The sequence below is a fragment of the Amycolatopsis sp. NBC_00438 genome (genome assembly GCF_036026695.1).
GTDB lineage: Bacteria > Actinomycetota > Actinomycetes > Mycobacteriales > Pseudonocardiaceae > Amycolatopsis.
Window position 1 is genome coordinate 5,466,585 of the sequence record NZ_CP107923.1, and the last position, 115,343, is coordinate 5,581,927.

The 115,343-nt window shown below is 67.7% G+C and carries 99 protein-coding genes and 3 pseudogenes (1 of these 102 only partly in view); 67 read left to right on the forward strand and 35 right to left on the reverse strand.

The features are described from left to right. The first annotated feature begins 124 nt into the window (after window positions 1-124). Window positions 125-739, forward strand: coding sequence for a hypothetical protein (locus OG494_RS24065; RefSeq protein WP_328442772.1), 615 nt, complete (start codon window positions 125-127; stop codon window positions 737-739). A 357-nt stretch (window positions 740-1,096) separates the two neighbouring features. Here OG494_RS24065 and ligD read toward each other — a convergent pair. The 3 genes and pseudogenes from ligD to OG494_RS24085 all read right to left on the reverse strand — a co-directional run. Next, window positions 1,097-1,984: pseudogene (gene ligD, locus OG494_RS48440) on the reverse strand (non-homologous end-joining DNA ligase LigD); the annotation flags it as partial. Window positions 1,985-2,251: 267 nt separating this feature from the next. Continuing rightward, window positions 2,252-3,448, reverse strand: a complete 1,197-nt coding sequence (locus OG494_RS24080) for a hypothetical protein (protein WP_328442773.1) — start codon at window positions 3,446-3,448, stop codon at window positions 2,252-2,254. 500 nt (window positions 3,449-3,948) lie between these two features. Then, a complete protein-coding gene (locus OG494_RS24085; protein WP_328442774.1) occupies window positions 3,949-4,443 on the reverse strand; it encodes a hypothetical protein in 495 nt (164 codons plus the stop codon). 807 nt (window positions 4,444-5,250) lie between these two features. Here OG494_RS24085 and OG494_RS24090 point away from each other — a divergent pair. Both OG494_RS24090 and OG494_RS24095 read left to right on the forward strand, forming a co-directional pair. Beyond that, window positions 5,251-5,457, forward strand: a complete 207-nt coding sequence (locus OG494_RS24090) for a hypothetical protein (protein WP_328442775.1) — start codon at window positions 5,251-5,253, stop codon at window positions 5,455-5,457. 352 nt (window positions 5,458-5,809) lie between these two features. Next, window positions 5,810-6,331, forward strand: coding sequence for an AAA family ATPase (locus tag OG494_RS24095; protein WP_328442776.1), 522 nt, complete (start codon window positions 5,810-5,812; stop codon window positions 6,329-6,331). A gap of 383 nt (window positions 6,332-6,714) precedes the next feature. Here OG494_RS24095 and OG494_RS24100 read toward each other — a convergent pair whose 3' ends face one another. Then, window positions 6,715-7,764 (reverse strand): hypothetical protein, encoded by a 1,050-nt coding sequence (locus OG494_RS24100; RefSeq protein WP_328442777.1) that lies wholly within the window; start codon window positions 7,762-7,764, stop codon window positions 6,715-6,717. Window positions 7,765-8,283: 519 nt separating this feature from the next. Here OG494_RS24100 and OG494_RS24105 point away from each other — a divergent pair. The 6 genes from OG494_RS24105 to OG494_RS24125 all read left to right on the forward strand — a co-directional run bounded on the left by OG494_RS24105 (window position 8,284) and on the right by OG494_RS24125 (window position 13,540). Then, entirely contained in the window at window positions 8,284-9,234 is a 951-nt protein-coding gene (locus OG494_RS24105) for a hypothetical protein (RefSeq protein WP_328442778.1), read from the forward strand. Window positions 9,235-9,651: 417 nt separating this feature from the next. Continuing rightward, window positions 9,652-10,818 (forward strand): hypothetical protein, encoded by a 1,167-nt coding sequence (locus OG494_RS24110; protein WP_328442779.1) that lies wholly within the window; start codon window positions 9,652-9,654, stop codon window positions 10,816-10,818. Between the two features lie 220 nt (window positions 10,819-11,038). Further along, a complete protein-coding gene (locus tag OG494_RS24115; RefSeq protein WP_328442780.1) occupies window positions 11,039-11,815 on the forward strand; it encodes a hypothetical protein in 777 nt (258 codons plus the stop codon). Between the two features lie 105 nt (window positions 11,816-11,920). Beyond that, window positions 11,921-12,106 (forward strand): MerR family DNA-binding transcriptional regulator, encoded by a 186-nt coding sequence (locus OG494_RS48445; protein ID WP_442874267.1) that lies wholly within the window; start codon window positions 11,921-11,923, stop codon window positions 12,104-12,106. A gap of 405 nt (window positions 12,107-12,511) precedes the next feature. Then, window positions 12,512-12,967, forward strand: coding sequence for a hypothetical protein (locus OG494_RS24120; protein ID WP_328442781.1), 456 nt, complete (start codon window positions 12,512-12,514; stop codon window positions 12,965-12,967). A gap of 69 nt (window positions 12,968-13,036) precedes the next feature. Further along, window positions 13,037-13,540 carry a pyridoxamine 5'-phosphate oxidase family protein gene (locus OG494_RS24125; RefSeq protein WP_328442782.1) on the forward strand — a complete coding sequence of 168 codons (504 nt, stop codon included), beginning with the start codon at window positions 13,037-13,039 and terminating at the stop codon, window positions 13,538-13,540. 322 nt (window positions 13,541-13,862) lie between these two features. Here OG494_RS24125 and OG494_RS24130 read toward each other — a convergent pair whose 3' ends face one another. After that, a complete protein-coding gene (locus tag OG494_RS24130) occupies window positions 13,863-16,181 on the reverse strand; it encodes a hypothetical protein (protein WP_328442783.1) in 2,319 nt (772 codons plus the stop codon). 503 nt (window positions 16,182-16,684) lie between these two features. Continuing rightward, complete coding sequence (locus tag OG494_RS24135; protein ID WP_328442784.1) at window positions 16,685-18,091, reverse strand: pentapeptide repeat-containing protein; 1,407 nt, start codon at window positions 18,089-18,091, stop codon at window positions 16,685-16,687. Window positions 18,092-18,416: 325 nt separating this feature from the next. On the opposite strand from OG494_RS24135, the gene OG494_RS48450 reads away from it, so the two are divergent. From OG494_RS48450 to OG494_RS24150, 4 genes are all read left to right on the forward strand, one after another. Beyond that, window positions 18,417-18,719 (forward strand): hypothetical protein, encoded by a 303-nt coding sequence (locus OG494_RS48450; RefSeq protein ID WP_442874498.1) that lies wholly within the window; start codon window positions 18,417-18,419, stop codon window positions 18,717-18,719. 182 nt (window positions 18,720-18,901) lie between these two features. Next, on the forward strand, window positions 18,902-19,147 hold the full coding sequence (locus OG494_RS24140) for a hypothetical protein (RefSeq protein WP_328442785.1): 246 nt from the start codon (window positions 18,902-18,904) through the stop codon (window positions 19,145-19,147). Beyond that, window positions 19,144-19,722, forward strand: a complete 579-nt coding sequence (locus OG494_RS24145; protein WP_328442786.1) for an RNA polymerase sigma factor — start codon at window positions 19,144-19,146, stop codon at window positions 19,720-19,722. The genes OG494_RS24140 and OG494_RS24145 overlap by 4 nt, the downstream gene beginning before the upstream one ends. Next, window positions 19,722-21,326 (forward strand): EAL domain-containing protein, encoded by a 1,605-nt coding sequence (locus OG494_RS24150; RefSeq protein ID WP_328442787.1) that lies wholly within the window; start codon window positions 19,722-19,724, stop codon window positions 21,324-21,326. The genes OG494_RS24145 and OG494_RS24150 overlap by 1 nt, the downstream gene beginning before the upstream one ends. A 900-nt stretch (window positions 21,327-22,226) precedes the next feature. On the opposite strand, the gene OG494_RS24155 is transcribed toward OG494_RS24150, so the two are convergent. From OG494_RS24155 to fxlM, 5 genes are all read right to left on the reverse strand, one after another. Further along, window positions 22,227-23,213 carry a thiopeptide-type bacteriocin biosynthesis protein gene (locus OG494_RS24155; protein ID WP_328442788.1) on the reverse strand — a complete coding sequence of 329 codons (987 nt, stop codon included), beginning with the start codon at window positions 23,211-23,213 and terminating at the stop codon, window positions 22,227-22,229. After that, window positions 23,195-24,397 (reverse strand): lanthionine synthetase C family protein, encoded by a 1,203-nt coding sequence (locus OG494_RS24160; RefSeq protein ID WP_328442789.1) that lies wholly within the window; start codon window positions 24,395-24,397, stop codon window positions 23,195-23,197. Before OG494_RS24160 ends, OG494_RS24155 begins: the two co-directional genes overlap by 19 nt. Then, window positions 24,394-27,543: a lantibiotic dehydratase gene (locus tag OG494_RS24165; protein WP_328442790.1), complete on the reverse strand. Its 3,150-nt coding sequence runs from the start codon at window positions 27,541-27,543 to the stop codon at window positions 24,394-24,396. The genes OG494_RS24160 and OG494_RS24165 overlap by 4 nt, the downstream gene beginning before the upstream one ends. Window positions 27,544-27,634: 91 nt before the next feature. Then, a complete protein-coding gene (locus OG494_RS24170) occupies window positions 27,635-27,814 on the reverse strand; it encodes an FxLD family lanthipeptide (RefSeq protein WP_328442791.1) in 180 nt (59 codons plus the stop codon). A gap of 43 nt (window positions 27,815-27,857) precedes the next feature. After that, complete coding sequence (fxlM, locus tag OG494_RS24175) at window positions 27,858-29,105, reverse strand: methyltransferase, FxLD system (RefSeq protein ID WP_328442792.1); 1,248 nt, start codon at window positions 29,103-29,105, stop codon at window positions 27,858-27,860. Between the two features lie 742 nt (window positions 29,106-29,847). Between fxlM and OG494_RS24180 the strand changes: the two genes are divergently transcribed. Then, entirely contained in the window at window positions 29,848-31,152 is a 1,305-nt protein-coding gene (locus tag OG494_RS24180; RefSeq protein ID WP_328442793.1) for a hypothetical protein, read from the forward strand. 7 nt (window positions 31,153-31,159) lie between these two features. Here the strand turns inward: OG494_RS24180 and OG494_RS24185 are convergent, their stop codons facing one another. Then, window positions 31,160-32,191 (reverse strand): NAD-dependent epimerase/dehydratase family protein, encoded by a 1,032-nt coding sequence (locus tag OG494_RS24185; RefSeq protein WP_328442794.1) that lies wholly within the window; start codon window positions 32,189-32,191, stop codon window positions 31,160-31,162. A 256-nt stretch (window positions 32,192-32,447) separates the two neighbouring features. Between OG494_RS24185 and OG494_RS24190 the strand changes: the two genes are divergently transcribed. The 14 genes from OG494_RS24190 to OG494_RS24255 all read left to right on the forward strand — a co-directional run bounded on the left by OG494_RS24190 (window position 32,448) and on the right by OG494_RS24255 (window position 43,709). Then, complete coding sequence (locus OG494_RS24190) at window positions 32,448-32,672, forward strand: hypothetical protein (RefSeq protein ID WP_328442795.1); 225 nt, start codon at window positions 32,448-32,450, stop codon at window positions 32,670-32,672. After that, window positions 32,669-33,025, forward strand: coding sequence for a hypothetical protein (locus OG494_RS24195; RefSeq protein WP_328442796.1), 357 nt, complete (start codon window positions 32,669-32,671; stop codon window positions 33,023-33,025). Before OG494_RS24190 ends, OG494_RS24195 begins: the two co-directional genes overlap by 4 nt. 1,071 nt (window positions 33,026-34,096) lie before the next feature. Continuing rightward, complete coding sequence (locus tag OG494_RS24200) at window positions 34,097-34,570, forward strand: hypothetical protein (RefSeq protein ID WP_328442797.1); 474 nt, start codon at window positions 34,097-34,099, stop codon at window positions 34,568-34,570. After that, window positions 34,567-35,637: an SAM-dependent methyltransferase gene (locus OG494_RS24205; protein ID WP_328442798.1), complete on the forward strand. Its 1,071-nt coding sequence runs from the start codon at window positions 34,567-34,569 to the stop codon at window positions 35,635-35,637. The genes OG494_RS24200 and OG494_RS24205 overlap by 4 nt, the downstream gene beginning before the upstream one ends. Window positions 35,638-35,977: 340 nt before the next feature. Then, a complete protein-coding gene (locus OG494_RS24210) occupies window positions 35,978-36,187 on the forward strand; it encodes a hypothetical protein (RefSeq protein WP_328442799.1) in 210 nt (69 codons plus the stop codon). 7 nt (window positions 36,188-36,194) lie between these two features. Beyond that, the gene (locus OG494_RS24215; RefSeq protein ID WP_328442800.1) at window positions 36,195-36,761 is read left to right on the forward strand and encodes a hypothetical protein; all 567 of its coding nucleotides are present in this window, start codon (window positions 36,195-36,197) and stop codon (window positions 36,759-36,761) included. A gap of 320 nt (window positions 36,762-37,081) precedes the next feature. Continuing rightward, complete coding sequence (locus OG494_RS24220) at window positions 37,082-37,525, forward strand: hypothetical protein (protein ID WP_328442801.1); 444 nt, start codon at window positions 37,082-37,084, stop codon at window positions 37,523-37,525. 183 nt (window positions 37,526-37,708) lie between these two features. Next, window positions 37,709-37,975, forward strand: coding sequence for a hypothetical protein (locus tag OG494_RS24225; RefSeq protein WP_328442802.1), 267 nt, complete (start codon window positions 37,709-37,711; stop codon window positions 37,973-37,975). 106 nt (window positions 37,976-38,081) lie between these two features. Then, window positions 38,082-39,323 carry a hypothetical protein gene (locus OG494_RS24230; RefSeq protein ID WP_328442803.1) on the forward strand — a complete coding sequence of 414 codons (1,242 nt, stop codon included), beginning with the start codon at window positions 38,082-38,084 and terminating at the stop codon, window positions 39,321-39,323. 94 nt (window positions 39,324-39,417) lie between these two features. Beyond that, window positions 39,418-40,035 carry a 2'-5' RNA ligase family protein gene (locus OG494_RS24235; RefSeq protein WP_328442804.1) on the forward strand — a complete coding sequence of 206 codons (618 nt, stop codon included), beginning with the start codon at window positions 39,418-39,420 and terminating at the stop codon, window positions 40,033-40,035. Next, window positions 40,032-40,514, forward strand: a complete 483-nt coding sequence (locus OG494_RS24240) for a hypothetical protein (protein WP_328442805.1) — start codon at window positions 40,032-40,034, stop codon at window positions 40,512-40,514. Before OG494_RS24235 ends, OG494_RS24240 begins: the two co-directional genes overlap by 4 nt. A gap of 370 nt (window positions 40,515-40,884) precedes the next feature. Continuing rightward, the gene (locus OG494_RS24245) at window positions 40,885-41,682 is read left to right on the forward strand and encodes a Scr1 family TA system antitoxin-like transcriptional regulator (RefSeq protein ID WP_328442806.1); all 798 of its coding nucleotides are present in this window, start codon (window positions 40,885-40,887) and stop codon (window positions 41,680-41,682) included. Window positions 41,683-41,954: 272 nt separating this feature from the next. Then, window positions 41,955-42,875, forward strand: coding sequence for a Scr1 family TA system antitoxin-like transcriptional regulator (locus tag OG494_RS24250; RefSeq protein WP_328442807.1), 921 nt, complete (start codon window positions 41,955-41,957; stop codon window positions 42,873-42,875). Between the two features lie 111 nt (window positions 42,876-42,986). After that, entirely contained in the window at window positions 42,987-43,709 is a 723-nt protein-coding gene (locus OG494_RS24255) for a hypothetical protein (RefSeq protein WP_328442808.1), read from the forward strand. Window positions 43,710-43,919: 210 nt separating this feature from the next. Here the strand turns inward: OG494_RS24255 and OG494_RS24260 are convergent, their stop codons facing one another. Then, window positions 43,920-44,444: a hypothetical protein gene (locus tag OG494_RS24260; protein ID WP_328442809.1), complete on the reverse strand. Its 525-nt coding sequence runs from the start codon at window positions 44,442-44,444 to the stop codon at window positions 43,920-43,922. Between the two features lie 713 nt (window positions 44,445-45,157). Here OG494_RS24260 and OG494_RS24265 point away from each other — a divergent pair. The 3 genes from OG494_RS24265 (at window position 45,158) to OG494_RS24275 (ending at window position 47,116) form a co-directional block, all read left to right on the forward strand. Continuing rightward, window positions 45,158-45,298 carry a hypothetical protein gene (locus OG494_RS24265; protein WP_328442810.1) on the forward strand — a complete coding sequence of 47 codons (141 nt, stop codon included), beginning with the start codon at window positions 45,158-45,160 and terminating at the stop codon, window positions 45,296-45,298. A 168-nt stretch (window positions 45,299-45,466) separates the two neighbouring features. Beyond that, complete coding sequence (locus OG494_RS24270; protein ID WP_328442811.1) at window positions 45,467-46,429, forward strand: hypothetical protein; 963 nt, start codon at window positions 45,467-45,469, stop codon at window positions 46,427-46,429. A gap of 90 nt (window positions 46,430-46,519) precedes the next feature. Further along, the gene (locus OG494_RS24275; RefSeq protein WP_328442812.1) at window positions 46,520-47,116 is read left to right on the forward strand and encodes a hypothetical protein; all 597 of its coding nucleotides are present in this window, start codon (window positions 46,520-46,522) and stop codon (window positions 47,114-47,116) included. A gap of 82 nt (window positions 47,117-47,198) precedes the next feature. On the opposite strand, the gene OG494_RS24280 is transcribed toward OG494_RS24275, so the two are convergent. The 3 genes and pseudogenes from OG494_RS24280 to OG494_RS24290 all read right to left on the reverse strand — a co-directional run. Next, complete coding sequence (locus OG494_RS24280; RefSeq protein WP_328442813.1) at window positions 47,199-50,105, reverse strand: hypothetical protein; 2,907 nt, start codon at window positions 50,103-50,105, stop codon at window positions 47,199-47,201. Beyond that, complete coding sequence (locus tag OG494_RS24285) at window positions 50,102-50,503, reverse strand: hypothetical protein (protein ID WP_328459238.1); 402 nt, start codon at window positions 50,501-50,503, stop codon at window positions 50,102-50,104. Before OG494_RS24285 ends, OG494_RS24280 begins: the two co-directional genes overlap by 4 nt. A gap of 183 nt (window positions 50,504-50,686) precedes the next feature. Further along, window positions 50,687-50,893: pseudogene (locus OG494_RS24290) on the reverse strand (hypothetical protein); the annotation flags it as partial. 20 nt (window positions 50,894-50,913) lie between these two features. Here OG494_RS24290 and OG494_RS24295 point away from each other — a divergent pair. Both OG494_RS24295 and OG494_RS24300 read left to right on the forward strand, forming a co-directional pair. Further along, entirely contained in the window at window positions 50,914-51,219 is a 306-nt protein-coding gene (locus tag OG494_RS24295) for a hypothetical protein (RefSeq protein WP_328442814.1), read from the forward strand. 258 nt (window positions 51,220-51,477) lie between these two features. Continuing rightward, window positions 51,478-52,482, forward strand: coding sequence for a DUF932 domain-containing protein (locus OG494_RS24300; protein ID WP_328442815.1), 1,005 nt, complete (start codon window positions 51,478-51,480; stop codon window positions 52,480-52,482). A gap of 4 nt (window positions 52,483-52,486) precedes the next feature. Here the strand turns inward: OG494_RS24300 and OG494_RS24305 are convergent, their stop codons facing one another. Further along, window positions 52,487-52,633 carry a hypothetical protein gene (locus tag OG494_RS24305; protein WP_328442816.1) on the reverse strand — a complete coding sequence of 49 codons (147 nt, stop codon included), beginning with the start codon at window positions 52,631-52,633 and terminating at the stop codon, window positions 52,487-52,489. 404 nt (window positions 52,634-53,037) lie between these two features. Between OG494_RS24305 and OG494_RS24310 the strand changes: the two genes are divergently transcribed. From OG494_RS24310 to OG494_RS24325, 4 genes are all read left to right on the forward strand, one after another. Next, complete coding sequence (locus OG494_RS24310) at window positions 53,038-53,208, forward strand: hypothetical protein (protein WP_328442817.1); 171 nt, start codon at window positions 53,038-53,040, stop codon at window positions 53,206-53,208. A 306-nt stretch (window positions 53,209-53,514) separates the two neighbouring features. Next, entirely contained in the window at window positions 53,515-53,853 is a 339-nt protein-coding gene (locus OG494_RS24315; protein WP_328442818.1) for a response regulator transcription factor, read from the forward strand. Window positions 53,854-53,928: 75 nt separating this feature from the next. Continuing rightward, window positions 53,929-54,144, forward strand: coding sequence for a hypothetical protein (locus OG494_RS24320; RefSeq protein WP_328442819.1), 216 nt, complete (start codon window positions 53,929-53,931; stop codon window positions 54,142-54,144). Between the two features lie 144 nt (window positions 54,145-54,288). Then, window positions 54,289-55,044, forward strand: coding sequence for a GP88 family protein (locus tag OG494_RS24325; RefSeq protein ID WP_328442820.1), 756 nt, complete (start codon window positions 54,289-54,291; stop codon window positions 55,042-55,044). An 847-nt stretch (window positions 55,045-55,891) separates the two neighbouring features. On the opposite strand, the gene OG494_RS24330 is transcribed toward OG494_RS24325, so the two are convergent. Then, window positions 55,892-57,679, reverse strand: a complete 1,788-nt coding sequence (locus OG494_RS24330) for a hypothetical protein (RefSeq protein WP_328442821.1) — start codon at window positions 57,677-57,679, stop codon at window positions 55,892-55,894. A gap of 1,276 nt (window positions 57,680-58,955) precedes the next feature. Further along, window positions 58,956-59,433 (reverse strand): annotated as a pseudogene (locus OG494_RS24335) (transposase); the annotation flags it as partial. Between the two features lie 376 nt (window positions 59,434-59,809). On the opposite strand from OG494_RS24335, the gene OG494_RS24340 reads away from it, so the two are divergent. The 15 genes from OG494_RS24340 to OG494_RS24410 all read left to right on the forward strand — a co-directional run bounded on the left by OG494_RS24340 (window position 59,810) and on the right by OG494_RS24410 (window position 72,303). Then, window positions 59,810-61,867, forward strand: a complete 2,058-nt coding sequence (locus OG494_RS24340) for a ParB/RepB/Spo0J family partition protein (protein ID WP_328442822.1) — start codon at window positions 59,810-59,812, stop codon at window positions 61,865-61,867. Window positions 61,868-61,997: 130 nt separating this feature from the next. After that, the gene (locus OG494_RS24345; RefSeq protein WP_328442823.1) at window positions 61,998-62,954 is read left to right on the forward strand and encodes a PP2C family protein-serine/threonine phosphatase; all 957 of its coding nucleotides are present in this window, start codon (window positions 61,998-62,000) and stop codon (window positions 62,952-62,954) included. Then, window positions 62,951-63,940, forward strand: a complete 990-nt coding sequence (locus tag OG494_RS24350; protein WP_328442824.1) for a bifunctional DNA primase/polymerase — start codon at window positions 62,951-62,953, stop codon at window positions 63,938-63,940. Before OG494_RS24345 ends, OG494_RS24350 begins: the two co-directional genes overlap by 4 nt. A gap of 15 nt (window positions 63,941-63,955) precedes the next feature. Further along, on the forward strand, window positions 63,956-64,675 hold the full coding sequence (locus OG494_RS24355; protein WP_328442825.1) for a hypothetical protein: 720 nt from the start codon (window positions 63,956-63,958) through the stop codon (window positions 64,673-64,675). 190 nt (window positions 64,676-64,865) lie between these two features. Then, on the forward strand, window positions 64,866-65,174 hold the full coding sequence (locus OG494_RS24360) for a hypothetical protein (RefSeq protein ID WP_328442826.1): 309 nt from the start codon (window positions 64,866-64,868) through the stop codon (window positions 65,172-65,174). A gap of 302 nt (window positions 65,175-65,476) precedes the next feature. Next, a complete protein-coding gene (locus OG494_RS24365) occupies window positions 65,477-65,830 on the forward strand; it encodes a hypothetical protein (RefSeq protein ID WP_328442827.1) in 354 nt (117 codons plus the stop codon). A 52-nt stretch (window positions 65,831-65,882) separates the two neighbouring features. Beyond that, complete coding sequence (locus OG494_RS24370; protein WP_328442828.1) at window positions 65,883-66,482, forward strand: hypothetical protein; 600 nt, start codon at window positions 65,883-65,885, stop codon at window positions 66,480-66,482. Continuing rightward, a complete protein-coding gene (locus tag OG494_RS24375; protein ID WP_328442829.1) occupies window positions 66,475-66,732 on the forward strand; it encodes a hypothetical protein in 258 nt (85 codons plus the stop codon). Before OG494_RS24370 ends, OG494_RS24375 begins: the two co-directional genes overlap by 8 nt. Window positions 66,733-66,887: 155 nt before the next feature. After that, complete coding sequence (locus OG494_RS24380) at window positions 66,888-67,304, forward strand: hypothetical protein (RefSeq protein WP_328442830.1); 417 nt, start codon at window positions 66,888-66,890, stop codon at window positions 67,302-67,304. Further along, window positions 67,297-67,734 carry a hypothetical protein gene (locus OG494_RS24385; RefSeq protein ID WP_328442831.1) on the forward strand — a complete coding sequence of 146 codons (438 nt, stop codon included), beginning with the start codon at window positions 67,297-67,299 and terminating at the stop codon, window positions 67,732-67,734. The genes OG494_RS24380 and OG494_RS24385 overlap by 8 nt, the downstream gene beginning before the upstream one ends. A gap of 177 nt (window positions 67,735-67,911) precedes the next feature. After that, window positions 67,912-68,946 carry a DUF4192 domain-containing protein gene (locus tag OG494_RS24390; RefSeq protein ID WP_328442832.1) on the forward strand — a complete coding sequence of 345 codons (1,035 nt, stop codon included), beginning with the start codon at window positions 67,912-67,914 and terminating at the stop codon, window positions 68,944-68,946. 347 nt (window positions 68,947-69,293) lie between these two features. Beyond that, window positions 69,294-69,584: a hypothetical protein gene (locus OG494_RS24395; RefSeq protein WP_328442833.1), complete on the forward strand. Its 291-nt coding sequence runs from the start codon at window positions 69,294-69,296 to the stop codon at window positions 69,582-69,584. A gap of 55 nt (window positions 69,585-69,639) precedes the next feature. Further along, window positions 69,640-70,683, forward strand: a complete 1,044-nt coding sequence (locus OG494_RS24400) for a DUF4192 domain-containing protein (RefSeq protein ID WP_328442834.1) — start codon at window positions 69,640-69,642, stop codon at window positions 70,681-70,683. A 402-nt stretch (window positions 70,684-71,085) separates the two neighbouring features. Then, window positions 71,086-71,589 (forward strand): single-stranded DNA-binding protein, encoded by a 504-nt coding sequence (locus tag OG494_RS24405; RefSeq protein ID WP_328442835.1) that lies wholly within the window; start codon window positions 71,086-71,088, stop codon window positions 71,587-71,589. A 117-nt stretch (window positions 71,590-71,706) separates the two neighbouring features. Then, window positions 71,707-72,303: a hypothetical protein gene (locus tag OG494_RS24410; protein WP_328442836.1), complete on the forward strand. Its 597-nt coding sequence runs from the start codon at window positions 71,707-71,709 to the stop codon at window positions 72,301-72,303. Window positions 72,304-72,382: 79 nt separating this feature from the next. Here OG494_RS24410 and OG494_RS24415 read toward each other — a convergent pair whose 3' ends face one another. After that, window positions 72,383-72,994, reverse strand: coding sequence for a hypothetical protein (locus tag OG494_RS24415; protein WP_328442837.1), 612 nt, complete (start codon window positions 72,992-72,994; stop codon window positions 72,383-72,385). Window positions 72,995-73,800: 806 nt separating this feature from the next. Between OG494_RS24415 and OG494_RS24420 the strand changes: the two genes are divergently transcribed. The 5 genes from OG494_RS24420 to OG494_RS24440 all read left to right on the forward strand — a co-directional run bounded on the left by OG494_RS24420 (window position 73,801) and on the right by OG494_RS24440 (window position 78,866). Continuing rightward, window positions 73,801-75,069 carry a hypothetical protein gene (locus OG494_RS24420; protein ID WP_328442838.1) on the forward strand — a complete coding sequence of 423 codons (1,269 nt, stop codon included), beginning with the start codon at window positions 73,801-73,803 and terminating at the stop codon, window positions 75,067-75,069. Window positions 75,070-75,133: 64 nt separating this feature from the next. After that, window positions 75,134-75,355, forward strand: a complete 222-nt coding sequence (locus tag OG494_RS24425; RefSeq protein ID WP_328442839.1) for a hypothetical protein — start codon at window positions 75,134-75,136, stop codon at window positions 75,353-75,355. 504 nt (window positions 75,356-75,859) lie between these two features. After that, window positions 75,860-77,029, forward strand: coding sequence for a tyrosine-type recombinase/integrase (locus OG494_RS24430; RefSeq protein ID WP_328442840.1), 1,170 nt, complete (start codon window positions 75,860-75,862; stop codon window positions 77,027-77,029). After that, window positions 77,026-77,367, forward strand: coding sequence for a helix-turn-helix domain-containing protein (locus OG494_RS24435; RefSeq protein ID WP_328442841.1), 342 nt, complete (start codon window positions 77,026-77,028; stop codon window positions 77,365-77,367). The genes OG494_RS24430 and OG494_RS24435 overlap by 4 nt, the downstream gene beginning before the upstream one ends. Then, window positions 77,364-78,866: a hypothetical protein gene (locus OG494_RS24440; RefSeq protein WP_328442842.1), complete on the forward strand. Its 1,503-nt coding sequence runs from the start codon at window positions 77,364-77,366 to the stop codon at window positions 78,864-78,866. The genes OG494_RS24435 and OG494_RS24440 overlap by 4 nt, the downstream gene beginning before the upstream one ends. Window positions 78,867-79,235: 369 nt before the next feature. Here OG494_RS24440 and OG494_RS24445 read toward each other — a convergent pair whose 3' ends face one another. Beyond that, a complete protein-coding gene (locus tag OG494_RS24445; RefSeq protein WP_328442843.1) occupies window positions 79,236-81,044 on the reverse strand; it encodes a vWA domain-containing protein in 1,809 nt (602 codons plus the stop codon). 82 nt (window positions 81,045-81,126) lie between these two features. On the opposite strand from OG494_RS24445, the gene OG494_RS24450 reads away from it, so the two are divergent. From OG494_RS24450 to mobF, 3 genes are all read left to right on the forward strand, one after another. Next, on the forward strand, window positions 81,127-81,309 hold the full coding sequence (locus OG494_RS24450) for a hypothetical protein (RefSeq protein WP_328442844.1): 183 nt from the start codon (window positions 81,127-81,129) through the stop codon (window positions 81,307-81,309). A gap of 203 nt (window positions 81,310-81,512) precedes the next feature. Continuing rightward, window positions 81,513-84,299, forward strand: a complete 2,787-nt coding sequence (locus tag OG494_RS24455) for an LGFP repeat-containing protein (RefSeq protein ID WP_328442845.1) — start codon at window positions 81,513-81,515, stop codon at window positions 84,297-84,299. Window positions 84,300-84,599: 300 nt separating this feature from the next. Further along, window positions 84,600-89,702: a MobF family relaxase gene (gene mobF, locus OG494_RS24460; RefSeq protein ID WP_328442846.1), complete on the forward strand. Its 5,103-nt coding sequence runs from the start codon at window positions 84,600-84,602 to the stop codon at window positions 89,700-89,702. Here the strand turns inward: mobF and OG494_RS24465 are convergent. Continuing rightward, window positions 89,696-90,475 carry an NYN domain-containing protein gene (locus OG494_RS24465; protein ID WP_328442847.1) on the reverse strand — a complete coding sequence of 260 codons (780 nt, stop codon included), beginning with the start codon at window positions 90,473-90,475 and terminating at the stop codon, window positions 89,696-89,698. The two genes, mobF and OG494_RS24465, sit on opposite strands and share 7 nt — an antisense overlap. A 261-nt stretch (window positions 90,476-90,736) precedes the next feature. On the opposite strand from OG494_RS24465, the gene OG494_RS24470 reads away from it, so the two are divergent. Continuing rightward, complete coding sequence (locus tag OG494_RS24470) at window positions 90,737-91,930, forward strand: hypothetical protein (RefSeq protein ID WP_328442848.1); 1,194 nt, start codon at window positions 90,737-90,739, stop codon at window positions 91,928-91,930. Window positions 91,931-92,184: 254 nt separating this feature from the next. On the opposite strand, the gene OG494_RS24475 is transcribed toward OG494_RS24470, so the two are convergent. The 10 genes from OG494_RS24475 to OG494_RS24520 form a co-directional block, all read right to left on the reverse strand. Continuing rightward, window positions 92,185-93,204, reverse strand: a complete 1,020-nt coding sequence (locus OG494_RS24475) for a YaaC family protein (protein ID WP_328442849.1) — start codon at window positions 93,202-93,204, stop codon at window positions 92,185-92,187. 10 nt (window positions 93,205-93,214) lie between these two features. Beyond that, window positions 93,215-93,823: a hypothetical protein gene (locus tag OG494_RS24480; RefSeq protein WP_328442850.1), complete on the reverse strand. Its 609-nt coding sequence runs from the start codon at window positions 93,821-93,823 to the stop codon at window positions 93,215-93,217. Beyond that, window positions 93,820-95,700: a type IV secretory system conjugative DNA transfer family protein gene (locus tag OG494_RS24485; RefSeq protein ID WP_328442851.1), complete on the reverse strand. Its 1,881-nt coding sequence runs from the start codon at window positions 95,698-95,700 to the stop codon at window positions 93,820-93,822. Before OG494_RS24485 ends, OG494_RS24480 begins: the two co-directional genes overlap by 4 nt. A 45-nt stretch (window positions 95,701-95,745) precedes the next feature. Beyond that, entirely contained in the window at window positions 95,746-96,843 is a 1,098-nt protein-coding gene (locus OG494_RS24490) for a C40 family peptidase (RefSeq protein WP_328442852.1), read from the reverse strand. A 23-nt stretch (window positions 96,844-96,866) separates the two neighbouring features. Next, a complete protein-coding gene (locus OG494_RS24495; RefSeq protein WP_328442853.1) occupies window positions 96,867-98,402 on the reverse strand; it encodes an ATP-binding protein in 1,536 nt (511 codons plus the stop codon). Continuing rightward, window positions 98,399-99,907 (reverse strand): SCO6880 family protein, encoded by a 1,509-nt coding sequence (locus OG494_RS24500; RefSeq protein ID WP_328442854.1) that lies wholly within the window; start codon window positions 99,905-99,907, stop codon window positions 98,399-98,401. The genes OG494_RS24495 and OG494_RS24500 overlap by 4 nt, the downstream gene beginning before the upstream one ends. Next, window positions 99,904-101,331 carry a hypothetical protein gene (locus OG494_RS24505; RefSeq protein ID WP_328442855.1) on the reverse strand — a complete coding sequence of 476 codons (1,428 nt, stop codon included), beginning with the start codon at window positions 101,329-101,331 and terminating at the stop codon, window positions 99,904-99,906. Before OG494_RS24505 ends, OG494_RS24500 begins: the two co-directional genes overlap by 4 nt. Next, entirely contained in the window at window positions 101,328-101,927 is a 600-nt protein-coding gene (locus tag OG494_RS24510; protein ID WP_328442856.1) for a hypothetical protein, read from the reverse strand. Before OG494_RS24510 ends, OG494_RS24505 begins: the two co-directional genes overlap by 4 nt. 219 nt (window positions 101,928-102,146) lie before the next feature. After that, complete coding sequence (locus OG494_RS24515) at window positions 102,147-102,437, reverse strand: hypothetical protein (protein WP_328442857.1); 291 nt, start codon at window positions 102,435-102,437, stop codon at window positions 102,147-102,149. Window positions 102,438-102,527: 90 nt separating this feature from the next. Then, complete coding sequence (locus OG494_RS24520) at window positions 102,528-103,451, reverse strand: hypothetical protein (protein WP_328442858.1); 924 nt, start codon at window positions 103,449-103,451, stop codon at window positions 102,528-102,530. 236 nt (window positions 103,452-103,687) lie between these two features. Between OG494_RS24520 and OG494_RS24525 the strand changes: the two genes are divergently transcribed. Then, window positions 103,688-104,341, forward strand: a complete 654-nt coding sequence (locus tag OG494_RS24525) for a hypothetical protein (RefSeq protein WP_328442859.1) — start codon at window positions 103,688-103,690, stop codon at window positions 104,339-104,341. Window positions 104,342-104,351: 10 nt separating this feature from the next. On the opposite strand, the gene OG494_RS24530 is transcribed toward OG494_RS24525, so the two are convergent. Then, the gene (locus tag OG494_RS24530) at window positions 104,352-105,584 is read right to left on the reverse strand and encodes a hypothetical protein (protein WP_328442860.1); all 1,233 of its coding nucleotides are present in this window, start codon (window positions 105,582-105,584) and stop codon (window positions 104,352-104,354) included. Beyond that, window positions 105,577-106,056 carry a hypothetical protein gene (locus OG494_RS24535; protein ID WP_328442861.1) on the reverse strand — a complete coding sequence of 160 codons (480 nt, stop codon included), beginning with the start codon at window positions 106,054-106,056 and terminating at the stop codon, window positions 105,577-105,579. Before OG494_RS24535 ends, OG494_RS24530 begins: the two co-directional genes overlap by 8 nt. A 246-nt stretch (window positions 106,057-106,302) precedes the next feature. On the opposite strand from OG494_RS24535, the gene OG494_RS24540 reads away from it, so the two are divergent. After that, window positions 106,303-107,535, forward strand: coding sequence for a cytochrome P450 (locus OG494_RS24540; RefSeq protein ID WP_328442862.1), 1,233 nt, complete (start codon window positions 106,303-106,305; stop codon window positions 107,533-107,535). Here OG494_RS24540 and OG494_RS24545 read toward each other — a convergent pair. After that, the gene (locus OG494_RS24545; protein WP_328442863.1) at window positions 107,489-109,747 is read right to left on the reverse strand and encodes an ATP-binding protein; all 2,259 of its coding nucleotides are present in this window, start codon (window positions 109,745-109,747) and stop codon (window positions 107,489-107,491) included. The two genes, OG494_RS24540 and OG494_RS24545, sit on opposite strands and share 47 nt — an antisense overlap. A gap of 875 nt (window positions 109,748-110,622) precedes the next feature. On the opposite strand from OG494_RS24545, the gene OG494_RS24550 reads away from it, so the two are divergent. The 4 genes from OG494_RS24550 to OG494_RS24565 form a co-directional block, all read left to right on the forward strand. After that, window positions 110,623-112,542, forward strand: coding sequence for a S53 family peptidase (locus tag OG494_RS24550; RefSeq protein WP_328442864.1), 1,920 nt, complete (start codon window positions 110,623-110,625; stop codon window positions 112,540-112,542). Between the two features lie 82 nt (window positions 112,543-112,624). Beyond that, window positions 112,625-113,494 (forward strand): L,D-transpeptidase, encoded by an 870-nt coding sequence (locus OG494_RS24555; RefSeq protein ID WP_328442865.1) that lies wholly within the window; start codon window positions 112,625-112,627, stop codon window positions 113,492-113,494. A gap of 34 nt (window positions 113,495-113,528) precedes the next feature. Then, entirely contained in the window at window positions 113,529-114,281 is a 753-nt protein-coding gene (locus OG494_RS24560) for a hypothetical protein (protein ID WP_328442866.1), read from the forward strand. 149 nt (window positions 114,282-114,430) lie between these two features. After that, window positions 114,431-115,343, forward strand: the 5' portion of a protein-coding gene (locus tag OG494_RS24565) for a hypothetical protein (protein ID WP_328442867.1). The gene runs 194 nt beyond the window's last position; only the first 913 of its 1,107 coding nucleotides appear in the window; its start codon is at window positions 114,431-114,433; its stop codon lies beyond the right edge, outside the window.

Sequence of the window (115,343 nt, forward strand, 5' to 3'; positions counted from 1 at the left end):
AACAATGCGCCGACCGCGAAACTGCAACCGGAAAGATCAACCGCCTTGCTATTGAATGCCTATCGCTGATGCGACTATGCTGGATAAGACCTGCCCAACAAGATCATTGAGCCGAGGAGCTGGGATGAAAATAACCGTCTTCAGAACGGCGACATTTCGGCCAAAACTGCTAGGTCACCAACTGGAGCTCCTTGTGTTGCCTTTGCACGGCTTCGTGGGAAACGTCGAGAGTCCCGGCGATCTCCAGACGAAATACGTCGCTTTTGACCAGGTGGCGGCCCGCACGTTGTACATGGCCCGCAGATCTGAAGCTTGCCCATATACCGGCATGGTTACGGACGACGGCACACCTTGGCGCTACGTCGGTGAAGAGTTTCGCCAGAGCAGTGACTCTGATGGTTGGCCGTCTGACCCGGACTACCACGCCTCTGTATATGTGTGTGCGTTGTGCGGCGCGAAGGCGGAGTCGATCCTGCGGAGCACGGCTTTCCATCCCACTCCCCGAGTATTCCAGAACGATATCGTGACGGTGTCGAGTGGACTCGGGTTTGACGTAAACCGTGGAGTCCTTACGTCGTCGGACGATCCCGGGATGCTGACGCTGACAGTTGGCGGCACCCGATTAGGCGCAAGCTATGCGCAGAAGTACTTTGCTGGCTTGCGCCTGATATATAGCGGTACTGGCGATTTTGCCAGTGAAGGTGCTTGTCCGCCGGTCCCATTGATGGTGCTGGTGTGAGCACCCAGTTCTTTCGTTCTGCCCGGCGCCTCCTGACCTGGTCGGCGAAGCTTGTTCGCGCACGAGTCGATGAGGCCGACCGCTCTACATTATCTCGAAGTCGGTCATCGCCAGGTGAATAGCACCGGTTATGACTCGACTTCACCACGAGGCGGATGGTGTAAACCCGTGCCCGGATGTGCTTTAGGCAAGTATCGGTCGATGCACTCTGATGCCGCTGGTAGTGCGTGCGCACCCGATCAGACCGCCGAGCCGGCTGAGGATGCGACTCGGGGGAGCAGGCTGACCGCCGGGCAGAGCCATGAGGCTGCCCAAGCTGTGCTGCGATCTGTCGCATCGAGGGCTAGTCCGGTGAAGCATTCCCTTCGACCCGGAGGTTTTCGCGAAGGCGGTGAGCCCGTCGGTCTCCAGGAGAGCGCGAAGCCGCTCGGCAACCCGGCAACACTCCACAATCGACGTCCCGGGACCCGGATCGAGATCGAACACCAGGCGATCCGGCGGACGGCGCCCACCGCCGGGATCGATCTGCCACTGCGGGACGTGCAGCTCAAGCGCGGCCATGTTCGCCGCCCACACCAGCGCCGCCAGCTCATCCAGCAACACGTACTCGATGACGCCCTCCCCGCGCCCTGAACGCGCGCCGGAGGTGGGCAGCCGGACGGTGCGCAGCCAGTCAGGCGCGCCCCTCGCGACGTTCTTCTCGAAGAACTGCTGGCCGGCAACCCCGTGGGGAAAGCGGATGAACGTGACGGGACGGCCGGCCAGATGCGGCAGCAGGACCGGGGCGATCCGTGAGTAGTAGTTGATCACCTCGCCCTTGGTGAACCCCGCCTTCGGGTAGAGGACCTTGCCGAGGTTCGAGATGGTCAGCCGCCGGTTCTCGACCTGGACCGTCACCTTCTCGCCCAGCGGCGTCGGCTGTGGGCCTGCCGCTTCCGGGCGCTCGGCAGCGGACGTTGCTGTCGGCGTCGGCTTTGTCGCCGTGGTGGGTGCCGGCAGTGCACCCGGGGCGATGACCTCGTCGGGTTTGCGGTCCTCGCGCAGCCCGCGCCAGGCGGTGTGGCGGACGCGGCCAGCGCTGGTGAACGTGCGGAACACGACCTCGCCGACGAGCTCGGGTTCGACCCAGCGGACCCGAGCCACGTCCGCGCGGGGCGGTGCGACCGCGAACGGATGGGTGCGTCGTTCCAGCGGTTCGAGGCGGGCTTGCAGGCGAGCGCGGTCCGCTTCGCTGAACCCGGTGCCTTCACCGGACTACGGGACCGCATTGCCGAGGTCGTCGTTCGCTCCGCCTAGGAGGGGAAGTCGAGCCCACTCGCTTTGGTTCGGAACGCGACTGTGGGGTACGACGAAGTTCAGAATGGCTTTGAATCACATTAAAATCTAGGACTGTGAAATTTCGAGCAAGCACAGTTCTAAGACGATAAGCGACGTCGCAACCATCGTCCCACGCGCCAACGCGGCACGCAAGCAAACAACGGGCTCACTTTTGGCAATTACCCTACGATTAGGTCAAGATTTGCCGAAGAGGTCGAACCCTTTCGAGACTGCCTCCATAATCGACGGTCCGCGCTGCACTGCTAGATTAAGTCCTGATCGAGTAATTCGCGTCACAGAATGTCGCTTTCGCTTCCCAGTAATTCTTTCAATGTACTGGCCTATCGACGGAGGCGACATTGACTTTAGGTTTTCAAGTCGACTAGCCTGTAGTGCCTCCAGTCCTGCGCGCGCAAGCTCAACTCGACCTAATTCGAGACTGTTGGCTTGAGGGCCAAGCTTCAACAGCAGTTGATCGGTGCGATTATTAGCCGCCGCCTCGATAGCCTCGTTGAGATCCGCCGCTTTCGATCCGGTGCATCTGACACCCAACATCGAAGCTTTGTCGACCACTTCTTGACTTCGGCCATGCTCCAGCCTTTTGGCGAGTTTTCTTAGTTTGGCGATGTAATTGGATTCTTCTCGTATCTCCTGCCATGTGACACCTGGGGGATTACACGGCCAAACCAGGTTGACATACTCCCGGAATCGCCTGTCTCGACCTGCATACAACTCGACTTTCGCTCGCTCCAACTGCGCCCGCGCCCGCGCGCGCGGAAGACAGCCGATTCGGCCATTCTCAACTTTCAGTCGTTCCTCAGAAGTTTTGAGCTTGCGCAAGTCTTGATCACTCGCATGCCACTGCAGCAATGCAGTGAAGTACGGAGTTCCTTTCTCGCCTTCATAATACAAAGAAAGAAGAGTACGCAAATCGTCGAGCGTGTCGTCAAGGTCTCCATCGAGTGGCAAAACAAAGCATTCACGGCCAGCAGGGTCATCAAATATCACAATGCACGGCAATCGGTCAATTATTCCCAGCTTGCGAGCTACTGCATCTGATGCATAGGTCATCGATTGCGTCAGGTCCACAATTGAATTTGAAGCTCCAGCGACATAAGGCCTAGCCGCAGGTTCAGGCGGAGCGGTGTCGACGTACCAAGTGCGCCCTCGTCGCAAATGCTTTTCGTTGTAAAAAATTAGAAATGAGGCGATTGGTCCCGTCAGCGAGTCGAGGGCCATCTCGTAGCGCAATAACCACTCCAACGCCTTTTCATCCACCACCGTGCACAGGGCGACCATGTGCACGGCGTGTGGAGCACCGAGCATCTTCTCTGGTTCAGCACGCAAAAAATTAACGAGGTCGTCGCCCGAACACATCATCCGATAACCCATGCAGGCAGTATCCTCGATCGTTGAGCCCATCGGTAGCGCGGGTCCGCCATCGTGGTGCCCTAGGTAAGTACGCTGATCAGCGTGAGAGGATGCTTAACACGTTCTGCTACGGCACTGCTTGCATGCTCGAGTCTACTGTCACCTGGCGTCGGACACTGACATGTCGTTGCTTGCTAGATCAATCGGAGACATAGGCGTACTGACCAGCTGGTTGAACGGCTGGCTCTCCGAGCCGGATCTTCAGCTAGATTACCGACCTGGTCAGAAGCGAATAAACAATCAGTGGGCATTGACAGTGCTTCACAAACAATGAACGAATGCGCAACGATCTGGGCTCTGAGCGGCTCAAACACCACGTTGGTGCCGAGGCGAACGAGTCTGCGGTCGGGTATGCAGAGATAAGTAGAGACCGAGCTCGTCGAGTTGTGCGCCGACGAAGTCGATGTTGGAGCAGTCGGTGTCCGGTGTGCGCTGGATAGGCCTGTCCCCTCTTAGTCCGGTCAACAGGCCGACGTCGCCGATGTAAACCAGGTCGCCGGTGTCCGGGTCGTGGGCGCCGAGGGCGAGCCCGCCCATCCGGCCGGCGATGCGGCTCTGGCCGGGGCCGGTAGCCGCAGATGATGACTTCGGTGGTGCGGATCAGCGGGTGCTTGCGCCACCCGTCGCTGCGCCGGCCCGGGCTGGTAGGTGCCGGTGCGGAGTTTCGCGACCAGGCCCTCGTAACCAGAGGCGGCGGCGTGGTCGAGCAGATCCGCGGGCGTGCGGCGGTCGGCGTCCAGCTCGGTGAAGGTGAACGCCCGCACCACCGACACCCGGTACGGATCAGGCATCGGTGTGGTGCCGTCGGAAGCGATGCGCAGGCAGGCGCGGTAGCCGTCCAGCTTGTACTCATACGCCCACGCCGGGTCGGCGACCAGACGACCGCCGTCCGGGGTCGCGAGCATCGGCTCGATCCAGGCCGGCACCCGTCCCGCAGCGCTGCCTCGTGCTGCCATGACCGCCTCCGTTCCGGCCGTCCGGCTCCCGCAGATCGACAAGCCGCAGGTCTCCGCAGGTAGCCACGGTAACCCGAACAGCCCAACATCCACTCGGCTGCCGCAGCCGGCCGCCGGAATCCGTCATCGGGGCGCTGCCTCGTCCACCTGCAGAAAGTCCGCGGAGAGTGACGTCAGCCCGGCGTCTCGTGACGTTGCTGAACATCCCCCGGTCGGGTGTTCATGATCCGCAACCTCGTCACGGACTGCGGGGGTGCGGGTTTCACCGGTGTGTGCGGTTGTCGGGACGGCGCGCGGACCGGTGTCCTCATCGACGGCTGGGGAGCCGGAAGGTGCGACCAGGGGATACGGCGTGCCGGGCTCGCGTAGGGGGCGAGCCCGGCGCACCGCCCGCGTCGCCGTCGACGACGAACTCACCGGCGAGAACCTCGAAGCTAAGCACGTGCGCGGACGCCCACGGCGGGACTTCGACGCCGTAACAGCTGTACGCGCCGGGTCGACATCGGCACTGCGGCACCCCGCCGCGGGCCTGGGGCGGCGACAGCTTTCCTCCCGCGAGACTGCCTCCGCCCCAGACCTTTCCGCCATCTCGCCGGCAACGACCGCGGCGAACGATGCGACCGCGGCTTCGCCTGGGGAGACAGACGTTGAGCCAGTGGACACCGGCCCTATCCGAGCGCGGCCGCCGCACGCTCTCGTGCCACATCTGAAGGAGAACCTGTTACGCATGATGATCGATACACGATGATTCCGTCGACAATGAACCGGGGAGTGGGGCGTATGACAGGCGAGCGGCAAGTAGGGCTGGTGGTCGCCAACCGCGAAGTCAGTATCTCCGCCGAGCCGGACAGCGAGGTGCTGCGCTACCCGGGGATCTGCGTCGTGCGAAAGCAGGGCGGGGAGCCGGTGGAGCAGACGTGGGTGCCGCTCGGCGTCTCACCCAGCTTCGCCGACGACGAGGTCTTGATCGCCACCTGGCATGCAGCCTTGCAGTGGCGCCAAGCCTGTGTATGAGTACCCCGCAGCGCCCGGAAGTCGACGTCACCCCGCGCCGCTCGCCCGACCGCAGCTATCCCCTCCCGCTCGAGCCGAGGTGTTCTGGCACCGCCGAGGAATCTGAATTGCTGACGCCCACGCACATCTTCCGCCAGCACAGAAAACGCAGACCCCGATCCAGCCCTCGACGACTATTCGGGTACTAGTTGTCGTCGTGGCCACTGGCAGCGACAAACCCCACGCCGAGACCGCCGATACCGGGTCAACCAGGCACCACACTGCCGCCTCCGACGGCACCGCGAGACCGGCCGCAATGACACCGCAGGAACCGCCGAGCGGACCGACCGGGTCACCCCGCACCCACCTGGTTGTGCTCCGAGGCCCCTCCGGCGCCGGCAAGACCACAGTCGCCACCGCCGCGCGCGCCCGGCTCGGCCGCGGCGTCGCGCTGGTCCAGCAGGACGTCATGCGCCGGGTCGTCTTACGCGAGCATGACGTGCCCGGCGGGCTGAACATCGCGCTGATCGCCACGGTCTGCCGATTCAGCCTCGACGTCGGCTACCACGTCATCCTCGAAGGCATCCTCAGCGCCGCCCGTTACGGGCCAATGTTGCGCCAGCTAGCCACCGACCACCACGGCCGCACCAGCTTCTTCTACCTCGACGTGCCCTTCGAAGAGACCGTCCGCCGCCACGCCACCCGCCCCCAAACCAGCGAGTTCACCCCCGACGACATGCGCGGTTGGTACGAGACGAGCGGACGTCTCGACGTGCCCGGCGAGCAGGTCATCACCACCGCCTCGTCGGCGGACACGTCGGTGGCCCAGATCGTCGCGTACATGACCCGAGAACGAGTAGGAAGTGCGCCGTGCTGGACCGGTGTCAGCAGGTGAAGCAGTAGGGCATCCGCGGCCCGGAACCGGTCCCAGGCTGCGCAGCCTTCGCCGACGGACCGAGCTGAGGACGCACTCCCGGCTCCCGAGACCGGTTAGCGATCACTCCACGTGTACGCAGCGCTGAACTGGTCGAATGCCGCGTTCAATCCCGCGTCGCAGGCCGCATGGTCCACCACGATCGAGGACGTTGCGAGGATGCCAGCAGCGTCAAGGACTCCGGCGACCGCGTGCACTATCGCCGCGTACCGGGCTGACGAGACGTCTAGCGGCAAACGCACTCGAAACTCACGTGATTCCACCCGCTTAACGGTGTCTGTCGCCCGAAGTAGACACCAAGCCGCTATTGGCTGGACTCGCGAGTGTGGAGCTCAGCAAACTGCTCACGCGCGTTCAATCTGACGCTCCGCGAAGCCTGCGAGTCGGGACCAGGTACTCCCGTACGTGCTTCCGCTCCCAAGCGCGAGCCGGAGGAATCCGGGTCCCGGGTCAGTAGGAAGCCGGGTGAGCTGGACGACCTCGTAGGCGTTCACGCTGTTCTGCTGGAGCTGCTTGAGCCGACGCTCGTGCGGTCGCCAACCCGCTTGTTCGTCGGGCGTTAGCTGAGGAAACCGGGTTATCCAGGGGGCCTGTTGCGGAGCGAGTACCTCATGGACGGCGGGGAGAACATCATCGCGTACGAGGTTGTCAAGGTCCTTACCGTTTCGTGGTGGTACGACCAGCAGGATGGCTTTCACAGGCACGAGGAGAGGGGTGAACACGGGCCACTGGCGCGTCCACTGTTTCAGCTGCTCGCGCAGGCCAACGCGGAAGGCTTGGCGCTCGCCCTTGGCCGTCGGCAATGCGGGCAAGGGAATATGCAGAACACTGGACAGCAACATTTCTCGGCCTGACTCGGCAATGCTCTCAAACAGGTAGTTCGAATCGCCTGATTTCCGGTTAGGGTTGATCAGTGTAGTGCTGCGACTCAGTACAGAGGCGACCAAGGCGTCGGTGACCCCGAGAAGAGCTTCTTGGACTCGCGACCGGTCATGCAGTTGCAACCACATATTCAAGTCGGCCCACCGCTGCCGCTCTGCCGGTCCGCTGGCCTGCCGGAGGTCGAACGTAGGAGTGAGGTCAACGTCGGGAACTTCGGGCATGTGAAAGGGCGACTCTTCGTCACGGTCGTCGATGAGATCGCGGAGTACGCCGGCGAGCTCCAAGTCGGCGACAACATCTCGCAGCGGCCTCGCCAGGACGCCGGTATTCGCCGGCACACCGTCTGGTGCCTCCCCGAGAGGCTGCCAGACGCGTACGTGCAGCAAACGAACCTGGCGGTCGTCTCGGTAGAGCAGGTAGCGGCGCCCACCTGCCGGTGCTTGCGACGGTGCAGCGCCCAGGAGGTCCAGATACCGCTTCGCCAGGTGATACAGGTGAGGTGGCTGGTCCACGGATGTGTGGAAGTCAAGGTCCAGAGCGACCAGTCCAGTCAGAGTCCCTTGCCGGACCTTTGCGAGTTGAGCGACGCCGCACGCGAAGTCGGCGGCCCGCCGAGGCTTATCTGCCTTGCTTTTATGCCGGAGTGGCTCACCCTCCAACAGCAGCCGCCGAGTCCGGAGATACCGGTGCCGCCAGGCGATCGTCTGGCCCTCTGCGGAAGACCAGAACGGCTCAGCACACATCGGAGGTGAGAGGCAAGGGCCGCGGCTGTGACACATCGATAGCTTACGGCACCGCAGATCGGAACGCCGGGACGTCGAATCGTCTTGAAGCGCCTGCCGCTCAGCCGCACTGCCGCCGCGCGAGGTGCTGCCGGCCCGCTCGCGCTGGGCGAGAATTCGGTAGCAGCGTGATAGCTGAGCGGCAGCGCGCTCGTCCCGGGCGAGGCGGTCGGGACGTGAGCTGGCGGGTCGGCCTTGAGCCCGGAAACTCGCGGGCGTCCACCGGCTCCGCGCGGTTCAATACCTTTTGTGGCTGACGAACTTTCTACTTCTGGCGCGGGCAACCAAGCGCCCTCGACGATGGACGCCCTCACCGCCGCGTACACACACCTGCGTGATGCCTGGTCGGCGCTGCTGCGGGACGAGAGCTGCGAGGAGTCGGCGCCGTGGCGGACGTCTGGGCCTGCGGATACAGACCCTGAAGAAGTCGGCGTCTTGCTCCAGGTCGCGACGTTCGCCGCGAACAATGCGGCCGTCTCGGCCGGTCAGCATCTGCGGCTGCTGGCACTGGCATACCCTCCGGATGCTCTGACCGACGCCGGTCTTGATCCCCGTGGATGGCCCGGACTTTCGCCCTTCCCCGTCGCCCGATCACTGCTGGAAGCTGCGGCCTTGGCGAGCTGGTCGTTGGCGCCGGCCAAGACCGAGCGGCTGCGCCGCTCGGCCCAGTTCCAGATCTGGTCGGCGAACGAAGGCAGCAAGAGCGACCTCGGCCCCGCCCCCGGCGGCCCCGGGTCCGTGGACGAGGTCCGCGCGACCATCGAAGCTGCTGGCTTCGAAGTCCACGAGCACGGCCGCAACAACCTCGGCGTGGTCCTGGACGGCCAGGTGAAGACCTTCTACACCGCCGGCGCCATCTCCAGCAGTCTCGGCGAGCCTGGTCGGCGGCTCTACCGGTGGTGGAGCGGGATCGCGCACCACGCCTTCTGGGCGGTCTCTCCGTGGCGGACGTTGCGCCTGCGCGACGACAACACCGGGATGTACCTCTCCACCGCGAACTTCGAGGACAAGCACCTCGAGCTCGCTGCCGACGTGGCCGCCGTCGTCCTCACCGCTGGGCAATCCCTGGGCGCCTTCTACGGCCGGGACCTACGAGCTTTCGAGACGACCTGTCAGCAGGTGGAGACCGTCCTGCGCCAGATGATCCCAGACGTCCGGCGGGCGCTTGGCCGCCCGGACGGCGACCCAACCCGGCGCTGACCGGCCCAAGGCCGTCGGCCAGGCAGGTGACCAGAGCTTCTGCCCAGCAACTGCCCAACCTGGTCCCGGTCTGGGAAGATGCTCGGCATCCCGCGGCACGAACGGGTTACCTGCCGCGCCGAGCACCGCCCAGCCCGGACCTAAACCACCCGCAGGGCCGGGTCCCGACGCCGGGCGGACGACGCGCGAGCGCCGGGAACATCCACCATTGCGGACCTGATGCCCGCAACGGCGACGATTTCGCCTGCCTGGCGTGGGACATGGCAGATCTTCGACTGTGCAATATTCGTCGGCTACGATCACCTGTTCGAATTGCTTGGACGCCTCGTTGGTGATCGGCAGTTCGATCCGCCGACACCTACAGCTGTGCGATGCGGGCGCGCGGGGAAACCACCAACACCGACGTACGATCCCGGAGTGGCGGACTCGACGCACGACTGGCTTCCTCAGCGTCATCTCGGTGTCGCCGCGACGCTGTCACATGCTGACGAGCTGATCGGGCAGATCAGCGATCTGCTGGTCGTCTACCAGACGCAGCCCGAGGGCCTGTTCGGCCTGCATGAGGTTCCGGCGGGGGCAGTCAGTCGGACTGTGGTGGATCGCGTGGCTCCGATCCCACGCAAGGTGCCGTTGCTGGTGGCTGATGCGCTGGTGGCGCTGCGGGCCGCGCTTGAGCACGCACTGTTCGCCGAGGTCGAGTTCTTGGACGGCACGCCACTCGATGAAAAGGCGGCCCGGCTCGTGGAGATGCCCGCGTCCGACACCTACGAGAAGTTCGAGGAGTGGAAGAAGAAACGAGTCCACAACGGCCCCCCGTCACTCCGAGGGGGCAGCGAGCTGCTTCGACGCGTTGCCGGCCTTCAACCCTTCCACCGAACGGTAGAACCACAGATGCACCCGTTGGCCCGGCTGGTGCTCCACACGAACCATGCCAAGCACCGGACGCCCGCGATCACAGCGGTCCGATTGGCCGCGATGTACCACGACGATCAGAGACCTCGTTCGATTCACGACCTGCCGCCGCAGCCCGAGAAACCTCTGCTTATCGGCGACATCATCGCAGAGACCCCGATCGGCACCAAGGTCCCCGTGACGCTGTTTCCGACGGTGGGGATCAACCGGCCCGGCACGGACAGGTGGCCGGTGCTGATGCAGGAGCTCGATGAGATCTCCCAGTGGGTTCGCCTACGAGCGGTGCCGCGCCTGATCACGGGCACCGAGCCGCCCGCACCCGCCCTTCCGGCGCGCTATGAGATCGGGGTCGGTCAAAAGGACGAACGTCGTGCGATAGCCGCGGGGTCGACTTCTTCAGCTGCAGATCTCCACAAACAGCGGGTCAGTGCCGCATCGGCTCGGATCGACCTCGTCGACGTTCTCGGGCAGGCTGCCGGCTTCCCAAGCGGCCAACAGGTGTCGGATTGGCTGGCGCAGCTAACCGACGAGGAAGTGCTCAGCAGGTTCTCGATGCTGAAGGCGACCCATACCTACGACCCGCTTGTCATGCGCCGGAACGCCGCAGTCCTCGAGCGAGCGCACGACGAGATCGTGAACTTCGCTCGCGGAGAGGAAGTCCACGGAGAATGACTGAGGCGGGCGAACACAGCTACTGCTGCCGACCACCTCCGCCGACGGCTCTGAGCCGAGGCCAAGGCGCCCATGTCACCCGAAGGTGGGTTTCACGCGCTCGTCGACTTCCGTCGTCTGCACCGAACTCGCTGTTGAAGCCCCTAGATTCCCTGCTCCGTCAGTACAGCAGTCAGAATTGCGCTTGCTCCGCCGCTGATCGGTGATGTGGGATGTCGCGATGACAACCCCAACCGCCGAGCAGACGCAGGCGAAGTGGCGCGAGATCTCGGCAATGGCCGAGAAGTTGGCTGAGCGCTCCGGAGCCAATACCGGGTTCCTCGTTGAGCCCGGAAGCCCACTGGCCGGAGACGACCTTCACTGCACGCCTTACCACGCCTCGCACGCGGTGAAGACGAGCATCACCTCCGCGATCGATCACCTGCACGCCTTGTGCGCTTTGGTTTTACAGTCCGGTTTTCTTCACCTCGCGGCGCCGGCGACATTGGCGCGCGGCGTCCTCGAGTGCGCCTCGACCGCGGTCTGGATCGCGAGCCCGACCACACGGGACGAGCGCATCACGCGTGCCTTGAGGTGGAACATCACCGACGTGAAAGACGGTGACCGGGCGGCTACCGGCGCCGGCATCCCCGTTCCGACGTCGCTACAGGACCGCAAGGACAAGATTGAGGCCGTAGCCACCAAGCGGTCCCTGCCCTTCAAGCCGATCAGTGGTGGTTACACGAGCTCGGAGGCGGTCGCGGCCACCGAAGTCTTTCTGAAGCCTCCGCTCGGCGTCGTCCTGCCCTGGCGGCTCGCGTCCGGGTTCGCCCACGGCCGCCGCTGGGCGATGCTCGCGTTCGCGGACAGGATGCAGCAGCAGGCGACGACACAGTCCGGCGTCGTGAACCTCAAGATGGAAAACGACCTCACGCGGGTCCTGTTCTTGGGCCTGGCTGCCGCCCAGGTGGTCAAGGGCGCGGTTGCCCTGTTCGAACAGCGCAGCACCGCTCCCTGACACCGGGGAACGAGGACCGGCGTGCGGCAGCTCGAATGGCTGCGGCCGCGCACCACCCGTCGTGGAGTTGCCCCTGGGCCCTGGTCCAAAGTTTACGTTCGGTGCATGACCGACTACCGGATCTCCGAGCTGGCTGAGATCGTGGGACTTCCACCGACGACGCTGCGCTTCTACGACCGGCTCGGGCTGCTGCTACTCACCTCGTACAGCCTCACACGGGTGGGGATGCGACCGCGAGCGCGTCAGTCGTCAGTGACCTCTACCCAGGTAGGTCGATCGCGGAGTGTGTGAGCGGTGATCAACGACTGACGCACCTGTCCACCGGTTGGCTGGAAGTACGTAGTGTCGTCGGGCAAGGCGTACCAGCGTCCCCCACCGATTGACGGCCGGTCGGCGACCTCGTACACCGTTGCCCCGTGTCATGCGCCAGCTGAGCTGGCCGGAGACAAGGCGTTGACCAGCGGCAGGACAGATAGCGTGACGCACTCGGCGGACGTCGGCGTCAAACTATCTGGCACTTTTCTGCGAACCTGCCATACATCCATCCGGTTAAGCGCCAGAGCCTTTGACCCTGGGGCGGTGACCGTCCTGCAGCCGCTTGCCCCCAGGGAGAAGTCTGCCCGCCGAGCAGGTTTGTTCTCCGGATAGGTATCCGACTCGTAGGCGAGCTCGTCGCGCTGGGCGATCTCGGAGCGAGTGGGTCCCGTAGCTGAGTCACAGCAGTCCGACCTGGTGCAGGTGAATCACCGCGGCGAGCACGCCAAAGAAGGACTGTCCGAAGGCCTGCACTACGAGCTCGCACCGCTGGGCATCCACGTCACGATCGTCGAGCCCGGCCCGACCCTCACCGGCTTCCGCGGCAACCTCGACCGCGACGCCACCGAGATCGCCGACTACGACCAGACTGTCCGCAAGACCGCCGAAATCATGCGGACAACACCCGACACGCACTACAACACTCCAGAACCGATCGCCGTGGCCATCCTCGCCGCCGTCGACGCCGGGCAGCCCCCGCTGCGGCTGGCCACCGGCAGCGTCGCGGTCAACACCATTCGCACAGCCCTGCACGCCCGACTGGCCGACCTGGACACGTGGGAAGCCGTCAGCACCGCCGTCGACGACGACCCGACCCGCGTCTGCCCACTCGACTGACCACCTGCGCCGACAGGCCGCCGCCCACCACACCGCAAGGCGGCGCACGACCCACCTGCAAGGGATGCCATGGAACTCAACCAAGCCGCTCGTGACCTCATCGGCAACGGCGCCAACGCCACCGTGGTGACACTCAACCCCAACGGCACCCCGCACGTCAGCGTCGTGTGGGTAGCGCTGGAATCCACCATCCGCGGCGACGAAATCCTGATGGGGCACCTCGACGAACACATCAAGGTAGGCAACATCCGGCGCAACCCGCACATGGTGCTCAGCATCGTCGACACCGACCCCGACCACTGGGAAGGCCCAGTTCGGCCCTACCTGAAACTCACCGGCACCGCCGCCGTCGAGGAGGGCGGCGTCCGCCAGTTCCTGACCGAGCTGGCCACTCACGTCGGCAACCCGGCCGTCTCCTGGCCACCACGCGACGCGCCGGCCGGCTGGCGGTCCAGCGCCGCAGCGGCCGGCACACGATCTACCTCGACCAGCTCACCTACCGGCTCGCCCTCGACTGGCTGCGGGAGCGCCGCCGCCGCTGGCCCGCCACCACCAACCCGCACCTGCTGCTGACCATGCACACGGCCGTGATGGCCAGCGCCCCGTCAATCTCGCATATCCCGTCTTCAAGATCTTCGCTGCGATCGGCATCACGCCTCAGCAGCTGCGCCGCGACCGCATTCTCGATGAGGCCCGCACCACCGCCGACCCCGTCCACCTGATGCGGCTGTTCGGCATCGCCGACACAACCGCCATGAGGTACGTCTACGCCGCGCACCCCGAGAGACGCGCCACCACATCCCGCTGACGAACTCAGCCGCACAACCGTCGTTCCGGAAGTCGGGTGCCTCTTTGCGAACCTGAGTACGCCGACGGGTTCGGCATTCCCAGCACATCAATGAGCAGCCTCTGGCAGTAGTGGAGCGAGTTGCCGACGGATTTCCTGAGTCAGAGGGTGTTCTGTGCCAAGCAGTTGCCGGCAAGTCTTCCAGGCTTCTGGCAGTGTTCGGCGCGCATAGGCTGTGTAGGGTGGACCTAGTGATCGGCCGTCGTTCACCGATTCAAGGAAAGCGCGTGCGGTGTCCGACCACGACGAATTGTTCCAGTAGGCCTGACGCCAATCGGCAAGAAACGTTGTAAACTCTTCTGTGGCGCGATCGAGGTCACCGGTCAGAGCGGCACAGCGGGCTTGGTCGTAGCGAGTAAAGAACGTGTGGAGGTGCCTTTCACCCAGGACACGCTGTCGGTCGCCGGCCAGCTCAGAGCACAATTTTTCAGCGCGAGCGGAATCTCCCATCCACGCCGTCGTGACCGCGACGAGGCTTCGGGTCTGAAACGTCTGCGGGTGGTCGGCTCCGAGAGCCCGTGTCCGGTCGTCAATTAGCTTGTTCCCCAACTCGACTGATCTCCGGAATTCCCCGCTCGCCGCAAGGTGGAAGATGTGGCAATGACGGGTTTCTAGCGTGTCCGGGTGATGCGGTCCAAGGACACGGCATTGGTCGAGAGCGATCTGGGAGTACTCACGGAACGCGTTATTGAAATCGTCGGTCTCGCCGAGAGCCCAGGCCATCCAAAAGCGTGCGCGAAGGGTCTGAGCGTGATCGGGGCCTAACACTCGCTCAAGGTCGACGATGAGTTCAGCGCACATGCTCCTGGCATCAGCCCGATTGTCTCCCCATGCCGTGAACTGTGCTAGCAGTAAGCGGATACGCAAGGTGCTCAAGTCGTCTGCACCAACGCTTCTCTGTCGTTGTTCGAGCAGTTCCGTAACAGTCTGCATCGCTGCTGTCCGATTGAGGGAGCCGCCCAGCGCATTGGCCATCGCGACGTCGGCGTCGGGAACCTGGCTTTCAGCAGCCTTGCGGAATGCCACGACGGCGGTGGCGTGCTGATAGCGTTGTGCCGCTGCCTCGCCGATGTCGAACGCTTGCTGCGGCGTGGCCCCCTGAATCAGGGTGTCCCAGATGGCCTGGGGAACGCCGTGGAGCCCGTCGAGATCGATCAAATAGTCGAAGGCCAGGTAGTGACTGTCCTGCTTGGCGGGCAGCAGCAGGCTGCTGGCTCCTTGGCTGGGAGTGGTCGCCCAGGTCACCGCGTCCTCGAGGGACTCCGGGCGCAGGATCGGCCCGCCGCGTTCCCGCAGGTAATGTTCGGCCAGCTCAGATAGGACGTCGAGTGGCTGCGGCTCATGCATACCAGCGCGGCGGCAGTCGACGGCGGCCGCGACTAGCGCCGCACCGCGCGGGTGCGCCCCCAGACGCCACGCGTTGCGCCAATCACGAGACAGCTGCGGGCCGGCGGCGAGCAGCTCAGCGAGACCGAACTGGTCAGTCTTGTCCAGGGCCGCAGCGATGCGCGGGTCGTCGGCGTAGTCGCGGGCGCGCAGCCGCTCCTGCGAGCTCCATGCTCGCGGGAGCTCCACGGTCGTGGCCAACGCCAGCACGTCCCGCGCGTCTCGCCACGTGTCCCGCTCCAGGCCGATGAACCGAGGCTCTTCACGAGCGCTGAAGCGGTCGAACTCCGCCGTACGCACGGTGGCCAACAGCAGCGTGCTGCGAGAGCCGTCGCCGAGCATGCGCACGACAGTCGCTGCGGTCAGCCCGCTGGGCCCCAGGAAACGCTCCAGATCATCCAGCCACACCACACAGCGTCGCTGCTCGAGTACGACATTCACCAAGTCCGTGAGCGCCTCGCGGTTGGCGGGGGCGACAAGGACATGGTCGGGCAACAGAGCCCGGATAGCCTCGTATGCCATTCGGGACTTGCCAGCGGTGGACTCTCCGGTCAGCAGCACGAACCCGCCACTCGCGGTGGCATCCCACAGCTGCTGCTGGGCATCGCGCGGAACGTAAGGAGGGACCTGGTCAGCCACCGACCGCCTGTCGACGGCTCGCGACAACGTTTCGGCCGGATGGACACGCAATGCGATCGGGTCGTCGAACTCCCGTACCCGTCTCAACCGGCCTGACTCGCTCGTCCCGACGAGTTTAGCCGGCAGGGCGGCCTTGTCGTCGGCATCTCGGTCCAACACCACTTTCGCCCGCGCGCTGGCCACGCCGAACACCGCCGCGGCCAGCGTCGACCCCACCGCTGCAGCCGCTGGACCAGACAGCCACTGAGTTGCCACTGCCCCGACCGTCACGCCTGACGTGACCGCGCCACCGAGCAGCGCCCAGCCGCGCAGCCGCCGCGATCGCCACCATGACCCGTCCATGCGGCCCCTCCTCATCGCAGCCAAAGCCGGTCCGTGTTGCCACGGTGACACCGTGCAACGAACATGGCATCGGCCATCCAGGTGGCCGCGCGAAAACCCAGGAACACGTGGCGCGGTGTTCCAAGACGACCAACTTGCTGCTACTTCTCTGTTCGCGGGCGTCCGACGGTCGAGTTCCGACCTCCCCCACAGCAGGAATCGGCGAACATGCGCGCTTCCCGGCGCGGGCTGCTGCTGGGCCTGCACGTCGAAGCGCGCCACCGGCGCCGCGGTGTCGGGCGCGTGCTGGCGCGCGCGGCGGCGGCTCGTGGCGGCGGGTTCAGCTGGAGCGCCAACCCGCCGGACGAGCCCGACGCAGCCGCGTTCTGGGCCAAGGTGGGAGCATCGCGCGCCCCGCGAGCCTGTGCTCGCACCAGGAAGCCGCGGGTCTGGCCATCGAACCCCGCTGGCCGAATGGTGGTAGCACCGCTGTTGCCGGCTCGTGGAGGCGGTGGCCGACTGTGCTACGGCGAGCCCTGGCCTTCGGTGGAATCAGGCTCATCGGCAGGCAGGATGACACCGTGCTCAGCCGGGTCGAATACGCGCCCGTCACATACCGCATCGTCGAACACGGCGTAGCCGCCGAACACCGCCCCGCCGAACACGGCCTCGCCGCCGAACTCCGCCCCGCCGAACCAGGTGACGCCGCCGAACCTCGCATCGTCGAACCAGGCGTCGCCGCCGAACTTCGCATCGTCGAACCGGGCCTCGTCGCCGAACTTCGCCCCGGTGAACCCGAAGCCGTCGCCGAACTTCGCCCCGGCGAACCCGGCTACGCCGCCGAACTTCGCATCGCCGAACCAGGCGACGCCGCCGAACTTCGCCCCGCCGAACCCGGCGCGGCCGCCGAACTCCGCCCCGCCGAACTCGGCTTTGCCGCCGAACTTCGCCTCGTCGAACACGGCGTAGCTGTCGAACTTCGCCTCGGCGAAGTCGGCGTAGCCGCCGAACTCCGCCCCGCCGAACTCGGCGTAGCTGCCGAACTTCGCCTCGGCGAACTCGGCGTAGCCGCCGAACTTCGCCCCGGTGAACCAGGCGCCGCCGCCGAACTCCGCCCCGGCGAACCAGGCGCCGCCGATGAAGGTCGTTTTCCGGAATGAGGCGTTGGCGATTCTGCAGTGGGCAAGAGAGAAGTCGATGAGAGTGGCGCCGGTGAGGTCGAGGTCGATGGCGCGCCAGAACTCGGGTCGTGGGTGATCGGGGTCCGGGCCGGGTTGCAGGTTCTGGTGCAGGATGCGTTGGGCGGTGAGGCGTACTTCTCGTTCTTGCAGCTGGTCTTCCCGGGTACCGCCGTTGGGCGCGGACGCGGGTGTGCGGGGGCGGTCGGTGGATGTCAGCAGGGGGCGGCGTACTCCCAGCGGCCGTGGCCCGGCAGTGTCGGGCGGTGGGGTGTAGGGGCCGCGGAGGTAGGCGCAGATCACGTTGACCACAGTCTGCTGCCGTTTGGGGTCGTCCTGGGCGACCTGTTCGAGGGCGTAGAGGCCGCCGTGGCGGACCGCGGCCTTTGGGGACCCGAGTTGCTCGACCGCCTTGAGGTAGAGCTCATTCAGCCGCCGTTGGGCGGCGTCGTGCTCGGTGTTGCGGGCAACGAGGTTCTGGTGGGCCATCGTGGTCGTGTGGACCTCTTGCTGATGGACGAGAGTGCGCTCGGTGGAATCCTGGCGTCGCCAGGACAGGTACAGCGCGACGACGCCGCCGCTGCCCAGCCCGATGCTCAACCCGATCTTGAGCGCGTCCAGCCGATTGGACACGAGCTTGTCGCCGGTGAGCCCGGCGGTCGCCGGCCACCACAACACCACCACCGCAGCCACGGTGAGAACGGCGATCACGGCCGCGGTCAGCCACATCGCTTTCGGCGACAGCTGCGGCAACCGCGCCGACGGGCCTGCCGCTGCAGTTGGCTGCGGATCAGGGTTCCCCGAGGCCGATCGCGAGGGGTCATCGGTCATGTTCATCTACGTCGCAGGGGCCGCCCCAGTTGTTGCAGACTTCGAGGGCGGGCAACCCGACGCCAGCTCGGGATGACCAGCAGCCCACAAGTGTGCTGGCACTGCGTGAACCAGCCCGACGGCAGTGGCCGGTGGGCGTTGATCGATCTTCGACCGGCGCGCAGGTCACCGAGGACCGCGTCCAGCCGCGGCGGCTGCATCTGGTCGCCGTTCCTCCCGCTGTCCGGGCCGGGGCGGGCTGATCCAGCTGCGGTGGGGTGTCACGATCTACGGCCAGGTCGAGCTGTCGCTGTGCCCGGTCGACAAGCGCGGTCTGCCGCTCGGCCTGCACGTTGAGCCTCGACACCGGCGACGCGGCGTGGGCCGCATGCTCGCCCGAGCGGCAGCAGCCCGCGGTGGCCGGTTCAGCTGGACTGCCACACGGCAGAGGAGCCGGGCGTGGCCGCGTTCTGGGCCCCCCCGGGGGCGCGAGCACCGGCGAACCGGTGTTCGCACCAAGAGGCGGCCGGATTACGCGTCGAACCGCGGTGCCAGACGACGTGAGTCATGACCAGCTAGCACGAGCGTGTCGGAGGCACGGCGACATCTCAACGAACATCGGCCGGCACAGCACGGGCCGGCAACACTTTCGAGTGAACCCGCTTCACGATCACAGCCTGGATGGCGTGTAGGGAGTGAAGGGCGCGCGAAACGGCGTGCGCCCCGGTTCCCCTTGGGAAGGAGGGTCACCCGGTGTCGTACCTGGTGACCGCGTTCGCCGCAGCCGTCACGTCGCTGACAGGCCGCTGGATGTGGTGGACGCTTATCGGCGCGGTTCGCGCTCTTCATCGGCTCGCGGCGCAGCGCCAAGTCGTCCTGCTCGCCCTGCGCGTGCTCGCCGCCGGCGGCGAGGTCGAGTGGCGCATCCGCCGCAGCGACCTCGACGTGCGGATCAGCACCCGCCCGGTCCGCCCGGGCGGGCCACCGCCGGCGACGTGAGCAGCGATGACCATCCGCTCCCGGAGTACTGCGCCCAAACGCCCGAAGAACTCGCCGACTACCAGCAGTTCTTCCGCAACAACCGCGGCAAGCTCCTCTGGTACGTCAAGCGGATCATCCCCGGACACGACCACGTCCTGGTCGCCGACGAGGCACTGGTGCGGGTTTGGTCGACTTGGCGGAAACCAGTTGGACCGCGCATGGCGTGGGCGATGTCGATCGCGAACAACCTCGCTCGCGACGTCCTACGCCGAACACGGGAGTTCGCCGACGAGGTCCTCGAGGACACCGTCCCGCTATGGACGACACAGGTGGACGCTGAACAGCACTTCGAGCTGCGCGAGACCCTGCAGTACGCGGCAGAAGAACTTCCGCCACGCGAGTTCGCGGCGATCCTGCTGCAGGTCTTGGGCTACACCACCCTCGAGGTCACCGAACGGGTCGATGCCCGGCCGGACTCGGTCCGCCGCTATCGCAGCGACGGGCGCAAGAAACTGGAGGATTGGCGCACCTGCGGCCGCCCGCAACCGCGGACCGGCCCGGGCCTCGACCCGAGTAAGGGAGGAGCACCTTGATGAACCCGTCCCAGCCACCACCCCCAACCCAAAACGCGCTACAGCAACTGCGCAGCCGGCTGCACGGCATGTCCCCCGACAGCAACCTCGCAGGGTTCGACGGATCATTTACGAAGTCGACGGTGACGCGGTCGCTGACCGACGAGGACATCGTCGTCCTGGTCGCGCAGCGGGATCTCGCCGACCGGCAGTTCGCCCATTTCGCCCCTGACGCGTTTCCACTGACTTTGCACACCGCGGACCCGGCCAACGTCTGCGGCGGCGCGGAGGAACCGGATGAGGTCGACGAAGACTTCCTCGCGATGGCCGACGCCGCGCGCGTCGAGCCCGGCAGCGCGTTGATTGTGGTGATCCGACTCCCGGACCGGGCCGCGGACGGCCCACTGGGTCACGACGAGATCGAGCAGCTGCACGCTGTGGTCGCCGAGCGAGCCGCTGCCGCGTTGAGCGGCCCGGGCCAGGTTCAGCTCGGCGGCTGTGGCTCCACCTTGCTCGCCCTGATGCGTGGTCGGCACATTGACCAGGACTTTCGGCTGCGGCTGTCCCAGCTCGCTGACGCTCTTTCTACCCCGGCCCGGGTCGCCGGGCGCCATGCACCGATCCGGGCGCACTTGGCGCTCGTGCCGCTCGCGGCCGACGCGGATGCCTCTGCAGCTGTGGCTCTGCGGGCCGCGCGGACGAAGCTGCCTGTGCCCGAGCCGCTTGCGTGGGCGTCGCCCGCCGAGACGGTCAGCGTGGGTCTCGAGGAGCTCTCTGAGCGGGCAGAGTTGCTGCATCGAGCTCGCGCGGCCATCGCGGCGGGGCGGTTCGTGTTGCTTTACCGCGACATCCACAGCACCAGCGAACCCGGGGTCGCCGGCGCTCGCGCGGTCCCGGCCTGGATCGACACCGACGGCACCGAGCACACCTTCGCCGAACTCGAGGACGTCGCGGACGCCACCGGCCTCACCCGGGAGATCTTTGACCACACACTGCCCGCGCTCTGCAACGACCTGTTGCTGTGGCGGGCCGCCCGACGCCGAAGCACACCGCACGTACTGCTGGAGATCCCCGAGGAGCTGCTGCGGGAGCGCTACCTGCACGCCAGGCTGCCCGCCGTCTTGCAAGCAACACCCGTGCCGCCGTCGCTGCTGATTCTCGGCATCCCCGCCGCAGCCTTGGCCACCGTCGAGGGGATCGATGAGCATCTGCACCGGCTCAGCGACGTCGGCGTGCAATTGGCCATCACCGGATACGGCGACACCCATACCCCACTCGCGGTCCTCTCCCGACGCCGCTGGAACCTCGCCGTCATCCCCCGCGCAGTGTTGGCCAAGCTCGAAGACCCCCACCCTGACGGCGTCAACGCTGAACGCGCTGTCGTGCAGGCTCTCGTCCATGTCGCCGACCAACTCAAGATCCGCTTACTCGCCGACGACACCGCCCTTCGGGTGGTCCGCCGCTACCTGATCAACGGTCTGCACGTCCCGCCCTGCGCGCCCATCACTGCGGTCGAACTGGCCGAGCGCACCTGGATCGAGCTACCAGCGTTCCCACCCGAGCGACCTGAACCGGACAACTTCTCCGTACCCCGTAGGGTGCCCACGCAGCGAGCAGACCGATAACACATCGCGCTGTGATGCGCCGATGACAGCGCGATGTCCACACAATCGGTCCCCGGCTCCCCGACATAGCTCTTCGCCTGGTGCAACAGCTGGGCGCTCATCCGACTGTCCGTCCTCACTCGGTCCAAGGCGGTGACGGCCCAGTAGACGGCTCCTAACCTGGCCAGTGCCGTGACCGCCCACTCGACGGCTCCCGACCTGGCCAGGACCGTGATTGCCCAGCCGACGACCCATCCTCACCCGACCAAAGCACCACCGAGACTGCGATTCCGGTCCTCTTGACGTCTTCGGGCTGGCCACCTCGCTGATCGACCGCGGCGCCGGGCCGAGCGCGGTCTGCGGCCGGGGCGCAGGCCGACCCGGCTGGTCACCCCGCGACGTCTGCTCCCGACCGTTGAAGCAGCGAGCAGTCCCAGTGCTGCACGGACTCAGCTGGAGGGCAATCGACAGAAACCGGCGCACTGGACACAGCGGTAGCGGGGCCGCGCGACCTTCGTCGACGGCAGTCCGGCCGAGGGTACGGAAAATGAATGCCGCCCGCCTCACCCTTGCTGTTCTCCAGTGCCTGATGCAGCGAGGCAGGTGGTCCACGTTGATGGACCTCGAGCGCATCGCCCTCATGCCGGCGAAGAAACCAGGCCTAGGCGTCGCCGACCAGCCCGGTCTCTTCTGACCAGGAACGCCATGAAGAGAGTTTCTTCGCATAGTCCCGCAAGCTGTGCACAGGTTGCCCACAACTCGACGCATCTGTGGATAAGTCGACTTGTTCTGATCGTCGTCGGTGGCGCCCACCTCGATCATGGCGATCGGACAAGACAGGGGAGGCAGGCAGCCGGCTCGACAGTGGACAGCGGCCGATCACGGCGGTCAACGTGAAGGTGTTCGGCGTGGGATTCATGGTCAGCTCCGGGGCAGCAGCGCGGTGGCGGCTGCGCGGGCAAGGATGCCCTGACTCGTGGCAGATAGACCGAAGCGGTTCCAGTGGAAGATCACCACGTGGGTGAGGATGGCCCGCAGGCCCCGGTCCAGGCGCCCGGCTCCGGCATCCGCGCCGAGCCGGTCGCCGCCAGCGTGCAACGCGGCGAGCCACGGCGCGGCGTGCGCGACCGGCCCGCCCGGAGAGAACAGTTCACTGTCGGCCAGGTCGGTGATCGACAGGAGCAGGCGCACGTTCTCGACCAGCTTGCCGATGCGTTCCGTGTCCGCGTCAGAGGGTGCAGGCCGCAGTCGAGCGACCCGGTCGAATACGTCGCCGCGCTCGAAGGCATCGAGCCCGGCGGCGTGCATCAATCCGCTCAGTAGCAGGAACGACAGCTCCCGGCGGCCGAGGCCAGGACGGTCCTGGCGCAGGTAGTCGAGCACCCCCGCGCTGTCGGCGCAAAACAGCTCGTGGACGGTGTCGATGCCGGTAGGGCCCCCGAAGGCGGCGGTCTCCGGCTCGTACACCGTCGGCCACCAGCGCGCGATGACTCCGATGCCGGTCAGCTCGTCGAGCACGCGATCGACGGCCGTAGCGTCCGCACACGACAGGCGTAGCCGCCAGCAGGGGTGTTTGCGCAGGAACCACCACCCGGCCACCGCCTCGTCGGCGCAGAGCCGGTCAAGAGCCGGGCCAAGCGTCGTGGCCCCGATCGTCTCAGCGGCCGACCAGTCGGTGAACTGGACGCGCACCTGGTACCACTCCTCTTCGGCACGTCGTTCCAGTGCAGCGATCCCGGCGGCCTGGTAAGTCCGCACAGCATCGTCGAGGTCAGCCGGGCCCAGTGCGTGGCGAGCCGCAACGTCCGCCGGGGCGGCACCGGCGAGCACCGCGAGCACCGCGGCGTTGAGGCCGGTGGGCGGTGGCATGGTCGTTCGGGGCGTGGAGGTCAGGTGATCAGCAGGCATGCGTCCCATCCCGTGCGAGGCGGTGTGCTGCGCCGCGCGGTTTCCAGTGCCAGGTCCAAGCCGGCGCGTCCGTTCAGGAGCCCGGCGGCATGCGCCTGGTCGCCGTCATCGTCGCCGCGTGTGTGCCGGGTGAGCCGGCCGGCCAGGGCCGGGAGCCGGGCGGCCAGTGCAGGTCCACGGGCATCGCGGGCGGCGCGGTAGGCGGTCTGGAACACCCCGGCGATGCCGTGGCACAGGCCCGGCTCGCTGATCCGGTCGAGCTGGGCATCGGTCAGGCTCGCGGCCAGGACGTCTTCGGCGTCCTGCTGGCGTCGGCTGTCGCCGGAGGCCAGGGCGGCCAACTGTTGGGCGCGGGCGATGCCGACCGTCCCGTAACACCACGAGGTCCGGCCGCCGTGGGTGTGGGCCGGGTGCCCCGCGCTCAGTTCCTCGCGGGTGATCCATTGGGGCCACCACGGCCCCGCTGCTCCGTCCTGTCGCCATCGGTCGAACCAGGTTGTGAGCACGGCGATCGCCTCGCGCTGACCGTCGACCAGGCAGCCGTCCGTGGTGGCCAGGGCGAGGAAGGCCAGCAGCCCCGCCGCGCCGTGCGCCATGCCGAAGTTCGCGTGCCCGCCGGGAGTCGGCAGGATCTCGTCCGGATCATGCGCCACCCACCAGCCCGGCAACTCGACACCGTTCTCGCTGCGCGGCCGGGTGACGAGGGTGACCACGTACCGCAGAATCCCGGCCAGCTCGTCGCTGCCGGGGTGGTGGCGCAGCAGCAGCGCGCCGATGCCGGTGAGCCCGTAGAACAGGTCGTACTCGGCGAACGTCGCGGGGTCCTCTCGATCGATCCGGATCTTGGCGGTGGCGAGGCGACGCCGGGTCAGGTGCAGGACGTGCTCGTCCATCGTCTGGCTGGCCGAACGGAAGTGGGGGTGGCGGTCGGCGGCGGCGTGCAGCAGGAACGCGACCGCGGGCGCGCCGTAGTAGAGGCCGGCGTGGTCGGCGGCGTCGACCGGGCCCGCCGCCACCCGGCGGATGTGGTCCTGTGCGGTGCTCCAGCTGCCGGCGCCGGTCCACGCGCGTTCGACGTGCAGCAGCGCGCCCGCGACCGCGCCACGAGCCAGGGATTGGCCGGCCACCTCCTCGAGAGTCAAGGACACCTCGCCGTCCGGGTTGGAGCTTGCGTCGGCCATCATCGGGCACCGGCCGGTGCGAGCAGGCGCAGCGCGACCGCACGGGCGAGGCGCCCGGTCTCCTTCTCGAACGTCGGATCGACGCCGACGGCGCGGATGTGTTGCTCGTGCAGCAACGTGCGCAGCACCGCGCCCGGCTCTCGCCCGTCGCGGAGGAGGACGTCGTGGTAGGCGTACAGTGCGGCGTTGCGGGCACACCAGGTGGCGGCGACCGCCTCACCGCCGGGCAGCGCGCGAACGGCGCGGTAACCATCGGCGGGGTCGGCCACGGCGAACGCGTGCCCGCGTAGCTCCCGGTCCAGCGGCCCGTGCTCTTGGGGCAGGCATCCCAGCAGCGCCCGGTACCCGGTGTGCGGATCGGGCGCGAAGGACGCGGACAGGTGCGCCATTGACGCCGCTGCCAGCGCTTGGGCGGGAATCCCGGACGCCTGAGCCGCAGTGAGCTGGGCGATCGCGGCCGTAGTGTCCGTGGCAAAGACCTGCTCGGCCGCCGCGAGCGCGGAGCCGTCGCCGTAGCGGGCGAGGTGCTGCGTTGCCGGGGCGAGCGTGAGTTGGCCGGGCAGGCCCCGCCCATCGAGGTCGGCTGCGAACGCGGCCAGCCGCGCGGCGACGGTTCCGTAGTGCCGCGGATCGGTCAGGCGCAGGAACACCGCGAGATGCTGGTCGGCTTCGGGTCGGATCATGTCGCGGTGCCGCCGCACCCACCACGACGCGACCAGGCTGACCGGATCACGGGCGTCGTGAAGTTCGGCGGCGAGCCGGGGCAGGTGCGCGGTGAGGATCTCGTTGAAGCGCGCCGGGTTGCCGACGATCTGCGCGTGTACCAAGGCGGAGTCACCGGGTTGCAGAGCGGCACCAGGGGCCGCGGTGGCTGGCAACGGCCGGTCCGGCGGGGCGATCGCGGTCATCGGGATCAGCAGCTCCGCCGGTCGCCCGATCCAGCCTTGCCCGTCCGGCGGGCCGTCCTCGTGCAGTTCGACCCGGCCCGCTCGCTCCAAGCGGGTGCGCAGCAGCGCGCAGTCCAGCGCCTGGTCGAGGTCCACGGGCAGCCGGAGCTCGCCGTGGACCAGCACCACCCGGGCCGGGACCTGCCACCGCTGCCGCCATGCCCGCAACGCCTCGTCGTCGCCTCCGGCCTTGGGGCGCACGGCCAGGTCGGTGTCGGAAAGGAGCCAGCGGGCAGCGGCCAGGACCGTGCGGCCGTAGCGGATGCGCGGAACGTAGGGCAGAACCCGGGCGGCACCGAGATCGAAGCCGCGGAACACCGCGCTGCGCGCGTCGGCGACCTCGGCGAGGAACCGGGCCAGCGGCGGGCTCTGCACCGAGGTGTCCAGCGCGTGCGGAATCCGGGGGATCACCCGTCGGCCGTTGGAAATCTGCACCAGATACAGCTGCTCGGCGTCGGCGGTGACCGCCAAGTCGTCTACCCCGATGACGGTGAGGTCCGGGCGCATCGGATCGGAATGCTCCGACAGTGACACGATGTCGCCGAGCAGCGGCGGAACCCGCACTACGTTCTCGTTGTGCGGGCGGCGCGGCGGGAACGACAGCTGCACGGCCACCACGTCCGTGGCCGCCGTGGCCGGGACGTCCTGATCCGACGGAGGCTGCGGTGCGCTGTAGGTCGCGGCCAGCCGGGCATGGGCGGCGTCGTCGAGCAAGTCGGCGAATCGGCCGGCCATGCTGGTGTACGCGCGGGGTGCCGCTGTGACCCTCAGCTGGAACTCGCCGCGGTCAATCGCCGCCGTCGACACGGCGTGCATAGCGACGCCCAATTCGACCCGCTGAGGCGGAATGGCGTCGGCGTGCTCTCCGACGGTCAGCGCCTCGACGTCGCTGTCGGTCACGTCGATCTCGCGCGCTCCGGACAGGGTGGCCTGTTGGATCAGCGCGAGGAGGGCGGCGTCGCGGTCGGTCAGCGCACGCCACGCAGGCCGGGCGCGGGGCGCGCCGAGGTAGCCGGCCGGGTAGCCCAGGCCGGACTCGGCGATCAGGTCCCGCACCGGCACGAGCGCGCCGGGACCGTAGCGGGCGAGGAAGCGAGCGTGGTAGTCGAGCCACGCGGCCGACCCGAACGGTTGCGTCGTGGTCCGCAGCAGCACGGTCGCGGCCCGCGCGGCCTCGTCCAGCACCCGCGCGGGCAGGGTGATCGTCGCGTCGAGCCGCACATCAAGTGCCAGCGCATCGCGGGCGTCGGGCGCCAGGGCGCGCATCCGGGCGGCGATCGCCGTGCGGATGTCCCGCGCCTGGTCAGGATCGTCGGTGTGGTTGTGCCGGGCCAGATCGACGGTGATCGCGTAGAGGTCGCGTAGAACCGCTGCAACGTCGTCGAGCGTGTCCGCATCGGCCGCGTGCAGGGCATTGATCAAGTGGAACACGGCGTCGAGGCTGGTCATCGGCGGCCGCAGGCTCGTGATCAGCACGCCGGCGTCGACCAGGCCGTGCAGCAAAGCGTCGATCTTGCCGGGCGACGCGGACGGGAACTCGCCGGTCATCCGCTCGGCGAGGGTGTCGAAGCGGATCGGCGCAGCGGCCGCGGCCAGGACGTATTGCACCGGGCGAGTGAGCCGCGCCGAGGACTCCCGCAGCGGCCCGGGTGCGGCGGCGCCGACCTCAGCCCGGCGGTGCACGATCACGCGCCCATCACGCACGAACCGCGCCTCGTCCACCACGACCGTCACACGCCGACGCAGGCCAGAAATTCGCTCGAGCCGGTCGATCAGCGTGGTGAGCCATTCGCCGTCCACTCGTGCCACGGCCCGATGCCGCGCGCCGACCTCAGCCGTCGCGGGGCCGACACCGACCACGCCGACGCCGGCGAAAAGACCGAACGGCGTCGACCGCCGCTGCCAGCGCAACAGGTAGGACGCCACGGACACCACGGCACGACGTAACTCCTTCGCCGTGGTCCCGGTGCCTGCGTCGCCTGCGATGTGGTCGACGCGGGCGCCGAGGACCGGGCTGGCCAGCGACACTGCGTCCCGCACCTCTGGGCGCGCCCACACTTTCGTCAGCCACGCACGGCCTTCCTGCTCGACTGCGACTGGGTCGGCCGGATTCAGCTGGGTCGGCGGGTCGAGATCACCGGGATCGGTGGTGACGCGGGCCAGGACAAGGCCGGTGTGCTGGTAACGCGGGGACACGGTCATGGCGATTCGCTCTCCTCACCCAGCCACGATCAAGGCAGCGCGTGGCCGTCGGCGCCCGAGCCAGGCTCGGACGCCGACGGCAGCGGTTGAATCAGAACGGGTCGTTGGAAAACGTGGTGCACGCGCTGGTGCTGCATGTGCTGCCGCACCCGTCGCTCGTGTCGCACATCGTGATCACGAGCTTGGTGGCGGACTCCACCACACGCAGGTCCAGCTCGAACTCCGCGTCATCGACCACGTCCACGGGCGGGGCGGCCAGTGCTGCTGACATTCGGTTCACTCCTTCACTTCTCGGGGTTGTGCAGGACACCCGGTCACCGAGCGGCGGACGCCGCCGGAGGCCAGGAGATCGTGGCCACGCCGTGCGCCTTGACCAGCACGGCCGTGTCCTTGCCGAACTCGGGACGGTCGGAGCCGGTCGGCCAGTAGGCGAAGGCGGGCTCGTCGGCGCGGCCCCGGCGGTCCCACGCCTGGATCTGCTCGACCATCGCGGTAGTGGCGGCGTCGCCGTGGACTCCGTAGGCGCGCGCGCCGAACTCCGATCCGCCGCCGTCGGGAAGGGGCCGGACGGCTAGGTAGGCGAACGAGTCGCCGTGCACCACGCCGAAGGGGAACCAGCTCTTGCGTTCGGAGTTCAGGTCGGTGCCCTCGTCCGCGGCCAGCTTGCAGAAGCCGGGGAGGAACACGGCGAGCCACAGGTGCAGGTCGGCGAAAGACACCCCGTGCTTGATGGTGACGCCGGACCAGGCTTCGGTGCGCTCAGTCGCCAGCACCCCGTCCAGCAGATCCAGCCCGGCCGGGACATCGCCTTCGAAGCGCAGCTTGACGTGGTGGCCGTTGCGGTCGGGCAGCAGGAAGACCCGTTCGTCGCGTGCGCCCTCGCCCTGCATCGGGACGAACCCGGCCACCTCGGACGAGGTACTCGCCAGGTGGTCGCCCTCGCGGAGGAAGCCGATGACGCGGGTGACTCCGTTCATCCGCAACGGAACGACGATCATGCCGCCCTCGGTCAGGTGCGCAAGCCATGCCGGCGCCAGGTCCCAGGCCCCGACCGTCACCAGGATCGCGTCGAAAGGTTCGTGCAGCCCCGGTAGCGGGTTCTCGGCGTCGGCGAGCACCACGTCGACCCGGTTGCCGTATCCGGCCTGCTCCAGCAGTTCGCGGGCGCGGTCGGTCACGTCCGGATCGATGTCCACGCTGACCACCTGCCCGTCCGGGCCAACGATTTCGGCCAGCAGGGCGGCGTTGAACCCGCCGGACCCGATCTCCAGCACCCTCATGCCCTCGGCGAGCCCGGCCTGCTCGATCATCCGGGCCTGGATGTAGGCCGCGCTGGTGGAGGAGATGATCACGCCGTCCGGGTCACGTTTGATCGCAACCGAGTTGTCGACGTTGTAGGTGACCTCCAGCGGAGTGCCGTCGGCGACGAACAGGTGCCGGGGCACCGTACGGAAGGCTCGCGCCACCAGCGGCGAGGTGATCATCTTGTTGGCGAGAAGAGTGTCCACCAGCGCATCGCGGAACTCGGCAGCGTTGGCGTCTTCATGTCGGAGTGTATTCACGCAGTTACCCTTTCAGAGGGGATAACAGTTTCTGGGTTTGTGCGACAGAACGGGTCGGAAGCGCACCGCGGCACCTCGTTAGGACGCTTCCAGCACGCGAGGGTCGACCGACCGGTGGCAGGCGCATGCCTGGGGGTGCGGTTCGCGAGAGGACTGTCGGCGGCGATCAGTTGCCGGTGGGCGATGGTCCACACCGAGAAAGATGTCGGCGGGACCGGCGGCGGCCGAGCATTACGGGCACCGGCCGCGTTGGTCCGGCTGGTGCCCGGCCAACCATGATCACGGTGTCCATCGCGAGCCGCTCAACTACCTGACGACTAGCGGCGACGATCTTAGCCTGAATGTCGTCAACGGTGACACGATCGGGGTCAGCAGCGATACGGCGCGCGTGGCGCCAGTCGGCTGCACGCTGGACCGCGATGCCGATCGCAAAGGCGGCCGCGACGGCCGAAAGCACAACCACGATCACTACTCCGAGTGCTATCCAGAACGCCTCGGTCCACATACTGATCAACCCCTCAGCGCGGGACGCATCTGCTCGCCCAGCGGTGTCATCGCTGGCCCAGGCAGGTAGGGGCAATACCGTGACAGACGGCCCCTTTACCCTGTCGATCTTCGCTGGCCGACCGGTGCACACAGGGGCCACCGAGAGGCCATAGCAGGCCATCTAAGGGACGTTCGCGCAGTTCAGAGGCGCATGGGCGAGCTTGGCCAGCTACCGTGGCTGTAGGAGGTACTCGACATGGCCGCCAGCAAGACGCCCCGTTCACGGCTCGAGCAGTTCGCTCGCACCGCACACCTGTCGCTGAACGCGTTCATGAGGGAGTACACCTCCCAGGCCCTCCGCGCTGGCGAAGGTGAGCTGCACGTCTCCGAACGAACGGTCAAACGCTGGTTTGCCGGGGGTGCCCCGACCCCGCAGGCCGTCTCCTGCCGAGTGCTGGAGCATTGGTGGCGGGAGCCGGTTGGACGACTGCTCGGCCCACCTGACCTGGCGCTCGCGGGCACTGTTGTCACAGAAGAGGAACTTGTAGTGAATACTGGCCGCGAATCGGTCGAGCATGCGATTGAGGCCGCTTCCGCACTAGATCCGTCCGCGCTTGAGCATCTCTACTCGACGGCTGAACATGCGGCGCAGGCTTACTATGTGACGCCTGCTCTATCGATGCTCACTGATTTGATCAAACTGAGGAATACTGTATACGAGCAGCTCGACCGTACACACAAGCCCCGTCAGCAGTCGGAGCTGTACCTCGTTGCCGGTTTGGCATGTGGTCTCCTGTCGTCGGTTTCCTGGGATCTTGGCCACGCAGAAGTGGCGCAGGAGCAGGCTCGCGCAGCGCACACCTATGGCAGCGTCATCGATCATCCATCGCTCATGGCGTGGGCACGGGCGCTACAGGTCACCGTCGCTTTCTGGTCGGGTCAGCCCCGACGCGCAGCCAACATCGCTTCTGTTGCCCTGGGAACAGCTCCCGAAGGAACCGCACGAGCCCGACTGCACTCGGTCAACGCTCGTTCGCTGGCTCTCATCGGCGCCCGGCAGGAAGTTGAAATCGAGCTGGGCAAGGCCGCTGACGAACTCGACCGCGCCGGCGATGACACCTTTCTAGACGAGATCGGCGGGGAGCTGGGCTTCGATCGCTCGCGACGTGCGCTTTGCGCCGGGTCAGCCTACGTAGCACTGGGTGACGGCGACCGGGCAGAGACCGAAGCACTGGGGGCACTGGAGCTGTTCGCCCAGTTTCCGGAGGAGTCGCGTTGGGGCGCCGGCGAGCTTGGTGCCCAGATCGACCTCGGAGTTGCTCGAACACTGCGTGGCGACCTCGCGGGAGCAGAGGACGCCCTTCTGCCAGTCCTCGATATCGACCCTGTGCGGCGGACAGAGGCACTGTCGCGTCGAATGCTCGCCCTTGGTCGCCTCGTCGGTACGGCCCGCTATCGCGGTTCGATCGAGGCAGGTCGTCTTGGCGAGGCCGTCGAAGACTTCACGGCAAGTAGCCTGGCTAGGACCACATCGACCAAAGCAATCATGTCTGGGGATTGAACATGCCCTACTGAGGCACATTCAGGGCGTCCCACGCCGCGAGTATCTGGCGTTCCTTATCAGGAGATATTCCCTGTTCGGCGGCGCGCTCGTGGCCTACGGCTGCACCGCCTGACTGCAACCACGACCACGTGTCACCGACCGTCTCGCGAATATCACGGGTGACGAGTCCGGCGGCGCGAGCTCGACTTGAGTCTACGGCCCAAGCTCCGGCGTAGGAACGCCACAACGGCAACTCAGTCCACTGCTGGACGCCTTGACCGATCAACCATTCTTCGTCGGCAATCCATTCGAATCGCGCGTCAGAGCCGACCGTTTCTCGGCAAGCGACGAGGAAGTCATTCATTGTGTCCTGGCCAGTCGCCGTCAGGTTAAACACACCTGCCGTTCCAACGGCAGAGTTGACCGCGAAGCCGGCGACGTCCCTGACATCGATGGGTTGAATCGGCCTTTCGGGGCGACCCGGCGCGAGCACTCGTCCACCACGCTCGGTCCGGCGCAGCCACCAGGGCAGACGGCCAACATACTCGCGTGGTCCGAGGATGACTCCTGGTCGCAGCAGCACGGACCGGTCCGAACCGAAGACTTCAACCACAGCATGTTCGCACCCCGCCTTGGTGAAGCCATAGATAGACGGCCCCGGGTCGCCGTCGTACCCGAAATCTGGTCCAGCGTCAGTCGGGCACTCGAGAACAGCGGACTCTTCGGTGAGCGGCGCTGTTGGCCAATCTTCGTACACCGAGACCGTGGATACAAACACATATCGCTCTGCTACCGGCTCCAGGGCGCGAGCGATTTGCAGCGCCTCGCGTGGCACGAACCCGGATGTGTCAATCACGGCATCCCAGGAACCGGCGGCGACCAGCCGCTGCAGGTCGGCGGGGTCAGTCCGATCACCACGGATAGTCGTTGTGCCTGGTGCGTCATCGCCGGAGATACCGCGCCGGAACGTTGTCACGTCCCATCCGCGCGCGAGTGCGTCGTCGACGACGGCGCGTCCCAGAAACCAGGATCCACCGAGTACCAATACACGCTTCATGGTCCCATCTTGACGAACTTGGTCCCGGCGCTCCACTCCGGCGCGATCTCGCCGCCCCTGCCGCCCCTGCCGCCCCTGCCGCTTCGCCGCCATCGCTATGCGACTGACACCCCCCGCTTCGTCGACTGCCGGACGGTGAGCAGGTGAAATGACCTCCGCCTGACCTCGGATGGCACCTCGGTGACCTCTTGATGCGCCTCGTTGGTGGCGAAGATCATCAGGCGAGGTTCGTCGTGTCAGGTTCAGGAGGTGGACGATGGTCAATCCGACCGTCGGCGAGGCGCCGCTCACGTTTGCCACCGCTCTTCGCGGGAAGCTGGGCGTCGGCCGGGTCGCCAACGTTGGCGATCTGGTAGGCCAGCGACGAGAGCAGCTGCCTCACCACTACACCGTCACCGGCATCGCGAGCTGCGAACACGCCATCGAGATACGTGAACCCCACGGCGAACAGCCCGTTAAGACCGGACGTGATCGCCGATGACCACGGCCGCCACAAGCCCGTTCGCATTCCTCTGGGATGAACCGGCCATCGAACCGTTCACCACCCTGCTGAAACGCCGCTGGGAATTCTTCCCTCAGTTCGACACGGACGGCCGGCTAGAGCGGTTCACCGGTGCGTTCACGTGGGAGGCGGACAGGTTCACCGATGCTCTCCGTGTCAAAGGTGAGTCTGACGCCGCCGCCATGCGCGTAGATCGCGCCGGAGGGCGGGTCTGGGAACGCGAAGGCGCCGCCCTCGATGTGCTGCACCAGCTCGTCGAGCTGCCCGCGCCCAGCGATCCGCTCGCACCACGGCTCGTGGTAGGCGCGGCTCCGCGGTTGTGGACGCCGTGAGGTCGCCATGGGCGCGGCGACGCGCGCAACGGCAGGTCGCCATCGTCCGCGCACGACAGGCGCTGGTCCCCTTGCCCGACATCCACTGGCACGACCCCCAGTCCGAAGAACAAGCCCACCAGCAGCTGCAGAACACCGCGGCAATCATCGATCGTGCGCTGGCAGGCGTGGCTGACGGCGTGGCTGCAAGGCTGGGGCGATCCGGCGCAGATCCCCTCGGCTCACGCCGCCCCGATGTACGAGCGTCTCGTTGCCGCCATGCGCACGGTCTCGCTCCGGCTGGCGTCGGGCGGAGACGCCGATCCACCACCCAATCCGGACGATCCGGAACCCCGTCGTGAATTTCGCAGGCTCGGCCCGGACGGGTGCTGTGTGTACCTCCCTCCGTCCGGACCGCGCGCCTCGACCGAACGCGAACTGCCAACCTCCGGGCGGTCGAGGCGCACCCCAACGTGTCCATCCCGAACTGGAGCGTGCTCGACGATGGAAGACACCTCAACCGCAACCGTGCTGCGGTACGACGGCTCGTCCACGGCTGCGCACCCGGTGCCGGCCGATCAAACCCAACCGCGAGGTCGCGGGATCACCGCGCCTCCAGCCGACCGGCCGGCCGCGACCGTGCTGCGCTCGCCCTCCACGAACCATCCGCGAGTCCACCGCGTCGACCTCGGCACATTCGACTCAACAGGTGTCCTCGCACCAGCGTGTGCCTCAGCGGATTCCCGCCGGAACACCATCGACGCAGCACGAGACCGCAACCCGCAGTACCGCGTCACCTCCGCCGCCATCACCTGCGAGAAACCTCGATGCCGCGACGACAACGCCAGCACCGAGGGAACTGACGAATCGGTCGGTCCCCTAGATCTCCCGGAGCCGCCATGCCGGTGACCGACGGCGCACGTCCCGAGACCTACTGGTTGAGCACCATCCGCGCGCGGGCTCTGCATGACTACCTCGACTCGAGAACACCCACCGCGGTTCTTCGGTACGCCGGGCGGCACTGGCCGACCCGCGACCGCGACTGGCCATTCACCATTCACCCTCTACAGCAGGTACTGGACGACAATCCTGATGGCGAAGACCGACACGGACACCGGCGAACTGGCCCATGCCGTCGGCACGGAGCTGCAGGCCCACCGCGAGAAACGCGGCTGGTCCCGCCCAGCAGTTGCTGCCTGTTCCGACGGCAACGTCTCGACCAAGGGCCTCCAGTCGGCGGAGAAGGCCACCCGGTCGGTGTCCATCCGCCAGCTGGAGCTGGTCGGGCACCTGTACGCGATCCGGCCGTCGGAGCTGCTGCTGCGCGCCGAGCGCCGGATCTCGTGGGAGCCGGTCGGAGTGGCTGTTGACCTCGACATCCTCGCCGAATGCCGGCACGACGTCCTGCGCCCTGCCGCGCAGTGGGCCCGCCAGGAACGCGACACCGGATCCCTCACGGTGCGGCTGCTGGCTCCCGTCGAACTCGCGTCCTTGGCGCGACGCTGCCGAGTCGATCCCGCCGAACTGACCTTGCTGCTGACCACCCAGGCCCAGGTGACCCGATGACCAGTGCACACCACGTCGCGCCCGACACCCACCCCGCCGAGCAGCACCGGCCCGCTGTTCGGCGCTCACCCACGGCCCCCGCGCCCGCCAGCAACTCGGGCCCCCGCCGCGCGGAACGTGCTGCACCGTGGTGGTTACCGTCCGGCGTCGACCGCAATCGAATCAACCTCGCTTTCTTCTACGATGCCTTTCGCGAAGCCAAAAACAGCGACAACCGCGACGTTGTCTGCGTCAAATTCGCCCACGACAACGAACTTGACGCCGCACTGCTGCTGGACGCTCGCGTGCCGGGCGCGGGCGCCGTGTTCCGGTCCGAGCGCGCGTTTCTCGACCGCGTGGCCGCCTACCTCGTTGCCCGGCAGGGCGTCAGCAGCATCGTGGTCGCGGGCGCGGGCCTACCCCACATCACCGGTGACGACGACCTGCACTCGGTTGTCCGCCTGCGCGAGCGGACAACCCGCAACCGGAAACAGAAAACTTCTCGTGCGAACGTGATCTACGTCGAGCGCGACCCGCTGACCCTCGCCCACCTGCGCACGATCGCCGACGCCGACAACGGCGTTCATGTCGTCGAGGCCGATCCCTGGGATCCCACCGCGATGTGGGACACCCTCTACAACACCACCAGCGAAGGCCCGGGTCTGGTCTCCCGGGACTACGACCACGTGGCGTTGCTGCTGGGCGGAGTGATGTCCTTCCACGGTGGCAGCCGCGCCGAGGTCGCCCACGTGGTGCAGGACCACCTCGCCCGGTTGCCCGAGGGCGCGTTCCTGGCCATGACCCACCTACTGCTCCCCAGCCATACCGAGATGATCGAGCAGGCACGCGAATTCGAAAAAGCGCTGCGCATCTACGGACCGGGAACCGGGAGCCTCGCGACCCACGGCGAGATCGAGGCGATGGTCGCCGGCACCCACGTGGTTCCGCCGGGCGTCGTCCCGGCGTTCGGCTGGTATCCCGACGGTCCGCCGAACCCGCCGATGTGCGGGCACTTCACCGCCGCGGTCCTCACGCAGAAACCCTCAAGCCACGACGAAGCACCGGAGCCACCCTGGCAGCCACAGTGACCCCATCGCACGGGTTGTGCCCGGCGGCGATCGCCGGCATCAGCCTACGCGGCGACAACCACGACGTCGCGGACGAGGACGACAACGGACGCTCGGGCGACGAACCCGCGTGACGGACCGCGACAGCATGCCGACCGGGCAGCGGTGCCCGCTCCAGGTGGGCTCCACAAGCCAGCAGCCGACGTGTTCACCAACACGGTCGGCGCCCAGGACCCTCTGCAGCGAGATCGTCACCTCTGCCGCTGGTCCGCACGCACCTGAGCGGGCCCTGACGCTCGCAGCCAGCAGATCTCATCGACGGAGAAACAGAAACCATTGCGAGAAAAGGAGAGTTGCACTGATGTTCGGCAGGGGTAGCGACGTCAAGCAGTACGCCAAATTGGAGGAACAGCACGAGAAAGGCGAGATCAGCTACGAGCAGCTGGTCGAGAGAAGCGGAAAGGTGCTCGCGAAGGAACAGGCGAACTGCTCGCACGGTCAGACCGAGTACGACGAGGCGACCGGGGCAACGTGGTGCGCCAACGACTCCTGCGGTGTTCAGGTGAGCTGAGGCCAGGATGCAACTCTCGTACGCCGTCGACGACGACAACGCAGCCATCGAGGCAGTGGGAGCGGAGATCAACCGCCCGGACCCGGCGCGGTGGCGGGCGATGACCGCCAGCGACGATCGTCTCCGCCAGACGTACCGGGCACTCGGACAGTTGCTCAAACGGGTCGAGGTCGCGTTCATCCAGCGGAAGGCCGATCTCCGCGCATTCCGCGGTTCCCGCCCGGAGTATCACCAGGCGGCTGCCGCGTACGAGGAGTGGAAATCGCGGACCGTTCACTTCGCCAACTGCGCCCGCAGCCGCCGCAGCCAGCTTCGAGACCGGGTACGCCGCATCAGCCAGCACGACGACCTCGGCCGGATGGCGGCCGCTCTGCGGACGCTGACGCAGGCCGTCGCCGAGCACCGGGACGCGATCAGAAACGGCAGCCGGGAGGAGACCGCGGCCGACCGCATGCTGTGGCTCCGCCTTGACCTCCCGCCCTATGCAGCCACGCCCTCGAGTACGGCCGCCTCACCGCCCAGCTGTACCGGGAAGCCGCGCGGCTCGACGCAACAGTGTCGTCCGACCGCCTGACCGACGGCGCCGCCGCGCCCGGGGACAACGCGCAGGGCGGGTCATGAATGCCGACGAGCAATGGCGCACCACGACACTCCGCCGACCTCGTAACCCGGTCAACGTCGTCCTCGGCGTGGTCGCCGGGCTCGGCGGCTGCGGACTCCTGTGGGCGCTCGCACTCATGGCGGCCTTCGCCGTCGACCCGGACCGCCCCTCCAACCCCGTCGACATCACCACACCCGCCCACGCCACGCCAGGCGCCCGGCGACCTCACCGACCCGGGCGACCGGCAGCGAGTCACCACCATCGCCTACCGCCCACCAGCACCGGGAGACCCCGTGAACCGCACAACAGCCGACACCACACCCGCTGCGCCCCGGTTCCCCGTCACCGTCGACGCCTACGACTTCCTCCAACTCTCCCACGACAACCAGGCGTGGGCCGGGCAGCAGACACGCACAGACGGCCGGTTCGAGGCAATGACCGGAGACGCCGTCGACTACTCCTGGCCGCACGCGTACTGGTATCCCGACTGGGTCACCGTCATCATCGCCCGCAACTTCCTCGACGGCGCCGGCCACAGCTACCAGATCATCAGCGACCTCGAGGACCCGCTCGCCGAATCCGCAGCACATACGCTCTGGCGCCCCTGCCCCGAGCATCGCTGCAACCGGTGCGCCGTCGCGCCGATCTGCAGCTACGTCATCCTCACCAGCTACATCGGTTACCCCGTCGAACCCACCGCTGACCCGAGCGGCCGCAGCGTCGGACGGGACCGGTGAAGGGTGGCCAACCGGCATCCGTAGCGCGCACGCCGACGTCCACCCTGCCGGACACCTTCTAGTCCGCGTCGGCGTCGCGGAGGTCGCCTGGCCTGTGCGCTCACGGCCGCCTTCCTTGCCTTGAACCACGGGTTCTGACCGATTCCATTGCACTGTCCACTTCGCACGAAACGACTCATCCCCATGGACTTCCTGTTCACCCTCCTGCTGATGGCGGCCTATCCGGCCATCGGCGTCCACACCGCGCGCAGCGTCCTACGCCAAGCCCGCACCCAGCTCTCCAACGGGCAGGAAAGCGGTCGACGGCTCCATGCCCGGGCCTGGGTCCACGCCGCGGCCATGGTGCCGCTCTGGCCCGCAGTGGAGCTCATCCCGCCGCTGGCCCGCTCGAGCCGCTCCGGCCTGACGCGCCTGCGCCGGTACCTCAAGCGGCGGGAACAGTCCGCGTGACCATCCGCCGAGCCCGCGGGATGCGACGCCCGCCGTCACGCAACAACCACCTCGCCCCGTGGGCAACGCTGCCCGTGGGCTGCGGGCCGCGGCGAAGGCGACTCCGATGAGCCTCGTCCACGGACACCTGTCCGAACCTGCACGCCAGGTCTACGAACTGCTCGTCGATCATCCTGGACCCGACACCACCGCCGCACCGCTGGCTGCCGCTCTCGACCTGGCCGTGCCCGAGGTCGCCGGCGCGCTGCAGCTGCTGCACACCGCCGGGCAAGTAGAGCGGTGGCCCGGCGACCGCTACCACCTGGCCGCGCGGGTCCGCCAGCACGCCACCCACCTACGCGACCAAGAACGACCCTCAATCCGCAGCCACCAGCTCGGCCGCCTGATCGACTACTACGCCGCCACCGCGGCCGCCACCATCCCGCTCATCGCACCCCGCGCCCACCGCTTCAGCCCGCTCGTGGCTCATGACGTCATCGCCCACGCCCACGCCGACGAGCGCCAGGCCGCTGTCTGGTTCGGCTGGGAACACCGCGTACTGCGCCACGTCGCCGCGACCGCGCTCGGCTGGCGCTGGGACGACATCGTGGTCGAGCTGGCGGACGCCGTCTGGCATCTGGCCCGGCCGAGCTACCACCACGACGACCTCGTCCACCTCCAGCGCGCCGGTCATGCCGCGGCCCAGCGCAGTCACCCGACGATCGCGGCGGTCTTCCGCGCCCGCGAAGCTGCCGCCCTGTCCGACCTGGGCCACCACGACGAGGCCCTGGTCGCTGCGGCCGATGCGACCTCGGCCGCCGGCCACAGCGCCGACCCGCGCCTGGCCGCCCTGGCGCACTCGCTCAGCGGACGGGTGCAGCTCACCTTCGGCCGCGCCGAGGAGGCATCGCACGAGCTGCATGCCGCGCTGCGCGCTCAGCGGCGCCTGGCAGGCGACCCGCACGGCCATGCCGTCCTGCACCGCCGGATCGGACAGGCCTACCTCGCCCGCGGCCGCGTCCACGACGCCATCCGCCACCTACTCGACTCGCGCGAGGAGATGACCCGCGCCCGCCACCCGCTCGGCGCGGCCCGCGCCGCCGCCTCGCTCGCCGAGGCGCTGGTCGTCGCCGGTCGCCCCGGCGAGGCCATGGCCGAACTGAGCGACGCACGCTCCCGTATCGGCCGCACCGCCGCGGTCCGCTACCTCGCCGGTCTCGACCTGGCCACGGCCCGCACCGCCTACCACCTCGGCGACACCGGCATCGCCCGCCGTCTTACCGACACCCTCATCACCCAGCTGGAACACGCCGGGCCCGGCGCCGCCGCTGATCTGTACGCCGCCCGCGAGCTGCGCAAGCAGCTCTAACCCGCCTACCGCAACGACTACGAGGACCTGCACCGTGGAACCGTTCTTCCAGCCCGACCGCCTCTGGCCAGCCGGGCACCGCCAGCCCCAACTCATGGTCATCCCCGACCTGGCCCGCAACCCGGGTCTCGCCGACTTCGTCGCCCAGACCCGTACCGTCATGGCCGATCATCCCGGGACCACTGAACCGGTGCCCGATCAGAGCCTGCATCTGACCGTCCAGCCCCTCGGCTTCCCCGGACGTGACCGCGTCGATTCGGCCGCCCGGGCGCAGCTGATCACGGAGCTCGAGTGCACGCTGGCCGAAGTGCCGGCGTTCGACCTGCTGATCGGCTCTGCGCTGGTCGGTCACCGCGGTGTCGTCGCCGACACCCACCACGACGACGGGTTCAATCTCCTGCTCGACCGCGTGCGCCCGGTCATCGCCGCCGTCTGCGGACCGGAGGCGATCGTCTACGACAGCCGTCCCGCGCACATGGCGCTCTGCTACGCCGGCGGGCACGGCTCCAGTGACGACCTGCAACGGCAGCTCCGCCGCCGTGTACGTCCCGGCCACGCCACCCTCACCGTCCGCGCCGTCGACCTCGTCGAAACCGTCCAGGTCCCCGACCGGTGCCGCTACGACTCCACCGTGCTGCACCGCTTCACCCTCGCCACCACCGAAGCACCGGCGACCACGCCCGACGCCATCAGCACAGGGGTTTCGGTATGAACACCTCGTCCGGCGCGCGCCTCGCCGTTTCCGGCCTGTGCGGCCATGTCCACGACCACGGCGGTTGCCTCGGCAGCGACTTCGTCCGCAACCACCGGATCGTCTGCACCTCCTGGGATCTCGGCACCGTCGAGAACGGCCTGCATCTGCGGCAGCAATGGGCGCTGCGGCTGCAACGCCACGACGACACCGGCGCCGCCCACGCCCTGACCTGGGTGCACGACGGGAACACCGGAACCGGCCCGCTCGACTGGGACTCGGCGGTGTTCCTGCTCGCCCGCGACGCCCACGACGGCCGTCTGAGCTGGACCGAGTACCGCGCCGAGAACGACCTCACCGGCGCCGCGCTCGCGGACATCGCTGCCGAACGCGAGTACTGGACCAAGTGCGTGCACACCTGGCACAACGTCCGCACCTTCCTCGGCGGCAACGCGGGGCTGCGTGCGGCGTTCTTCGACATCGTCCCGCCGGAGTACTGACCCGGACGTGAGCACGACCTCTCGCCGACAGCGCGATCCGCCCCTGCAACCGACATACCGGACTGACGACCAGAAAGGGAACCTCCGTGGACATGATCGATATCGTGCTCGCCCGCAGCCCGGCGCCGCTCCCGCCGCAGGGGACCAGCACACCGCCAGACAACCACCCAACCAGATCGCAGCCCCCTCACCTCCCGGGCCGCACTCGGCCACGCCGACCGTCGAGGGCAAGGCAGACGCGATCTGATGACCACACCTCAAGCCCCAGTCCCGAACATCTTCTCCCGCCGTTCGTCACCATTCGAGACGCTGCACTTCCCGCATCTGCTCGGCACCGCGCCGCGCACTCCCGCGGCGGCACTGGCCGGCGATGCGCTGCGCGAAATCCGGATTGGACACAACCTCGGGCCGCGAGCATTCGCCCGCAAACTGCGCCTGCACCCCGAGCTTCTCGGGGCAATGGAAGCAGGCAGCCGGCCACAATCCCCCCACGCTAGTGGCATGGATCCTCGGAGCCCTGGACATCGACCCGGCCAGCGCCCACCGCATCCTCACCCACGTCGAGAACGCCTCACCGCACCTGGTCACCGACCACCACACCCACACCCACACCCACACCATCGCGGCACAGTGCTACGAGCACATCGCCAACCACACCATCGCATGGGCGCCCATCCAGCTGCCCGACCTGCTCCGCACATCCGAGCACGACGACCTGCTCTTCCAACATCCGCTCGTCGACACCGACTACGCCGACCACCAACGACAGACCCTGCTCTCACGCCGCGACGCCCTCATCACCAACCCTGACCGCAGCCACACGTTCCTCATCGGCGACGCCGCGCTGCTCACCTGCCCCCAGCCCGCGCGAGCCGGGCAACTGATCCTGCTGCGAACTCTTTCGCACCACACGAACATCACTGTCCGGATCGTGCCGATCAACCGGTGTTCACCGGGCCTGGCAACCCCCTTCACCCTCTACCACCGCGACGACACCGCGATCGCCGTCGCCGCCCACCACGATCACGCCGGCACCTACACCTCCGCCCGCGACATCCTCGCCCGCAGCGCCGACACCGCCGCCTGGCTCACCGCCAACGCACTCGATCAAGCCGAGACCAGTCACGCGCTGGCACTCCCCGACGACCAACCATCACCGGTTCCGTGACCTCAGCGAGCCGCCACCGAAGCGATCACGCGCATCACGTCACGGCGCCACCAGCGCCCGCCGCCCGCGTCTCAACCGGCCCGTTACAACTCGATGTGCCCACTGCCAGGCCCGACCGCGCTTCGGCACACGCCGGCCGAATCACCGTAGGCTCACCACCTCGCACCGGGAAGACCATGCCCCGCCGCAAACCCGCTCCCACCGCCCACAACCCCACGGCCATCCGAGTCGGCCTCAGGCTCCGCGGCCAACGCCTGGCCCACCGGCTCACCTTGCGCCACTTCGCTCGAACCCTGGGCCTAGCACCAGGACGGCTGTCGAACATCGAGGGCGCGAGCTCGATCACCGACCCCACCACCGCTGCCTTCATGCTGGGAGGCCTCGGCACCGACTACGCCACCGCGCAACGCATCATCACCGCCCCCGCTCACAACGCAGCGTCCGACCTCGTCGACACCGAACACGACAGCCATGCGGCCATCGCCTGGCACTACGAGCAGGTCGCCGACCGGGTCACTGTCTGGGCACCCACGCTCATCCCCGATCTGCTGCGCACCCCCGAACACGACCTCGCGCTCATCACCCACCAACTGGCCGACACCGGCATCAGCGACGCCTACACCCTCGCGTTGCCTCAGCGCCTCGAAGCCCTCACCAACCCTCGACGGCACTACACCTTCCTCCTCGGTGACACCGCCCTGCGCGCCTGCACACCGGCGCTCCGAAAACGCCAGATCGGCCATCTCCGCTCACTGGCTGAACAACGACACATCACGATCAGGGTCGTGCCTGCCCGGCACTGTCCGCCCGGCCTGGTCGCCCACTTCACCCTCTACGAGCAGGCCACGACCGCGATCGCTGTGGCCATCCATCATCACTACGCCACCACCTACCTCACCAACCCCGGCACTTCTCGTCGGCTACCGCCAGTGCGCCAGGCTGCTCAGCGCACTCGACGCCATCACCATCAGCGAAGCCGCCGAACAACTCGACCCCCCAGCACCACAACCCGACCACAGCAACCTCACTCCCGGACAACCACCGATCACCGACACGCAACGAGAAGCTCTTACGCCCACCAGCTTCCTCATCCGCCACGGCACCCGGTCCGATTCTTCGTATCCGGAGGCGACCACCACGCAGCCGATTCCATGCCGGGCCGCACCAGCGACATCGGCGCAGCCGCCAGATGAGGGCGACATCCCGAACGGCCTCCCGGCCGCACCACCGTCCGGGCCGGCGGCAACGGCAAAGTACGACAACGCTGACATCAGCGCTCACACGGCAAAGGAGAAACTCGTTCGATGACCGTTCATCACCTCGCCGACGACGAAGCTGGCTACTCCCTCAGCGGTCGAACCGCCGACGAGTGCGGCACGACACTGGCTCCGACCATGGTCGACAGATTGGTGCGGGAACTCGTTGACGCCACACGAGAACCCGAACCAGAACCGGAAACGGATTCGAATTACCCGGTAACGACAGAACCCGGCCCTCACGCGACGGCACAGGCTCCGGGCATGGAGACCGGCGAGGACAGCGTCGCGGCCGAGCGCCGGCCTGACCTCTCGCCGGGGACGCTCGACACACCCACGTTTCAACAGATTCTCGGAGACGAACTGCGCGCGCTGCGTCGCCGGCGCGGCTGGACAAGGATGGACCTACTGCACCATGTCAAGATCGACGTTTCGTTGCAGACCTTGGCCACGTACGAACTCGGCACCCGGCGGATTTCAGTGCTGCGCCTATTCGATCTCTGCCAAGCGATGAACGAACTCCCGCAGGACCTGATCGCCAGAGTTCATCGGCGTGTCGCACACGACTGCCTCGTGGCGGATCTGTCCACGCTCGCCGGGCTGGCCGAGCCACATCTCGCGCCCCTGCGTTCCTGGGCTCAGCAACAGCTTCACCAGTCCGGCACCACTACGGACTTTCGCTTCGATCTCTCAGCCCTGCAGCGCATGGCCGAGTTGTGCAGCACACCGCTGCCCGAACTGATCCAGTTCCTGCACGGTCTCCGGGCCTGACCGCCGCCTTCGGACTCACGTACCCCAGCCTTCCTTGTACAGCGCGGATCTGCTGTCATGTCGGCGGTGATATCGGTCAGTTGGCGGCGAGGCACCGGTCCACCAGCCCGGCGGTCCGACACTTAGATGTCGGCCCGGCCGGGCGAATACACCGGCCGGGCCGATCCGCGCACGCCAGCAACGTCGGCGACTGTCACGACATCAGTGATGTCACGGACACCGCGGAACCTGCGGTGTCCCGGCCCCGCCGGGGCCGGTGTGCTGCTCGACCTCCCACAAGTCGGCCCGGACCCAGCCGTAGGTGCCGCCGCGGTAGGACCAGCCCCAGGCATGCCCGTCCGATGCCCCGCGGGTGCAGGAGACCCAGAACCCGGCGCCGTAAGGGATGGTGCCCAAGATCGGGCCGTTGACCGGCCGGGAACGGATGCGCGCACCGTCTGCGGTCGCGACTGCCGCGATCCAGCCCTGCGTCGTCGCCGACGACATCGGTCGCGTCGGCGCGGAGGTGGGTGCCGGCCAGACGAGTGTGCCATCGGGTGCGACCGCCGGCGTATCGGCGACGATGTCGCTCTCGCCCGGACCATCGGCATCGAGCGGGCCGGAGACCGCCTCGGCCAGTCGCGGTGATTCGGCCGCGTGCGCCGGTTCCGCTGCAGCCAGCGTCATGGCCGTGAGCGCACCGAGCGTCAGCAGTGACGCCGCGATCCGCTTGCCACGTAAGACAGTTGTTGTCATGAAGAGCCTCCCGTCGAGCTGGCGCGCCGGGACCGGCCAAGCAGATCACTCGACCGAGGGTGAGAGCTACGGTTCATCGACGCGCGTGCGAATTCGCGGAATCAGACGAGCGGATCTGCCTGCGTCGTCGCTTCCACTGCAAGTGCCTGGCTGCCTTCCCGGCGGCCGAACGGCACGGTTGCTGATTGGCTCGGGAGGGGTGCCCTCCCCTGCGACCCCTCCCGAGCCGGGAACCCTTAGTTCGCCTGGGGGTTGAGAGCGAACCCGGTCCCCGGAAGGGTCCATTGTGGTCACTCCCGTCTGGACCACTGTGGATCACCTTCTGAGATCCAGAGTGCACCACGATCAGTTAATTCGCCACACGTGTGGCGGATTTTTTCGTGATAACTTTCGGTGTCGGGTCCTGCGCGAAACGCAGGCACCCGCGATGCCCTCCCCGACGCGTGACCGGCCCGGTCGGACGTGGCCGCAGCTCAGTGCAGCAGACCTGCGGTCCACGGCAAGCCCGCACCAGCCGCCACGCCCGCGCCGGTCCACCGGCGACGGGCTTGCCCCGGACCGCCGGGGCCCGCTGGCGCGGGCCGCAACCGCGGCCACCGAGCCGGGGACACCGAGGAGGACATCATGGTCAGGTACTTCGTTTCCACCCGTCGCACCCAAGGCAAGCGGGGCAACGACTCCAACAGCATCCGCGCAACCGAGATCGTCGATCTGTGCAGTCTCTCGCACGAGGATCCGGACAACGCGTACTGCGGCTGCGCGCCGACGACATCCTCGACGCGATCGACGAGGACGCCGAGACGGACGGGGAGCCGGAAGCAGCGGCCTCGGCGGATGAGGCCGGCCGAGGCTAGCGCGCACCCCGACGGCGGCCCCGACCTGACGATGACCGCTCGCCCGTCGGCCATAACGGGCCGCCGTCAGGCGCGCGCTCGGGCGGTGGCGGCTCACCCCCTCCGGTGAGCCGCCACCGCCCTCCCGCGCCACGTACGGGAGGGCTGATCGACGGGAGCCCCTTCACCGTGACCACCTACCTGACCCCCAGCGAGGCGATCGGCGTCCTGCCCGACAACAGCTCCGCCACCCTGTTCGTCGTCGGCTTCCCCACCCGTTCCCCTGATCCGATGACACCAGCGGTCCTGGCGTTCCCCTCGGCCGACATCGCCACCCTCCACACCCCGGCGATGACCAAGCACATCCACGCCCAACTCCCGGCCGGCAGCAACGCCGACCTACTGATCGTCGTGGTCGGCGACAGCCGGGACTCCCGACCGTTGCCGCACCGGGCCGCGATCGCCGCACTCGAGACTGCACTGCGCCCCGCCGGGCACACCGTGACCGGCTGCTACTGGACCCCGCACACCCAGCCCGGCGCCATCCTGCGCGACTACCGCGAACCGCACCGCATCAGCGCCATCCTCCCCACCACCACACCCCTGGACCTCACCCCACCCCTGCGCATCGTCGCCGACGCCGCCCTGCCCTGGGGACTGCCGTTCACCGATCACGGCGAGACCATCCCCACCCACCTCGGCCGCTTCGCCCGCGCCGTGCTGCCCATGCTCGTGCACTGCGACGACCACACCCACCACATCGTCGAGCAGGCCATCGACGACGCCACCCGCGGCGAGTTCCCCGACGACGAGAACGGATTCGCCGTCACCTGCGCGCTGCGCGACAACACCATCTACGCACCGCTGCTCGTCCCGCCGGCCGATCTGGATCTCCGTCGTATCGAGCAACTGTGGATGGCGCTCCACCGCGGCGCCGCCGACCAGGGGATCCGGGCCAAGCTCGCCGCACTCATCGCCGCCAGCGCCCTGCGCCGACGTGCGCGGCTTTTCGCCGCGTACGCGCTCGCCCACGCCACCGCCGCACCCGGCACGGGCACCCTCGGCGCGCTGCTTCAGCAGCGCATCGAAGGTGTCGCCCTCGACTGGGAACTCCAGCACCTCGCCGCACGTGTCGCCGGCTCGCGCTCGTAGCCCGTCCTCGCGCCGATTACTGGCCGCGGTGCCTGCTCTCTGTTCGTGAGCGGGCGCCGCGGCTTTCCTTCGATATCCGGGAGCGTCACCGTGCATCACGTGATCCAGTGGTCGGGCGGCATCGGCTCGTGGGGCACCGCCGAGCTGGTCCGCCGCGACCACCCCGGTGAGCCCGTCACATTGCTGTTTGCCGATGTTCTCGTCGAGGACAGTGACCTCTACCGGTTCAACACCGACGCCTCAGAACGGCTCGGGATCCCCAGCACCCGCGTCTGTGACGGCCGGACGCCCTTCGAACTGTTCCAGCAGCGTCACTTCCTCGGCAACGCCCGTATCGCACCGTGTTCTCAAGCCCTCAAGCAGAAACCGTGCCGACGCTGGCTGACCGAGCATGCCGACCCGGCCGACACCGTCCTCTACGTCGGACTCGAACCCGGCGAACAGCGCCGAGCGCCCGCGATCACCGCCGGGTGGCGGCCGTGGCGGGTCGAGTACCCGCTGATGCGCCATCCCGGCCTCACCAAAGACGATCTGCTGGCCTGGTGCGTGATACCGGGCTGGAGCCACCGCGGCTGTACCGCTTCGGGTTCAGCCACAACAACTTTTACCGAACTACGTCGACAGGCTCGACCCAGGCGGGAGTCCTTGCCATATCAATGCGCGAACGGTGGTCGCAATGGGGGCTAGTTTAGACCGCCATCTGCTAATTGCGACAACGGGCGTCATCACGACCAAATATTGCAGGTGAGGTATCGAAGCGATTTTTAGATCATGACAGATCGTTTGGTTCGAGTAAAGTCCACAGTGAGCGAGCGACCTCCGGTTGATGAAGGTCTACTAGTTCGGTTAGCGCGTAAAACGCGTTGCGATGCCGCGTTCCAGCCTTAGTCCGCTCTACTAAGAGTGGCACATGCCAGGAGTCGGCGAGTTCGGTCGCCACTCGCTCGGCAACTGTCGACATTTGGGAAAATGTGAATTGCAAGAAGCTTAGTAGGCCTTCGAAGCTGCTTGGCGCTACGTCGACTATTCGACTGATAGCTTTGGGGTCCGCGAGCAGCTCTGCAATCTCTATTGCTAACGTCGGAATATCTCTGTGCGCGAATTCTAGGAATCTCGCAGCGCCGCCTAGGTCATTGGGGATGGCGTCGGCAAGCCTGACTAGGCGCTGCTCCTCAACCAACGATGGCCGAAGCAGATCAATCAGCTCGGGTTGGTGGACATTGGCGTACTCGAGAAACGTTGTTGCGTTGAGTAGGTTGTTGGGGATGGCGTCGGCGAGGCTTGTCAGTCGACGCTCCTCGACTAGCAATGGTCGAAGCAGGTCCAGCAGTTCGGTATGGTCGACTTCGGCGTACCCGAGGAACTCGGTGGCGTTGCCCAGGTTGTTGGGGATGGCGTCGGCGAGGCTGGCCAGCCGACGCTCCTCGAGCAGTAACGGCCCCAACAGGCCCGCCAGTTCGGGCAGGTGACTGGCAGTGAACTCGAGGAACTCGGTGGCGTTGCCCAGGTTGTTGGGGATGGCGTCGGCGAGGCTGGCCAGCCGACGCTCCTCGAGCAGTAACGGCCCCAACAGGCCCGCCAGTTCGGGCAGGTGACTGGCAGTGAACTCGAGGAACTCGGTGGCGTTGCCGAGGTGGTTGGGGATGGCGTCGGCGAGGCTGGCTGGCCGAGGTTCCTCGAGCAGCAATGGCCGGAGCAGATCCAGCAGCTCGGGTTGGTGGACCGCGGCGTAATCGAGAAACCTTGTTGCGTTGCCGAGATTGTTGTTCGGGATGGCGTCAGCGAGACCGGTCAGCCGCTGCTCCTCAAGCAGCAACGGCACCAATGGGCACTCCAGCTCAGGCAGGTGACTGGCGACGAACTCGAGAAAGCCTGTGGCGTTGCCAAGGTTGTTTAGGATAGCGTCGGCGAGATTGGTCAGCCGCTGCTCCTCGAGTAGCAACGACCCCAGCGGGCGAGCCAACTCGGGAAGACGCCTGGCCGCGTAACGGAGAAACTCGGCGACGTTGCCTAGGTTATTGTTTGGGATCTCGTCGGCGAGGTTGGTCAGGCGCTGCCTATCAATCAGCAACGGCCGGAGCAGATCGACCAGCTGGGGCTGGTGCATAGCGGCGTACTGGAGAAACCTTGTGGCACCGCCGAGGTCCTTGGGGATTGCGTCGGCAACTTTTGCGCGAAGGTCAGGCTCCGCCAGTCGCTCAGCTAGTCGCTTCGCAAACATAGGCATTCGGTGCATCAGAAACTGTAATAGTATTTTCGCGCCGCCGAGGTCGAGCGCGGCCGATTCTAATAAAGTGAATGGGATTTCTTCGGAGCGAAGTAGGTCGTCCATCTGCTTGTACGTCATTACCCCGAGCTTTGCGACTAACGAAATAATCACTACTGTTACTCGCTTCTCATACAAGCTGGAGGTAGTCATTTTCGGGTCAGACGTGAGCTTTCGCAAGATCTCGACCGCTTCGGCGCGTCGGCCAAGTAGGACTAGGCGAAATGAAAGCGCGAATCCGAATTTCGGGCTATTCGTTGCCAGTTCGGCTAGCACCGCGTCAATTTCGCGCGTCCGAGTAGCCTTCGCAATTAGGTGACCCAGGCCGGGGTGTGTCAATGCGTACCGTCGATGGAACTCTTTTCCGTGGGTCGTTGCATGGACGACGCCAGCTGCCATTAGGCTGCGCAAGACGCCCGGAGACACCAGGTCGTCGGGCATGCTCATCTCTACCGTACTGACTGCAGCTAGTTGTGCCAGCGCTTGACGGGCATCCGGGTAGGGGTCAAGGTACTGCTCCTTAACGTAATTGATCGCGTCATTCGCCGTTAAAGGGAATCCGGAGGTGATCCATCGCCGTGGGTTTCGCCCTTCCAGGTGTCGCCTCACTGCAGTCACAAAGGCAATCCGGTCGCTAGCGAAAAGCTGACACCATGCTGCAACTGTGGCCTGTTGTGGCACTAGATCGCTATCGTTCAGATCGCTGATCCGGGCGAGCCGCCGGTACGTGTGGAGCAGGTCATCCTCGGTGACATCGAAAATCACTGCATTCGACTGGAGTCGAGCTAAGCCGGAACCTTCGATGGTGGCTCTCGTCGTCCTCGATACGGTTCGGCCCACGAGCAAGAGTTGACTACCAGCACCGTGACGCTGCCAGTGCCGGTACATGGCGTTCGCCAACGATTCGTCAGCGTGGACGTTGTCGAGGATGAACAGTATCGAACTGCTCGCCAGGGCCGACATGCTGTCGAGCGCCAACGCCGCGTTCGGGCGCTCCAGCGCATCCTCGGTGAAGTCGAGGTAGTAGGTTGTGCCTCCATCAGCGTCGTGCCGCAGCCCTACGAAGAGGGCCAGCGTGGTCTTGCCGACTGTCCCCCGGCCCTGCAGCAGACAAACTCCCGACCGCAGATATTCGATAACGTTACGGACCAGTTGATCACGCACCTGGATCGCGCCTTGAATGTACTCCAGGCGAGTCGGTTTGTACGGACAAGTGTTGTCATTGCCGAAGGCCGACGAATACTCGTCCAATGGTTCGAACGGTTGAGCAGTGTCACTTGGTCGCCCGATATAGACATCACCCATCACCCCGGTGTTGGCCACACCGCCGTTGTCGGCGCTGGCCTCACCCGAATCCCGGACCTCCACGCCGTCCCGCCGGTCAGCGGGCTGGCGCTTCCGCTCAGTCACGAGCGAGGAACCCGCCGGACGCCGGTGTTGGCGACCGAATTCGGCCCGTCAGCGATTGCTTTGCCTGATTTGGTCACCCGCACGGCGCCCGTGTCACCGTCGACGACCTCGGCGCCGGTGTTCGCCTGGCCTCCGCCGGTGGCCTGGGCGTCTCCGGAGTCCTTCACCGACGTCTCGCCCACCTCGACGTCATCTGGCACCACGTCCTCCCCTCGTGAGCGCGGCAGCAGGTACGGCGCCACCAGTGCCGTCAACGCCAGGACAGCGCCGATGCTGCTGCTCACCTTGTCGGCCTTGTCCAGACCGACTACGGCTAGGTAGGTGACCAACCCCGCCACGATCACAACGAAAACAACACGGCCCACCCACACCCACCGCACACCGCGTCCAGTGACCATGGTCTCTCCTCCAAACAGACGACCGGACAAGAGCCTATGGGCCTGCCGACGCAGAGAACCCGGTTGACTCCAAACTCGTACCCAATGGGTCGCGTACTTCACGACCGCCGTTACTCGGTGCTTGCATCCAACTAAGAGGTCGCGCAGCTGGCCGGCGACGCAGCAGTGCCCAACTGACGTCCCCGGCTCGGGGTCGAGGTCGACCACCAGCCGGTCCGGTGGCGGCCGACGGCCGTCGTTGTCGGCCTGCGACTGGGGAACGTGCAGTTCGTGGCCATGTTGGCTGCCTACACCAGCGCTGGCAGCTGGTCGAGGAGCGCGTACTCGATCTCGCCTCCCCGATCGTGAGATCGGGCAGGACGACGGCGCGTCCGTAGTTAGTCTGGTCAACAGGCCGCGGCGGTCTCTGCGTGCGCGGTGGGCAGGCCCACTGGCGCCGTACCCGCGACGTCTTCCCCGACCGGTTCGCCTGGTACGCCCAGCTCGAACAGGACTTCCGCGACACCCACGGCGACGTGGCGATCCTCAAACGTCGTCGCCACGGCCAGTCCCAGCCGCTACCGCTGCGCGATCTGCACACCGGCTCCATGGTCGCGCCGGCCCCCACCGAGCCGGACATCGAACGCGTCCTGCACCTGCTCGGCCTCGGCGAACGCCCCGAAGATCGGCGACGCCGTCTCCGGGTGGGATCGCCCGCAACAGCGCGAGTCGGGTGACTCTCAGCCCGGCCATCGCACTCTAGGCGGATCGGGCGATTCCGATGCGCCGGGCGTTCGGCCGTCGCGGTGTGACCGAGCCGAGGGAACCAGGCCCGCGCCGGCGGTGCACGGCCATCAGCCCGTACCGCGGGCTCGTTCCGCGCTACGGGGCCTGTGCACCGCCGGCGCTCGGCCTGGTGATCCGTGGCCGTCCACCGCGAGCCCGCCATCCCAGGCACCAGGCTCGCACCGCGCCACACCGGAAGGGCGACCTTCGTGTCAAAGGAAACCAGTAAGTGGCTCAACACCAACGTCCTCATCGGATTCACCGACAAACGCGGCCACGCCTGGCACTACCGCGCCATAGACCAAGGCACCGAAGCGAACCACTACCCCGGACCGATCCCCATCACCGACGTCAAACGACGCCTGTTCAGCTGGACCGCCGAACCGGCCCGGGTCTTCATCGAAGACCGGTTCGGGCTCCGCCTCGCCGAGCAGCACCTGGGCATCACCACCTCCGACACCGGCGACATCCTCGCCATCCACACCGACGAATACGGCATCCACCAGTACGGCACCTGGCTGCTGGACAACGTCGCCGCCCTGCTCGACGACGGCCTCACCATCGGCTCCGCCGGACTGCTGCGGGAACGCAAGCAAGCCTGGGTCAGCGTCGAGGTACCCGACAACATCGTCACCCCAGAAGGGGTGGAGTTCCGGCCCAACCTGCTGGCCTGTTCCAGCCACGACGCCAGCCTGAAGACTCGCTACAAGCGGGTCGTCACCAACGTCGTCTGCGACAACACCATGGCCGCCGGCCTGCGCGAGGACGGCCAAGAACACGCCATCGTCCACAAGCGCAACAGCGCCCTGCAGCTGCTCTCGGCCCGTGAGGCACTGCAAATCGTGCACACCGTCGCCGACGACTTCGCCGCCGAAGTCAAGAAGCTGTGCCAGACCACCGTCACTGACCGGGCCTGGAAGGCATTCCTCGACGCCCACACCCCGATCCCCGACGAGCCCGGCCGCAAACGCACCAACGCCGCCACCAAACGCTCCGCTCTCACCCGCCTGTGGACCAGCGACAGCCGCGTCAGCCCGTGGAAGAACACCGGCTGGGGTGTCGTGCAGGCCGTCAACACCCACCTGAACCACGAAGCCGTCATCCGCGGCGCCACCCGCGCCGAACGCAACATGACCCGAGTGATGAAGGGCGAGCTGGCCAAGCACGACCGCGCCACCACCGCCGTCCTGCGCAAGGTCCTCGCCGCCGTCTGAGCTCTCACCGGTCCCCGCCCTCGCTTTCCCTTCCGCTACGCGAGAGGACCTTCGTCATGAGCACCAGCACCTTCGTGCCGTTGGTGTGCGGCAGCGACGGTTGCACGAACACCGGATACGGCATCTCGATCGCCGTGTCCCGTCCGAGCATCTACCGCTGCCACGACTGCATCACCTGCCGCGACGCCCTTGCCCCCGGCTGGGTCCGCGGATTCACCGATGCCCGCGCCTACGCCGGCCGCAACACCGAACTCGGGCTCCTCGACGCGGCGGCTCTGCGGGAGCAGGCCGCGCCGGTACTGGTCGCGATCGGTGAAGCGCGGGATGCGTTCACGATGCTGGCCGACCTCGTCGGCCCGGCTCTGGCCCGCGACGCGGTCACCGCGATTGTCAACGCCGGCGACCGGGTGATCGACTGCACGATCACCAACTGGTGGGCCGCCTACCGCCACCCCCCGGACCGCACCGAGGCGTGCGGTCTACCGGTTCGACCAGATCTGGCAGGTCCGCGTCTACGGCCGCGTCGTCTGCAGCGTCCACCTCACCACCGCCGGCGTGTTCGACCGCTACGAGCCCGGCACCCTCGCCGGATCCGTACTGCGTCCCGACCTGCCCGGCGACGACCTGCCCGGCTACGACTCCGTCCACGCCGCCGCCGATGCCCTCATCGCGTGGACGGCGGATCGCGAGCCCGCGATCGTTGCAGCAGTTCCCGACCACGCGTGACCTCGCAGGGCGGCGCGCGGCCTCGATCACGCGACCAGGCCCCGCGACACCGGTCAAGGCCCACCCGGCGAGCTCGGACTCCCGTAGGCGGGCCGGGGCCTTGACCGGTGCCACGCCGGGGCCTGGATACCCGAGCCGTCCGCACACCATCCCGCGCGAGGCCACCTGAATGAACCGGGAATCCCCGAGTTCGGCACGCCCTGCCCCGGGCATGCCGAACACCGGTTCGGGCTGGCCGGGTCAGGGCACGCGCCGCGCCGACCCGGCCAGCCCCTTCGCCCGCCGAACGACCCCGGAGGTCCGACCATGACCCGAAGGACCGACCTGACCGCCACCGAACTGGAGGTCCTGCGCGACGTCGCACGCGGTTTCAACAACATCCAGATCGGACTGCGACAATTTCGCTCAACCGAAACCGTCCGCACCCACACAAAGAACATCTTCGCCAAACTGCGGGCACGCAACCGAGCGCACGCCGTCGCCATCGCCTACGACACCGGCATCCTCCACTGCCAGCTTCCGCACCTGCCGCTGACACAGCCGATACCGGCCCGTACCCCTCCACCACCGTGCCGCCGCGCCGCCGCCACGTCATCCACCGACCGCTCAGCCGGGCGCCGGTCCACGCCGGGAGGACCACGATGACCGACCCCCGTAGCCCGGCCGACGCGCGAACCTACCACGATGACCTGACGCTGCCGCTCGTTATCGATCCACAGCATGATCGAGCACCTTCCGTCGGCCGATGAGTTACCGCCCTTGGGCTACTGGTACACCGCGCCGTTCTTCCTCGGCCAACACGCGTTCGTCCTGGGCACCCTCGGCGACCGCACCGCGGCCGGTCGGGCCGCCCGCGACTGCCTGGCCGAGATGCCATCCGCGTGGACGTCGTCGGAGTGGGCGTCCCGCCGTCGCGAGCTCGCCGAGCTCACCTGATCACCCAGCAGATCATTCCGTATAGGACGGTCTGCCAGTCGGCTCCGGTGTCTCGTCGCCGTAGCACAGCGGGTGTACGGTGGAATGAACCGGATCTTGGTGTGGCCTCCCCATGCATCGAGTGGCATGAGGACGGTGGTCACGATGACCTTGCTACGACAGAACCGCGAACTGAAGCGGCTCGGGATCTGGAACTGGTCCTTGCCGGCGTTCGCCGGGAAGCTACCGGATGGCCGCAACTACAACGCGTGCCCTTCGGCCGGGGTGTGCGCGCAAGCCTGTTACGCCCGCAACGGCACCTACCTCTTCCCTCAGGTGAAAGCGCGGCACCAGGAGAACCTGCGCTGGACCATGGACGACCTGCCCGGCTGGCAACACGCGATGCTGGATGAGCTGTCCCACAACCGGTTCGTCGACGCGTGGGTGCGGATCCACGACAGCGGCGACTTCTACTCCCGCCCCTACCTCGCCGCCTGGCTGGAAATCATGCGCGGCCGCCAGCGCACCCGCTTCTACGCCTACACCAAGGAAGTCGCCGCGTTCCGGGACCTGGTCGAGCCGAACCCGCCCCGCAACTTCTGGTGGGTCTACTCCTACGGCGGCACCCAGGACTCCACATTGGACCCCGCTATGGACCGGGTCGCCGATGTTTTCCCCGACGAGCAGTCCATCGCCGACGCAGGCTGGCACTCGCAAGAAGAATCCGATCTGCTCGCCGTCCTGGGGCCGGCACCGGTCGGGATCCCAGCGAACAACATCGCGCACTTCAAGGCCCGCCAAGCCGGGCGCCGATGGAGCCGCTGGCAAGCCGGTGTTGACGCCGCTCGCGCCGCCCGCCGCACTCGGTCAACCGCAGCAGTCGGCGAGAACCGGCCGGGCACGCCAGGAAACCCATGGTAGCGCCGCCCAGGACCGCGGCGGCCGCCTGCAGTCCATCGGAGCGGGCCAAGTTGCGGGGCCGCCGTGGCCCCGGTCCGCGATGTCACCGGCTCCACGACGTGCCACCCGGAACGCCGGCCCACCGCGACCGCGGCACCGGCAACCGAATCGGCACACCCCTGCGATCGGAAGGAACCCCAGGAGATGTCGCACGAGGTAATGCCGTACCTGCGCGAGATCGCCGATGCGCTCGGCGCGCCGTGGCGCGCCGTCACGTCCCGCCGTGTCGGTGAGGACGCCGCGCTCATGGGCCCCGACGGCGGGTGGATCAGCGTGACCGTCTCCTACCGAGCGGAGCGGACCCGCCTGGTTGCTGGAAGCCTGGCTAGACTCCGAGCTCAGTCCCCATCAGCCCACCGGAATGGTCCGGCCGTCGGTGACCGTGGCGCGGGCCCGGCCAGCCACCGCGGTCGGCAAGGACCTGACCCGGCAGCTGACCCCGGACGTGGTCGAACTGATCGCTGCGGCCCGGGATCTGGCGCATCGGCGCGCGTGCGACGCCGCCGGCCTTTCAGTGTGTTCTCGCCACGGTCGGGGCGGGGTTCGGCACCACCCCGGCGGCCGGGGCAACACGGTTTCGGTCGGAGCCTACGGTCAGCCGCTGTTCGCGCGCCGCCCAGCCCACGGACCGGACCTAGAGGCGGTAATGCAAGGGCCGACGCAGCGTTGTAAATCGCCAAGGGCAGCGGCCGCAACCAGGTCTGCGCGGCTCCCGTGGCCACGGCGGAGACGCGGGCCCCGCAGATCCCCTGATGGCCGATCAGCACTGCACCTGACCGATACGAACTCTCACCGTGGACTACATTCTCTACATTGCGCGTGCAAAGAATGCAGCAAGGGCCGTCGCACCAATTATTAGCGTGACTCCGGAGAGCATCCATTGATATGGGGCTGCGGGTTTTTCGGGAACTTCCAGAGGTTGCAGGGCAGAAAATGTTACGGCTCGGCCTCCGAGTTCAGAACGCAGAGGAAATTTCTGATTTGATTCAGTTGTATCCGCGATCTCGGGTGAGTTAAGCGCGTTCGTGGCGTTTGCGGTGAAGATCGCCGTACGGTTGGAGAGCCAGGCGTTGACCCGATCGAGTCTTCGAATTAACTCGTCCCGCGCCTTCAGAGAGGCCTCTTCGACCGAGGGGAGCGCTTCTCGCTCGAAGTCATCGCGGTTCAGATCTTCGAGAGGAAGACCTAGCCATGCCCATCCGAGCTCTACGGCGCGCCAATTCTCCGCCATGATGCGGTGGCGCATGGATTGCGCCTCGGTTGCCAGGGAATCACTCTCAGCCAATGCACTGGAGGCCTTTTCCCGCTCCTCTGCAATTTTACCCTGCGCCTTCCGGATGCGGCCACTGATCTCGTCAATCACCTCACGCTCGACCCACAACCGGTCGCCGAGCAGATTACCTCGACAAAATAGTTGAGCCAACTGCCACACCCAGGCATACCAGACCAGGCCGACGACGACAGCAAAGATGCCAGCCTCATAGATAGGCAAATCCGCTTGCCTTGCAAGCCACGCGATGCGCACGCCGCCTAGCACCCCGATCGCCGCAGCTATGCACACGAGTAACCGGTATGCGTCCGCAAAGTTTCGATCGGCGTCGAGAATATCGTCGACCGTAGGCGCTGGCCAGCGTCCGGTGCCACCACTCTTGAAAGGCCGGTTGTAATCGACAGCAGCTTCTCTGCGATCAACACTGCTGCGCTCTGCGCCAATAAACGAGCGGACCGACCATTCGATGGCAAGCACCTGCAGGGACACCATCCCCAGCGCGATCGCCCAGCGGAACATATTGTCGGGACTACCTTCGAAGGTGAGATTCAATAGTGGCGCCCACAGCAGAGTCGCATCCATGATGCCGAGGAAGCTTACCGCGAGCAGTCGCCAGGTCGCTTTCCAGTTTTGCTGGGTATGACGGGAGTTGCCTTCCGCGCTTCGCCGGCGGGCCAACTCTAGGTCCTGCTGGTGCACCAGATAGATCTGCCGCGCGTCGGTCACCCCTCCATCTGGCCCTATCACGGGTTCATCAAGAATTCCGGAGATCTGCTCGATCTCGTCGGCCGCATTTCTCAAATGTTTTGCCGCCTGCTTCTCTTGCATTGCGGCTTTTTCGTCAGTTTCGGCGGACAGTTTGATCGCCTGCGCGCGACTGGAAGACGCGGTACTCTGTACTGCCGCACGAGCGCTGACGACGAGTGGGCGGTCACTATATGGACTTCCGGTATCCGGATCAATTGTACTAAGGTACAGATTCATTGCCCCTGACCAAACAGCAACATCGATGCCACCTTCGGCAGTTACCGCCTGACGTGGGAGTTCTTGCGGACGGAACCGGCCTTCATCCGTCGACGCGTACCGACCGCCGCCCGAGGGCGACGAACCCGCATCCGACCGCAGATTCTGCACTGTGGTCTCCGGCTCACGCACCTGACGTTCCACGACCGGTTCGAACTGCTCGGCGTCGACCCCCGCGCTCGCCATCGCACGCAGTCTTGCAAGCTGCCTGCTGGACCCTCCAAAACGCGCAACAGCGTCCACAAACGACGCCGACAAGATATGATCGATCATCGCGACCGCCGCCCCACGTAATTCCACCACGAGGATGGAGGGTTTCCAAGATCTCCTACTGCCAGGGAAATATCACGAAGCGTGGGACTTACACTAGTCTCAGACAACACGGCCGGCGCGTCGACACATACTACGCCTATCAGTGTTCCATTTTCATTGTATACCGGACAGGCAGCCAAACCGACTAGGGGTCGGGTACGCATGAACTGTCCCCAGCTGAGCCCGTAGGTCTCCGCCTGGCTATCCCAGTTCTTGGGGCCCACACTTTCGCCATTCTTGACGAAACTCTTCCAGTCGACCACTAGAAGATTCTGGCGACGAAATGCTTGTCCCACTACCGATGAGCCGGGGCGCCATCGTGCGCCAACGGATGGCCCAGATCCTAGCCGCAGCCTGTCTACCAAGTGCAAGCGGGTCAACCAGAATAGTCTTCGGCGATGAAATACTGAGATACCAATTTCCCGCCAATTTGCGGGAGCGCAACGAGCCAACTCGGATATTCCAGCACTCATAACGGCCTGCAGTTCTTGGTCAAATCTACGAACAGTTGAGAGTTGCACCACCGAAAAAACTGCTCCGGCCAGGTCACTCATCGCAACTATCGTAAGCGCTACGACCGCGACATAGAGCAGCGGACGCTGGCCTCCCCAAAACTGAGGGCTCGGCAGGTTCAGCTGGGCCAATGTGACAGCACTTACGGCCGCAGCGCCTGCGGCACACTTGATCAGCCGTGGCAAAAGCCGCATGGGACCGCCTGTCTTGCTTGACACCGCCAACGAACCATAGGTCGCGCCGATGGGGCGTGTTGTTACACGTTGATGCGGCCACCGTCGGGGCCACGGGGCGACCACCAAGTTGGCATGCAGTTCGGGCTTGTCCTGCTCGAACCGTTCGGTGCCCCTGATGGCCAGGCTCAGAGCTGCCTACTCGGCGGTACTTGAAACAGCCGACCTAAAGAGGTTTTCAGCACCTGCAACCCGACCGGCCCCTGATCACCCGCGACCCGAACTTTGGCCGATATCGACAGATCTCACCAGGCACAAGCAATAACATCGAAGTGATCGGCACGATCTCGGGCACCGCCGAAGCTCGCGTCGACTCGGCCGCCGCACGCGGGTACTGGCCCTCGCGGCCGGTGTCGGTGTCGATGGAACTTCGCCGCACGAAGCCGCGCTCGCGCTGTCGAACGTCGACCCCGCCGAGCTGTACAAGGCATTCTAACGATCAGTAGCGAGCAAAACCGGCAGACCGTCCTTGCTACGCGATGACCCGTTGGCTGGCCATGGGGTGTGTCACTATGTGGTTGTCAAGCCGCAGCGGGGGTGGGAGCCAGATCGGGGCGTCGGTAGTGGGTGCCTTTGCGAAGCATCGCTTAGAGGACGTCGCAGCGGCGGCGGGTAGGCAAATCAGGGCGGCGTTGTGCTTCCTGCCCTCGGCTCGTTTGCGGTCGTGGTACGCCCAGCTGAACGGGTCGTGCAAGGCCGCGAACGCGGCGAGGAAGAACGCCCGCTTGAGCTTCCAGTAACCGGTCCGGGCTGGATGCTCGCCCTTGATGCTGGTGCCGGAGCTTCGGGTGACCGGGGCGATGCCGACGTAGGCGGCGAGGTTGTCCGGAGCTGGCGAAGTGGAGGCGTCGCCGACCTCGAGCAGGATGCGAGCTGCGGTTCTGACACCGATGCCGGGCATCGAGGTCGGGACCCCGGCAAGAGGGTGCGCATCAAGTATTCCCTCGACCTGATCAGCGACCTGTTCCGTTGCTGGAGAACGGTTCCCAAGCTGTCAGCAAACCAAGCAATGAGCGGCGCAAGAGCCCGATCGCGACGAGCCCGCTGCAGCAGGGCTGGCAGAGAGACGCGGAAAGTGTTTCTGCGCTGAGAAAAGCGGGTGCGGGTGTTCCGGTCAGTCCGACGCACTCTAGCGGAGCCTGGCGTCAGCGGAAGCCCGCCCCGTTCACGACCTCGGCAGCGGATGGGCAGAAGTGGGGCGGGCTTGCCGCCGACGCGGGCGGCCCCGCTCGGGCGAGTGCGTCCCGACCGGGACACCCGCACTCCGCTCCTCTCCACCGCGACGCGGTGATGGAGAAGCACGCGGTGCGGGGTTCGTGGCCGGTCACCGGATTCGTTTCCGGTGACCGGCCGGCCCGTGTGAAGGAGCACCTTCGTGACCAGCACGATGGACCTGCCGGCCCAGCGCGACACCGACGACACCGCCCCCACGACCACGCCGGACACCGACCTCACCACCTCCGAGCTGGACAGTGCCGCCACCGGCCACACCACCCCCGACAACGACTCGTCCTCGACCGACGTCGAGGACACCCCGCTCGACGAACTGTCCGACCAGGACCGCGCGGCGCTGCACGCGCAGTGGGACGCCGAGATCGACACCATCGTCTGGGTCGAGCCGGACAAGGTGCTGCTCGCCGAGAACGTGCGCACCGACAACGCCGAGGCCGACGAGGAAACGACCGCGAACTTCAAGACCCACGGCGTCAAGACCGCGGTCAACGGCTACCGCGACTACGACACCGGCGCCGTCGTGGTCACCGAAGGCCAGCGCCGCGTCCTCAACTCCCGGGAAGCCGGCTGCACGGTGCCGGTCTGGATGAAGACCCCGCCGCCGGCCGACGAGCGCAAGGCCACCATCGACCGGATCGTCAACCAGTTCATCGAGAACGACCCGGCCCTGCGCAGGTCCCTGACACTGGCCGACACCGCTCGTGCCCTGCAGCAGCTCGCCGCGTTCGACCTCAAGCCCGCCGGGATCGCCCGCAAGCTCGCGCTGGGCAAGAAGGGCAAGACCTACGTCGAGAACGTCCTGCAGGCCGGGCAGAGCCAGCTGGCGCTCAAGGCCACCGAACGCTACGACCTCGATCTGCTGCAGGCCGCAGTCATCGCCGAATTCGACGAAGCAGGCGACACCGAAACGGCGAAGGAACTCATCCTCACCGCACGTCAGGCACCGAACAACTTCGCCCAGCTCGCCGAGCGCAAGCGCACCGAACGCGCGGACAAGCAGCGGCTCGCGGCCCTGACCGAGGACCTCACCGAGGAACTGACCGCCGCGGGCGTCACGATCTTCGACGAGAGCCTGCCCGGGCACGACGGGGACGCGCGCTCGCTGGACCGGCTGCGCCCCACCCCCGGCCACGAGCTCCACACGCAGCTGAGCGCCGAGGACCACGCGTCCTGCCCGGGACACGGCGCCTGGATCGAGACCGAACACCACGACGAGCAGGGCAACCAGATCCCGGTGGCCGTCTACGGCTGCGCCGACTTCCTCGGACACGGTCACGCCCTCAGCTACGCCCCGGCCGGCCGCGCGGACTTCACCCCCGTGCCCGCCAGCACCGGCACCTCCCTCGACCACGCATTGTCCGAGGACAATGACGAGGACGCCGCCGAGCAGGCCGATGAGGTCGCGGCCGCGCGCGCCGCCCACGCCGCCGCCGAACTCGAGCGCAAGAAGGCGGCGATCATCCGCAAGTGGGTGATCCAGAACAACAAGGACTGGGACGCGTCCGCGGTGCCGCGCCGGGAATGGCTGGCCGGGCTGGTGCAGCGCAGTACGGCGCCCAAGGGCGCGCAGCTGTTCCTCGCGCTGCAGAAGGCCGAAGGCGGCTACGCGCTGCGGCGCGCGTTCGAGCGCAACCACCCGCTGGCGATGACACTGTTCGGCCTGCGGAACGGGGCCACCCTCGCCGACCTGACCGCCAAGGTCGCCAAGGCCCCCACCGCGGGGAAGGCCACCCTCTACGACCTGGTCCTCACCCTCTGCGCGATCGAGGCCGACCTGTCCCGCAACACCTGGCGCAGCCCGTGGGGCTCGGCGCGGGCGTACATGGCCGCGATCATCGGCTGGGGCTACCCCGCCTCCGATGTGGAGCGGAAAGTGATCGACCCGGAAACCGAGCAGGAGGTCATCGCCGCGCAGCTCGGCGCCCTCACCACCGACGCGCCGACCGACCGCGGTGCGACCGGCGAGAGCGACGAGGCCGACGGCGCTGAGGCCCCGGAGGACGTCTCCGATCTTGCCGAGGTCAAGGACCCCACCGACGACCCCACCACCGGGATCGACGACATCGACGACGCGAGCACGGCCGACCAGAGCGACACGGCGGCCGACCACTCCGTCGACGCCGCCGACAGCGGCACCGATCAGGAGCCGGTCGAGCAGGACACCGAGGCCGAGGCGGAGCTGGTCGGCGCCGCGATCTAGCCCAGACCGCACTCGGTTCCACACCAGGGGCGGGCCCGCGCGCTACAGCCGGGCCCGCCCAGCTCCTGCCCCGTCGTCCTCGCCTCCCGCCGGGCTCGCCGCCAGCCCCGCGCGTGAACGGAGTCCTTCGATGCACCCACACCTTCCCCCGGTCTTCAACACCATCCACCGCACCAGCACCTACGCCGCCGGGCACCACCCCGTCTGGCCCTACGCTCCGCTACCACCCGGCCCGTGCTGGACGCACGCGACCTGCCGGTGTGGCTGGGCCGAAATCGCCGAATCCCACAGCGACGCCCGCGCCCTGGCCCGCCACCACCGCCGCTACGCCGCCGAGCACCCCACCTACCTGCCCGGGTCGGCGCTGCGCGTCGGCGGCCGCACCCACCAGGCCGACGCCACCGGCACCCACGTCTCCACCACCGGCGCCCGCCACGGCTGGGCTCTGGCCGACGGCATCGGCGACAGCGTCCTGGCCGCCCACGCCGCCGGCAGTGCCGCGGCCACCGCCGCCTACGTCGCCGCCGAGCGCGGTGCCGTCGCCGGGCTGCTCGCCGCCACCGGCACCCTCGCCACCGTCCTCCGCGGCGACACCGTCATGGTCGTCGCCGCCCCGCTCCCGCCCGAGCGCGGTGGCGGGTGGGACATCGCGTGGGTCGGGGACTGCCGCGCCTACGAATACGACCCCGACGCAGGCGTTCTCACCCCGCTCACCGTCGACCACACCGAAGGCCAGCAGCTACGCGACAGCCTCGCCGAGCACTACCGCGACCGGCCGCAGGACCTCGAGGAGCTGGCCGCCGGGCGGGACAACGTCGTCACCAGCTCCGTGGCCACCGCCGACCACGGCTCCCTCGGCCACGTCACCACGTCCGGGCCCCGCCGTCGATTGCTGCTGACCAGCGACGGCGTCCACAAGCCCGTCCCGCACGCCTCCCTCGCTCGCGCGTGCCGCACGTTCCGCGACCCGGCCGCATGCGCGAACCGGGTGACGCTCGCCGCACGGTATTTCGGCGGCACCGACAACGCCGCCGCCATGGTCATCGACCCCGTCCCGGCCCCGGTCGCGGTCGAGCTGGTGCCATGAGCGCTCCCACGACGGCCGCACAGGCAGCCATGCTCGTCACCGGCACCTCCAGCCTGCTCGGCGCTGCGCTGGACGCCGCCGGGCGCGGATGGCCGGTCTTCCCGCTCGCCCCGCGCAGCAAGAGGCCCGCCATTCCCGACTGGCAGCAGCGAGCTACCTGCGATCCCGAGCGCATCCGCCGCTGGTGGTTGCGTCATCCGTTGCATAACGTGGGCATCGCCTGCGGGCCCGCGGGGCTACTGGTGCTCGACCTCGACGCCGCCCACGGACCGATCCCCATCCACTGGGCCCGCCGCGGCGTCACCCACGGCCGCGACGTCCTCGCCCTGCTGGCGCACCAGGCCGGCGAACCCGACCCGGTGGACACGTTCACCGTCGCGACCCCACGCGCCGGCGAACACAGGTTTTTCTCCCGGCCGCCCGGATCGCGACTGCGCAGCACCGTCGGCGCCCGCGGCCGCGGACTCGGCTGGCACGTCGACACCCGCGGCCCCGGCGCGCTCGTCGCCGCCCCGGGATCCGTCGCCGTCGTCCACGGCATGCCGGTGCCCTACGCCGTCACCTGGGATCTCCCGGTCGCCGTCCTGCCCGGCTGGCTGGTCACCGCCCTCACCCCGCCACCGGCGCCGCCGCCGCCTGCGCATCCGCCGCCACCGCTGCCGGCGACCAGCCGCCGGGTCACCGCCTACGTCCAGGCCGCCGTCACCGCGGAATGCCGCAACGTCGCCACCGCCACCGAAGGCCACCGCCACATCACCGTCTACGCCGCCGCAGCAGCCCTCGGCCAACTGCACGGCAACGGCTGGATCAGCGCCGCCGCGATCACCCACCACCTCACCGACGCCGCCCGCCACCACCTCGGCGTCGCCGACTTCGACATCCGCGAACTGACCACCACCATCCGCGACGGCATCGCCGCCGGCCGCGACAACCCCCGCACTCTCACCGACCGCCCGGCACCCCGACCGCGACTCGCCATCCGCTGAGAAAAGAGACCCGCCATGCCCGAAACCGCGTCATCGGATCCCGCCGCCACCCCCACCACACCGGAGCTGGTCTGGCTCTGGCAACGGCAACCGGACAGCACCGACCTGGAAAAGGTCCTCATTCCCGCCCACCTGATTCCCGCGGGCTGGCTGCCGATGCTCCAGCACCGCTACGTCGAAGGCGACCGCGTCGGCTTCGCCTGGGACGGGGTGCACCAGCCGGGCACGGTCGTGCAAGACCAGGGCATGTACCTGGCTATTACCGGCGATCGCCCCGGCTCGGGATTCACCATCCACAAAACCGACGTCCGCCCGCGCGACACCGAACCCGCCGCACCGGCTGGCCCGGTCGTCGACACCGCGATCGACCCGCACCGTGATCCTGCTGTTCGTCGGGAGGGCCTCACCGCGACCGCGTACTGGAACCTCGGCCGCCCAGCCGCCGACGGCTGGATGCCCTGGGCGCGGCTGCACATCGCCTTCCAGCCCGACATCGGGTTCGTCGCCACGCTGTCCAGCGTCGAGCAACTCGACCAGGCCGGCGAACACCGCGAACGTCAGCGGCCGCTCGACCCGGTCGTCGTCCATCACCACCCGACGCGCCGCCCCAGCCACCACGCCGTGCGCACCTGTCTGCACGACGCCATCGCCGTCGTGGTCGCCGCGGCCGGGCAACGCCAACCGGTGGTCTGTGCCCACTTCGTCCCGACGCTGGCCGCTGTGCACGAGAAGTAGACAGCCATCGACTGGTGACCGGGACGCCGCGCAGCGTCCCGGTCACCAGAAAAGCACGGCGCGGCCCGGACCTCGCCAGGGTGCCGATCCACTGTCTGGTTGTGGTCGCCCGGGCCGCGCCGTGCTCGTGAGGCCCCGTTCACCACCGGCGGCCTTGCCCGCCGGCGACCGACCGTTCACGGAGGGACGCATGACGGAGCCGACGATCCACGTTCCCGAGGGATACCGCAAAACCCACCTACGCGATCTGTGGGCCCTCGCCGACTGCCGCGAGTGCGGCGGCAACGGCGAGTACCTGGTCAGCGACGACACCGATGAGCCATGGGACTCAGAGGAACCGGAACCGTGGTACCCGCAGCCCTGCGATTGTTTGTGGTCACCGCCGCCGGAGGCCTTGCACGCACTCGACGCCGCGGACGCACGCCTGCGGCGTCACCGGGAGCGGATGCGTGAGGTCTTCGACGCGATCGGCCCGCGCCAGGTCGGCGGCACGTACTAGTGCGGCTACTGGCGTCGCTGGTACATCGTCGAGTCCATCGAGATCCGGTTCCGCAACGGTGATCTGGCCGACCCGACCTGGTCGATTACCGCGCGCTGCGTCACCGGCGAACGCGGAACGCACCGCTCGCCGTGGGATCCCCGCTGCGACAGCACATCCTTCCTCCCGCGGCTGGCCGGTCCGGCTCCAGTGCCGCCGGAACTGCGCTACCCCGCCGCGGTCTCCTGCCGGTGGTGCCGTTCTCGGTTCGCGCTCGTCCGCGCCGTCCACCACGCATTCTGCGCCCACTGAAAGGAACTCCGATGTTCTCAGCTTCTCTGCCCGACGTCCTCGGCCGCGCCGTCGGGCCCGCATCCTCTCGCCGGACCGCGAACGCCGCAGCTGACCGCCGGCTCCGTGTCCTGCGCCGCCGCGACGAACCAGTTCGCTGGCACGGACGCGATGAGACGGCCCGCGTGTACGTCCTCCCGGGCCGCACCGTCATCGACGTGCCGAATCGGCCTTGGCCGGTCGGCCGCCCGGAGGACTGCGACGACCAGACCTCGACCGGGCTCTGGTTCGACGCCACCGGTACACCGCAGCCGGACCTGGCCGACCGCGCCGCGGCCGACGGCGTCGCCCTCCTGTGCCGCCGATGCGGCCTGGACTGCACCTGACACCCACGCAACAACAACGCCCGTTCCCTTAAGACACAGGCAGGTGAAGCCGATGCCCAACGACATCCAGCCGCACAACCTCCCCGCCGAGGTTCTCCGCGTCGACGAAGGACTGGTGTGCGGTGACGACCAGCCCTACTTCCCGGCCCAGCTCGGCGAACTGGAGGTGGCATTGATCGACGACCGCGGCCGCCGCTACTACAAGGTGACGCCGCGGTCTCGTCGCATCGTCACCGAGTGGATCGCCGTCACCGGCGAAGCCACCTCCGACCATCTGCGTTTCCGCTGGGACGGCGACGACCTGATCGTGATCGACGACGCCAAGCTCGTGGACGATGAGGATCCGACGAGCGGCCCAGCCGTCGAACGCATCCGGCCCGATGCCGACGATCGGTACACCTTCCAGACGTGGGAGTGGCACGTGCACGACGCCGCCGAACACCGCGACGACACCACGCGCGCCGCGCTGGCCCTCCTGGCGACCGACGATCCGTCCCAGATCGACACCATGATCCGCTACCTCGTCGAGAACACCTATCCCGCACCGGATCCGCAGACCTTACGGGACATCCGCGCCCAGCACCGGACACTCGGGGATTTTCCCGCAGCACCAGCCGCCGACAGCGACTCCGAGGAGGCCGACGATGAGTAGCGACTATGCCGGGATTCCGGCGGGATGCGACGTCACGCTGGCGCACCCAGGCGAGGAGGCCGGCCGCGAACTGCTCACCGACGGCGACTTCGCCCTCGTTCTGACCGATGACAACAACGACACCGTGGTCACCGTCGAGGGCACCCCCGCCGAGCTGCTCGACTTCGTGCACCGGGCTCGCCAGGCACTGGGACAACAGGTGGACCTTGGCGACGGCGGCCGAAGCGTCCCTGGCCGTCGCCGCGGCTAGGCACTCCGGTCGGCGCGGACGACCACCGCCAGCACAGCACACCCGAGCCCTCGGGCGCCGGCTTACCGCGCCCCGTCGCCTGCGTACATCAGCGCCCGAGGACCACGGGCGTGCTCGGAAGGACGGGTTCACCCGCATCCGACCCGGAGGTACCCGTGACCACATCGACCGTCCACACCACACCGTCCGACGATTCCGACTCGGTATTCGAGCGGGCGTGCCTGCTGATCGAAACCGAACTCGGCGGACGCCGGCTCCCTCCGGAACCCCGAACCTGGGTAGACGACCTCGCTCGCACCCGGCAGCACAAGACCGCGTTCATCACCGCGGTCTGGAACACCTGCTTCCCGTCGGGTCTCGTGGAGGCCTGCCGGGTCGTCGAGACCGTCTATCCCTACCTCGGGCGCGACGGGCTCTGCACCGACGCCGCACTCACCGCCGCCTGGAACGTTCTCGAACCCGACGCGCACACCTGGCCCGAGAAGGTGCAGAACGAGCGGCGCCGCTTCACCGACGACTGCCTGAACCGCGCGCTCGCCGAGGCGAACAGGGCGGTGACCGATCATGTCTGAGGATCGGTTGTGGCTCACCGCCTACGACTGGAGCCGCTCCTACGTGTTACCCGAGTCGGTCGCCTGCAACATCCCTCACCGCGGCAGCCTCAACGACTACGGCGCGTGGAACGACGCGCGCGGTGTCCTGGTCGAGCTGTGCCGCGCGTTGCCCGCGACACCGATCTCGCTGCTCTACGACGAGCCCGTGCAGCGCCGCAACCGGATGCGTATCGCGATCCGGATCACCGCGCACGCCCGGCGCGGCGACGGGCAGGACGTGCGCGTGATCTACCGCAGCGAACGCACCGACACCGCCCCCTGGCCGGACTTCTGGAGCGTTGCGGTCAACGGATTGATCCCCGCCTCCGGCCGGGGCGTCCGGCGGCCGTCGCCGCCGTGGATCGCCCACACCGCCGCGCACACACTGCGCACCGAACTCCGCCGCTGACTCGTCGCTCTTCCCGGTCCCCTCTTGTCCGCGCGCTTCCCCTTCTGGACGGGACGCTCTTGCGACGACACCCACCGGCGACGTCGCGGATCTGCCGGTGGCCGATCCGGCCGCCAGCCACCGTCACGTCGATCCCGCTCACACCGATTCGTCCACTGTAGGCAGCGAGGTTCCCTGATGCCCAAACCGATGTTCTTGACCGACGAGGATCTCCTGGCCGCCATCCCTGCCCTGATCGGGTTCGTCCCCACCGACTCCCTCGTGATCGTCGCCGCAGTCGTGCACGCCGACGGCACCGTCCGCCTGGGCCGAACCGCCCGATTCAACCTCGACCTGGCCATGCGGCTCCCCCTTATCGTGGTCACCACCCTCAGCCGCGCGCTGGGAGACCAGCCCGTCCAGCGACTGATCGGCGCCGTCGTCCACGACAACACCAGTGACACCAGGAATCTGCCCTACCGGGCTCAGGTGCAGAAGCTCACCCACCGGCTGCACGAGGCCGGATTCGCCAACATCGAGCTCCTGCACGTGCCAGCTTTCGCCGCCGGCGCAACCTGGTCGTGCTACGACGTCGCAGACCACACCGGCACCCTGCCCGACCCCGCCAGCTCCCCGGCCACCACCCAACGCGTACTCCGAGGCGACCGCGTCTACGGCGACCGCGACACCTTCCTGGCCCAGTTCGTTCCCCTGCCTGCCGACGTCCGCGAGGGAATCGCAACCTTGGCCGACCCAATCGCCGAGGACGTCCAGGCCGAAGAACTCGCCGGTGACTTCCCGCGGCTGCGCCGACGCCTACGGCGGATCGACGATGCGGTCACCGCCGCCACCCACGGCCGGCTCCCCACCGACCCGCCCGAGATCGCCGAACTGATCGCTGCCCTGTCCAGCTTTCTCCTGCGCGACATCCACCTCGTCCAGGACACCGAGCCGCGATGCGGGGCGGCCCAGTCGCTGTGGCTGCACCTGTGGCGACACGCCCCCGCCCGCTACGCGCCCACGTTGACCGCGCTGACCGCCGTCACCGCATACCTGCACAAGGACAGCGGCGTCGCCGGCCTCATCATCCAGCGCGGTCCGCGCCCCACAAAGCTCACCCAGCTGGTGCACCGATGGATGCGCGAGAGTGTCGACTTCACCGCTGTGCACAACGACATCAGCGACGTCGCAACGCAATTGCGAGCAACACTGAACGATTCCGCCGAGAGCTGACACACCAGCCAGGAACACGAGGAGATCGGCCCTCCGGCCCCGTGGCGCCCGGGGGCCTAGCCCCTGCGACCGGTCGCATCCAGCGCGGGTGAACCGCCGCCACGGCACTCTCGACCGTCCATATGCGACCTTCCCCGCCTGGCCGACCGTCCCGCTGACGATCCACAGCCAGGTGTCCAGCCGGGGCTTCCCTACCCGGTCCGGGGCACCACCCCCGAGGGCCGGTAGCGCGGCGCGCGCCGAACACCCAACGCTGCGCTACCGGTCCTCGCCTCGGCCCGCGCTACCGCACCGACCGCCCAAGGGCGCGGCGGCCCCACTCTCTGCAGCTCCCGAAAGGATCCACCGTGTCGTCCACTGAAGCGCTGGTGTTCATCGCCAGCAAGCACACCAGCCCCGCCCGCCGTCGGGTCCTGTGGCGCGTCAGCGTCGCCGACGCGAAAAAGATCTGCAGCGACGCCCGCACCGCGGGCAGCAACTACATGCTCTGTTTCACCACCGCCAACATCGACGATCCCACGTCATTCGTGTACGTGCCCGACAACGGCCGCCACGCCGAAGTCCTGCGCGACCACAGCATTCGCGTCATCCGCGCACACGCCACCGCGCAGACCATGCCCGTCGAACCCGGCCGCTGATCTCTCGTCCCCACCGACCGTCCGTGCTCGCTCGTCTCCGAAAGGACACTCGTCGATGCCGCTCACACTCGCCAGCACCAGCCTCGCCGTCGCCAGCATCCCGGCGCTATTCGGCTTCGCTCCCGAGAACTCCCTCGTGCTGATCACCACGCTCACCAACGACGATGGATCGGCCGGGACTGGCCCGCTCATCCGAATCGATCTCACCAGCTTCACCGGCCATGCCGACTACTGTGTGCGGCACTTCAACCGGCAATGCGCCGACCTGCCTGTGTCCTGCGTGACCGGCGTCGTCATCCGCACCGTCGACGAAGCCGCCGACAGCGGCAACTCGCTTCCGCTGCGCGCCGACGTTGACGCCGTCATCCAGCAGCTGGCCGAACACGGATTCGTCGACGTCGACGTCGTGCACGTGCCGGCCGTCGCCGAGGGCGCCCGCTGGCGGTCCTACCGCGACACCGACCGCACCGGTGTCCTGCCCGACCCCGCGACGACGCCGGCCGCGGCGGCCGCCGTCGCCGCCGGACACTCCACGGCCGCCAGCCGAGAAGCCCTCGCGGGACGGTTCACCCCCGTCCCCGAGTCCCTCCGCGCACGTCTGCAGCCTTGCATCGCCGACGCCATCGAATCCGCCGTCATCGACGAACGCTGGCATCTGGCCGCGCACGTCCGCCTGGCCCGCGCCGACGCCGCCATCCGGGCCGCCGCGCACGGTGAGCTGCCCGCCGATGATGCCGACATCATCGATCTCGTCGCGACCTTCGCCGTGCCCGCGTTCCGCGACGCCCTGCTCGCCGTGCCCGACCACACGACGCACCTGGCCGCCGAGAACCTGGTCCTGCACCTGTGGCGCCACAGCTGCGACCCGGTCGCCGGCCATCTCGCCACCGCTGTCGCGGTGTACGCCTACCTGCGTGGCGACGGAACCGTCGCGCGGATCGCGCTCGAGCACACCGGCCCCGAACAGCCCCTGGCGGGTCTGCTCTCACACCTGCTCGAACTCGCTGTCGCGCCGTCGAAGGTCCGCGACATGATCCGCAACGCCAGCGCTGACGCTCGCCGCACCCTGCTGAGCGAGCCCGTGCCTGACCAGGCATGACACCCACCCCTCCTCACCGTTCGCGCCGGGCGGCCGGAGCCATTTGGTGCGAGGCATCGGCAGTGGTCAACGGTCCGCCACAGGCGCAGGGGCGTCGTCGGCGGTGGTGCGACGGCAAGTCGGTGTCGCCGGGCGCTGGCCTCGCCTGGCTCGCTGGGTCGTGGATCGCCCGAAGGTAAGCACACCCCGGCCGGGGCCAGTGCGTCCCCGAAGCCCGGCCCGATCCGCCCGGGTGAACCAGCCCCATCACCTTGCCGAACTCCGATGCCGGTCGTGCCGTCGGCTGGTTCACGCCGGGCGGATGAGCCAGGGCCGGGGACGTCGCCTCACGGCGACCCCCGGCCGCTGCGTGCTCAGGCTGCGCCGCGTTCCACACTCCAACGAGCACCAGGGAGACACACCATGGCCGGCGAGACCACCATGACCATCATCGGCAACCTGACCGACGACCCGACCAGCCGCTTCTTCGACAGCGGATCGTTCGTCACCAACTTCACCGTCGCCTCGACCCCGCGCAAGCTCAACCGCGCCACCGGCGAATGGGAAGACGGAGACGCGCTGTTCCTGCGGTGCAACGCCTGGGGCCAGCTCGGCGAGAACATCGTCAACAGCCTCCGCAAGGGCCACCGCGTCATGGTCCAGGGCCGGCTGCAGCAGCGCAGCTACACCGCCAAGGACGACGAGAAGCGCACCGTACTGGAACTCAACGTCGACGAGGTCGGCCCGACGCTGCGCTACGCCACCGCCGAGGTCACCAAGAGCACCAAGCCCACCCAGGCCAAGGTCAACCCCAACCTGGTCACCAGCACCCACACCGCCCCGGCCGAGGACCCGTGGACCGCGGACGCCGCACGCGACCTGGTCGGCGCGACCGCCGGTGGCTTCAGCGACGAGCCGCCGTTCTGATGAGACCCGGTGTCCGGCCGGACCTTCCCCGCCGGCCGGACACCACCCTCAAGGCCGGGGCCAGCCTCACGGCTGGCCCCGGCCTTTCCCATGCCACACCACGCCGCGGAGGCCACGATGCCCATCACCACCAACAACCGTTCTTCCACCGAACCCGATGCGACGATGACGAACCGGGCCGCGCGCAAGCGGCGACTGCGCGCCTTGGCCCAGAAATCACCCTTTGGGGTAGCGGAATCGCTTTACGCTCAAGTCATGAGCAATCGTTACGGCGTCACGATCCCCGGGCTCGTCCTCGCCGGAGGCACCGGCTTCTACCTCGGCATCCAGCCCTTCGGCTACATCGGACTCCTCGTCACACCCTTCACCGACCCCGCCGGGCTGCTCGCACTCCCCGGCGCGCTCCTGTTCGGTGCGCTCCTCGGGTGCATCGTCGCCTACCTCAGCCGCCACCGCATCAAGCCGAAACTCGCCCACCGCTACCGCATCGGCGCCATCCTCGGCGCTTCCACCCTCCCCGGCTACCTCTTCATCGGGCACTTCCCCGGCGCCGAGAACGGCGGAGCGGCCAGCCAATGGGCCTTCGGGATCGCGTTCTGCAGCGGCATCGCTGCGATGATCGTCTACTACCAGCGACGCAAGCGCCTCGCCCTCGCCCGCCAGGCCCGGCGCCTCGCCCAGCACCAGAACCACCAGCCGACCGCGACGCGCTAACCCGCCGACACCACGCGAGGGGCGGTGGCACCTGACGGTGCCACCGCCCCTCGTTTCGTGCCCGGCCAGCCCAGCCGAATCACTCTGCTGGAACGCCCGCCTCCGAATCTCGTGTGGGCGGCACGACCTGCTCGTCCACGGGCGCCTCAACAGCCCGCTCGTCACCCGAGGGTGCCGCGTCCACCGCTGCCGCGCGCGTGAACTCTGAGGCACTCTTCTGGCCGACGTCCGACGCTGCCGCCGCGCTGCGCGACAACGCGGTGACCGACTTCGCCGAGATCCCCAGCAGCGCCGCCGCCTCTGCCGCCCCGACATCCGCAGCACGGATCTCGGCTACCGAGGTCGCCATCACCGCGCGCCACTCGCCGATCTCCATCTCCGCATCCGCGCGGACCTGCTCAGCCTGACGCTCGAACTCCGCGACCTTCACTGCGCGCTGCCGGTCCAGCTCGGCCAGCTTCCGATCCAGCTGCGCCCCCAGCGCGCCGATCCGGTCCTCACGCCGGCGCTCCACCGCCTCGATCGCCGTCACCGCCTCCGCGAACGGCCCCAGCGCCGCATCCACCCGCGCCTCGTTCTCACGCTCGCGCTCCAGCTGCTCGACGCGGCGACGCCGCGCCGCCTCCAGCCGCGCCAGCGTCGCCGACGACCGACGCTTCCGCACCGAGCTTGCTGTCTGACGTTCAACCATGACGCACCTCCCGCGCGGGGAGGGCTGCGGTTCTACCACCCAGCCTACCCGCGGTACCGGCGCCACCGCGCTGCGTCGGCGGCGCAGCGCCGCAGCCCCCACGCCGCCGACAAGCCGACTGGCCGCAGCTGCCGCGTTCACGACGACGGTCAGTCAGTGAGAAGAAGGGGCGCGGTACCGCCGCAGCAGCCCCGGAGGGCCACGCCAACGGAGTGGCGAGTGGCAAAACTCGCGGCGGCCCGCTAACACTCCGCCACAAGGCCCAAACAAGCCCACGGAGCGCTGCCAGCAGCATACCCGCAGGTCAACGACGACTTCACTGACGGGTCAAAGGTCCGTTCCAGCCGGCCAGTCATCCGTTTCTAGAGCACAACGATGACGGGCACCTTCCCGTGTTCTCGTTGCGTCCGCGGGTGGTGGGTGGCCCCGAAATTGTATCGGTCGTCCCCCCAAATACAAGGGCACCCCAAACTATTTTTGACCGAAAAGCGTGGCCAAAAATAGTTCGAGGCCCCACCCTTGCATTTGGGGCCCCTACTCCCTTGGGCAGACATTAAGGGCAGGCCGGGGGCCTGCCCTGGTTGCTTCGGGGCCACCCACCACCCACTCAGCACGAGGTCACCTCTACCGCACCAACCAGCCACACTAGGCGGACACTAGCCCCTGTCGGCCACACAGAACCACTCAAACAGCATACCCAGGAAATTCGAAGTAGCTTAATTTCCGTCGCCTCAAATAAGGGAAAATAGGTTCCCCGGAATCGCATTTCAAGTGGAAATGCGTCAAGTCGGACGGTACTATAGGAATTGCAAGGTGATCGGGAGGGCAAACCCGAAAACCTTCACAAATCCCAGACAGGAAAGTTGGATACCATGGTTTCGACCATTCACGCCAAGCACCGCCCCAGCATCGAACGCGCGGTGCGCGCCTTGCAGGCGCAGCCGCCGCGCGTCCGGCCCGCGTTGCAAGAACTCAAGCGGGTGTTCACCCACAGCGGCGCGAACCCGCCCGCGATCCTCACCGCGTGCGCGACCTTGCTCAACACCGACGCCGCAGTCAGCGGTGACATTCTCGCCGCAGTACGCAACGTCCACGCCGAGTGGGACAGCTACGGCGACGCTGAGCGCGAGCTGTTCAACCAGTGTGTCTGGTCCAGCGAGACCCGCCGGGCCGTCGCGGTGACCGAGGTCAACGACGTGACGGTGATGCTGCGCGAGACCCCGCCCCGCGTCGCCGACGCGCTCAACGGCCTGCGGTGGCTCAACGCCCAGACCCAGTACGCCCACCAGGCCGTGTTCACCGTGTGCGGAACGTTGCTGAAGAACCCCAGCGCCGACCACCCCGCCATTGTCGAGGCCATCAAGACCGCACACCAGTTGTGGCCCAGCCTCGCCGAGGACCTGCGCACCCTGGTCATGGCGTGCGTGTACGCGAGCAAGGCCCGCGCCGCACACGCCCGCGCCCGCACCGCCGCCCGGCAGCAGACCACCGAAGCCGAGTCCCCCGACGTGCACCGGTGCGGCAACTGTGACGGCAACCTCGCCGGACTCCCCGAAATGCGGTACTGCTCCGATGCCTGCCGCACGGAAGCCGAAGCCGCCGAGCGCCCGACCGACAGCGAGCACACCACGACCGTGCCCGCCCACCGGATCGCCGCCCGGCATGAGCCGATCGAGCGGCGCGCCGCGCGCCGCTACGTCGACAGCGCAGCCGAGCCCGACCATGACGAGCAGTGGCGCGAAGTGGAGCAGGCGATCCCGTCCGCCGGTCTCGTGCGCAAGAACGAAAGCGGTGTCGACGCCTACGAAGCCGAGCGGCAGCGCCACGGCGACCTTGACGACACCGGCGACGTCCTCAGCGAGCTGACCGGCTATGCCCTGTCCGATGAGGATTACGAGCGGCTTGCCTTGCTCCCGGTCGCGCCGGGCGGGTTGTGCGCGGCGTGCAACCTGGAGCGCACCCCCAGCGAGCAGCGCACCCCGAGCACAGATGACCGGTGCGAGATGTGCTGGGACCGGGACGTGCCGCCGCTAATCTCGTTCGCGCCGTCGCGCGAACTCGCCGCCGTCGCCTGACCGCCCGCCGTATGCGGGGGCACCCGGACCGGGTGCCCCCGCCCCGAAACCAGGAGCCGCCACCGTGCGCACCTTCCACGACTTCCTTGCCGACCTCGACCGCGAGTTAGCCGCCGCCGACATGATCGCGACCGACGAGCCCGCCGCCGTCGCATCGTTCCTGCGCGCGCTACTCGCGTGCGACGTCCAATCCCTCACCACCGCCAAGGGCGACGCGGTCGACGTCGTTCCTGCCGCCGCCATCCGTCGCGAGCTGGATCACCTCTCGCAGGACAGCCCGAGCTAGCGACCGTCCACACACGACAGCGGCCGCCGATCTTACGATCGGCGGCCGCTTTGCTGTGTCGGCACAGCCCGGGGACCGCGCCGGCGCCGGCAGACGGCGCCAGGGGCGCCTTAGTGCAGGCGCCGGCGCTCGACCCGAAAATCGGTCACCACCACCACGCCCCACCAGCCCGCCCGGCCGCCGCACCCCGCCCACCACCACACCCAGCCCCACACCACCCGACCGCCCACTCACCCCGCCGACCACGCCACCGCCCCCACCTCACCCCAGCCTGCCCCTACCCCGCACGCAGCACGTCTTGCAGACGTTCTGAAACCAGGTCGAATCGCATCTGATGCGAACACGCGCCGCGCTGCACGCGGCGGTAATGCGGGGTTCGAGGAGCCCGCAGAAGAGGGCATCGACACGGCCTTCGGGACCGAAGCGTAGTGCAGGCCAGGACGGCAGAGCGCAACGCCGCGCCGCAGTCGCGCCGTGCGGCACGACCAGCTACGATCGCATCAGATGCGAGATCATCGCACCGAACGCGACCAGGAAAAGGCGGGTTCCTTGGAGCCGGACGATCGGTTGGCGGGCTCGGCCGGCCTGCACCTGGCCGCGGGGGTGCCGCTTCTCCATCCGGAGGAGCTGGTGTTCGCCGCGATGCTGGACGGCTGGCGCAACCAGCTGCTGGCCCGGAACCTGGCGCGCTCGACGGTCGCATCCGCACAGCGGGTGGTCCGGCAGTTCGGCGAGCACTGCGCCACGTACCCGTGGTTGTGGACCCCGCAGCTGGCCGACGAATGGTTCGCCGACCTTCGTGCGGTCCGGCACCTGTCACTGTCCACAGTGCGCAACTACCAGGGAGCGCTGCGCGGATTCGGTGCGTTCGTGACCGACCCGGCCTACGGGTGGGCCGTCGAGTGCGAGCGCCGGTTCGGCACGCATCCGGTGCAGGTGATCAACGAGGTCAACGCCGCGGTGCACGTCGCGGACTCGGAGGCGGACGCGAGCAAGCGCGCGTTCAGCCGCGCGGAGCTGCAGGCGCTGTTCGACTACGCCGACGACGAGGTCGACCGAAAGCGGGCGGTGGGCCGCAAGGGCTGGCTGCCAGCGTTCCGGGACGCGACATGTTTCAAGGTCGCCAACGGCTTCGGGCTGCGGCGCAACGAGACGCGGATGCTCGACGTCGTCGACTTCGGACGGAACCCGCACGGTCCGGAGTTCGGAGAGTACGGAGTGCTCGACGTCCGGCACGGGAAGGCGAAGAAGGGCTCGCCGCCGAAGCGGCGCAGCGTGCTGTGTGTCTGGGAATGGGTCGCCGAGGTCGTCGAGCAGTGGTCGACCGAGGTGCGGCCACTGCTCGGCGTGGACGGCAACTCGGCCCAGTGGCCCTCGGAGCGAGGCCTGCGGATAGGGAACAAGCAGCTCAACCGGCAGCTGGCGACCTACCGCGACGCGGTCGGCCTGGACCCTGCACTGGACTTCCACTCGCTGCGCCGCTCCTACGTCACGCACCTGATCGAGGACGGCTGGGACCCGAGGTTCGTGCAAGAACAGGTCGGCCATGACCACGCGAGCACGACCTCGATCTACACATGCGTGTCCTCGGACTTCCGCACGAGAACGCTGCGGCGGGTGCTGGATGGGACGATCAACCGAGCTCTGGGGCTGGGAGTGAGGAGAAGTCGATGACGGGCAAGAAGCGGTCGGTCAGCTACAGCTGGCGGCTGCGCGAGATCATGGCCGAGAACGGCATGTACCAGACCACCGAGCTGGTGGAGCCGCTGCACGAGCGCGGCATCTACCTGTCGGTCTCGCAGGTGCACCGGCTGGTGACCGGCACACCGGAACGGTTGTCGCTGCAGGTTCTGGCGGCGTTGTGCGACATCTTCGCGACCGCTCCCTCGGAGCTGATCGTCACCGACGCGGAGAACGTCGGGATCCGCAAGACCGGCACCGCAGACCGTCCTGGCCCGGCCGAAGTCGCCGAGCTGCGGCCGAGGCGCGCCCGGATCACCAGCACCGAATGACCCGTTCCAGGGAGACGTGCTCCCGCTGCGATCTCCCGATCTGCACCGACCGGGAGAAGATGAAGCTGCGTGACACCCGGTTGCGGATCCGGATCCGCTGGCCCGAAGGCCCGGTCTGCGTGAAGTGCTACGACGATGCTGTGCACACGCGAGGACGGTGCGGCGGCTGCAACGTCGACCGGCTGCTGCCCGGGATCGGCCCTGCGGGCGCGAGGTTGTGCACCGAGTGCGCGGGCGGTCTCGGCGACTTCACGTGCCTCCGATGCGGCCAGGAAGGACCGCGCTACCGCGCCGGCGAGTGCGCGCGGTGCGTCCTGTCCGAGCGGCTGGCGGCCTGTTTGGACGATGGAACCGGCGCGATCCTCCCCGCCCTGGTGCCGTTCTACGAGTTGTTCCGGGTGATGCCCCGCGCTCGCGGCGGTCTGCTGTGGCTGTCCAAACCGCACATCCCGCCGCTCCTGCGCGCGCTGGCCGGCGGCGACGTGCCGCTCACCCACGCCGGGCTGAGCACACTGCAGCCCTGGCGAGCGGTGATCCACCTGCGCGATCTACTCGTTGAAGCCGGTGTCCTGCCGCCGATCGACCGTTTTCTGTTCCTCCTTGAGCAGTGGCTCCCCGGCTGGCTGGCTTCGATCGAGGACCCGCAGCACCGCGGTGTGCTCGAGCGATTCGCGACCTGGCAGGTCCTGCGGCAGCTGCGGACTACCTCGGCAAAACAGCCCATCAACTCCGGCCGCGCGAACCTGGCCCGGCACGTCCTGCGGACGTCCGCGCAGTTTCTGACCCACCTCGGCGAGAACGACCGGCACCTCGGTGACTGCGGCCAGGCCGACATCGACCTCTGGTTCGCCACCGACCTCGGCCGCGCGGAGCACTCCCGCGCCTTCCTGCGCTGGTGCGTCAGTCAGCGCGAACTACCCCGCTTGCGGCTCCCGCCCGTCGCGAGGAAGACTGGGGCGCGCCTCAGCCAGTCACAGCGCCTGGCGTTCATTCGGCGCGTGCTCACCGACGCATCCATTCCGCCGGCCGACCGGGTGCTCGCGCTGCTGATCCTGCTCTACGCACAACCACTGGTGAAGATCGCGCAGCTGACCGTCGACGACGTCCTGCGCGAGCACGACCAGGTCCTGCTCCGGCTCGGCGACCCGCCGATCCCGGTGCCGCAGCCCTTCGCCGACGTGCTGCTCGACTACGTCGCCGACCGCCCCAACATGTTCTCCGCCACCAACCCGAACAGCCGATTCTTGTTCCCCGGACGCCGCGCCGGGCAACCGATGCACACCACGTCCCTGCGCCTGAGACTCCGCAACCTCGGACTGCCCAACCTCGACGCGCGCACCGCCACGATCCGCCAGCTGCTGCTCGAAGCCCCCGCCGCAGTCGTCGCCGGCATGCTCGGCTACCACATCGGCACCGCCGAAACACTCGCCATCCAAGCCGGTTCCACCTGGACCCGCTACGCCGCGGGCGACCACCAACGACCACAAGGAGCGCGATGACCGTCGATGACACCACCGGATCCGATAACCCCGCGCGCGCGTGAGCACGGCCTGGGAGGACGACAACGAACTGCTCAGCGTGTTCGGATCGCTCGACGCGGACACCTGGTGGCCGACCGGCGACGGATTCTGCACCCAGCGTGTTGACGAGGACCTTGAAGGCAATGACCGCGGACGGCCTGCTCGCCCCGGCACCAAGAGCCCGACGTCGTTCCGCCGTCCGTGGAGTACTCGTTCACCCCGGCGACCGGAGAGGCACGCGAAGCGACGCAGCCCAATGGCGGCTGGGAGACCCGGCGCTCCGATCCCGTCGCGCGCGCTCAGTCGCGCCGCCAGGAGCATGCAGTCATCTGAGAGAACCGGTTCCGGTCACTTCGCATGGGTGACAAGGTAGGGCAACAGCTCGTCCCTCCCATTCCAGGCGTGGTCGTCAAGACAGTGGACTCGCACCTCGACGCCGGCTTGGCGACATCGTTCGAACGCGGCCACGTCGTCGTCGTTCCACACGCCATCGGTGATCAAGTGCAAATGGAACTCACGCAGACGGGGTGTGCAGCGGCCCACCAGGTCCAGCCATTGCTCGACCGCGTCGCAGAGATCCTGCGATCGTTTGCCCGGGTCGAAGTCGAGGCCCGACATCTTGATCTCATGCGCAGTCAGCTCCGAAATCACTCTCAACTGCGGCGGCCCGCCAAAGGTGCCCAGGAGGAGCAGATCGGATCGCAGGATTCTCTCGATATGTCCTGGGGGCGGATCATCGGTCAGCGTCCGTGTCAGCTTCTCGAGACAGCCTTGGGCGCCACGCTTCGGCATGCTGCCGCTGACGTCGGCCACGACGAAGGTGATGCGCAGCCTCGGGAGTTCTCGCCATAGTTCCTCCAGCCACAGCCTGGTCTCCACGGCTGAACCGGTGCCTGGCGCGGCTGCCTCGGCTACACCGATCGACGTGGCGCCCGCTGCTTGGATCTGCAGGCGATCGGCTCCTGTGACCGGGAAGTATGACATGCCGAGGATGCGCCGCGGCCGCCATTCCAGAAGTGGAAAGACGGCACCTTTGAACTCCTGTGGCCCGTAGTCGGCGCGTGCTTTGGCTTCAACCGCGAGCAAAACCGGTTCGGCAGCCGAGCCGGGTGCGAAGGGATCACCGCGACGTTCAGCCAAGGTGACGAGCATCTCGGGGCGATCGCGCGTACCGGGGAACAGACCTGCGGGCGGGGATGACTCGTACTGGTAGTAGCAACGAATTTCGCCGCTTTCAAGCGCCTCGGCTGTTGCGATCGGAGCCGGGTTCGTTGATCCGGCCTTGAGGTTCCAGACGCCTTCAACGAGGACCGGCGTCCACTCGCGGGTGCCATAGCTATCAAGGACGACACTCAGCGTCCACAACTCGAACACCTGCCATCGAGCTTTCCAGTAGGGCAGCTCAAAGAAACTCTTCAACTGTTGGACAGTGACTTCACGGAAACAGCCGGCGAGATCCGGCAGTCCGCGACGGAGATAGTCGGAGACGTAGTCCCGCTCGTGAGGACATGTATCCCGGCCATCCTGTCGCGAGGTCACCGTTTCGACCCACCTAGGCAGCCTATCGGCAAAGAAGGAAAGGTCATCGTGCGCGGCGTGCTGCGGTGACAGTGCGATCGAGGCGGACGCTACGCGAAGAAGCCGCTCAAGTCGGCTGAAGTCTCCCGCCGTACTGGGGCGACAGGCCTGACAGCTCGCGGCCTTCGTAACGTCACCGGTCAAGCAAGAAGGCTTCCAATGAAAGTCGTGCAGAGAGAAGATCGGAGTTCCCGACGGGAGCAGCGCGAGATCGAACTCCGTCGCCGACACTTCTTCGAGGACTTTCCTCTCGTACGCCTCGTAACGAGCAGGGTCAAGGTTCATCGACAGTAGCTGCGCATCCGTCACCCGCACGGTGAGGTTAGCCGTCGACTGGACGTCGCCCAGCTTCCCGAGCCACTCGTACAGTTCACGCACCATCGCGGCCACCGGCGCGATCGCCGTGGTCAAGGCGGCGAGGACTTCGCCAGGCGGTACTGACCTCAATGCTGACGCCAGATCGTCACCGGGGGCCACGCCGAAGCGTTTCCGCAGGTCATCGGCCAGCTCAGTTTCGCCCGACGAGTCGCTGAGCTGGAGTACGGCCAGCAGATCTTCGACGGACGCGAACTCGGTCATGCACAGACTCTGCCAGAGGACCAGATACCATGGGTGAGCGCCCACAGTCGACGCATCACCAGCTGGAATTTGAACCCTTGCGTTGTCCGTCGGCTACGGGGCCGAGGTGATACAGGCAGGCCTGCTCGACGACACCCAGCCGCTACGACCGCTGCAGCAACCGCAACCGTCGACGATGGGCCGCTACAACACGGCCCTGCAAGCCACACTGACCGGCGATTTCGGCTCGACGCAGACGTCACCAGCACGCGATCTTTCGTGGTGACGAAACACTACGACTGCGGCTGAGCTCGGGCGAAATACGAGCCTGTACCAGTAAACCAGGTGATGTCGCATCTACGGGGCTGCCTGGGGGTAGCCCACCAAACGGCCATCAGGCGCAACTTCGTACTCCACTTAGCCGAATGTGTGTGGAGTTGGGTTACATCGATCAGGCCTGGGACGACTCGAAACAGTTAGGAGGTCGCCATGTCACGGTCCCGTACCGCAAAGAGGAATCGGCCACCAGCCGCCGTTGCGCAGTCGCTCGAGGAGCAGCGCCGCCGAGCCGCACGCTTTATCGAAGAGCGGTACCGGTCGCTCGCCGACGCGGGCGTGGACTGCGGTCCCGCGCTTGCCCCGATGCGTTATCGCGGTGCCGTCGACGCATGGACCCACCGCTACCGCCACGCCCTCTTCATGTACCACGACGGGATCGGCCGGGCGTTCGTACTGACCAGTGACCACTTGCGCGCCTACCTCGCGATGACGGCCCGAGCCTCGCTCGGCCACCTTGTCTCCGATGAGGGCGAGGCGGAGTCGCCGGGAGGGCGGAAGACCCTATTCACCGCTGGCGGCATCTATTCCTGCGCCAGCACTGCTCCCGTAGCCGTGCTGGGCATGGTCTATCTGGCGTACGAGGCGGTGGGAGAGTCACGCGCGCTGGGGTTCCCGACGGCACCGCAGGGGGATGTCCCCGGCGGCGTCGAGCAGCGATTCGAGGAGGGCCGGATCCTTTACCGATCCGGCGCAGGATGGGCTCACTACCTGCGCGGCCCGGCCTTGGAGGCATACCTCGCGGCGGGAGGCGTCGCGGCCCTGGGGTTCCCGCTGACCGACGCGGTCTCCAACCGCCCCGTCGAGCTGGAGGGCGGGTCGATCTACATCCATAAGGGCGTGGGCGTGGTCGTGGCCGGCGACTTCCGCCGCGAGTACCAGCGGCATGGGGGTCCCGACGGGGAACTCGGGCTGCCCGTCGAGGTCGAGCGCGACATCCCTCACCATCCCGGCCCTGGTCGCTACCAGCGATTCGAGCACGGGACACTGCTGGCGGCCGGGCCCGGCCCGATGCTGCTAGTGCGCCAGTTCCGCCTGTTCATCGGTCGGGTGAACACCCAGGAGTCCGATCCGTGGCCAGGCCAAGGCGCCAACGACATCTACTTGCGCGTCCGAGTGCGCCAGAACAGCCGCGAGCTCTACAGCGCACGTCTCCCCGGCGAGAACCAGGACTGGTCGACCGGCAACAACGCAGTCGACGTCAACACTCCAATCGCGGTCACGATCGATCCAGTGCCCGGCGACACGGTGACACTGGAGGTCACCGTCTTCGACTCTGACACCGGTACCGACGACCGGCTCGGCCGATGGACCCACATCCTCACGGCCGCGGACGGCTGGGGACTGGGCACCGACGACGGCGTCTTCCGGTCGGGTGCCTTCGGCAAGGTCAACTCGATCACGGCCGCACACCAGCCCGTCGTCGACACAGCCGCCCTGACCGACGTGCAGATGTTCTGGGGCGTGGACAACGAGCCGACGCCTCGCCTCACCTGGTCGCAGTACGCCGAGGCGTTCTCCGACGTCGACAACGATCGCGACTGGTGGGACCCGACCGACTGGCTCGACCGCGCGTTCTACGAGCTCGCGGTCGAGAACATAGCCCAGGGCGGAAACTGCGTCGGTATGTCGCTCGAGGCCGTCTACAGCCGCAAGGGCATGAGCGTCTTTGGCCAGCCGCTGGACCGGTTCACGACATGGTCGACAATCCGCCGCGAGATCAACATTCGGCAGGCCTACCAGGTGGGGGCATCCGCCGTGTACTGGTTCCTCGGGCAGTTCGTGAGCGGCCGGACCCACAACCCAGTGGGCGTGTTCGACCGGAGCCAGGGCGAGTTTGCCGCCGGCAGCCAGCCGGTGCTGTGCCTGACGCAGAACTACGACTTCTCGGGCAAGCCGCACTGCGTGCTGCCAGTAGCCTGGGACAAGTCCGTGGTGCCGTGGCGGATCACGGTCAGCGACCCGAACGATCCGCAGAATCTGCGGACGCTGACTGTGAACCCGAAGAACAACGCCTTCGTCTACCAGGGTCCGCACAATCGCTACGCGGGCGGCGACTGGACCGGTGGGAGGCTGCTCTATCTGCCCTTCGGCACGGTTGGCAGCCGTCCGCGGACCCCGGTGTGGGAGGCCGTCGTGCTACTGATGTCGAGCATGACCCTGTTCGTGGCCGGCGCCGCGACGACGTCGGGGCTGACTGACGCCGCCGGCAACGACCTGGATGCCACGGGCCGCCGCGCGCTTGCGGACCTGCAGGCGGGTCGACGCATCGACGACTACTTTGTGCCGGTGCCGCGGTTCGACGCGGACCAGAACGCCGGGGCGCTCTACTGTCGCAGCCACCGACTGGAGCACGTCCGCTCGACCGAGCGGGACGGGATGGTCAGCCGGCGCAGTAGCCGCTTTGCCGCTGTACGAGGCGCCGGCGGGTCGTTCCGGCACAGCCTGCGTGGCACCGGAAACGGTGCTGTGCAGTACGTCGTCAAACACGGCCTCAGCCAGTACCGGCTCTCGACGAGCACCGGACCCAAGCAGGACATGGAAGTCGCCGTTGACGGGCTCGGCACGCATCGGGTGGGGCTGGGCATGAGCGTCGACCGCGACCGAGTTGTCCGGCTCGACCTCGAACACCGACTCGGCGTCCGGGGAGACCGGGTGGGCGTGACGGTCTCCGGGCTCACCGCCACCCCGGAACAGGCCCTGTTAACGTCTTTGGGGACCGGTTTCGGCGGGCTCGATCTCGTGCCTGCCACACCGACCACCGCCGCCGTCGCGGTCGAATACTCGACTGAGGGTGAGACGAGGAAGAAGTCAATGCGCCTCGTCGTCAAGCGAGGCGTTCGCCTCGACCTGGCCCGGCTGCAGGAGACTGGCACTGTGGAGGTTACGCCGATCGAACGCGTCGGCGGCCCCGCAGCGGGGCTGACACGGCGCCGCTGACCCGTATGCAACAACGCGACGCTGGCTCACTCACCCGGATCCGCGTACCGGAGCGCTATGCCTCCATCGTGATAAACGCTCCTCGACGTCCCCTCCTGGGCGGTGTCTTCGACATCGTTCTCGTCCACGCACTCGCCGCGATCATGCTCGTCTCCGCCGTCAAGGTCACCCCCCGCTACTGGTCAGCAGAACCCGCGCCCCCGGAACAATCTCCGCCGACGAACACGCGCCGATCGAATACGCGTCCATACCAGTAACCGGGTGGGCTCCGCCGGATTTTCGGCGTAGTCTGGTGTGGACATGATGGGCTTGCGCAAGCTGAGCCCTGGTGGTCACGAGTACCTCACGAACACGGTGGCGTGCGCTGATCGCGACCGTGAGCTCGAGCCCGGCGAGCTGTTAAGTGACTACTACCTCTCCCGTGGTTACCCGGCAGGCCAATGGTTCGGCGCCGGAGCAGAGCACTTAGGACTCTCCGGCGCAGTCACCCCTGCCCAGATGAACAGCCTCTTCGGCGAAGGCCGCAACCCGCACGCCGACGCCATCGAAGCCGAGATGATCGCCGACGGCGCCACCGCCGAAGAGGCCCTGAAGGCAACCCGGCTGGGCCGGCGGTTCCCGCAGTTCTCCGAGCTGGATCACCTGCGCAGCCAAGTGGCGCAAGCCTATAAGGACCACAACCGGTCACAAAGCCGCCCGATCGGCGCGCCGATCTCGGCGGCGATACGTGCTGAACTCCGCCGCGGCGTGCAACTGCAGCTCTACCGCAAGGCTCACGACGGCCACGGCCCCGCCGACGATAGCGAACTGAACACATGGCTGGCCGAGCAGAAAAGCAAACTGAAGTCCGCGGTGTCGGGGTTCGAGATGGTGTTCGCGCCGGACAAGTCGGTGTCGATCGCGTGGGCCATGGCCCAGCCTGTGGAGCGGGAACTGATCGCCGGCATGGTCCGCCAGGCCGCGCGTGAGGCCTTGTCCTATGTAGAGCAGAACGCCGCGTTCACTCGACGGGGGAACATGGGCGAGGCTCAGGTCGACGTCGATGGGATCACGGCGGCGCTGTTCGAGCACTGGGACTCGCGCGCCGCGGACCCGCATTTGCACATCCACGCCCTCATCTCGTCAAAGGTCAGGCGCAGCGACGACGGCGAGTGGACGGCGCTCGACGGCCGCACCATCCTCGCCGCGACCGTCACCGCGTCAGAGTTCTTCGACAATCGGCTGCGCGATCTGTTCCGCGAGCAGGGCGCGTCGTGGGTGCAGCGCGGAGCGGAGGGCGTGGACCTCAAACGTCCGGTCTGGCAACTGGAGGGCGTGCCGGTCGAGCTGGTGAAGCTGTTCTCGCAGCGTCATCGCCAGTTCGAGGCCGCCCGGGCCAAACGCATCGTCGAGTTCAAGGCTCAACACGGGAAGGAGCCCTTGCCGAAGGACATCTTCGCGATCGACCGAGCCGCGCAGTATGACAACCGGCCCGGCAAGCAGCCCCCGAAGACGCTGCCGGAACACCTTGCGGCCTGGCGCGAGCACGCCCTCACCCTTGTCCCCGCAACTATTTTGGACACGTTGAGCCGGCGGGTGTTCCTCAGTGGACGTGCCGAGCCGGATGCGGTCAACATCGCCAAGCTCGCCGAGGTCACGCGGGAAGTGGTGTCGGATAACTACGCGCACTTCGCCTGGTGGAACCTCGCCGCCGAAGCGCACCGCCAGTCCGCGCACCTGCGGATGCCGGTCGACAAGCGCGGACAGCTGATCGTCGATGTCGTCGACACCGTCCTTGCCCAGCCCGACACCCTCGCTCTCGTCGGTCCGACTGTGGTCAACGAGCCGGCCTCGTTGCGTCGGCGAGACGGCGAGTCGGTGTTCGTGGAGCACCACTCCACCCGATACACCACCACCGCGACCCTCGCCGCCGAAGGTGACCTGGTCGCCTGGGCGCGCCGCGGCGGCGGGCATCGGCTGCGCGTCGACACCGTGGAGAAGGCCCTCGCCGGCCAGGGCCTGAACGCCGGGCAGACGGAGATGGTGCGCCAGTTCGCGCGCTCCGGGCGGCGGCTGCAGCTCGCGCTGGCTCCGGCCGGGGCCGGGAAGACCTCGGCGATGAAGGTCCTGGCGACCGCGTGGCGGCGCACCGGGCACCGGGTCTACGCCTTCGGCCCGTCCGCTCGGGCGGCGCAGGAGCTCGGCTCCTCGATCGGTGCGAAGCCGCACACGCTGCACCAGCTGACCACCGCGCTGAAGTTCGGGTTCGCTCGCGTCGCGTTCCCGATGGAGGCCGGTGACCTGGTGATCGTCGACGAGGCGGCGATGGCCGGCACCCACACGCTGCACAAGGTCGTGACGTACGCCCTGACGAAGGGCGCCGACGTGCGCCTGATCGGCGACGACGCGCAACTGGCCGCAGTCGAGGCCGGCGGTGCGATCCGGCTGATCGCGCACGACGTCGGCGCCGTCCGGTTCCGGGAAGTCGTGCGGTTTCGCGGCGAAGACCGCAAGGAACAGGCCGCGGCGTCGTTGCAGATCCGGGCGTGGGATCCGAAGGGGCTCGAGTATTACTTCGACAGCGGCCGAGTCGCTGACGGCTCGTTGGAGGCGATGCGCAACGCCGCACGCTCACGCTGGCAGGCCGACCTCGACGCCGGTGTCCCGTCGCTGCTGATCGTCCCGACCAACGAAGACACCGTCGCCCTCAACATCGAAGCCCGCGAACTGCGCCTGCGCCGCGGGGCGATCGACCGAGGCCCCGAGGTGGATCTGCACGACGCCACCAACGCCGGGGTCGGAGACTGGGTCGTCACCCGCCACAACCAGCGCCTCCTGTCGCTGTTCGGCGGGAAGGACTTCGTCAAGAACGGCGACGTCTGGACCGTCACCGACGTCCACTCGAACGGCAAGATCGCCGTGCAGCACCGCGTCCACAAAGCTGCGATCACGCTGCCTGCCGGGTACGTCCAGGCACACGTCGAGCTCGCCTACGCCGCCACTATCAACCGTGTGCAGGGCATGACCAGCACCGGCAACGCCCACCTTTTGGTGCCGCCAACGATGACCCGCGAGCAGTTCTACCCCGGCATCACCCGCGCGATGCTGCGCAACTTCGTCTACGTGATCACCCACCACCACGTCATCGACCAGCACCAGGAAACCCCCGAACCGGTATCGGCACGGTCGGTACTCACCGGCGTGCTGAATCACTCCGGCGCCGAAATCTCGGCCACGGAGACTCTGCGGGAGAAGCAGGACGAAGCGGTGTCGATGGGCACGCTAGTGCTGCGTTACAACTACACCGCCACCTACCGCGACGAAAACCGCTACCGCGACATCCTCGCCCGCCGTGCGCCGTCCACCGTCGATCTGGACAGTGAGCCGGCGTTGATCCAGACGTTGCGCAACGCCCACGATCTCGGCTGGGAACCCGACCCGCTCGTCGCCGCCGTCATGCGCCGCCGGCAGTCCCTCGACGATGCCGATGACCCCGGTGCGGCGCTGCAAGCGCGCATCACCAAGCACCTGGAACGCCGCACACCCCCCGCGCCGACCGGGCCGCTGCAGCCGGCCGACGTGACCCGCTGGCGGACCATAGTGGACGCGATCGCCCCGCACGCGGCCGTCGAAGACCCGGAATGGGACAAGGTCTGGCAGCGCGCCGCCGGCGCCTTAGCGGTCGGGTTCGACGTCGACGCGGCGCTGACCGCCGTCGCCCACCAGCTCGCCACACGTCCAGCACTGCCGGATCCAATGCCCGATAACCGCTACGCCGATGCGGCGTTGGCAGCCGAACTGGAGCATCGAGCTGACCGCGGCGAAGCCCATCAACGCGCCGTGCCGTGGCAGGCCCGGCCGGACTTCGCCCACGTACGTCATCATCCCGGTCACGCCCAGTACCTGCACGAGATGAACATCGCAATCGGCGAACGCGTCGACCACCTCCGCGCCACTGTTATCCGCGACCAGCCGGAATGGGCCTCAGGGCTCGGTCCGCGACCGGACAATCCGATCGCGGCTGAGGACTGGGACGACCTCGTCGGCCTGGTCGCCGCCTACCGCGAGACCTTCCGCGTCACTGGCGGAGCGCCGCTGGGCGCCAAACCCGACAGCCACGGCGCAAGGGCACACGCCTGGCGCACCCTCACCGAACGCTGGGATGCTGTGAACCAGGCGAGCGCACCGGCACCGCCAGCGCCCGCCGCGACGACCCCGGCTGCTGACCTCGACGACGTGTTCGTCGAATACGACGCCGTCGACGAGCGGGTCGTACTCGAGCCGCTGAACGTGTTGGTGCGCCGCTATGAGTTGCTGGCCCGCGACGGTGATGAAGACCGTTACCTCGACGTCCTCGCCCGCTATGTCCCAGACGCGGTGAATGCCGGCGCCGAGCCCGCCGCTCTTAATGCGCTTGCGAACGCCCAGGATCAGGGCTGGCAGGCCGAACGGCTGGTCCGCAAGCTCGCCGACGACAGCGGCTTCGCCTGGGCCAGCGACCCGGCCGCCGTCCTCGCCAAACGCGTGTCAACGCACGTCAACGAGCACCAAGCCCCAGTGCGGATCGGGCCGCCGACCGACGAACAAGTCGACCGGTGGCGCAGCATCGTCGCGGAGTATCTACCGGACGCGGCCGTCACCGGCGAGCAGTGGGGCATCGTCTGGCGCCACGCCGCCGGCGGAGCCGCATACGGCCTCGACGCCGACACCGCCCTCACCGACGCCCTCACCCGCCTCGCCGGCGGCACCACCGGCGCCGAGGACGGTGACTATCGCCGTACCGGTGAGGCGCTGGTCGCTGCCCTGACCGATCGCCACCGCGCCGGCGAGGGGCTGCACGCCGCACTCCCGTGGCAAGCCCAACCGGACTTCGCAGCGCCCGGTGACCATCACGGTGCCATCGAGCGCTTGGACGGCCTCAACGGCGAGATCACCGCTCGCGCCGACCAGCTACTCGACCAGGCGCTCCGCGAGCAACCCCGATGGGCCACACAGCTCGGTCAACGCCCCGGCAACTCCGGGCCAGCCGAGAGCTGGGATCAGGCTGTCCGGCTGGCTGCGGCGTACCGTGAAACGTACGGAATCACCACCACCGATGCCGCCTCCCCGCTCGGTCACCGACCCACCGGCCACGGCCTCAAAACCGCGGCCTGGGATCAGATCACCACTCAATGGAGGCAGCTGATGACCACACCAGACCCGCAGGACGCCGCATCGGATGCGATGCTGACCGTCGAATCGCGCCGCGACACCCTCGACGCGCTGCGCGACGAGTTCTCCAGCGGTGTTACGGCCCGCACCGAACAGCTCCAGGAACAGGACGAGAAAGACCGGCAGGAAGCGCGGCGCGACGAGGCCGAAGGTGAGTACGACGACCGACACGAAAGCGTCGGTGACGATCTGCACCGTGGCATGGGTTACTGAGCGGCGCGCGGATGCGGATCGGGCCGCTGGCGGTCGTCAAGCACGTAGACGACTGCCGGCTTACCGGCTCCAGCTGAACAACGCTCGATCTGGAAAAGAGCCGTAGCTTCGACCAGGCCGCTGAGCTTCGGGAAGCCATAGTTGCGGGCGTCAAAATCAGGGCGTCGTTTGAGGATGATGTTTCCGACAGCTCCGAGGAAGGCCCATCCGTCCTCATCGGACGCTGCGTCGACAGCACTCCGCAACAGGGTCACTAGGTCGGTGCCCTGTTTCAACTCAGCAGCTGACCGTCGTGAGTTGAGTTTCTCCGCTGCACCCGCCGGGCTGGTGACGCGGAGCAGGTTTTCGGTGTAGATGAACTTGTCGCACGCCGCGACGAACGGTGTCAGCGTCTTGCGTTCTCCGAACCCGTAGACTGTCAGCCCGGACTCTCGCAGCCGCGACGCCAGTCGTGTGAAGTCGCTATCGCTGGATACCAGGCAGAATCCGTCGAAGCGGTCGGTGTAGAGCAGGTCCATCGCGTCAATGATCATCGCCGCGTCGGTGGCGTTCTTACCTGTGATGTAGGCGAACTGCTGCATCGGCTGAATCGAGGCGGTCAGCAATTGCTCTTTCCAGCCGCGCAGGTTCGTGCCGGTCCAGTCGCCGTACGCGCGTTTGACGTGGGCGGTACCGTACTTGGCGACATCGGCCAGGAGTCCGTCGATGGTGGCGGGCTGAGCGTTGTCCGCATCGATGAGCACGGTCAGCTTCGCCGCATCGGAGTTCACCACGAACTTCGTCCTTCGCCCGCTCCATCGACGATCGTCTCAGCTACACGGCCCAGCGTACGATCTCGTGATCGTTCTCGAGCCTGGATGATGTCGGCTCCCAAGACAACCGGACACCCATGTAGTCTTCGTCATTGCCTCACACCGGATTCCTTTCAAGCTGACTGTGACGGTAGCTAGCGCTGTCCTAGCTCCAAGCCTTCCGCATGATCGCAAGTGACCCTGGCTCATCCCGGCAGGGGCAGATGTAGTGTGATGTTCGGTATGACCGTCTTTTCGGAAATCGAGCGCACCGATCCTTCTCCCGCCGAGCACACGGACAGCCACTTTGAGTTCCTCGACCGTGTGGCGGGGCCCTACTGGGACCAGGTCCGGGGCCTGATCGAGGAGTGGTTCTCCCGGCTCTGCCCGGACGCCCAAGCCGACGTCAGGGGGCGGCTGCGATCCCACGATGATCGACAGTACAACGGGGCCTTCTTCGAGCTGTACTTGCACGAGTGTCTTCTCAGGATGGGTTACGCCGTGACCTGTCACCCTAAAATCGAGGGGACCGACCGCCGTCCCGACTTCCTCGCAGAAAAGGATGGCGCGACGGTCTACGTCGAAGCTCGATCAGCGTCATCCAGTAATGTCGCTGTGGGCGCAGCCGCGAGGATCAACGCTCTGTACGAGTCGCTTGACAAGATCGACAGCCCGAACTTCTTCCTGTGGATCGACGTCGAGAGGAACGGAGACGCCCCGCTCGGGGCCCGCCCGCTGCGCTCAAAACTGACGAACTGGCTCAGAGACTTGGACCCGAACGCCTACCAGGATCATGGGAACAGACGCGACGACTTCCCCAGCTTGTCCTACGAGGCGAAGGGGTGGCGGATCCGGTTCCATGCGCTCCCGAAGTCGGCTGAGGCACGCGGAAAGGCGGGCGTGAGGCCGCTGGGGATCTTCGGCGGGGGGCATGCCTTCCCCGTGCACGACGAGGAAGGGATCAAGAATGCGCTGAGCGACAAAGGCTCCGCATACGGGCCGCTCCGCGCTCCGTACATTGTCGCGGTGGCGACGAGCAGCCTCAGCACCGATGACCACGACGTGAAGAACGCGCTGTACGGCACTGAAGCCATACAGCTCGGCACCGGCCCAGGCGGCGAAACCGACGTGGGCGCCGTCGTCCGCTGTCCCGACGGCTACTGGTTCAAGGGCGACCATTGGGGCCATCGCCACGTCTCGGCGGTGCTCGTCGTCAAGCAACTTCACCCCGCCTTCGTAGGCACCAAGCAGCACACCATCTGGGAGCACCCCGACCCTGAGTGGTCCGTCCCGTCACTCCCGATGTGGCGACAATCTACCGTCGACGCCCACGGTGTAATGCACTTCGCCGATCCTGCGCGCACGCCCGGGGAGTGGTTCGGCTTAGCAGACCCTTGGCCGATCGGGGAGCCCTTCCATGACCGGAGGCGCCCCTAGAGGGTCAGACTTGCCCCCTTGCCCGTCCGACATGCGTGTTTCACGGCGACCTGTCACTCAGCCCATCGCCGCGCCCAAATCGTTGCTACGGCGGAGCGGACCCTGGTTGCGTATCGTCATCCAGCTTCACGCCCACAAGGTTCTCTGGTGGCGCAGCGGACTTGCGTGCGTCGGAGACGACTTGAGCCTCCAGGGTGAAACGGTCGGTCAGTGGCGTCGCCCCAACCCGCTGCGCATATGCCTGCAAGGGGTTGCTACGGGGTGACTTGGCGAAGAGTCTCCAAGACCAGCCGCGGCACGACGTGGAGCGCTCGCCGGAGAAGCCGCTCGATAGCTGTTGCGTATCGGCTAGCGTCGACGTCGATGTGGGTCGCCCACTCGCCGGGCTGGTACCTGGCAAGCATCGACAAGGTGTGGAGAACCGCCCACCAAGTCATCAATGGATGGAGATTGTCCACGTTGGCACCAACCGTGGGAAAGAAATACAACCGGCCCAAGTAAGAACGGGACATCGACTTCAGGTACTTCAACCGCGTAACACCGTCCACCGAGGTGCCGTCTTGGACTTGCCAGTTCATCGTCAGCTCGGACCATCCGTCGACGTGCACGCTCATCGCCGGCAGGTGCGGATCCCGTTGAACGTTAACGTAGCTGTGGTAGTCACGAACACCTGGGAATGCGGCGAGATACCCGTCCAGCATGGCTCGATCGACATTGCCCTGGCCGAACCGAGGCGGGAATCCGACAACCGGAACACTGGCCAATGGATGCGGCTCATCCCAGAGATTGCGGTGCTCCATCCAAAGCGGTGTCCGTCTTGCGTCGCCTCGGTCCGCCAGTGGCGCGCGTTCGTTTTCCGGCAGCGTGTCCCACAGCTCATTCAAGGACACCGGTGCTTTACCCCACACCGGCGATCCAAGCAAGGCCGAAAGCCGCACGAAGCTGCCCGCGCTTGAAGGCTTGTCGGTAGCGACGCCCACGGAAGGAAGGTCTGCGCTCAGGTTGGTCGACGCGATCCCGTGTCCTTTCAATTCCCATTCTTGAAGGGTGGACGCTGCTGCGATAGCCCGACCTGCCTGGCTAAGGCCATAGAAGACCTGCAAGGGGCGGGTGGACGTGCCAACCACGGCCGCCGCCCGGAACATCTGCTCGGCTTGCTCCAGCGCCGAAACGTAAGTAGCGGCACGAACCCGATCAGTGGAAGCTGCGCCAGGCGGGTGCCAGCGAGTTTCCCGTAGTTCGTCCCACGCCGTCTCACCCAAGTTGTCCTGCACCCGCGACACTCTATCCGCCGCGTCGTTCGGAGGTGTGGCGGTCGATCAATGGCGCAGCACCGACAGGCTTGTGGACCTCGGTCAGGCATTGCTGGTGAGTCCACTCGGTAATCATGCGTTCGGCGAACCCGGCCCGCCACCGGTCGTGCCAGTACTGGGCATCGCTGGCCTTGGCGCCCTTACCCACGTGCGCGGCCCGCCACGTGTAGGCCAGCGTCGCCAGCTCCGCCACCAACCCAGGATGCTGTGGCCAGCAGTCCGGGATCGCGACCGCGCGCGTCCCGCCTTTGCCGACGTAGACGGCGTTGTAGTACTGCACGAAATTGGTGACCGTGAACACCGGGGTCTGCTCCCGGTGCTGCGTGTCCTCCGCGGCCGGCGGTGCCGGGAACGGCAACCACGGCGCCAGCCGCGGTTTCTCCTCCGCGTCGTTCTCCAGTTCCGCGATCTTCTCGTGGAGCTGTTCGATCTCGGACTGCTGGGCCTGCATCCGAGCCCACAGTTCCTCGGTCATCGCATCGAGCTCGGCGCGCGACCGCGCGGGCTGCTGTTGTTCCGGCTGCGTTGCCTCGTCCCGCCGGTCAGGTTCCGGGGCGGTGATGTCGTCGTCCTCGCTCATCGCCGTGGCTCCTGAACATGCGGCCCGTTGACCATCGCTGGCGGGAGCGGGCGGAGGTAGCCGTCGGCTCCGACCGGGGTATCACCGCGGCGGATCGTGGCGACATCGGCTTGCAGCTGAGGCCAGTCCGGTCGTTGTTCGACGTCGACGGTGCGGCCCAGGATCGGGCGGAGGTTGCCGTGCAGGATCAGAACCCGGCCGCGTTCGAGGGTACGGATGTCCCCGGCCCGCAACGTCGGAACGGTCTCCTCGCCGTCGGCGGAGCGTCCGGCGCTGAACAGCCCGTCGCTGTGGTCCTGATGAGTTCGGCGGCGATGCTGGCCGGCCAGCGTGGACAGCCACTCCAAGGTCTTGTCGTCCTTCAATCCGGGGAACACGGACAGGGTGAGGGTGTTGTCGATCAGCTGCAGCCGGCCCGGCTCGCCGTAGAGCTCGTCCAACTGGGACCGAGACTGCGCCGACCAGTGGATCAGTACCCCGCGGCCGGCCGAGTCGGCGATGATCCCCGGCAACCGCGGCACCGGGGTCCCTGCGAACAACTCATCCAGGATCGCGGTCACCGGCGGCTCCAGCCGGCGCCGCTCGTGGCGCAGCGCAGCGTCCTGAGCCGTGGTGAGAATCTGTTCGACCAAGGCAGTCAGCACTGCTCGGGCCTGCGGGGCCTGGTGCTCGCCCGCGATGATGAACAGGCTGCCACGGCGGCGCAGGAACTCATCGATGTCGAGCCCTTCACCGCGGTCGGGGGTGGCGAAATGCCTGATGGCGGGGTTCATGAACGGCTCGATCGCGCGCCGGACCGACATCCAGACCGCGTCGGCGGTCTCGGCGACCATCCCGATCTCGGAGCGCAGGTTGAACGCCAGCTCCGGGTACCGGTGCCGCAGCAGCTCCACCGGTTCCTGATCCGGTGGCTTCGTAATCGACCACACGACCAGATCGACCACGGTCCGGTGATGCAAGGCGGCGGCCAGCAGGTAGGCCTGCAATACGATCGTGGCTCGGCCGCGGAACACCGCGTCGTTGCCGCCGACATCCTGTAGTCCGAGCGCCGAGGCCTCGATCAGTGTCTCCGCTCGACGTAGTGCAACGGCTGGGTCGACGCAGCCGGTAATCGGTGACCACCGCGCGTGCGCCGGCCACGCCACCGTGCCGGTCGCGTCGATCACCAGTACCGGCCCGGCGTCCGGCCTGCGGGTGCGGGCCAGCAGGCCCCACTCGGCGAGGTCGTTCTTTGTGGTCGAGGCGATCAGCGCGCCCGGGGCGGCACCGACCTTGTGCACCAGGTCGGTGCGGGACTTGCCCGAGCGGGTCGGGGCGATCGTCCCGGTCGGGGTCTCCAACGACGTCACCAGCCGCTGGCGCTGGGGTCCGCGGTGCAAGGGCACCGCGATCTCCTCGACCGGGGCTGTGCGGCGTTGCTCGTCGGTGAGATCGGCGCGAGTCCAGACGGCGGTCGTGCGCGCTGCGGCGACCGACAGGGTCTTGGTCATGTCGCGGCGGGTCGCATGCCCGGCATCAGTCGGACCTACCCGCCGCCAAACAGGTACCGCGGCACCGACCGTCAGGCCGGCGGCGAGCATGGCGATCGTGGTGAACCAGATGTAGAACGCGAGCTGGTGATTGCTCACGCCGCCGGACCACGGGTTCGGCAGCGCCGCGCCGGGGTCGCCAGCATGGAAGGCGACGGTGAGAACGAAACCCGGCCAGCTGGTGACCGGAGGCCAGGCCCAGGTGCCGGTGTGGAACCCGGTCACCAGAACGGCGGCGGTGACGACGATCGCGCCGAGAGCGCACACGATCGCCAAGGCGGCGACCGCGAGGCCCATCAGGGCGACGTCACGGTCCAGGTTGAGTGTGTCGGTGCGTGTGCGCGGCATGAGCCGCTCCTCCCGTACAGCGGGAGAGCGGCACCACGAGGTTCATCAGAGTGGGCTCCCTCCCGGTGGTGGGGAGGGCGAACTGGGGTCGGCGATCCGGCGAATCGCGACGATCTTCGACGTCCAGGCGGACAGAGGTTCGAGGATGACGCCGGTGCCGGTGTCGTAGGCGTCGACGATCAGTCCGTGCCCGGCATACATCCCCACGTGCCGAGGGACTTTGGCGGTGCCGAGCGACCCGGGGATGAACAGCAGATCCCCCGGCTGCACTTGCTGAACCGAGGAGACGGCGTGACCGGCGTGGACCTGGCTGATCGTGCCGGCCGGGATACCGACCCCAGCAGCGGCCCACGCTGCGAGCATCAGCCCGGAGCAGTCGTAGGCGTTCGGGCCTTTCGCACCCCACACGTACGGCTTGCCGAGCTGGTTGAGGGCGAAGCCGACAGCGGCGCGCTGGCGGACGTCGGTAGGCAGCGTGAACCCGGGTGGCAGCTTCTTCGGGTCCACCTGCCCCGGGTCGCGAGGGACGTCGGATCCGCCCTGGTCTGGGCACAGCGACTTCGTCTGGACGGCCTCCGTGCCACCACCGGGCGTCGGGGGTGGGCTCGGGTTGTCGGGACCGGTCCAGAAGCGGTCGACGATCGCGACGGCGGCCGGTTCGCGCGGGGCGTAGCGGTCCGGGAAGCCGCTGCGCTGCACCGCCTGTTCCGCCTGTCCTGGCGCCATGGTGTCCCAGCCAGGCAGTGCGATCAGGGCGTCGAGAAACTTGCCGGTGGCGTAGACGGGGTCGAGGATCTGCTCCCGGGTGCCCCAGCCTTGGCTGGGGCGTTGCTGGAACACCCCGACCGAGCCGCGGTCGCCGTAGCCGAGGTTGCGCAGCCCGGACTCGACCATCCCTGTGGCGATCGCGAGGACAGCGGCCCTCCGAGGCAGGTGACGTTGCTGCACGACGTCGACGATGGTGCGAGCGATGTCCATCTCGCTGATGCCCAGGTGCTGCCGGTCGACCACAACCTCGCCGCCGCCCGCGCTGCCCTGCTCGCAGCCGCTGAGTTGCGTGATCGTCGCGGTAGCTGCGGGCCCTACCATGAGGGTCAATACGAGGATGGGCAGCAGCACTAGACCGACCAACGCACCGGCCACGCCAGCGAGCATTCCCCTAGGCCTCATGGCGTCGCCGCCAATTCGTTGCTGGATAAAGGATGTGGATTCCGAGTGAGCTGGGCGTTGGTGTCGAAGATCTGCCGCTCAATCCGGCTCAGCACCGTCTGGATCCGAAGCCCGGCCTGGTTCTCGATCTTCCATAGGGCCCGGCCCTGACGATCGTTGGCCCACCCGGTCGTGGCCTCTTGCTCTTTCTCCGACAGAGCAAGGACATCGGCCAGTTCACCTCCCACTCGTGTCGACTGTCCCAGAAGGACACGAATTGAACACAAGGCGAGCAGGTCGCGGGCGATGGCAACTTCCTGGGAGCCGGTGGCGCCGACGGAGAGGAAGTCACCGGGTTTATGGCTGACCAGCACCTGGATCTTGCGTTCCGCACGAGACAGTCGCAGCTCACTGTCCACCGCCTGCACCGCGCGCAGACCTAGGCGCAGTTGGCGCCAGATCTCGTCGCGCACGACGATCCGAAGATCGCCATCCTCCTGCAGATCCGTAGCCAGCGACGACCAGGAGCCGAGACAGGTCAGTGCGACGGCGACAGCCTGGTCGCCGCGGGTACGCAGCCGCGAGAGGTCCAGGCTCTGGATCGGTGCGTCCCAGTCGACGGCGAAGTTCGTCGGCGCGTCGAACAACCCGGCCAGCGGGCCGCTGATCAGGTTGGCCAGCGCATCGGTGATAGAGCGCAAGTGGTCCAGGAACTCCCGGAGGCCGGCAAAGCGCAGGCTTCGCCACAGCTGTTCGTTCGGGTCGGACAGCATCCAGTGGACGTCGGGGATAGTGATCGGTTTGAGGTTGGTGTAGCCGTCGCTGACGCCGACGAGCTGCCGCAGCACCGCCGACAAGGCGGCTTCGTCGGTGACGGTGGGCCGGTAGCCTTGGGCTTCGGCCAGCGCGACCAGCAGCTGCACCCACCGGCCGAGGACCCCGTCGAGCTCCTCGCGCTGACGTGCAACCGACCAGGTGTCCCAGCGTGCGGCTAGCGGGCCGAGGTCGAGGGCGTTGAGGCGGGCAGCGCTGCCGCGACCGAGCATGATCGGCGTGACACCCAAAGCGGTCAGCAAGGGGGTGTATTCGCCTTTGACGTCGCCGGAGATCAGGGTGCGGACGCCGGTGAGCATCATCCGCAGCAGGAACGCCACCACCGTCGAGGACTTGCCCCGGCCGGGCTCACCGAACAGGACCATGTTCGGGTTGGTGCAGACCCCGCGGAGGACGAACTCGACCGGGTGCAGGTAGAACGCGCCGCCGCTGTGGACGTCGTAGCCCATCCGCGCCCCGACCGCCGGCAGCGGACTCGCCGCCAGCAACGGGAACAACCCACCGAGCACGTGCGTGCCGGCCTGATACACCTGCAGCGGCGCCGCCACCGGCGACCACCCGTGCCCGGGCCGGGCGAACCCACGCCGAGGCGCGGCCCGCTGGTTGAGGCGGGTGACACGACCATCTGGACGCAGACGTGCGGGCGAGCGTGTACTGACCGCTGGCCCGAAGGTGGCGAGCAGTTCGGCGACGGTTCGTTCGTCGGCGCGGCGGCTCACGACGCACCGCCGCGGAGTCGGGGCAGCCCCACACCGACCGGTAGCGCGGCGGCGACGAACCCCGCATCTTGGGCCAGTTCCATCCGCAACAGCTGGAAGCGGCCAGCGATGTCGTTCTCCAACTTGGCCGCGTGGTCCTCGACGTTCCAGGTCGCCGGGATCGTGACCGCAGCGGCGACGGCGAAGCGGACGATGCCGTGACCGGCGGCAACCGCATGCTCCTGCGCGCGGGCGCCGCCAGCTTCGCGGGCTTCGGCGGCGCCGGAGTTGAAGCCTTTCGAAGATTTCCAGTCCCGCGCGACACCGGTGCGGAACCGCAGCCGACGTACAGCCTTACGGGACCGGTGCTGGGAGAGGATTTCGTAATGGATCGCGAGGCTGCGGCGCTCGCCGGCGGTCTTGACCGCCAGCAGCCCGCCCAGTGACCCGAACACCGTCCCGGCCTCCGGCATCAACACCGAGTACGACACGGACGCGAAACCATCGTGGTAGTACGCCCGCGCCGACGGCGCCGGCGCGTGCACCGGGCCGGCCGTCGCCCAGCGGACACCCTCCTCGTTGCCCGTCCGATGGCGGCGCGCCGCGAGACCGGCGGCGCTGGCCGGATTGAACCCGGTACGGATCGCCACCGCCAACTCCGGACCCGAGAGCCATTTCGCGCCCGTGGCGCCCAGACTCTTGAGCTTGTCTTCGAGTCCGTCCAGCACCCGGTAGAGCACCGCAGCCCGGCCGGCAACCCCGCCCCCGGCCGCGGCCGCTGGGCGCCGCAGGGCGTCTTCGGTTCCGGAGAGGGTGACGAACACCTCGTGCCGGACAGACACCGCCCCGACCAGCCGGTCCAGCTCCGCGGCCGCCTGGAGCGCGAGCGCAGGCGCACCCGGGACGTCGTGTTCGGCTCGCCAAGCCTGGTAGTCGGCGCCGTCGTCGGGGACAGTCCGCACCAGCAGGCTCATACGGTCGACGACCTCGCGGTGCCCGATCGACAGCAGCAGGTTCCCCAGCCGGTTGGCCCAGCGCTCGCACTGGGCGTCCGAGAGCATCCCAACCCCGGCGTGGGTCAACCGGGCGGTCGCTCCCCACCGGCCCTCGCCAGTGTCGTGGATCAGGCACACCCGGCCAAGATCCCGCAGCGGTGGTCCGTCGGGGAACCGCAGCCGGGCCAGCACCCCGGGCAGATCCGGCTCATCGAGATCGATGGCTTGGCCGGTGACCGCGCGCGACTGCCACCGCGACCAGCCCAGCGCGATGCCGACGCGGTAGAGCAGCAGATGCCCCAGCCACCGCAGCGCCGGGCGACCGCGTACCGGCACCACAACCAGCGCCGCCGCTGTGCCGCAGAGACCGCCCAGTGCCAGCGCCGGCCCGAAGCGTCCGGCGGCGAGCGCGAGAATCACTGGCACGGCCAGCCCGACGCACACGAACGCCTGCACCGGCGTCAGTCCGATGATCCAGCCCGCGCGCTCTCTGCGAGAGAGTCCTTTGTAGATTTGAGTCGCGGTGCTCACAGCAGCACCGCGGCTTCCTCGGCTTCGCCGGCCGCGGCGCCGCCGCCACCGTCGTCCGGCGGTGGACCGCCCCCGGGTTTCGGGACCGGTGGGGTCGGCGGCCCGGTATCACCTGGTGGGTCTGGCGGTGACGACCTGCCGGTGCCATCACCGTCGTCATCATCGATAGGTCCGGACTCGCTCGTACCGCCGATACCATCGGCTTCGGTTGTCGGCGGCTCTGCAGTCTCGGCTGCCGGGTCGGTTCCCGAGTCCTGTGCGTCGCTGCCACTGGTCGCGCCGGAGTCGAGTGCGTTGCCGCCAGAAGCCGCGCCGGCCTCGTCCGTCCCGTCAGGGGCGTGCTCGTCGCCGGTCACATCAGGCAGCCCAGCGGTCGTGTCGTCGTCGGCGGCGGCCTGGTCGAAGCGGTCGACATTCGCCTGCTCCTGAGCATCGTCGCCGTCTTCGTCGTCGCCGTTGGTTCCTTTGCTTTTCAAGTCTTTGCGAGCCATTTTCCCGAACGCGCCCGCCACGCGACCGGCGACGCTGTTGGCGCCGTAGGAGTCCATGCCAGCATCGGCGAGCTTGTCCCGGAACACGCCTTGGGGATCGGAGTCGGGGTCGACGAACGCGAAGAGCTTGAACAGCACCAGCGGCACCAGCAGCGCGACGAACAGCACCCCGATGCCGGCCAGCAGCCCGGACAGGCCCTGCGCGCCGCCGACGATCGCGACCGCCAGCACCAGCACGAAGGCCAGCGCGGGCTTCATCACGACCGCGACCAGGCCCCAGCGGACGACTTTCCAGTACCACCGCGCGGTCGCATCTGCGACCAGCCCCGCCGCGGCGATCGGGATCGTCGCGACCACGACGTAAATCGCGGCTTCGCGGAACACTGCCTCGAACGCGAAGCCCAGCCCAGCCGGGATCACCCCGAAGGCCCCGGCCAAGCCGAGTACAACGTTCTTGACCTCATCCGACAGAGCGTCGGTGAAGCCGGTCATGTTCAACGCATCCCGGAAATTCCCCACCCGCAGCCCGGTCGACAGGATCGCTTCGGTCAGGCCGTCGGCAGCAGCGAGGAACGCCGCGACCACGCTCACGGTGATCGCGAGGGCGATCCCGTACTGGATAGGGCCGGTGATCAGGCGGACGAAGCCGCGGCCGCCGTGCAGGACGGTCGTGATGATCTGCCAGAAGAACATGCCCAGCGCGATGGCTCCGGAGATCCACAGCGTCATCGGCCACAGGATCGAGACCGGGCCGTCCGTGGTGGACACGGTGAGGATGGAGAACTGGTCGACGAGCTGGAACGCGGTCCGCAGGATGAACAGGGCCGCGGCCCAGGTGGCCGCCATCAGCGGCTCGAGGACTCCGCTGGCGAAGACCCCAACCCCATCGCCGGCCAGCTCGCCCAGCTTTTTCAGGATGTCCAGGGGGTTCACCGGGCACCGTCCCTGGTCAGGGGTCGGTAGCCGGCCGCGACCGATTCGGAGCTGCCGGGCCACGCGGAAGCGGCGTAGGCGGCGCGGGCGCCGGGGGCGATGCGCCAGACGGTGCCGGTCCAGCGCAGGGCCTGGCAGTCGCCGATGCCCATGCTCGTGGCTTGGCCTTGGTAGTCGAAGCTCAGCTGCCCGAGCGTGCACACCACCGTGAACCGGCCGTCGTCGGCGGTGCCCTTGATCAGGCCCTGGGTGACCTCGTAGGTCACCGTCAGGCCGGGCTTGAGCTCGCCGGAGCGGATGCCGGCCCGTTCCCGGAAGGAGTTCAGCAGCGCGTAGAGGCCGCTGCCTTGCGGGGCTGGTGCGTGCGGGAGCGCGGATTCGCCGTAGGCCCGCAGGTAGGTGGCAGGGTCACCGCCGCGCAGCGCGGTCTCGTTCAGGTTGGTCAGCCAGCCGAGCGCGCCTTCCGTGGTGGCCGGGAACCCGTCGGAGATCACGCGGTTCGCGATCGGTGCCGGGCGTGGCACGGCGATCGGCGGACCGGCGGTCGTGGTCGTGAGTTCGTGTGGCAGTGCTGCCTCGGGCGGCAGTGTCAGCATGGGGCGGATCGTGAGCGCTGTCGCGTCGTCGACTGGGACCGTGGGTGGAGTCGAGGGCGCGGCACCGGGGGGAACCGTTGACGGGGGCGGCGAAGCCGGTGTTGTCGCCTGCCGGGCAACGAGCACGACAGTGATCGCGGCGATAAGCAGGGCCGTGGCGGTGATCAAGCGGCGCGCTCGGGTGCGGTTGCGTGGCCGTGGTGTGGAGGTGAACATGGCTCAGCCGCCCGCGAAGCTGTTGATGAGCGACCAGCCGATGCCGTAGAGGATCGCGCCGGCGATGGCGCAGAGCATCATGACGAGGCCGACCTTGCCGGCGCGGTGATGGTCGACCCAGCGACCGCCGGCCCAGACGATCAGTCCGATGAAGAATCCGGCGACGAGGGCGACTCCGGCGGCCCACTTGACGTTGTTGAGCAGCCCGAGGATCTTGTCGCCGCCGACCTCGGGCTCTACCGGTGTTGGGTTGGGGATCTGAGCGAGCCAGTCGGTGAAAATGTGCGCGAGCATGCTGCCCTCCGCATCGCACCGCCCGACGTCACGTCGGGCGGGTCAAATGGGAGGGCGTTGAGGTTTTGTCAGCTGAGAGGCGGGATGAACTCAGCCGGTGTCACGGTCGGAAGCACGGCTGTCGCGTTCGCGAGCGATCCGCGGCCACCGCACATGCAGGCGGCGTGTCCGTGGCGGAAGTACACGCCAGGAGCGAAGCAGGTGTTCGGCCGCCGACTGCAGCGCCGGCGGGGTTACGTCCGCGGTGACGCCGCGCACCGCCACCGCACGATCGTGAGGAAAGAACACGGCGTCGGGTAGGAGGATGCTCGTGCGGCGACCTGCGGTGCCCGCGACGCCCTTGGGCCATCGCCGGGCGCCGACGACGAGTAGTTGGGTGGGCGGGGTGACCGCATTGGCACGCACCCACGGTTCCAGGCGAGCAAGGACCTGTTCGGCGTGTGCGAGCCCGGGCACCGATGGCCGCACCACCAGCGCGGGAATCGGTGACGGGCTACCGACGCGCAGCCACTGTCCCGGTCCGAGGGCCGGGTCGGTCGCCAGGCGCCACGGGTCGTGGCCGATGTCGACCACGGTCACGTCGAGGCTGCGGCTACCCGGGTGCCAGAACGGGGGCGGTGGGAATATCACTGGCTCTGCGGCGGACTGCGACACATCAAGGCGCGCCAGAACAGCGCGGGCACGCCGAGAGAATCGGATCCCGGCCGCGGGTCCAGGTCCGTCCCGCCGTGGTCCGTCGGCACGCGCGGCGCGGCCGAGTCCGGATCGGACCGGATCGCCGGCGTCGATCAGTAGCACCGACCGTCCCGCCAGCTGGAGAGCGTCGGCGATCGCGACGGCGATACTTGTCGCGCCGGCCCCAGGAGAGGCGGCCAGAATCGGCACGATGCGGCCGAACACCGTCCAGTCGACCAGCTCGATCGCGAGGTCCGTGAGTGTGGATTGCTGCGGTTCGGTAGTCGGCGTGTCCACACGGGAGCGAACGTCCGAATGCCGATCTTCGGATGCGGTCATGACGGGCCTCCCCTCAGCGGTGGTGCGCCGGTGAAGGGTGCGGCGGTCGCAGCGGGACCGTGCTCCAACCCCCTGGTCGGGGTGGCGTGGGTTGCTTTCTCTCGACATTCCGAAGATACTCGCAACAAGTGTGGTGCCTACTTCGATAGTAGACGCAAGCTGCGATGTGTCAAATGTCTGCTAACGCAGTCCAGCACCGCACGCTCGCTGGTGTCGACGCGCGATGGGGGCAGACCATGGAACGAGCATCCGACGACGAATCGGAGCCCGACGGGGACGAAACGGTCTCGGGTCCATCGGCTGAGCTACTCTCACCGATCCCGCGCCGCAGGGCAGCCGCTCAGCAGGAACTCACCGTCGCACTGCTGAATCTCGACACCTTTGGTGAGCGGCTCACGTTCCTGTTCGACCACGCCTCGACCTACTACCTCCTACGTGGTGAACCCGTCGTCGATCCCGACGCGATCGACCGTCTTACCGCTGAGGGCGATCCGACATTCCTGAGCTTCACCGCGCGGCCACCGCTGGTCGCCCAGTGGGTGCGGGACCGGACTGGGTTGCCGCTGGCCGAGCAGGCCCTACGCAACTTCAAAACCGGCATCCGGCAGAACAGCCGCCCGGGGATCACGGACGCACTGGCCGAGTTCTGGCGGATTCACCACAAGCTGCTCAACCCCACTGTCCCCGCCAGCGACTTCGCACCACCCGAGGACGAAATCGCCCGCAAAACCCACGCGCTGGTGACCGAGCTCGGCCTGGTCGGATTCAACGCACGCGACATCACCAGCTCGATCGACGACGCTCCCGAGGTCGACCGCCAGCAGCTGCTGCAGGTAGTCGAACAGATCGCACGAACACGCCGCGCCGCACGCGACAACCCCGCCTCCTGACTTCCTCGGTCTACTGACTCAGCGACCCCGCTTCGCTGAACCTGCCGCGCTGCGTGCTCATGTCCGCGGCCATGTGCCGCACCCGGCGGTGGGTGAGCGTTTCTCCGATAGCGGCCAGCCACCTGGTCCGGGCCAGGTCGTCGACATGAAGGCGTTCGGTCTCCGGCCACCACGCGACGGACTCCGCCTCATCACTGTCGCGGCAGTAGCCGTTGGAGAGGTGCTCCGCGGACGGCTGTGACAGGTGCGCGACGACGATGGAGATCGCGATCTCGATCTCGACAGCCGTCGCCGTAGGGTCGGCGACATGGACGTAGAGGGCAAGGTCTCGTAGGTGATCGCGTATCGCACGGCGCGTCTGGTCGTCGATTAACTGCTCGACGATCAGGAGGGCATCCTCGATCTCGACCAGCATTTGGGTCAGGGTCAGTGGGGGCTGACGGCGGTGGGCGAGCAGCACCCGGACGCGCTTCCACAGGCGCTCGATCGCGGCTTCCCGGCGCTTCGTGCGGCGCCGGTCCAGCCAGTCGAACAGTCGCCGGGTCGCCGTGGCGAACAGCGACCCGGCGACGAACAGGACCAGGCCTGCGGCGTCGGTGAACACTGCGAAATGCGTACCGCGGGGCGGATGGTGCGGCTCGAGCAGCAACCGGAGCACGACACCGAGGCGCCAGGACAGTCCGACCAGCGACACCGCGACGCCCATCTGGGCCAGGGCGACGCCGCCGCGCACCCCGGCCACCTCACCCCGCGCCACCATGGTCAGCCCCAGCAGGAGCAGCGCGAGCCAGCCGACCATGTAGGCCAGATAGATCGCGCTGTAGAGCTGCGAGGACCACGTAGGGTTTCGGGGCGACCCGAACCAGGACGTATGGGCCCCGGCCAGCACGTACAAGGTGACCATCGCCGCGGCGCAGGCCGCGAAGATCGTGACCACCGCCGGCATCGGGAGACGAAGCTGCCCCAGGGTGTGCAGGAACCCGGCGGTGAACACCATGGCTGCCATTGCCAACACGTTGTGGACCACGATCGCAGCGTTGTGCAAGCCGGTCAGGTGATCGACCCAGTCCAAGGTCATCGGGTCCCCGGCAGCCAGCGACACCGCCATGCAGGCGACGCCGACGGTCAGGAAGTGCCGACTGAGCGCGTAGCCGCTACCGCGGTTGACCAGCGCCTTGCGAGCTGCCTCGATCACGCCCGCGGCCGCAGCGCCGAACCAGAGGCACGAGACCGCGTCAGGCATCTGCGCACAAGTGCCGCCGAGACCCGAACGCCGCACGCAGAGCCGTCCGCCCTGGTGGCAGCCGATCGCGATGGCGCACCGCCCCAGCCTTCACGTGTTCCCGCAGCAGGCACGCGAACTGCTCGGCTTCGACCTCCCGGCAGTCATCAGGGCGCGTACGACGGCCGCAGGCATAGTCACCGGGATGGCCGAGCATCCAGTGCCCGACCTCGTGGAAGGCAATGTGGGCAGCGTGCGCCGGCACAGCCTTCCCCGTGACCATCAGCCAGCACTCCTCACGCGAGCGCGCCAGCAACCCGCTGGCCCCACCGCGTCTCGTCGGCAGCCGACCCAAGACCACCGACATGCCGCGTTGCCGTCCCACCGCATCGAGGAAGGCACGCAATTCGAATGGATGACGGATCGGCAGCGTGCCGATGATGGCTTCGCAGCGCCGAACGAACTCCTGATCCCCGTGTTCTGTGGTGCTCAACGTTCACCCCTGTGTATTCGACCGTCCAGCCGGTCCCTGCCGGCACCCCTTACCCGCCCCGGCCCTGTCGATCTTCATCGCAGCAGGTCAGAACGTTGCAGCCATAGTGACGGACACGCTCCGCAATCGCGGTACCTTCTCACCACATTCGGCCCACATGTCGGCGATGCGGAGTCCACATTCTTTTCCACATCGTCCCGCTAGGCCCCTTGACCTGCACCATTCACGGCCAGTAGCCAGATGGATATGGTTCTGCAAACGGGGGGCGCCGCGGCGCAAGATTCAGGGACCGATCCGAGGGATCTGGCGTGGTCGTTCAGCCACCTCGATCCCGCCATCGCCGAAACCGCCTACGACACGCTGGGAGCGATCCGCCGCGGATGTCCGGTGGCGCGCAGCGGCGAGCTTGACGGTTTTGTCCTGGTCACCGGGTACGACGAGATCCGGGAGGCCGCGCGCGCCTCGGACCGGTTCAGCGCGCACGTCGACGGGCTGGGCGCGGCGGCGGTGGTCACCGAGATGCGGGAGGCCGTCGCGCCGATGTTCGAGACCGACGAGGAGCATCACCACCAGTGGCGACGGCTGCTGCAGGACTTCTTCACTCCGGCGGTCGCGGCCGAGCAGGAGCAGTACGTCCGGGCGGTCTGCCGGGAGGTGCTGCAGGAGCTGATCCCCCGCAGCGAGGCCGACCTGGCCGAGGCCTATACCCAGCAGGTGCCGCCGCTGGTGATCGGGCGAGTACTCGGTTTCACCGAGCTCGAGCGGGCGTGGCTATCCGAGCATGCCCGTGCCTTCTACGGTGCCGAGACGCTCACTGAAGCCCGGCAAGCCGGCCAGATCTACGCGGACTTCCTGCTCGAGCACATCCACGAGAGCCGCGCTCATCCCAATCGCGACCTGCTCTCGCAGATGGTGTTCAGCGAGGTCGACGGACGGGCCGCACGCGATGACGAGCTGGTCAAGATGACGATGCTGATGGTCGCCGCCGGGCATCTGACCACCGCAGACGCGTGTGCCACCGCGATCCTCGTGCTGCTGGAGAACCCGGTGCTGCGGGAGCTTGTAGCAGCCGAGGCGGCAGCGCTGGAGGCGTTCGTGGAGGAGCTGGTCCGCTACGAGCCTGCGGTCGCCGCTACCGGGCGCACCGTGACCACCGAAACGGAACTCGGTGGCGTGCCACTGTCACCCGGAGATCGGCTGCTGCTGGCATGGGGCAGCGCCAACCGCGACGAACGCGTCTTCGCCGATGGCGACGTGTTCCGTCTCGACCGCGACGGCGCCGCGCCCCACCTCGGATGGGGTGCCGGCGAGCACCGCTGCCTCGGCCGGCATCTTGCCCGCGTCGAACTGCGCGTCATGCTCACGGAGCTGCTGCGCGCGCTGCCCGGGCTGCGGCTGCAGTCCGGCGCCGCGGTGCGACGGACGTTCGGGGTCATCCGCGGCGTCGCTGCCTTGCCGGTGCAGTGGGAGCGCAGGTAGGCGCGGACCGAGCCTGGTACCACTCGGCGAGTTGTCTGCGACCGTCCAGGCCCAGCAGGTCATAGATCGTGCTCAGTTCGTTCTCGACCGTACGAGTGGAGAACCGCACGACGGCTGCGATCTGCGGATTCTTCAGCTTCCTCGCGACCAGCTTGGCGATCGTCCACTGCCGCTCGGTCAAGGCCGGCTCCGGCGGAGAGTCGGCGTCGCCGAAGGCGAGAGCCACGATCTGCTCGTCGGCGAGCCTGCTGCCCTCGCGGTAGGCCGCCGTCGACTCCACCGGTCCGAGCACCAATGCGATCGCGGCTTTTGCCTTTCCACGGTGGTACCTGAAACCAGCCAAGCCGTTGAAGTGGACGCCGTGGCGGGCTTGCAGGCTGTCCGAGCCGCCGATCCGCCGGGCTGCGCCGACGTAGTCGCCGTCGCTCGCCAGTTCCCAGGCATTCCTCTCGACCCACCATCCCGGCCCCCAGAGGTCACCGAGGGCGATCTGGCGGCGCAATGGCTCGGGGTTGTCGGTCACGGGCTCGGAGCACTCGGGCAGCCCGCGCGTCCACTCCGCCCACGTCAAGGCCCACTCGGCGCCGCCGCGGCTGGCCTGGGCCACGCAGCATCGCGACATTCGGTCCGCTTCCTCGGCGGGCCCGAGCAGACCCGCCGTCATGGCGTGAAACAGATCCGCCATGTACGCGGCCACGTTGGCTCCCGCAGCGCGGAACCCCGCGCTGGCAGCCGCCAGCTTCACGAACCCGCTCCGCAGACCCAAGGCCAGTGCCTCATAGGTGCCCTCCGCGAACTGGACGGCCGGGGCGTCGCCCTTGCCTGCCTTACGAGCCAGGTGCACGCACTCGTCCAGGAGTTCTTTGCCGCGTGCTTGTTCGCCGAGGGCGATCCAGACCCAACTGACCATCGCCAGTGCCGAGATCCGTACGTCTGAGGCGACCGCCGGTCCATCGCGCAGCAGATCCTCGACCTGGTGGCAGACCTGGATCTCGGTGGCGAAGAAGAACGGTGCCCGCGTCAGGAGCACATCCACCATGATCGCCAGGCCGCGCTCGACGTCGTCGTGCTCCGCACACCACGCCACTGCCGCGATGATGTTGCGGGACTCGGCGTTGACCAGGTCCAGCCACCGGACCTCCTCAGGCCCGAAACATCGTTCGGCCGCGCACCTGACCAGCCTGGCCACCCAGCTGCAGTGCCGTTCGCTGATTTCGTCGAGCTCGCCGAACGTGCTCAGGCTGCGCCTGCCGTACTCGCGCAGAAAAGTGTGCTGGCGGTAGCGCGCATCGGCGGAGGCGCCTTCGATGATCGAGTGCCGCACTAGGTGGTCCAGTGCCGAGAGGATCTCGTCACAGTCGATCAACTCGTCCGCGCAGACCTGTTCGGCGGCCTCGAGAGTGAATCCGCCGGTGAAGGCCGTCAATCGTGCCCAGACCCGCTGTTGCTGCGGTGAACACAGATCCCAGGACTCGGTGATGGCGATGTCGAGCGCGAGGTGGTGCGAGGGGATCCCGCGCGCACCGGCACCGTACTTCAGCGACTCTCCGCCCTGAAGCCGGTCGAGGACCACCGCCGGTGCCCGGCCCGCGCCCAGCTGGGCCGCGATCAGTTCCAAGACCAGCGGCACACCTGCCGACCAGCGCACCAGATCGACGATGGCCGACCAGTCGTCCTGTTCGGTCAGCGGCCGCCCGGCCGTGACAGCGCGGTCGGCCAGGAGCCGGACTGCCTCGCTCCGCTCGGCCGCCGCGCGGTCCGCGTGCTCGGCGGGAGTTGACAATGGGCCCAGGTGCACCCGGTGCTCGCCCTGGACGTCCAGGTATGCGCGACTGGTGGCGATCACCTGCACGGTGGCGGTTTCGGTGATGATGCGGTTGACCAGGTCGGCGACGGTGTCCAGCACTTGCTCGCAGTTGTCCAGCACGATCAGCACGCGTCGATCATGGACGTGCTCAATCAGCACGTCGACAAGGTCGGCACTCGGCTGGTGATGCGAGATGCGTAGTGCTGCGATAAGCAAGTTGCAGATCCGGTGCAAGGTGTCCGGCGTATTCGCATTTACACCGAGCTCTGCGAGCCGGATGAATACGGCCGCGTCGTAATGCTCGTTCATCTGCATGAGCACTTCGCCGGCGAATCGCGTCTTACCGACCCCGGGTGAACCGGTCAGAGTCACCGTCCGATCGCCGGCGTTCAGCCGCTCGCACACCCTCACCAACTCGCGGGATCGCCCGAAGAATGTCGTCAGGTGGACACCGGCAGGCGGCTGACCAACTGATCTGCGAATGCGGCTATCCACCGCAACGGCTGCAGTTAAGCCGGCCGGCACCGGCCACAGGATTCGGTCGCCTCAAGGTCTCGCGCACTTCCCCTCCTCGCACCACCGCGTCCCGTCGGTTCGATCGACGGGACGGCGCTCACTCCGCTCGTGCCACTCTCCGTGGCAGCTGTCGTACCACCCGTGGCCTGCGAAGATCGACCATTCGACAACCAAGCACCCGATTGGGTTAATCCTCAACGTACTGTCCGCGTCGAAGCAACACCGGACCGTGAACGACCGTTTCACTCAGTCGACAGAAACCGGCGCCGCGACCATGCTGACGGTGCGAACCCGCACAACTACTTGCCGCAACAGTCTGCAGCACTGCCGATACGCGCATGACTATTTGAACAACAAGACCACCACAAGCGTTTGACTTTTCTTCGGAACTGGTTAGTGTTCGTCACAACAAGGCAGACTCGTGCTCCACCCTGGGGAGGCGTGGAATCCAGCGCGGTCAGCCCGACACGTAGGGACATTCTCGTGTTTCCACTATTCACTCCGCGCCGTGCACAGATCGCCCGCGGACCGCCCGTGCCGCGCTCTCGACAGTAGTACATCGTCACGCGTCCGACGCTGCTTCGGGATTCCCGATCAGCGACCTCCACGGTCGGTCCACACGGCCGACCTTGTGGCCCTTGACGTCTCCGCTCAGCCCACTTCGCGCATCCCTGGCTGCGGCACGAGGCACACCCTTCAGCACGGTCGTTGCTCGACTGACACCGTGTTGGATGGATTCCCTTTGTATTCAAGGAGAAACCTCGATGCACAGCCGTCTTTGGCATGTCCTCGCCGCGACCGCGGCTCTACTCTCCTCCGCAACAGCCACCGCCGTCGCAGCACCCAGCACCTCTGCCGGCGACACCGGTGATCGCGCGCAGATCGCCTGGAGCATCCCCGGCTGGGCCAACGCTCACACGGAAGTTGCCCGCGCCAACGGAAGCACCGTCCGGCACATTCAGGTCGCCCTGGCACTGCGCGATCAGACTGGCGCCGAACACTTCGCCGCCCAGCTGGCCACATCGGGCAGTGCGGAGCACGGCAAGTTCCTGTCCTCGCAGCAGTTCCTTGACCGGTTCGCCCCCACCCAGGACACCGTCGATCAGGTGTCACACTGGCTGGCCGAGCAGGGCCTGCATGTGACCGGGGTCAGCGGCAACCGACACTTCGTCGACGCCGACGCCCCCACTGCGGTCCTGGAGTCGGCGTTCGGCACCCGGATCTCCGCTTTCCGCGCCCGCATCAACGGTGCGGTCCGCACCCTGACTGCACCTGCGTCACCAGTGACCGTGCCGACCTCGCTGCGTGCCTCGATCACCACGGTCCTTGGCCTGGACGACAGCACCGCCCTGCTCAAACCCCAGCACACCCGCCCGGTCGCAGCCGCGGCCGAACAGCACTGCGCGCGCTGGTGGGGCGAACAGACCAACACCGACGTCCCGCAGAAATACCCGGCGGGATTCCAGTCCAACTCGCTGTGCGGCTACACCGGCACCCAGATCCGCGCGATGTACAAGCTCGACAACGGCAACACCGGCGCCGGCACCACGATCGGCGTGGTCGGCGCTTACAACTCCGACACCGTCGTCGCCGACACCAATAAGGCCGCCGCCCAGCTCGGCGTGCCCCCGTTCGCCGCTGGGCAGTACAGCGCGGTCCTGCCCCAGGGCGGATTCACCGACGCGACCGAGTGCGGTGCCGACGGATGGGCCGCCGAGCAGACCCTGGACGTGCAGGCCTCGCATACCATCGCCCCGGGTGCGAAGATCCGTTACTACGCCGGGAAGACCTGCATGGGTACCGGGATCTATGACGCGTTCAACCAGGCCGTCACCGACAACGCGGTCGACATCATCAGCAACAGCTACGGCAACGCCGACGGCGAAGCCTCGCTGCCTCCGGCTGCGCGGGACCAGTTCAACAGCATGGCGCTGCAGGCCGCGATCCAGGGCCAGACCATCACCGTGTCCACCGGCGACGCCGGCAACAACTCCGGCCCCGTCGGCCATGCGACCGTGAGCTTCCCGTCCTCGAGCCCGTGGGTCGTGGCGGTCGGAGGCACTAGCGTCGGATTGGACCAGAATAACCAGGCCAAGGTGCTGACCGGGTGGGAGAACAGCGGCAACACCCAGTCCGGCAACGGCTGGGCGCCGCAGCAGGATGCCGACGGTCCGTTCGCCTCTGGCGCCGGCGGCGGCACCTCGGCGCTGTATGACGCGCCGGACTGGCAGGCCGGCGTCGTCTCGGGCAACGGCGGGAAGCGAGCCGTCCCGGACATCGCGGCGCTGGCCGACTCCTACACCGGGATGCTGGTCGGACAGACCATCAAGGGTCAGTTCGGAATCGGCTCCTACGGCGGCACCTCACTGGCCTCACCGCTGATCGCCGGGCTCGTCGCCGACGCCCAGCAGGCCCGCTCCGGCGCCGCCCGCGCCGGGCTGCTCACGCCGGTCCTCTACAGCCTGCGCGGGTCAAGCGCGATCACGGACGTCACGCCGCAGAAGGCAGGGGTCTGGACGCCGATGATGCACGCCTTCGGCGGCGTCGCCGTCCCCGGCGGACAGGGCAGCTACCTGATCGACTTCGACGCCCGCCCGCAGAACCTCCAGAGCGCCCCCGGCTGGGACAACGTCACCGGCCTCGGCACCCCCGACAGCGGCTTCATCTCCGCACTTTCCCAGTAACCACAACTTCTTTCCGCGGTAGGCCCGTTCAACAGCGGGCGGGCCTACCGCGGCCTCCATCGACCTTGAGGAAGGACTCGTCATGTCCGAGATGCCACCGCCGGCGCCGAATGGGTGGCGGGTGCTCGCGCTCTGGCTGGCCGGGATCGCGCTGGTAGGCACCGCGTGCGTGTTGCTCGCACCGTCGCCATCCACGCCCGGCGCCGCGCGCGGTACCGATCCGGTGGAGCTGGGAGTCGAGCTGGAGGCCCCGGTCGTGGCGGCCCGGGTGGTCCCGAACCTTGCCGGGCTACCCGAGGCCAGCACCTTCGGCACCGTCGCGAACGCTCCGCAGGACGCGACGCCGGAAGAGGTCCCGGACGGGCAGCTCGTGCACCCGACCACCCCGGTGCCGGTGTTCGACCAGCCTGGTGGTGCGGCCATCGCGATCCTGCCGACCACGCAGCTCGGGTCCGACACGTGGGTACCGGTGATCGCCGACGGACCGGGCTGGATTCAGGTGCTGCTGCCCTCGCGGCCCAACGGCTCCACCGGCTGGCTGTCCACCCAGGACACCACGCTCGACAGCCGGTCCACGTCCGACCGGATCGTCATCGACCGGGCCGCGTTCCGGCTCACGCTCTACCGCGACCACCAGCAGATCGGCACCTGGACCGTCGGCGTCGGCACCCCTGCCGCGCCAACACCGGCCGGGCGGACCTTCGTCCTGGCCTCGATGACCGACGCGAAGCAGAAGTTCAGCCCGGTGATCTTCCCGCTGGGGATCCACTCGGCCACGTTCACCACCTACGGCGGCGGGCCTGGGACCACCGGCATCCATGGCTGGCCCACCACCGATGTATTCGGCCGCCCGTCCAGCGACGGATGCATCCGCGTCCCCGCCGACGCCCTCGCCACCTTCACCAACCCGGCCGAACCGGTGCCCATCGGCACCCCGGTCCTCATCCGCTAACCCAACCACACCAACACTTCTGGAGAGACCAGACATGAACACCACCCGTACCGCCCTCGCTGCCGCCGGAGCCGGTGCGCTCCTCATCGGCACTTTCACCACGCTCGCCTCCAGCTGCACCCCCGCGACCGCAGCGCCGCCCGCCCTGGCAGCCGCCGCGGCGACGTCGACCGCGACCGGGATCTCCGTCTCCGGCGGCGAGCACCTCTCGGCCCGGCCGAGCGTGTCCAGCAGCGGCGCGATCAAGACCGCCGGCGGCTCGGTGTCCAGTCCCAGCGGCGCGGTCGTTGCCAGCGGCATCAGCCTGCACGCCGGCGCTGGATTCGCCGAAGCCCGCGTCGCGTCGGTGCGGGTCGGCGGGACCACGGTCGGGCCGTTCACCGCGACCTGCCGCAACGGCGCCATCACCACCAGCGCCCCCAAGGGCGGCAGCGGCAACCTCAAGGTCACCGGCGGCGGGCACGGCACAGCCGGGGTCATCACCGTCACCACCAGCACCGCCCCCACCCGCACGAACGGGTCCGGAGGGCCGACATCGGCCATGCCGACCGCAGGCACCGCGATCACCGTGACGGTGGCGACAGTCAGCTGCGGAGCCGGAACCCCGCCGCCGCCGACGGGCAACCCGCCCACCGGCACCCGCCCGGCCCCGACGCACAAGCCTGAAGCTCCAGGGACATCGCGGCCGGGCGTGCCGGGCCAGCGGCACCAGCAAGGCGACAACCCGGGCGACCGGTCCGCGCCCAAGCCGCAGCCGAAGCCCGGCCACGTCGCCGTCACCGGCTAACCACCGGCTGCGCGGGCCCGCGCCTCCACCTCCAACCCTCCAGCGCGGGCCCGCGCACCCTCGTCGCTCCCACGTCCCCGCCGGGCGGCCCCTCCCCACGCCCGCACCACCACTCAACCCATCCGACTCACCCACCAGGGGAGATTCTCATGTCCACACTCGTTTTCAGCCACGCCAGCCACGACTACCTCGACACTGGCATGCCCGAGGACGTCCGGGCCGTGCACTTCGTCGGCTCGCTGCCCGCCGTCCTGACCGGCGACCACGCCGCGACGATGCAGTGGTTCCTCGACCACAGCACCGACACGTCGTTGACCGGGCTGCCCTGTGATCCAGACCCGCGGTGGATCATCGACTGGCTCGACGGCCTCGCCGCCGTCGACGCCCTCGAACCCGTCCGCACCGGCGCATCCGCCGACTACGACGACATGCCGACCTACCGCCTCAAGCACTGCCACTGGCTCGAATCCGACGACCTCAGCCTCGGCCGCGCCGCACACACCGACGCCGTCATGGCCGCCCGCGCCCAGCTGCACGACGACCGCGACCTTCCACCGCACCAGGTGTCGATCCCGAACCCCTACGACCTGTCGCTGTTCACCTTCGGCAGCCCGGGTGCCGCGGTCACGCACCTGCCGGTGTTTCGCCAGGCAGTGCTCGACGACGTCCACACCATCCACAGCCGATATGGCGGCCAGGTCGTCTTCCAGCTCGAGACCCCCGCGGTCCTCGCCACACTGGACCGCACTCCGCGGCCGCTGTGGCCGGCCGCGGTGCGGGCGCTGGCCAAGCAGGTCGCGCGCGTCTTCGCCGACGGCCCGCGCGAGGCGACGTGGCGGATCCACCTCTGCCACGGCGACCTCGGCCACCAGCCCCTGTTCGCCCTCTCCGACCTGGTACCTGCGGTGCAGTTCCTCAACGCGCTGCACAAGCAGCTGCACCGGCTGCGGATCCCGATGCCCGCCGTGCACATCCCGATGTGCACCGGCACCGACGCACCGCCGACTGACCCGCGGTTCTACCGGGCGCTGCGGCACCTGCGCCGCGACATCGACGTCATCG

What these genes read in the sequence shown, in the direction of transcription:
- OG494_RS24065 (WP_328442772.1), top strand. Translation starts at nt 125, where the DNA reads ATGAAAATAACCGTCTTCAGAACGGCGACATTTCGGCCAAAACTGCTA.
- OG494_RS24080 (WP_328442773.1), bottom strand. Translation starts at nt 3,448, where the DNA reads ATGGGTTATCGGATGATGTGTTCGGGCGACGACCTCGTTAATTTTTTG.
- OG494_RS24085 (WP_328442774.1), bottom strand. Translation starts at nt 4,443, where the DNA reads ATGGCAGCACGAGGCAGCGCTGCGGGACGGGTGCCGGCCTGGATCGAG.
- OG494_RS24115 (WP_328442780.1), top strand. Translation starts at nt 11,039, where the DNA reads ATGACAACCCCAACCGCCGAGCAGACGCAGGCGAAGTGGCGCGAGATC.
- OG494_RS48445 (WP_442874267.1), top strand. Translation starts at nt 11,921, where the DNA reads ATGACCGACTACCGGATCTCCGAGCTGGCTGAGATCGTGGGACTTCCA.
- OG494_RS24125 (WP_328442782.1), top strand. Translation starts at nt 13,037, where the DNA reads ATGGAACTCAACCAAGCCGCTCGTGACCTCATCGGCAACGGCGCCAAC.
- OG494_RS24130 (WP_328442783.1), bottom strand. Translation starts at nt 16,181, where the DNA reads ATGGACGGGTCATGGTGGCGATCGCGGCGGCTGCGCGGCTGGGCGCTG.
- OG494_RS24150 (WP_328442787.1), top strand. Translation starts at nt 19,722, where the DNA reads ATGAACCCGTCCCAGCCACCACCCCCAACCCAAAACGCGCTACAGCAA.
- OG494_RS24155 (WP_328442788.1), bottom strand. Translation starts at nt 23,213, where the DNA reads ATGCCTGCTGATCACCTGACCTCCACGCCCCGAACGACCATGCCACCG.
- OG494_RS24160 (WP_328442789.1), bottom strand. Translation starts at nt 24,397, where the DNA reads ATGATGGCCGACGCAAGCTCCAACCCGGACGGCGAGGTGTCCTTGACT.
- OG494_RS24165 (WP_328442790.1), bottom strand. Translation starts at nt 27,543, where the DNA reads ATGACCGTGTCCCCGCGTTACCAGCACACCGGCCTTGTCCTGGCCCGC.
- OG494_RS24170 (WP_328442791.1), bottom strand. Translation starts at nt 27,814, where the DNA reads ATGTCAGCAGCACTGGCCGCCCCGCCCGTGGACGTGGTCGATGACGCG.
- OG494_RS24180 (WP_328442793.1), top strand. Translation starts at nt 29,848, where the DNA reads ATGGCCGCCAGCAAGACGCCCCGTTCACGGCTCGAGCAGTTCGCTCGC.
- OG494_RS24185 (WP_328442794.1), bottom strand. Translation starts at nt 32,191, where the DNA reads ATGAAGCGTGTATTGGTACTCGGTGGATCCTGGTTTCTGGGACGCGCC.
- OG494_RS24190 (WP_328442795.1), top strand. Translation starts at nt 32,448, where the DNA reads ATGGTCAATCCGACCGTCGGCGAGGCGCCGCTCACGTTTGCCACCGCT.
- OG494_RS24195 (WP_328442796.1), top strand. Translation starts at nt 32,669, where the DNA reads ATGACCACGGCCGCCACAAGCCCGTTCGCATTCCTCTGGGATGAACCG.
- OG494_RS24200 (WP_328442797.1), top strand. Translation starts at nt 34,097, where the DNA reads ATGGCGAAGACCGACACGGACACCGGCGAACTGGCCCATGCCGTCGGC.
- OG494_RS24205 (WP_328442798.1), top strand. Translation starts at nt 34,567, where the DNA reads ATGACCAGTGCACACCACGTCGCGCCCGACACCCACCCCGCCGAGCAG.
- OG494_RS24210 (WP_328442799.1), top strand. Translation starts at nt 35,978, where the DNA reads ATGTTCGGCAGGGGTAGCGACGTCAAGCAGTACGCCAAATTGGAGGAA.
- OG494_RS24215 (WP_328442800.1), top strand. Translation starts at nt 36,195, where the DNA reads ATGCAACTCTCGTACGCCGTCGACGACGACAACGCAGCCATCGAGGCA.
- OG494_RS24225 (WP_328442802.1), top strand. Translation starts at nt 37,709, where the DNA reads ATGGACTTCCTGTTCACCCTCCTGCTGATGGCGGCCTATCCGGCCATC.
- OG494_RS24230 (WP_328442803.1), top strand. Translation starts at nt 38,082, where the DNA reads ATGAGCCTCGTCCACGGACACCTGTCCGAACCTGCACGCCAGGTCTAC.
- OG494_RS24235 (WP_328442804.1), top strand. Translation starts at nt 39,418, where the DNA reads ATGGTCATCCCCGACCTGGCCCGCAACCCGGGTCTCGCCGACTTCGTC.
- OG494_RS24240 (WP_328442805.1), top strand. Translation starts at nt 40,032, where the DNA reads ATGAACACCTCGTCCGGCGCGCGCCTCGCCGTTTCCGGCCTGTGCGGC.
- OG494_RS24245 (WP_328442806.1), top strand. Translation starts at nt 40,885, where the DNA reads ATGCGCTGCGCGAAATCCGGATTGGACACAACCTCGGGCCGCGAGCAT.
- OG494_RS24255 (WP_328442808.1), top strand. Translation starts at nt 42,987, where the DNA reads ATGACCGTTCATCACCTCGCCGACGACGAAGCTGGCTACTCCCTCAGC.
- OG494_RS24260 (WP_328442809.1), bottom strand. Translation starts at nt 44,444, where the DNA reads ATGACAACAACTGTCTTACGTGGCAAGCGGATCGCGGCGTCACTGCTG.
- OG494_RS24285 (WP_328459238.1), bottom strand. Translation starts at nt 50,503, where the DNA reads ATGGTCACTGGACGCGGTGTGCGGTGGGTGTGGGTGGGCCGTGTTGTT.
- OG494_RS24305 (WP_328442816.1), bottom strand. Translation starts at nt 52,633, where the DNA reads ATGCTCGGACGGGACACGGCGATCGAGATGCCGTATCCGGTGTTCGTG.
- OG494_RS24315 (WP_328442818.1), top strand. Translation starts at nt 53,515, where the DNA reads ATGACCCGAAGGACCGACCTGACCGCCACCGAACTGGAGGTCCTGCGC.
- OG494_RS24320 (WP_328442819.1), top strand. Translation starts at nt 53,929, where the DNA reads ATGATCGAGCACCTTCCGTCGGCCGATGAGTTACCGCCCTTGGGCTAC.
- OG494_RS24325 (WP_328442820.1), top strand. Translation starts at nt 54,289, where the DNA reads ATGACCTTGCTACGACAGAACCGCGAACTGAAGCGGCTCGGGATCTGG.
- OG494_RS24345 (WP_328442823.1), top strand. Translation starts at nt 61,998, where the DNA reads ATGCACCCACACCTTCCCCCGGTCTTCAACACCATCCACCGCACCAGC.
- OG494_RS24350 (WP_328442824.1), top strand. Translation starts at nt 62,951, where the DNA reads ATGAGCGCTCCCACGACGGCCGCACAGGCAGCCATGCTCGTCACCGGC.
- OG494_RS24355 (WP_328442825.1), top strand. Translation starts at nt 63,956, where the DNA reads ATGCCCGAAACCGCGTCATCGGATCCCGCCGCCACCCCCACCACACCG.
- OG494_RS24360 (WP_328442826.1), top strand. Translation starts at nt 64,866, where the DNA reads ATGACGGAGCCGACGATCCACGTTCCCGAGGGATACCGCAAAACCCAC.
- OG494_RS24365 (WP_328442827.1), top strand. Translation starts at nt 65,477, where the DNA reads ATGTTCTCAGCTTCTCTGCCCGACGTCCTCGGCCGCGCCGTCGGGCCC.
- OG494_RS24370 (WP_328442828.1), top strand. Translation starts at nt 65,883, where the DNA reads ATGCCCAACGACATCCAGCCGCACAACCTCCCCGCCGAGGTTCTCCGC.
- OG494_RS24375 (WP_328442829.1), top strand. Translation starts at nt 66,475, where the DNA reads ATGAGTAGCGACTATGCCGGGATTCCGGCGGGATGCGACGTCACGCTG.
- OG494_RS24385 (WP_328442831.1), top strand. Translation starts at nt 67,297, where the DNA reads ATGTCTGAGGATCGGTTGTGGCTCACCGCCTACGACTGGAGCCGCTCC.
- OG494_RS24390 (WP_328442832.1), top strand. Translation starts at nt 67,912, where the DNA reads ATGCCCAAACCGATGTTCTTGACCGACGAGGATCTCCTGGCCGCCATC.
- OG494_RS24400 (WP_328442834.1), top strand. Translation starts at nt 69,640, where the DNA reads ATGCCGCTCACACTCGCCAGCACCAGCCTCGCCGTCGCCAGCATCCCG.
- OG494_RS24405 (WP_328442835.1), top strand. Translation starts at nt 71,086, where the DNA reads ATGGCCGGCGAGACCACCATGACCATCATCGGCAACCTGACCGACGAC.
- OG494_RS24410 (WP_328442836.1), top strand. Translation starts at nt 71,707, where the DNA reads ATGCCCATCACCACCAACAACCGTTCTTCCACCGAACCCGATGCGACG.
- OG494_RS24415 (WP_328442837.1), bottom strand. Translation starts at nt 72,994, where the DNA reads ATGGTTGAACGTCAGACAGCAAGCTCGGTGCGGAAGCGTCGGTCGTCG.
- OG494_RS24430 (WP_328442840.1), top strand. Translation starts at nt 75,860, where the DNA reads ATGCGAGATCATCGCACCGAACGCGACCAGGAAAAGGCGGGTTCCTTG.
- OG494_RS24435 (WP_328442841.1), top strand. Translation starts at nt 77,026, where the DNA reads ATGACGGGCAAGAAGCGGTCGGTCAGCTACAGCTGGCGGCTGCGCGAG.
- OG494_RS24440 (WP_328442842.1), top strand. Translation starts at nt 77,364, where the DNA reads ATGACCCGTTCCAGGGAGACGTGCTCCCGCTGCGATCTCCCGATCTGC.
- OG494_RS24445 (WP_328442843.1), bottom strand. Translation starts at nt 81,044, where the DNA reads ATGACCGAGTTCGCGTCCGTCGAAGATCTGCTGGCCGTACTCCAGCTC.
- OG494_RS24455 (WP_328442845.1), top strand. Translation starts at nt 81,513, where the DNA reads ATGTCACGGTCCCGTACCGCAAAGAGGAATCGGCCACCAGCCGCCGTT.
- mobF (WP_328442846.1), top strand. Translation starts at nt 84,600, where the DNA reads ATGATGGGCTTGCGCAAGCTGAGCCCTGGTGGTCACGAGTACCTCACG.
- OG494_RS24470 (WP_328442848.1), top strand. Translation starts at nt 90,737, where the DNA reads ATGACCGTCTTTTCGGAAATCGAGCGCACCGATCCTTCTCCCGCCGAG.
- OG494_RS24480 (WP_328442850.1), bottom strand. Translation starts at nt 93,823, where the DNA reads ATGAGCGAGGACGACGACATCACCGCCCCGGAACCTGACCGGCGGGAC.
- OG494_RS24485 (WP_328442851.1), bottom strand. Translation starts at nt 95,700, where the DNA reads ATGCCGCGCACACGCACCGACACACTCAACCTGGACCGTGACGTCGCC.
- OG494_RS24510 (WP_328442856.1), bottom strand. Translation starts at nt 101,927, where the DNA reads ATGCTGACACTGCCGCCCGAGGCAGCACTGCCACACGAACTCACGACC.
- OG494_RS24515 (WP_328442857.1), bottom strand. Translation starts at nt 102,437, where the DNA reads ATGCTCGCGCACATTTTCACCGACTGGCTCGCTCAGATCCCCAACCCA.
- OG494_RS24520 (WP_328442858.1), bottom strand. Translation starts at nt 103,451, where the DNA reads ATGACCGCATCCGAAGATCGGCATTCGGACGTTCGCTCCCGTGTGGAC.
- OG494_RS24525 (WP_328442859.1), top strand. Translation starts at nt 103,688, where the DNA reads ATGGAACGAGCATCCGACGACGAATCGGAGCCCGACGGGGACGAAACG.
- OG494_RS24530 (WP_328442860.1), bottom strand. Translation starts at nt 105,584, where the DNA reads ATGCCTGACGCGGTCTCGTGCCTCTGGTTCGGCGCTGCGGCCGCGGGC.
- OG494_RS24540 (WP_328442862.1), top strand. Translation starts at nt 106,303, where the DNA reads ATGGTTCTGCAAACGGGGGGCGCCGCGGCGCAAGATTCAGGGACCGAT.
- OG494_RS24550 (WP_328442864.1), top strand. Translation starts at nt 110,623, where the DNA reads ATGCACAGCCGTCTTTGGCATGTCCTCGCCGCGACCGCGGCTCTACTC.
- OG494_RS24555 (WP_328442865.1), top strand. Translation starts at nt 112,625, where the DNA reads ATGTCCGAGATGCCACCGCCGGCGCCGAATGGGTGGCGGGTGCTCGCG.
- OG494_RS24560 (WP_328442866.1), top strand. Translation starts at nt 113,529, where the DNA reads ATGAACACCACCCGTACCGCCCTCGCTGCCGCCGGAGCCGGTGCGCTC.